Below are 113149 nucleotides of genomic sequence, written 5' to 3' on the forward strand. Positions count from 1 at the left end.
CCTGTTCACGACCGATGCGAACGTGCGCAACGTCAAGGCCTTCTTCAGCCTCAAGCGCGCCAAGTTCGAGCCCCGGATGCCGCTGGCACCCCGGGCATGAGGAAGAAGGCGATCAGGCCTTCGGTTTTTTCTGTGGGCGCTTCCAGTTCGGGAAACTGACCTGCTTGCCGCGCGCCACGGTCAGCGCGCCCGGCTCGGTCGACTTGTTGACGGTCGACCCACCTCCGATGGTGCCGCCCGCACCGATGGTGACCGGCGCCACCAGCACGCAGTTGCTGCCCACGTGCACGTCGTCGCCGATCACGGTGCGGTGCTTGTTGGCGCCGTCGTAGTTGGCGGTGATGCTGCCCGCGCCGTAGTTGACGCGCTCGCCCACGGTGGCGTCGCCCAGGTACGCCAGGTGGTTGGCCTTGGCGCCGGGGGCCAGTGTCGAGTTCTTGACCTCGACGAAGTTGCCGATGTGCACCTCGGCGCCCAGTTGCGCGCCGGGACGCAGCCGCGCGAAGGGGCCGACGAGTGCGCCCGCGCCCACCGTCACGCCGGCCTTCTCGCCGTCGACGTGGGTGAACGGGTGGATCACTGCACCGGCCTCGATGCGCGCATTGGCAATCACGCAGTTGGCACCGATGCGCACGCCCTCGCCCAGCGACACCACGCCTTCGAAGATGCAGTTGACGTCGATCTCCACGTCGCCCGCGCATTCGAGCGTGCCGCGAAGGTCGAAGCGCGCCGGGTCGGCCAGGCGCACGCCCTGCTCCATCAGCGCGTTGGCCTGGCGCAGCTGCCAGGCACGTTCGAGCGCCGCGAGCTGGGCGGGGCTGTTGATGCCGGCCACCTGAAGAGCGTCGGCGGTGACGTGCGCGACCACGGGCACGCCGTCGGCGGCGGCGAACTTCACCACGTCGGTCAGGTAGTACTCGCCCTGCGCGTTCCTGTTGTCCAGCCGCGCGAGCCAGCCCTTGAGCAGACGCGCGGGCACGGCCATCACGCCGCTGTAGATCTCGCGCACGGCGCGCTGCGCTTCGCTTGCGTCCTTGTGCTCGACGATGGCGGTGACCTCGCCCCCGCCCGCCGCGCGGATGACGCGGCCGTAGCCGTTCGGGTCGTCGAACTCGATGGTCAGCAGCGCGAGCCGCTGCCCCCCGCTGGCCGCGATGAGCGCACGCAGCGTGTCCTCGCCGATCAGCGGCACGTCGCCCGACAGCACGACCACCGTGCCGTCGTCCGGCAGCAGCGGTGCGGCCTGCTGCACCGCGTGGCCGGTGCCGAGCTGCGGCTCCTGGCGCGCAAAGCGCAGCGTGGCGCCAGGGATGCCGCTGGCCAGCGAAGCCTCGACTTCGGCCGCGCCGTGGCCGGTGACAACCACCACGCTGCGTGCACCGATGCGCGCGGCGGTGCCCGCCACATGCGACAGCAGGGCGCGGCCACCCAATCGATGCAACACTTTGGGCAGCCTGCTTTTCATGCGCGTGCCCTTGCCGGCGGCCATGATGACGATGTCGACCGGCCCCTGGTTGTCTTGTTGCGGAGTTTGATTCATGCGTTTTTCTTCCCGATTTCGTTGCGCTGCAGTGGCGCGGATTATCGGCGTGCTGCTTGCTGCCGCCGCCCTGGGCGCCTGCAGCGCGATCAAGCTGGCCTACAACAACCTGCCCACGGTGAGCTACTGGCGGCTCGATGCCTACCTGGACTTCAACGGTGCGCAGACTCCGAAGGTGCGCGACGAGCTGGAGCAGTTGCTGGCCTGGCACCGGCAGAACGAGCTGCCGCGCATCGCCTCGCTGCTGCAGGAGGCGCAGGCGCTGGCGCCGGGCGAGGTGACGCCGGCGCAGGTATGCGCCATGACCGACCGCATCCGCGAGCGCCTGCTGGCCGTGACCGAGCGCGCCGAGCCCGCCGGCACCGAACTGGCGCTCAGCCTGAGCGAGGCCCAGCTGCAGCAGCTGGAACGCAAGTACGCGAAGATCAACGCCGAATTCCGCAAGGGCTGGCTCGAGCGCACCCCGGCGCAGGTGCAGCAAAAGCGCTACGACCGGTTCCTCGACCGGGCCGAGGATTTCTATGGCCGGCTCACCGACGAGCAGCGCGACCTGCTGAAGCAGCAGGCGGCGCAGTCGGTGTTCGACCCGCAGCTGACGGATGCCGAGCGCCGCAGGCGCCAGCAGGACGCACTGGCGGTGCTGCGCGGCTTCGTCGCCGGCAAGCCATCGCCCGCCGAGGCGCGCGCCGCGCTGCACGACTACATCCAGCGCATTGCAGAGCCGCCGCCCGGCCCCTGGCGCGAACATCAGCAGGCGCTACGGCAGGAAGATTGCCGCAACACGGCGGCGCTGCACAACAGCACCACCGCCAGCCAGCGCACGCAGGCCGTGCGCCGGCTGCAGGCCTACCAGGAAGACCTGCGCGAGCTGGCGGCCACGCGCTGAAGGACCCGTCTCCTCAGATCAAGGGCGTGGGACGCATCGGGCGCTCGAAGTAATCGCCCAGCTTTTCCAGCGCATGCGGCTCCATGATGCGCAGCCAGCCGGCGTCGATCTTGTAGAACCCCAGGCGCTGCAGCCTCCGCAGCGTCTTGTTGGTGTGCACCAGCGAGAGCCCGAGCGCGTCGGCGATGTGCTGCTGGTTGAACGGAAACTCGACCCAGCCGTCGCGCACCATGCCCACGCGCTCCGCGCGGCGGTACAGGTGCATCAGCAGCATGGCCACGCGCTCGCCGGCGTTGCGCCGCCCCGAGGTGACGAGGCTGTCGTCGACCATCTTTTCTTCGCCCGCCACCAGCCAGGTGATGTCGTAGCCGAGCTTGGGCTGGGCATGGAACAGCTCCCAGAGCCGCTCGCGCGAGAACGCGCACAGCGTGACGTCGGTCACTGCCTCGACGCCGTGCGTGTGGCCGTCGGCGAACTCGTCCTGCAGGCCAAGGAAGTCGCCGGGCAGCAGGAAGCTCAGTATCTGCCGCCGGCCGTCGCTCAGGGTCTTGTAGCGAAAGGCCCAGCCCGCATAGAGGGTGAAGAGCTGCGGGCTGCGCCGGTGCTCGTCGATGATCGAGCTGCCGGCTTCCACGCGCCGGGAGCCGACGCGAAACGCCTGGATGGTCGCGAGTTCCTCGCCCGAGACCGGCAGGAACGCATCGAGGCGGCGCAATGCGCATTGGTCGCACGGATTCATGCCCTGGGGAGGCGACGCGGCGACGGGATAGTCCTCGAATTTCACGCTTCACTATAGGCCGTTTGCCTGTGTCTTTTGACATTTCGCGGCGTCCCCGGGGTTCCTACACTGCACACGTCCTCCCCCCGCAAGACGCATGACAGACGAACAACGGCAGAAACTCCCGCTCCACGAGGTCCTTTACTGCAGCACGCTGGCCCAGGACCAGTCCCCGGCCGCCGTGGGGTCGATCACTTCCCGGGCACGCGCGCGCAACGCGGAGCGCGGCATCACGGGGCTGCTGGTGTTCGACGGCCTGCGTTTCTGTCACCACCTGGAAGGCCCGCGCGAGGCCGTCGACACGCTGATGCGGCAGATCGAGCAGGACCCGCGCCACGTCGACGTCAGGGTGCTCTACGAGGCGCCCCTGGAGGCCCGCCGCTACAGCGGCTTTGGCATGGGGCTGGCCGAATGCGAGGGCCTCGACCTGATGGCCGGCGTGCAGGTGCTGGACGGCGAGGCGGCCCTGCGGCACTTCCTGGAACTGCGGCCCAGCTTCGACATCAACTGCTAAATGGAGCGGTTGGATTCCCCAAAAGAGAAAAGCGGCCCGAAGGCCGCTTTTTCAGCTCCTGGAGGCGGACGGTCGATCAGGCGTTGTCCCAGCTGTAGGTCGCGCCGTAGCCGTCCCACGCCTCCATCACGATGCGCTGGCCCGCGGCCACCGTCAGCGATTCGCCGGGTGCGAGTACCAGGTCTTCGCTGGGATTGCGCAGCGTGGCGTCGGGCGTGATCCACACCCGGCCCTGCTTGACCCGCAGGATGCTGGCCGACCGTGCCTTCAGGCTCATTGCCTCGCCGGGGGCGATCTGCCAGGCGCCACGGCGAACGGCCGGCGGAACGGCGGCGGCGCGAGCGGGAACGGACAGGGGCGAGAACGATTCGGTGGTGCAGACAGCGGTGGACATGGTGTAACTCCTTGGGCTTTGCCGAAGCGCTTGACAGAAAGAGGCAATAGCGCAGTTCGGGAATGAATGATCGTTTCTACGGCGTTGGCGGTCCAATGAAAACGAGTTAGCCTACTGATGCGCGTTCAGCATCAATCGACCTGGACGCCGACTCGCCCTCCAAAGTCATACCCATGCAACATTCGCAGACCCATTTGCGCTCCCGCCCGATCTCCGCCGGGCACCTGCGCGCCTTCGAGGCGGTGGCCAGGCACCTGAACTTCCGCGCCGCGGCGGAAGAAATGGCGCTGACCCAGTCGGCCGTGAGCCGCCAGATCCAGTCGCTCGAGGAAGAGGTGGGCGTGGCCCTGTTCCTGCGCCATACGCGCGCGGTGGAGCTCACGAGCGCCGGCGCCCTGCTGCTGCTGGCGGTGCAGCAGTCGCTGCCGCGCATCGACATGGCCGTGCGCCAGATCCGCCAGAGCGCGGGGCGCCAGAGCGTGTCGCTGACCACCTTCGCCTCGTTCGCCTCGATGTGGCTCATTCCGCGGCTGGAGGCCTTCCAGCGCGACAACCCCGAGATCGACATCCGCATCGACGCCAGCGACGTCGCGGTCGACCTCGAAGTGGCCGACGTGGACATCGCCCTGCGCTACGGCCCGCGTGAAAGCATGCCGGCCGGCGCCGTGCGCCTGTTCGGCGAAACGCTGACGCCCGTGGCCAGCCCCTGGCTGCTGAAGAGCAACCCGCCCATCAAGACGCCCGCGGACATCACCCGGTTCACGCTGATCGAGGCCGGCGACGCGCACCGCACGCACCTGGAGTGGCTGACCTGGCGTCGCTGGTTCGAGGTGAACGGGCTGGAGCGCGCGCAGCCCAAGCGCTGGCTCTATTTCAACTACGCCTACCAGATGGTGCAGGCCGCGCTGACCGGCCAGGGCGTGACGCTGGCTCGCAGTTCGCTGATTGCCGAGAGCCTCGCCAACGGCGACCTGGTGGAGGTGCTGCCGCAGCACCGCATGGACTCGCCGATGTCCTACTGGCTCATCGCCGGGCCGCGCAACGCGCTTCGCCCGGAGATCAGGGCTTTCTGCGACTGGCTGCAGCTGCAGGCCGTGACCACGCGCGAGACCATCGGCGAGGTGCCCGATCCGGACACCGTCGACAACATCGACTGACCGAGCCGCTCAGCTCGTTGGCCAGACGACGCCGTTGTCGTTGAGGATCGCGTCGAGCGGCAAGTCGTGCGCCTCTGGCTCGAAGTCTTCGAGGAAGCCGTGGGTGAACCCAAGCCCCACCGTGAACGGCCGCGGCTCCAGCGCGGCCAGCGTGCGGTCGTAGAAGCCGCCGCCGTAGCCCAGCCGGTAGCCGCCCGCGCTGTAGCCCACGCAGGGCACGAACAGCAGGGTCGGCACGATCAGCTCGGTGTCCTTGGGCTTGGGAATGCCGTAGGCATCTTCTTCCATCTGGCAGCCCGGGTACCAGGCATGGAAGGTCAGCGTCTTGTGGACCTTGTCGATCACCGGCAGTCCGATGCGGCGACGCTGCGGCTCTTCCATCAGCTCACCGTCTTCCTTCCAGCGGTGCAGGGCGGGCAGCGGATCGAACTCGCCCTTGATCGGCCAGTAGGCGCCGATCACGGTGTCGGGCCGGCCCACCAGCCAGATGCGCATCACGCGCTGCAGCAGGTCTGCGCGTGTCAGCCGGTCCGGCATGGCCAGGCGTTGTGCGATCAATGCCTTGCGCAGCTGATCCTTCAGAAAACTCGCCGTCGCCGAAGTGCCGGCATCCTTTGACTTGTCCATAATCCCCCGATGCAGTTCCCAAGCATTTTGGCACCCAAGCGCGCCCACCCGCGCAACACAACCCCCGCACTCGTTTTTTCCGCTGTCCTGGCCCTCGCCGCGTTGCTCTTGCAGCAACCCGCGGCGGCACAGAACGGCAACACCAACGACGACGTGCTGATCCAGATGAAGCAGGCCTTCCAGCGCGGCGACAAAGCCCGCCTGACCGCCCTGCTGCCGCAAGCCCGAGGCCATGCGCTGGAACCCTGGGCCGCCTACTGGGAACTCAAGGCACGCCTGCAGGAAGCCGCCCCCAACGAAGTGCAGGACTTTTTCGCGCGCTACCCCGGCACCTACCAGGAAGACCGCCTGCGCAACGACTGGCTGCTGCTCACCGGCCAGCGCCGCGACTGGGACAACTTCTCCGCCTCGCTCGACGGCTTCCGCATGGGCGACGACGCACAGGTGCGCTGCTACGCGGTCCTGGTCGACACGCTGCGCAGCGGCACCGCCACGCAGGCGCAGGCCGACGAGGTGCGTCGCAGCTGGTTCGCCCAGAAAGACCTGGACGACGGCTGCCTCACCGCCGCGGACCGCATGGTCGCCGCCCGCCTGATGTCGACCAACGACGTCTGGAAGAAGGCCCGCCTGGCCATCGAGGCCAACCGCCCGCAGGCCGCGCGCGCCGCCGTCAACATCGCCGCGCCCGATGCGCTGCCGCTGTTCGACGAGCTCAACGCCAGCTCGGCCAAGTTCCTGACCGGCCGCGCCTTCGTGGCCGCCAAGTCGCGCAAGGAGCTGGTGGTGCTGGCGCTCATCAAGGTCGCCATTGCCGATCCCGAACTGGCCGCCTCGCAGCTCGACAGCAAGTGGGGCCCGATGCTCTCGGCCGAAGAGCGCAACTGGCTCTGGGGCACCATCGGCCGCGCCGCCGCCATCAAGCTGTGGCCGCAGGCCGGCAGCTATTTCGCCAACGTCACGAAGAACGGCGACCTGTCCGACGACATGCTCGGCTGGCGCGTGCGCGCCGCGCTGCGCGCGGGCCAGTGGAAAGAGGTGGCGCCCGCCATCGACGCCATGAGCGAAACCGCCCAGCTCGACCCGACCTGGGTCTACTGGAAGGCCCGCGCCCTGGCCAGCATCGGCGGCGACGACCGCCGCGCCCAGGCCCGCGAGCTCTACCAGAGCATCGCCGGCTCGCGCGGCTTCTACGAAATGCTGGCGCTCGAAGAACTCGGCCAGCGCACCGTGGTGCCCACGCGCCCCGCCCCGCTCACGCCCGAGGAAAAGGCCGCCGCGCGCAACAACCCGGCGCTCGCCCGCGGCCTCTACGCCATCGCGATGGGCCTGCGCCCCGAAGGCACGCGCGAGTGGAACTACGCCACCAACCTGCACGACAAGGGCGGCATGGACGACCGCGCGCTGCTGGCCGCGGCCGACCTCGCCTGCCAGCGCGAGGTGTGGGACCGCTGCATCAACACCAGCGAGCGCACCAAGGGCGTGGTCGACGTGGAGCAGCGCTTTCCCATGCCCTTCCACGACACGGTGCTGCGCAAGGCCCAGGACATCGGCCTCGACCCGGCCTACGTGTACGGCCTGATCCGCCAGGAAAGCCGCTTCATCATGGATGCACGCTCCGGCGTCGGCGCCTCGGGCCTGATGCAGGTCATGCCCGCCACCGCGCGCTGGACGGCCCGCAAGATCGGCATGTCGGACTTCTCGCCCGGCCAGATCAACGACCGCGAGACCAACATCACCATCGGCACCAACTACCTGAAGCTCGCGCTCGACGACTTCGACGGATCGATGGCGCTGGCCGCTGCCGCCTACAACGCCGGCCCCGGCCGCCCACGCAGCTGGCGCAACGGGCCGGTGCTCGACGCGGCCATCTGGGCCGAGAACGTGCCGTTCACCGAGACGCGCGACTACGTGAAGAAGGTGCTGGCCAACACCACCAACTACGCCACCATCATCAGCGGCCGGCCGCAGTCGCTGAAGGAGCGCCTGGGCCGCGTGGGTCCGCGCGACGCGGCCGAGCCGGAACCGAACAAAGACCTGCCCTGAGGCCTGCCCGATGAGCTGGCGCGACGAGGTCCTCGCCACCATCGCGTCCGAGTTCTCGGACGCGGCCGACGTCGCGCAGATCACGCGCATCGTGCTGCGCCTCACGCTCGCGGGCGCACTGGGTTTCGTGCTCGGCTTCGAGCGCGAGCAGCAGGGCAAGGCCGCGGGCGTGCGCACCCACATGCTGGTGGCCATCGGCTCGGCGATGTTCGTGCTGATCCCGCAGCAGACCGGCATCGTGCCAGCCGACATGAGCCGCGTGATCCAGGGGCTGGTGGCGGGCGTGGGCTTTCTCTGTGCCGGCACCATCCTCAAGCAGGGCAAGGACGAGAGCCATGTGCAGGGCCTGACCACCGCCGCGGGGCTGTGGATGACGGCCGCCATCGGCATGGCCTGCGGGCTCGGCCGGGAGACCACCGCCATATTGAGCGCGCTGCTCGCGCTCGCCGTGCTGGCGCTGGTGCCGCACCTCGTGAGCCTGATCGAGCGCATGGGCGGTCCGACGAAGGGCGATGGCGGCGACGCCCGCAAACGCTGAGCGCGGCGCCCCCGCATCAATTCGCGCTGCGTTCGGCATCAATCGCGGCGCAGCGCCCGGCTAGCATCGAAGGCTTTCCCCGAATCCCCGCAACGAACCGGAGGCCCCTCTCATGCGCAAGCTCTATGTCGGCAACAAGAATTACTCGTCATGGTCGATGCGGCCGTGGGTGCTGATGAAGCAGGCCGGCATCGACTTCGAGGAAGTCGTGCTGCGCTTCGATTCGTTCGAGGCCGACTCGCAGTTCAAGCACACCATCGGCGCACTCAACCCGGTGGCCAAGGTGCCGGTGCTGGTGGACGGCGACCTCGTCGTCTGGGACACGCTGGCCATCGCCGAATACCTCGCCGAGGCCTTCCCCGAGAAGCAGCTCTGGCCCCGGTCGGTGGCCGACCGTGCGCGCGCGCGCAGCGTCTGTGCCGAAATGCATTCGGGCTTCGGCGGCCTGCGCAACCATTGCGGCATGAACATCGAGGCTTCGCTGCCCGAAGTGGGTGCGCGGCTGATGAAGGAGGTGCCTGAAGTCGCCAGCGACCTCGCGCGCATCGTGCAGATGTGGAGCGGCCTGCTGGAGGCGCACGGCGGCCCGATGCTGTTCGGCGCCCAGTTCGGCATCGCCGACGCCTACTTCGCACCGGTCGGCACGCGCATCAAGACCTTTGGCCTGCCGGTGCCGCCGCACATCACGGCCTACATCGAGCGCGTGCAGGCGCTGCCGGGCGTCAAGGCCTGGATCGACGATGCACTGGCGGAGAAGGACTTCCTGCCATTCGAAGAGCCCTACCGCACACGGCGCTAGGGTCCTCGAGACAGGCGGCAGGTCAGAACCGATAGGTGGCCGCGAGGTAGGTCACGATGGGGTTCAGCTTCAGGCTGGCCTCGCTGGTGGCCACCGGCAGGCCGGTGACCGAGGTCGTGGTCAGCCTGGCCTTGGTCTTCAGCGGGATGTACGACACCGAGAACGAGAGGCCCCAGTGCTTGTCGAACTGGTAGGCCACGCCGACGTTGACCACGGGTGCGAACGAGCTGTCGAGCTTGGCCGTGGTGTTGACCGCAAACGGCGACTGGTGGAACTGGCTGGCCAGCGCGCCCTGCAGGTTCGGGGTCAGCTTGACACCGCTGTACCAGACGTAGGCGGCGCCCAGGCCGACATAGGGACGAAAGGCGTCGCTGCCCTCGTTGAAGTAGTACTTGCCCAGGATGGTCGGGCTCCACTGGCGGGCCTCGCCGAGCTGGCCGACGCGGCCCAGCGTGCCGGTGCCGTCGAGCCTGAACTTCGGCGGCACGCCGAACACGCCTTCCACCGCCCAGTGGCTGTCGATGAAATACATGGCGCTGAGGCCGAGGGTGTCGGAATCGCTGACGCTTGCGCCGGAGCCGGGCAGCACGGCCGGAATGGGCGAAGTCACGGTCAGCGGCTTGCTGGAATCCTGCGGTGACAGATGGAACCAGCCGGTGCCGAGGACCCAGTCGCCGGCCTGTTGCGCCATCGCACTTCCGGACGCCAAGGCCCCCAGAGTCGCCAGCGCAAACATCGTCTTCTTCATGCGAATTACTCCTTTGGTTGAAAGATCCCTCCGCGGTTTCGGGGGCTGGCTTGTGTCTGCCGCTTGATTTCGTCCGGTCGACGAACGATTACCCGGTCTTCGCCGAAAATTATCGAACGACCGTTCTATTTTTTGAACCCGGGAGTATCCCTACACTGCACCCATGAAGATTTTTCTCGTTGGCGGTGCACTGCGCGACCGCCTGCTGGAGCGCCCGGTGTCCGACCACGACTGGCTGGTGGTCGGCGCCACGCCCGAAGAAATGGTGGCCCGGGGCTACCTGCCCGTGGGACGCGACTTTCCGGTGTTCCTGCACCCCGAGACGCGCGAGGAATACGCGCTGGCCCGCACCGAGCGCAAGAGCGCCCCGGGCTACCGCGGCTTCACCGTGCATGCCGCGCCCGACGTCACGCTGGAACAGGACCTCGCGCGCCGCGACCTGACCGTCAATGCCATCGCGCTGCCGGCCGAGCTGGTGAGCGCCGACGGCCGCTTCGATCCCACGCCCGCCGCGCTGGCCGACCCCTTCCACGGCCAGCGCGACCTGCGCGACAAGGTGCTGCGCCACGTGACCGACGCCTTCCGTGAAGACCCAGTGCGCATCCTGCGCGTGGCGCGCTTCGCGGCCCGCTTCGACGACTTCTCCGTCGCCCCGGAAACGATGGCGCTGATGCGCGAGATGGTCGCGGCCGGCGAGGCCGATGCGCTGGTGCCCGAACGCGTGTGGCAGGAGCTGTCGCGCGGCCTGATGGAAGCGCATCCCTCGCGCATGTTCGAGGTGCTGCGCGACTGCGGCGCGCTGGCCGTGCTGCTGCCCGGGATCGAAACCGGCACGCAACCCATGGCGGCCATCGATGCCGGTGCGCGCCTGCAGGTCTCGCTGGCGGTGCGCTTCGCCTGCCTCATGCGCAGCGTTGGACAACCGCAGCTGCAGCAGGTGTGCGACCGCTGGCGCGTGCCGGTGGACATCCGGGAGCTGGCCGAGGTGGTGGCGCGCGAGCATGGCCACGTCGACGGCAGCGGCGCGCTCGATGCAACGGGTTTGGTGCGCCTGCTGGAGCGCTGCGATGCTTTCCGCAAGCCCGCACGCTTCGCCGAGGCGCTGCTGGCCTGCGAGTGCGATGCGCGCGGCCGGCCCGGCTTCGGCGACGCGACCTACCCGCAGCGCGAGCGCCTGCTCGCGGTGCTGGCAACGGCGGCGGCAGTGCCCACCGACGCGGTGGCGAAGGCTGCGCAGCAGTCGGGTGCCACCGGCCCGAAGATCGGCGAGGCGATCCACCGGGCGCGGGTGGAAGCCGTCGCGGCATCGCTGCCGGCACGAACCTGAAACGGCCGCCCGCTGACGCCAAAGGGAGATTCGGCATTTGCCGACACGCGCGCATGATGTCGCGTGTTATGGTTTTTCCCAATGCCAAAGTCCTCCAGCAACTTGCAGTTGCCTCCTCCGTTAGGCCGGGACGCAGCCCTCTTTCTCGACTTCGACGGTACGCTGGTCGGACTCGCGCCCACGCCTGAAGCCATCGAGATTCCCCCTGCCCTCGTGCCCCTGCTGAGCGATCTGCGCGACCTGCTCGGCGGTGCGCTCGCCGTGGTGTCGGGCCGCCAGATCGATTCCATCGACCGCTTCCTGGCCCCGCTGCGCCTGCCCGCGGCCGGCGAACACGGCGTGCAGCGCCGCAACGCCGAGGGCCACATGCAGGAGCAGCGCGCGCCCGATCTCGCGTCCATCCTCGACATCGCCAACGAACTCGCGCGCGTGCACGAAGGCCTGCTGGTGGAACGCAAGCACGCCGCCATCGCACTGCACTACCGGCTCGCGCCGCAGCTCGAGGCGGTGTGCCGCGACGCGATGTCGCGCGCCATCGCGCACGAACCGCAGCTCGAGCTGATGCACGGCAAGTTCGTGTTCGAGGTGAAGCCCACCGGCGTGCACAAGGGCATCGCCATCGAGGCCTTCATGGCCGAAGCGCCGTTCGCAGGCCGAATGCCGGTCTTCCTCGGCGACGACACCACCGACGAAACCGGCTTTGCCGTGGTGCAGCCGCGCGGCGGCATCGCCGTCAAGGTCGGCTCCGGGCCGAGCCTGGCGCTGCACCGCCTCGACTCGCCGCGCGACGTCTATGAGTGGCTGGTGCAGGCACGCGACCTGCTGGCAGCCCCAGGAAACAAGAACACCGAATCCCCGAGGAGCCCCCGATGAGCGAGCAACAACTGATGAAGGCTCCCGAAGACCGCGCAGGCGAGGCGCTGGCCGGTGCCGCCGGCCCCGACGACAAGGCCCCGGTCGATGCGAAGGCCGCCGCCGCGCCCGGACCGCGCGGCTTCGCGCCGCCGGCCGAGCCTTCGCTGAACGTGGGCGTGATCGGCAACTGCGCCTACAGCGCGCTCATCGACGCACGCGGCCGTGCCGTGTGGTGCTGCCTGCCGCGCTTCGACGGCGATCCGGTGTTCAATGCCCTGCTGCATCCCGGCGAGGACGCCGGCGCCTGGGCCATCGAGATCGAGGACTTCGCCTCCAGCAAGCAGTGGTACGAACCCAATACCGCGGTGCTGCGCACGCAGCTGTTCGACAGCGCGGGCCAGGGCATCGAGATCACCGACTTCGCGCCGCGCTTCTACAGCCGCTCGCGCTACTTCCGCCCGCTGATGATGGTGCGCCGCGTGCGGCCGATCGCCGGTGCGCCGCGCGTGCGCGTGGCGCTCGACCCGCGCTTCCAATGGGGCGCCGTGGCGCCGGAGGAGGTGACGCGCGGCAGCAACCACATCCGCTATGTCGGGCCCGACGTGACGCTGCGGCTGAACACCGACGCCTCGATCTCGCACATCCTCTCGCGCCAGCCTTTCGTGATCTCGCGCGAATACAACTTCATGTTCGGCGTGGACGAGACGCTGCTCGACGGCATCGCCGACACCGCGCGCAAGTTCGAGCAGGAAACCATCTCCTACTGGCGCACCTGGAGCAAGCGCCTGGCCATTCCGTTCGAGTACCAGGAGGCGGTGATCCGCGCGGCCATCACGCTGAAGCTCTCGCTGTACGAGGACACCGGCGCCATCGTGGCCGCCATGACCACCAGCATCCCCGAGGCGCCGGGCAGCCAGCGCAACTGGGACTACCGCTACTGCTGGCTGCGCGATGCCTTCTTCGTGGTGCGCGCGCTCAATTCGCTGAGCGAAGTGGGCACCATGGAAGACTATCTGCGCTGGCTCGGCAACGTGGTGATCGGCTCGCACGGCGAGCACATCCAGCCGCTGTACGGCATCGGGCTGGAGCGCGAGCTGCCCGAGTCCTTCGTCGAGGGCCTGCCGGGCTACCGCGGCATGGGTCCGGTGCGCGTGGGCAACCAGGCGCAGGAGCACTTCCAGCACGACGTGTACGGCAACATCGTGCTCGGCGCGGCACAGGCCTTCCACGACCATCGGCTGCTCAGCCGCGCGGGCGTGGCGGAGTTTCCGCACCTGGAGGCGGTGGGCGAGCAGGCGGTGCGCGTGTACGGCACGCCCGACGCCGGCATGTGGGAGCTGCGCACGCGCGCCCGCGTGCACACCAGCTCGGCGCTGATGAGCTGGGCCGCCTGCGACCGGCTCTCCAAGATCGCACGCGCGCTGAACCTGCCCGAGCGCGCGGCCTACTGGCACGGCCATGCCTCGCGCATGAAGGAAGAGATCCTCGCCAAGTCGTGGTGCGAGGAGCGCCAGGCCTTCGCCGAGAGCTTCGGCGGCCACGAGCTCGACGCGAGCATCCTGCTGATGGTGGAAGTGGGCCTGATCGACGCGCGCGACCCGCGCTTCATCTCCACCGTCGACGCCATGGAGAAGTCGCTCTGCGACGGCCCCTACATGCGCCGCTACGAGGCGGCCGACGACTTCGGCAAGCCCGAGACCGCCTTCAACATCTGCACCTTCTGGCGCATCGACGCGCTCGCCAAGATCGGCCGCAAGGCCGAGGCGCGCCAGATCTTCGAGACCATGCTCGCGGCACGCAACCCGCTGGGCCTGCTGTCGGAAGACACGCATCCGGTCACCGGCGAGATGTGGGGCAACTTTCCGCAGACCTATTCGATGGTCGGCATCATCAATGCCGCCGTGCGGCTGTCGGCGCCCTGGGATTCCTGCATATGAGCCGGCTCGTCGTCGTTTCCAACCGCGTGGCGGACCCGCGCAAGCCGGCGGCCGGCGGCCTCGCCGTGGCGCTCGGCGAGAGCCTGCAGCAAAGCGGCGGCCTGTGGTTCGGCTGGAGCGGACAGATCGTCGAGGAAGGCCCGGCCGGCGAAGGCGAGTTGCACAGGCAGCAGGCCGGCAATGTCACGCTGGCCACCATCGACCTGAGCCGCGAGGACCACGACAGCTACTACCTCGGCTACAGCAACGACGTGCTGTGGCCGGTGTTCCACAACCGCCTGGACCTGGCGCACTTCGAGGCCGGCTTCATCGGCGGCTACCGGCGCGTGAACCAGCTGTTCGCGCGCAAGCTGCTGCCGCTGCTGAAGGACGACGACATCATCTGGGTGCACGACTACCACCTGATCCCGCTGGCGGCCGAGTTGCGCGCCATGGGCTGCAGGCAGCGCATCGGATTCTTCCTGCACATTCCGCTGCCCCCGCAGATCATCACCGCGGCCATTCCGCAACACGCGTGGCTGATGCGCTCGCTGTTCTCCTACGACCTGATCGGCTTCCAGGCGCAGCAGGACGTGCAGCACTTCGAGCACTACGTGCGCAACGAGGCCCACGGCGAGTACCTGGGCAACGACATGTACCGCGCCTACGGGCAGACGGTGCGCAGCAACGCCTTCCCGATCGGCATCGACGTCGACGAGTTCGCGGCGCTCACGCACGCGAAGGAGTCGCGCGACATGTACGAGACCATGAAGCGCGAGTATTCGAGCCGCCGGCTGCTGCTGGGCATCGACCGGCTCGACTACTCCAAGGGCATTCCGCAGCGCGTGCGCGCATTCCGCGAGCTGCTGGCCAACTACCCCGAGAACCGGCGCAGCGCGACGCTGATCCAGATCGCCTCGCCCACGCGCGAGACGGTCGATGCGTACGGCGACATCCGGCGCGAACTCGAATCGCTGTGCGGTGCCATCAACGGCGACTACGGCGAGCTCGACTGGATGCCGGTGCGCTACATCCACCGCATGGTGGCGCGCAAGCGCGTGCCGGGGCTGTGCCGCGCGGCGGCCGTCGGGCTGGTGACGCCGCTGCGCGACGGCATGAACCTCGTGGCCAAGGAATACATCGCGGCGCAGGACCCGGCCGATCCGGGCGTGCTGGTACTGTCGCGCTTTGCCGGTGCGGCCGAACAGCTGAAGGAAGCGCTGCTGGTGAATCCGTACGACACGCACGGCACGGCCGAAACGGTGCAGCAGGCGCTGCAGATGCCGCTCGAGGAGCGGCGCGAGCGGCACCAGAAGCTGCTGTCTCGCATTCGCGAGCAGGACATCCATTGGTGGCGCCGGAGCTTTCTGGATGCGCTGCGGGAGGCTGCGAGCGAGCGCTGAAACTGTCTGTTCGGTTCGGTTCAGGGCGCGCTCACGCCGACGGGGTGCCTTGCTCCGCGAATGTCCTCCGGCCTTCGGCCTCCCCCTTTATTTCGCTGCGCAAGGCACCCCATCGACGTGATCGATGAGCGCAGCGCTTGTGCGGCCAGCACTACTGCTGCGTCCATGTGCGAAGGACACCGGGTGCTCCCCGCAGCGAAATAAAGGAGGAGGCCGCAGGCCGGGGGACATTCGCGGAGGGGAGCACCCGGTGGCCTTCGCACGCGCCACGGAATGAGACGCTCACCAGCCAGTGAGCAAGCGCACGAAGCGCATCACCGGCCGGCCCTGTTCGGGTCCTGAAACCAGCCCCGCCGCCGGCGCATGAATCCGCAGATGCGCCGTCGCCAGCGCCGACACCTCGATCCAGCCGCCATGCGCCAGGTGATGCACATCGCCCTCTTCCAGCACCGCCTGCGCCATGAACACCGTCTCGCCGAACCACCCGGGCGGGGACACCACGCGCACCCGGCCCTCGGCCACCTGCAGCCACGTGCCGGCATCGACGGCGGTACGCAGGGACTGGCCCGGCTCCAGGATGACGGAGGCAGGTGCGGATGTGAGCGTGGTGATCATGGCGTGCCTTGAAAAGCGGTGGTTCGGGTATCGATCGTAGAAATCCGGCCGCTCAAAAAACAGGCACACGCCACGGCTATTGCGACCGGAACAGTCCGGCCGCAAACGCATCTGTTATGGTCATTTTCCCAAGCAACTGCATCTGTTTTTGGATGCCCTATGCGGGGAACATCGACGCCATGGACTCGCTACCGCTCTACCGCCAGCTCTCAGCGCACTACGTGGACGCGATCCACATCGGCTCGCTCAAGCAGGGCGACAAGATGCCGTCGCTGCGCAGCCTGATGCGGCTGCACGACATCAGCCTGTCGACCGCGCTGCAGGTCTGCCGCGCGATGGAGAGCGACGGCTGGGTCGAGGCACGCGACCGCTCGGGGTATTTCGTGCGGCGGCCGCAGCGGCTGGCCATCGCGCCGATGGAAGAGCCGGTGGCTGGCGTGCCGCCCGACCCGGCGCAGTTCGTCAGCATGCGGGCGCGCATGGCCAACTTCATGGCGCGCGGCCGGCACACGGGCGTGAAGCTCAACTTCGCCATCGCCCGCGCAGCCCCCGAGCTCTATCCGGCCGAGGCGCTGCGCAACTCGATGACGCGCGCGCTGCGCCAGCGGCCCGAGCTGCTGACCACCGCCTCGTCGCAGAAAGGCCACGAACAGTTCCGCGAGGCGCTGGCGCAACGCAACCTGCGCGTCGGCATGACGGTGCCGCCCGACGAAGTGCTCGTCACCAACGGCTGCATCGAGGCGCTGAACCTCGCACTGCGCGCCATCGCCAAACCGGGCGACACGGTGGCCGTGGAGTCGCCCACCTTCTACGGACTGCTGCAGGTGCTCGAAAGCCTGGGGCTGCGCGCGCTGGAGATCCCGACCAGCCCTCAGACCGGCATCTCCCTCGAGGCGCTCGACCTCGCCATCCACACCTACGACGACATCAAGGCCGTGGTGGTGGTGCCGCACCTGCAGAACCCCATCGGCAGCGTGATGCCCGACGCCCACAAGCAGCGGCTGGTGCACCTGTGCGAGAGCCATGGTATCGCGCTGGTCGAGGACGACACCTACAGCGACCTCGTGGAGAGCGACGCGCCGCTGCGCGCCATGAAGTCGTGGGACCGCTCGGGCAACGTGATCTATTGCGCCTCGCTGCACAAGGTGCTGGCGCCAGGGCTGCGGCTGGGATGGATCACCGCCGGGCGCTGGCATGCGCAGGTGGAGATGCTCAAGTACGCGCAGACCCGCAACAACGAGGCGCTGGCGCAGATCGCCGCGGGCGAGTTCATCGCCAGCGGCGCCTACGACCGCCACCTGCGCCGGCTGCGCGAGCGGCTGCACGTGCAGCGCGACCAGACGGCGGACGCCATCGCCAAATATTTTCCGACCGGCACGCGGCTGAACCTGCCGCGCGGCGGGCTGCAGCTGTGGGTCGAGCTGCCGGCGCAGCGCTCGTCGGTGGACGTGTTCGAAGCCGCGCTGCGCGAGCACGTGCTGGTGGCGCCGGGCGCGCAGTTCTCGAACTCGGGGCGCTTCGACAACTACCTGCGCCTCAACTGCGGCTGGCCGTATTCGAAGGCGGTGGATGCGGGGCTGCGGCGGCTGGGCGAGATCGTGGCGGCCGTGCGGCCGCCGGGTTAGCGATTCAGGCGATGTAGAACACGGCGGCGTCACGCCTTGCGGCCGCGCCGGCGAAGAATCGCTTCACGCCTTCCATGAACTCCGCAAGTTCCTGCCCGCCTTCCTGCCAGACCTTGGCCCAGTAAAGCTCGCTGAACTGCGCCGGCTCGCCGGTGAAGCGGCCCACCAGTTCCGCCACGTCGCACTGCGCGAGCCGCGCCGCCGCGCGCTCCACGTGGGCGGCCGTGAAGTAGATGCAGCCCAGGCAGTCGGTGCCGTCGAACTCCTCGCCATCCATCGCCTCGGGCATCAGCGTGCGCACCACGTCCCAGGCCTGTTCCACGGTCTGGCTGTCGTGCGGACCGCCCTGCTCGGCGGGCGAGTGCAGGAAGTCCGACACGGTGGACGGATCGATCACCAGCGCGCGCAGCCGGTAGCGGTCGAAGGCGTAGAAGGCGGCGCCGATGCTCAAGTGCTGGGCTCCATGCGCGCTGCGTGTGCGACGGCCGCGAGCGCCATGCTCACGCTGTCGATGTTGCGCTGCGCGTTGTCGATGTTCCTGAAGTGGTCTGGCGAGCAGATCTGGTTGAGCAGCAGCGTTCGCTTGAAGTGCACCAGCGCCTGGCGCAGGTCGCCCTCCTCCTGCGCGATCAGGCCGAGGTCGTTGTGGGCATTGGCGGCCGCCGGGGAAATGCCGCGGCAGTCGCGCTGCTGGATGTCGAGCGAACGCTCGAACAGTTCCTTGGCCCGGACGAATTCGCGGCGCGCCATGTAGAGGCCGGCGAAGTTGTTGAGCATGTCGGAATGCAGTTCGGCATCGCCTTCGCCCGGCGGGAGCTTGTCGAGGTGCACGAGGGCGCGCGCGTAGCAGAGCTCGGCCTTCTCGTCCTGGCCAGAGTCGGCGTAAAGGAACGCGAGGTTGTTGAAGGCGCGCACCACGCCATCGCTGGAGCCGCCCCGGGCCTCGGCAACCGCCATGGCGATGGTCTTCTTGTAGAGCGCTTCCGCCTCGTCGGAACGCCCGGCCGCGGCATGCAGCAGCGCCAGGGTGTTGGTCGGTCCGCGCCGCCAGCTGTCGTCGAGGCCGAGCTGCCCGATCATGGCCAGGGCTTCGTCGGCCGCGGCCTGTGCCTTGTCGTTCCAGCGCAGCCGACGGCACAGTTCCGCATAGCTGGACAGGTGGAGCACCACGGCCTTGTCCGGGCCGCCATGCAGCCGGCGGCTGAAGGCGACGGCCTCGGCACAGAGCTTCTCGGCATTCGGCAGGTCGCCCTGGGCCAGCGCATCGCGGTAGCGCGCTTCGCGGTCTTCGAGGAGGCCCAGCAGCGCGCCCTGCTCGTCGGATGCCGCGCCGCGGGCCTTGCGTGCGTCGATGCCGGCCAGGGTCTGGTCGAGTGCCTTGCGGGTGATGTCCATGTCCTCCGCCGGCATGCCGATCTTGCGGCCGATGGACAGGCTTTCCTCGAGGCAGGCCCGGGCCTTGTCGAGGGCGCCGAGCTGGTGGCAGGCCTGCCCGAGCATGCACAGGCTCATCGCGAGGTTCTGGTGCGGGCCCTTGAACACGCGGCGCGCGCTGGCGACGACCTGCTCGCCGATGGCGACGGCCCCGGCCCAGTCGTCGGCCTCGGCCGCGGCCATGAAGCGCTCCTGCAGCCTGCTGACTTCGGCGAGGGCGGCGAGATCGTAGCCCTTGGCGTCGCTCGCCGCGGGGCGGCGGACGCTGCGGGGGGCCGGAGCATCTTCATTCCCGGTCTCGGCCGCGCCCTGCCGCATCAGCCGCCGGTGGATCCAGTAGAGGTCGTACAGCAGCCACGGCAGGACGAGCGCCAGGCCGAAACGCGATCCCGGCAGGCCCGCCATTCCGTACAGCAGCAGCGCCAGCTGCGCCGCGCCGCCCAGGTAGCTTCCCAAATAGAAGCGATGCGCCCCGATGAAGCCGCCCACCAGCCACAGCAGGTAGGCATAGGAGCGGCGGCGGGGCAGCTGGGTCATGGTTTCGCCGGTGCGGGTGGCCGCTCAGTCGAGCAGCGCCAGCGCCGCGTAGTCGCCGACCTTGTCGCCCAGGCCGGCAGGCACGAGGCGCACGCCGTGCGTGAGCGGCGGCAGCTTGCCGTCGACCTGCGCCTGCAGCCTCGGCAGCAGAAAGTCGCGGTGGTGCCAGAACACGCTGCCACCCAGGCTGATGCGCTGCAGGTCGAGCGTGGCGATCAGGTTGTAGAGCATGCGGCCCATCACGCGGCACAGCGCATCGACGATCTCGAGCGAATGCCGCTCGCCGCCAGCAGCCGAACTGAAAAGATCGGCCGCGGGCTGGCCGAAGCGCCGCGCGATCGAGTTGCCGGCAATCAGCCCTTCGACGTCGCCGACGTTGCCGCAGCCGCACAGCGCACCGCTGGCGTCGTCCACCACGAAACTGTGGCCGGCATGGCCGGCGTTGCCGTTCTTGCCGCGCAGCGCGCGGCCGTCCACGCACAGGCCGACGCCGACGCCGGTGCTCCAGGTGACGTAGGCGCAATCGTCCACGCCCTGGAGCGCACCCCAATGGCGCTCGGCCTCCAGCGCGGCCACGGCGTCGTTCTCGACCCGCACGCGGGCGAAGCGCTTTGCCAGCGGGGCCTCGATCAGCGCGGTCATCCAGGTGTTGGGCAGGCCGCGCGCCGGGCCGGCGATGCCGCCGCAGATGTTGGGCGTGGCCAGTTCGACCTTGCCGTCGCGCAGCTCGAAAGGCCCGGCCGACGACACGCCCACGCGATCGATGCTCGCCGCATCGATGCCCTGCTGCGCACAGACCTCGTCGATCATCCGCATGATCTGCACCGCCACCGCATCGTTGTCGCCGGTCTTGGCCGTGGGCTCGCTGCGGCGGCCGATCAGCGGCGCGTCGCTCGAAGCGGAAAGGCTCACGGCCACCTTGGTGCCGCCGATGTCTACGCAGGCTCTCATTGCTGTTTGTCTCTTGTCTACAGAAGGCGCGCGACCAGCGCCGCGATCATGCTGAGCACCACCGTGCTCGCAATCGGCAGCTGCCATTCGCGGCCGAAGGCGCGGAACTCGAAATCGCCGGGCAGGCGTCTGAAGCCGAAGCGGCGCAGCCAGGCGGTCAGCCCGCTCATGAGCACCAGTGCCAGGACGACGACGATCAGCCAGCGGAACATAGGGACAACAGTCTAGGCCGAGAGAATGGCCATGGCTTGCCGGTGGAGTTCGGGCGTTGCCGCCGCGATCACCCGCCCGTCGGACTTCAGGCCCAGCGGCTGGCCCTGCCAGTCGGTGATGACGCCGCCAGCCGCCTCGATCAGCCCGGCCGGGCCGAGGTAGTCGTAGGGCTGCAGGCCGGTTTCGACCACGAGGTCGATGGTGCCGCCCGCCAGCTGGGCGTAGCCGTAGCAGTCGCCGCCGAAGCGGCGCATCGCGCATTGGCGGCTGAGCCTGTCGAAGGCGGCCCAATCGGCCGGCGCGAAGATGTCGGGCGAGGTGGTGACGATGCGGGCCTTGGCCACTTCTGTGCAGCCGCTCGCGCGCACGGGCTGGCCGTCGCGCGTGGCACCCTTGCCCCCGTCCTTGGGGTTGTGGCCGATCCAGCGTTCCTCGAGCACCGGCATGTCGACCATGCCCAGCACCACGCGCCCGCCCTCCAGCACGCCGATCAGCGTGCCCCACAGCGGCGAGCCGGTGATGAAGCTGCGCGTGCCGTCGATGGGGTCGAGCACCCAGATGCGCCCGGCGTCGAGCCGCTCGGGGCCATGCTCCTCGCCGTAGATGCCGTCGGCCGGCACGCGAGCGCCAAGGATGTCGCGCATGGCTGTCTCGGCCGCGCGGTCGGCCAGCGTGACGGGGCTTTCGTCGGCCTTGGTGATGATGTCCAGCGGCGTACGGAAGTAGCGCATCGACTGCGCGGCCGCGGCATCGGCCAGTGCCTGGGCAATCGACGGGAGATCGGGGGTCGAGGAGCTCATGGGAGAGAGGAGTACACGTGCCAAAACTGCGATTAGACCCGAGCCGGGCCGGGTTTGACACGGCAGTGGCGCCAGCCCTAGCATGGCCCGGAAATTGCCAGGGAACACGACAAATGACTTCATTCAGATTCCTGCGGAGCGCGTTGCTCGCCCTCCTGCTCGGCGCTTCGGCCCTGCTGGCTCACGCCACCCCTTCCACCACGGAGGAAAAGCTGATCGACACACTGATCCAGCGCGTCTCGAAGATGTCGGCCATGGTCTTCATGCGCAACGGCAGCGAATACAACGCCGCCGATGCCGCCAAGCACATGCAGGCGAAGTACGACCACTTCAAAAAGGAACTGGTGACGGCCGAAGACTTCATCGAGCGCTGCGCCTCGCGCTCGGAGATGACGGGGCAAGCCTACAAGGTGAAACTGACCGATGGCGTGGTGCGCGACGCCAACGAGTTTCTCAACGGCGAGCTGCGCGCGCTGCGGCAGGCCGCGAAGAAGACCGGCGGCTGAGGGCCTTGAAGTCGGTCCGCAAGAGAAATCAGAAAGGCGTGTCGCCGACGATCGTGGTGCGGTTGAGGCGGCGGCGCAGGTGGTCGGGCGTACCCGCCGCGAGATGCATCAGCGAGCGGTTGTCCCAGAACACCAGGTCGTGCGGCGCCCATTTGTGGCGATAGACGAACTCGGGTTTCACGCTGTGCGCGAACAGCTCGGCGAGCAGGGCATCGCTTTCCTGCGCGGGCAGGCCGACGATGCGCGTCGTGAAATGCTCGCTGACGAACAGTGCCTTGCGGCCCGTCTCAGGGTGCGTGCGCACCACCGGCTGCACGGCGGGCGCGACCTGTTCGATCTGCGCTTGCGAGAGCTTGGGCCGCCAGGGGTTCTTGGCACGCAACTCCTCGTACTTGGCGAGGTAGCTGTGCTCTGCCTTCAACGGGAGGATGCGCCACTGCAGCTCGGGGCTCAGCGATTCCCATGCGAGATGCTGGTTGGCGAAGAGCGTGTCGCCGCCTTCGCTCGGCAGTTCCTGGGCATGCAGCAGGGAGCCCAGGCTGGGGTTGGGCTTGTACGAAATGTCCGAGTGCCAGTAGACGCCTGCATCGCCGAGGCCGATGGGTTCGCCGTTCTCCTTGATGTTGGAGACGATGAGGATCTCGGGGTGGTTCTTCAGCTGGAACTGGTGCAGCACGTGGATTTCGAGCGGGCCGAAGCGGCGGCTGAAATCGATGTGTTCTTGCGGGGTGATCTGCTGGTCGCGGAAGACCAGGACGTGGTGGTCGAGGTGAGCCCTGTGGAGGCGGGTGAAGTCTTCGGTGTTGATGGGCTTCGAGATGTCGAGGCCTACCACCTCGGCGCCGACCGGGGCATCGAAAGGGCGCACTTCGAAGTGCTGCGAAGGGGCATTTACCTCGCTGGTGGGGGCGGCAGTCATGCCGGGAATGTAGGGGGCGGGGTTTGGATCGCCAACGAACTCTTTGTTGCTAGCTTATGACTTTGTTTTGAGGGGCTGATGTCTTTCCGGGGCCGGGTCTCGCCCCGGCGGGCGACTCACTTTCTTTTGCTTCGCCAAAAGAAAGTAAGCAAAGAAAAGGCGACCCTACTGTCTGCGTCCCTTCGCTTCGCTACGGGCAACCTGCGGTGCTCGACGTAGGCGGGGGTCCGCAGAACTCGCTTCGCTCAAACAGCTGCGGCCCTGATCCCGCCTACGTCTGCGCTCCTCGGCGCAGCCAGAAGGGATTTGGGGACGGGCCTTCGCTGCGCTCGGCTCCGGAACAGCCCATACCCCACAGCAGGCGCGAGCACCGCAGGTTGCCCCGTAGCGCAGCGAAGGGGTCGCAGACAGTGGGGTCGCCTTTTCTTTGCTTACTTTCTTTTGGTCTCGGCCCGGCGGCCGACCTACTTTTCTTTGCTTCGCCAAAGAAACGTAGGCAAAAGAAAGGCGACCCTACTGTCTGCGTCCCTYCGCTTCGCTACGGGCAACCTGCGGTGCTCGACGTAGGCGGGGGTCCGCAGAACTCGCTTCGCTCAAACAGCTGCGGCCCTGATCCCGCCTACGTCTGCGCTCCTCGGCGCAGCCAGAAGGGATTTGAAACACGCCGTCGCTACGCTCGGCTCCGGAACAGCCAATACCAAAAAACAATACCAACCACCGCAGGCGCAAAGCGCCTGCGGTGGCTTGGTGGCCGAGCGAAGCAAAGGCCCGGGAGGGTTCCCATCCCCCCTGGCTGCACCGAGGAGCGCAGCGTTTCGCGGATCAGGGCTCGCAGCTGTTTGAGCGAAGCGAGTTCTGCGAGACCCCGCGAAACGCGAGCACCGCAGGTTGCCCGTAGCGNTCTGGCTGCGCCGAGGAGCGCAGCGTTTCGCGGATCAGGGCTCGCAGCTGTTTGAGCGAAGCGAGTTCTGCGAGACCCCGCGAAACGCGAGCACCGCAGGTTGCCCGTAGCGCAGCGAAGGGTCGCAGACAGTGGGGTCGCCTTTTCTTTGCTTACTTTCTTTTGGCGAAGCAAAAGAAAGTGAGTCGCCCGCCGGGGCGAGTCCCGGCCCCGGAAAGCAACCCAAGCCAACCACTCAAAGCGTATGACTCCGATCCCCTTCGGCAAACCCCATCGCATCCCAATCCTCGCCGACGGCAAAGCCAATCACCTTGAACAACTCCCCCATCTCATGCTCATGGATCAGCCGCGCCGCCATCGCCCGCTCTGCGACGGACCCCGCTTCCATCCGCGCCAGCAACCCGCAGTTCAGCAGAAACCTCGCCTGGCTCGTGTAGCCCAGCACTTCGAGCCCCGCATCCTGCCCAGCCAACGCAATGCCGGTGAAGTCGACATGCGCGGTGATGTCCTTGTAGCCCACGTCGGCCAACGGGTCGCCATCGGCCTGGTGCGCGCGGTGGCACATCACCGTGCCCATGTGGCGCTGCGGGTGGTAGTACTCCGCCTCGGGAAAACCGTAGTCGATGAGAAAGGCCGCGCCCTTGCCGAGCCGGTCGGCCAGCGTGGCGATGAAGGCCCGCGCCTGCGGATGGATTTCGGTCAGGTAGTCGTGCTCGCCGGGCACCTCGACCGGCGGCCGCAGTTCGGTGACGCGATCGGCCCAGGCCCAGCCGTCGCCCTGCGCATTGCGCACCACGCCCCGCTCGAACCACTGCCCACCCGCACGCGCCAGCAGTTGCACGGGCATCGCATCGAGCACCTCGTTGCCGACCACCACGCCTTCCATCGAATCGGGCAGTTCGTTGAGCCATTCGACGCGGTCCGCATAGCGCACCAGCGCCTGCTGCTGCCGCTCGCGCAGCGTGCCCGACAGGTCGACGATGCGGTAGCGCACATCGCTGCGCCCCATCTCGTCGAGCGCATGCAGCAGCTGAACCGCGAGCGCACCCGAGCCTGCGCCGAATTCCCACACCGTGTCGGTGCCCGTCTTCTCCAGCGCCTCGGCCACCTGCGCCGCCAGGGTCTGCCCGAACATCGGCGTCAACTCGGGCCCCGTCACGAAGTCGCTGCCAGACGAGGGCATGTGGCCGAACTTGGCCGAGGTGTTGGCGTAATAGCCCAGGCCCGGCGCGTACAGCGCGAGCGCCATGAAGCGGTCGAACCCGATCCACCCGCCCGCGCGCTCGACGGAGCGCGCGATGAGGTGGTCGAGGGCGGTGGGTAAACTGCTGGGGGTCGTCTTTGTCGTCACAGCGCCATTCTCCCCTCCTCGCATGAGCCCCGCCGCGCCCCCCTTCTCCGCTTCCCACCGCACCGTCCTCGTCACCGGCGCGGGCCGCAGGCTGGGCCGCGAGATCGCGCTGGCGCTCGCGGCGGGCGGCTGGCAGGTGGCGGTGCACTACCGCAGTTCGCGCACCGAGGCCGAGCAGACGGTGGCCGACTGCGCCGCGCTCTCGGGCGATTCGGCGCTCTTCGCGGCCGACCTCGAAGACGAACAGGCCACGCGCGCCCTGCTGCCGCGCGTGGTCGCGCGCTTTCGCGGCGTCGACGCGGTGGTCCACAGCGCCGCGCTGTTCGAGCACGACGAGGCCGCCACCTTCAGCTACGCACTCATGGAACGCCATGCGCGCAGCAACACCGGCGCGGCCATCCTGCTGGCGCATGCCCTGCACGAGCACCTGGCGGCCCGCGACGCGCGAGGCGCGGTGGTCCACCTGCTCGACCAGAAGCTCTGGAACCCGAACCCCGACTTCCTGAGCTACACGCTTTCCAAGGCCGCGCTCGAAGCCGCCACGCCGATGCTGGCGCTGGCCCTTGCACCGCGCGTGCGCGTGGTGGGCGTGGCGCCCGGCCTCACGCTGGCGAGCCACATGCTGGACGACGACAGGTTCGCGCAGCTGCACAAGCTGTCGCCGCTGGGCCGCTCCTCCACCCCGGACGACGTGGTCGCCACGGTGAAGTTCGCGCTGGAGAACCGCTCGATCACCGGCACCACGCTGCTGGTGGACGGCGGCCAGCACCTGATGAAATTCGAGCGCGATTTCTCGCTCATGTGAGCACCACCATGTCCATTCCCATGCCCGTGCAAGGCCGCCAGACACTCACCCTCCAGGGCCTGCGCTTCGACGCCAACCTGGGCATCCTCGAGCAGGAAAAGACGGCGCCGCAGCCGATCCTGGTCGATGCCGAGCTCAGCCTCGGCCCGCAGCCGCTGCTGCCGCAGGACGACGACATCTTCCACGTGCTCGACTACCGCAAGGTGCGCCGCATCATCATCGAGGAGTGCACCGCCGAGCACGTCAACCTGCTCGAGAGCCTGATCGGCAAGCTGGTGCAGCGCCTGCTGCAACTGCCCGGCGTGCTGGGCGTGCGCGTGAAGATCGCCAAGCTCGAAATCTTCGACGACTGCGAGGTGGCGATCCGCATGGAAGCCGGCGAGTGGTGAACCGCCGTCATCCGCACTCAGGCCGCTGAGCCGCAGGCTGCGGCAGCCTTCTTCCCGGAGCCAGCCGGCCACATGCGCACGGCCAGCGCGCCGAGCGCCGACAGCGAAGCCATCGCCGCCACGCCGGACCATCCCCACTGCGCCAGCACCAGGGCGCCAAGCGCGGAGCCGGTGGCCATGCCGACGAACACGCCAGTGAAGAACACCGCGTTGAGCCGGCTGCGCGCACCGGGGTCGATGCCGTAGACCACTGTCTGGTGCGCGATCAGCGCGGCCTGCAGGCCGAAGTCGAAACCGATGGCGGCGACCACGATCAGCCCGAGCCGCGCGGCGGGTGCCGCCAGCAGCGGCGCGAACAACATCGCCACGAACGAGACGGCGACCAGCGCGGCGCCCATGCGGATCACCAGCTCGGGGCCGCGACGGTCCGCAAGACGCCCGGCGATGGGCGCGGCCAGCGCACCCGCCGCGCCGGCCAGGCCGAAGGCACCTGCGGCCGCGCTGCCCAGGTGGAAAGGCGCGCCGTGCAGCATGACGGCCAGCGTCGACCAGAAGGCGCTGAAGCCCACCGACAGCAGGGCCTGCGCGAAGGTCGCGCGGCGCAGCGCGCCATGGCGCTTCCACAGCCCGGCCAGCGATCCCAGCAGCGCACCGTAGCCCAGGTGCGTGGTCGGGCGCAGGCGCGGCAGCCCGCGCGCAGCAGCCACGCCGATGAGCGCGATGCTCACGGCCGCGACGACGAACATCGCGCGCCAGCCGAAATGCTCGGCCACGAAGCCGGCGAGCACGCGCGACAGCAGGATGCCCAGCAGCAGCCCGGTCATCACCGTACCGACGATCCGGCCGCGATGCGCCTCGGGCGCCAGCGTGGCGGCGGCGGGCACCACGTCCTGCGCCAGCGTTGCAGCCAGGCCGATGACGAGGCTGGCCATCAGCAGCGGCGCCACCGAGGGCGAGAACGCCGCGCCCAGCAGCGCGAGCACCAGCACCGAGGCCTTGGCGAGGATGATGCGGCGCCGGTCGAAGCGGTCGCCCAGCGGCGCGAGCAGCAGGATGCCCAGCGCGTAGCCGAGCTGCGTGAGCGTGGGCACGAAGCCCACGGAACGCGCCGAGGCGCCGATGTCGGGCCCGAGCACGCCCAGCATGGGCTGGCTGTAGTACAGCGCGGCCACACCGAAGCCGGCGCTGGCGGCCAGGAGCAGGATCAGCGAGCCCGGCAGCTTTTCATGCGTAGTTTGAATGGAAGACATGGTGCAAACCCTTGAATTCGAGAAGCGAAGGCTGGAGTTTGCGGGCCGAGCTCCTCTAAAGGTAGCCCTTAGCGTCGAACAATTGATATACGCTTGACGCATGGCAACACCCCTTCCACCGCCGCCGTCGGCCGACCGCATCGAACTGATGCAGACCTTCGTGCGCATCGTCGAGGCCGGCAGCCTGTCGGCCGCCGCCGCCCAGCTGGGCACCACCCAGCCCACCGTGAGCCGCCGCCTGCAGGCGCTCGAACGTTCGCTGGGCGTGCGGCTGCTGCAGCGCTCCACCCACGCGATGAAGCTCACCGAAGACGGCGAGCGCTGTTTCGACCGCGCCAAGGAGCTGATCCTGAGCTGGAGCGCCTTCGAGGCCGAGCTGCGCGGCGTGGGCGATCAGCCCGAGGGCCGGCTGCGCGTGGTGGCGCCGCATGCCTTCGGGCAGCAGCTGCTGGTCGGCCCGCTGGCCGCGTACCTGCAGCGGCATCCGCAGGTGACGGTCGAATGGCTGCTGCACGACAGCCCGCACGACGAAACGCCCGACTTCATCGCCGAGGGTGTGGATTGCGCGATTCGCGTCGGCGAGGTGACGGACCCCAATGCCGTGGCGATCCGTCTTTTCGAGGTGCCGCGCATCGCGGTGGGGGCGCCCTCCCTCTTCGGCGCGAGTTCGCCGCCGCCAGTGCATGCCCGCGAGCTCGAAGCCCTGCCCTGGCTGGCCGCGCGCAATTTCTACCGGACCGAGGTCGTGTTCACGCACGAGGGCACGGGCGAGGTGTGCCGGGTGCCGATACGCCCGCGCATGATCACCGACAGCCTCTACGCGCTGCGCAGCGCGGCGGTGCTGGGCGTGGGCGTCGGGGTGTCCTCGGCCTGGATGCTGACCGAGGAGCTGGAGGCGGGCCGGCTGGTGCACTTGGCGCCCCAATGGCGCGCGACACCCGCGCCCGTGTACATCGTGTATCCGTACGCGCGCTTCTATCCAGCCAGGCTGCGGCTGTTCGTGGAGGCGATGCGGCAGGCCTTTCCGGAATCGCCGCTGGCTGCAGGCGGGCCGTAAACGGGCGGGATGGCAGGCGAAATGGGGATCGGGGACAATCACCCCCTTCCCCCGACTCCCCGAAGCAGCCTGCCCATGAACGCCGTCTGGATCGACGAGGCGCCCGCCGCCGCCGACACCGCCGCCTCCTCTCCCGCCAACTCCATGAAGATCGAGCGCGAGACGCACAAGCTCGAAAAGCGCCTGTGCCGAGAAGTCGGCAAAGCCATCGTCGACTACAACATGATCGAAGAGGGCGACAAGGTCATGGTGTGCGTCTCTGGTGGCAAAGACAGCTACGCGCTGCTCGACATCCTGCTCAAGCTCAAGGCGCGCGCGCCGATTCACTTCGACATCGTCGCGGTCAACCTCGACCAGAAGCAGCCCGGATTCCCGGAAGAGGTGCTGCCGAAATACCTGAGCGACCTGGGCGTGGACTTCCACATCGAGAACCAGGACACCTACAGCATCGTCAAGCGCGTCATTCCAGAGGGCAAGACCACCTGCGGCCTGTGCAGCCGGCTGCGCCGCGGCATCCTGTACCGCGTGGCCGACGAGCTGGGCGCCACCAAAGTCGCGCTGGGTCACCACCGCGACGACATGCTGCAGACCTTCTTCCTCAACATGTTCTTCGCCGGCAAGCTCAAGAGCATGCCGCCCAAGCTGGTGAGCGACGACGGCAGGCACGTCGTGATCCGTCCGCTGGCCTACGTGGCCGAGAAGGACACGGTGCGCTGGGCCCAGCACCGCGAGTTCCCGATCATTCCGTGCACGCTGTGCGGCAGCCAGGAAAACCTGCAGCGCAAACAGGTGGGTGAGATGCTGCGCGAATGGGACAAGAAGTATCCCGGCCGCGTGGAGAACATGTTCACCGCGCTGCAGAACGTGGTGCCTTCGCACCTGCTCGACGGAACGCAGTATGACTTCAAGGGTCTGAAGGCGACAGGCGTGGCGGACGACGATGGCGACAAGGCCTTCGACCCGCCTTCCTTCGATTTGCTCTCCCAGGCACCTGCCGCCCTGCGCGTCATCCAGGGCTGAACGGGCAACCCAGGGGAATTTTGGGCTTCAGCGTCCGGAGACCCTCATGAAATCTGCGTTCTCGGCTCTTCTTCTTGCCGCAAGCCTGACGGGCTGCGCCACCTCCTGGGTGGTCGACAGCGACGTGAAGAGCTTTTCCTCCATCGGCACCGTGGCCCCCGGCGCCACCTACCGTTTCGACCGCCTGCCCTCGCAGCAGGCCGACGGCGCGCGGCAGGAATCGCTCGAAGCCATGGCCGGCGCCGCGCTCGACAAGGTCGGCCTGCGCCGCGACGACGCCAGGCCCCAGTACACCGCGCAGATCGGCGCGCGCGTGACTGCCGGCCTCTCGCCCTGGGCCGATCCGTGGCACTACAACGGTCCCTGGGGCTACGGCTACGGCGGCTATGGCTACTACGGCCGCCGCTGGTACGGCGGTGGCTGGTATGGCGGCCCGGTGTTCGCGCCGCCGGCCAACCCATGGTACGAGCGCGAGGTGAGCATCGTGCTGCGCGAGGCGGGCTCCAACCGTGTGGTGTACGAAACTCGCGCCCGGAACGACGGCCCCTACACCTCGAGCGCGGCGATCCTGCCGGTGATGTTCCAGGCCGCGCTGCAGGGCTTCCCGAACCCGCCGCAGGGCGAGCGCCGGGTCAACATCGAGCTGCCGGCGGCGCAGGCCCGGAAGTAGCGCCTTCTAGAATTCCCCGGATGGAAGAAGCCACCCGCCTGATCGCCGTTCGCCACGGCGAAACCGCCTGGAACGTCGACACCCGCATCCAGGGTCAGCTCGACATCGGGCTCAACGCCACGGGCGTCTGGCAGGCACAGCGCGCCGGCAGTGCGCTGGCCGACGAGCCCATCGGCGTCGTCTATGCCAGCGACCTCTCGCGCGCCTGGCAGACCGCCGAGGAAATCGCCAGGCCCCACGGCCTGGCCGTGCAACCCGAACCGCGCCTGCGCGAACGGGCGTTCGGACATTTCGAGGGCCTGAGCTTCGCCGAGATCGAGGCCACCCTGCCCGTGCAGGCCAGGCTCTGGCGCGAACGCGATCCCGAATTCGAGCCCGAGGGCGGCGAAAGCCTGCTGGCGTTCCGCGACCGCGTGACGGGCGTGGCCGCCGAGCTGGCGGCGCGCCATCCGGGCGAACTGGTCGTGCTGGTCGCACACGGCGGGGTGATGGACGTGCTCTACCGCGCAGCCACACGCCAGGAACTGCAGGCGCCGCGCACCTGGCAACTGGGCAATGCCGCGATCAACCGCATGCTTTGGACGCCGGAAGGTTTCAGCCTCGTGGGCTGGAGCGACACCGCCCACCTCGCGACGGACACTCCGCTCGACGAAACCACGAGCTGAGGCATGCTCAGGCCGCGCGCAGTTCTTCCAGCGGCCCGAAGAACTCGTAGTGGATCTGCTGCGCAGGCACGCCCAGCGTCAGGCCGTTCGCGTACACGGCCTGCATGAAGGGCTTCGGCCCGAGGAAGTAGAAGTCCACGTCGCGGTCGGCCGGCAGGGCCTGCGCGAGCAGTTCCTTCGTCACGAATCCGGTCGCGTGCGGGCGGTCCGCATCGCGCGGGGTGTCGTACACGTACAGCGCTTCCACGTTGGCGTGCGCTGCCGCCAGCGCATCGACGCGTTCGCGGAAGGCATGCACGCCGCCGTGGCGCGCAGCGTGGATGAAGCGGATCGGCCGGCCCGTGGGCGCGGCGGCCTCGAGCATGCTCATCGCGGGCGTGATGCCCACGCCGCCCGTCACCAGCACCAGCGGCCGGCCCTGCGCTTGCGCGGGCGCGGGCTTCAGCACGAAATCGCCGCAGGGCGGCAGCACCTCGATCACGGTGCCGACCACGGCCTGCGCATGCAGCCAGTTCGAGACCCGCCCGCCCTGCTCCTGCTTGACGCTGATGCGGTACCACGGCTTGCCCGGCGCGTCCGACAGCGAGTAGTTGCGCCGCACCGTCTCGCCATCGATGGCCAGCACCAGCGTAAGGTACTGGCCCGGCGTGAACGCGAGCAGCGGGCCGCCGTCCTCGGGCTCCAGGTACAGCGAGAGGATGAGTTCGCTCTCGGCCTCGCGGCGCGCGACACGAAAGCGGCGCACGCCGCGCCAGCCGCCCGGCTGCTGTTCGTTGGCGCGGTAGACCTCTTCTTCGGCGGCGATCAGCATGCCGGCCAGCGCCTGGTAGGCCTCGCCCCACGCGGCGATGATCTCGTCCGTCGCCACCTCGCCCAGCACTTCGCGGATGGACTGCAGCAGGCAGCGCCCGACGATCGGGTAGTGCTCGGGCAGCACGCCGAGCGCCGCGTGCTTCTGGATGATCCGCGGCAGCGCGCCGGACAGGGCCTCCAGCCGGTCGATGTGCGCCGCGAAGGCCAATACGGCCCCCGCGAGCGCGCGTGCCTGCGTGCCGCTGGCCTGGTGCGCCTCGTTGAAGAAAGCCTTCACCTCGGGATGGTTCGTGAACATGAGCCGGTAGAAGTGGGCGGTGATCGCCTCCCCTTGCGTCTGCAGCAGGGGAACGGTGGCCTTGACGAGAGAAATGGTGCGGTCGGTGAACATGAGGGATGCAATGGGAAAGTATGTGGGAGCCCTTTCCCAGTCATGAACCGTGCCAACCGCCGCACCGGCGCAAGTCCTTGTTTTTCAAACTCTTTTCTTGAGCCAGGTCAAACCGACAACACAAATTGGTTGTCAAATCGACACTCATGAGTGCAGAAATGACCACATTCGAGGGGCCGGGGCTTCCCAGCGAGAGCGAACGCTTCCGCGCCCTCCTGAAGGCCGTGCGCGAGTTCGTGCGCTGCGATGCGGCCGCGCTGCTGCGGCTGGAGGACGGCGCGCTGCGCGCCGTCGCGGTCGACGGTCTCAGCGACGAGACGCTGGGGCGCCGCTTCACGGTGGCCGCGCACCCGCGCTTCGCGCGCCTGCTCGAGAGCCCGGCCGGGTTGCGCTTTCCGCCCGGCTGCGAGCTGCCCGACCCCTACGACGGGCTGGTGTCGAGCCAGCCCGAGATTCTTCCGGTGCACGACTGCATGGGCGCACCGCTGCGCCTGCGCGGCACGCTCTGGGGCCTGCTCACGCTCGACGCGCTCGAAGCTTCCACCTTCGACGCGGTCGGCCCGGCGCGGATGGAGGCGCTGGTGCGGCTGGTCGAATCGGGTATCGAGGCGGCGCAGGCCATCCGCGACATGGCCCGGCGCGCAGCGCAGGAGCAGGCACTCGCGCAGGCCTGGCAGTCCAGCCGCAGCCCCACGCGCGAGCTGCTGGGCACCAGCGCAGCCATGCAGCAGCTGCGCCGCGAGATCGACACCGTGGGCGCCTCGGACCTCACGGTGCTGCTGCTAGGCGAAACGGGCGTGGGCAAGGACCTGGTGGCGCAGCGCCTGCATGCGCGCTCGCGCCGCCATGCGCAGCCGCTGGTGCAGGTGAATTGCGCGGCGCTGCCCGAGACGCTGGCCGACAGCGAACTCTTCGGCCATCGCAAGGGCGCCTTCACCGGCGCCATCCAGGACCGCACCGGCAAATTCGAGCTTGCCGACGGCGGCACGCTGTTCCTCGACGAAGTGGGCGAGCTGCCGCTCACGGTGCAGGCCAAGCTGCTGCGCGTGCTGCAGGGCGGCGAGTTGCAGCGCCCAGGCAGCGACCGCACGCTGCGGGTCGACGTGCGGGTCATCGCCGCGACCAACCGCGACCTGCCCGCCGCCATCGCGCAGGGGCGCTTTCGCGCCGACCTGTACCACCGGCTGTCGGTCTACCCGCTGGTGGTGCCGCCGCTGCGCGCGCGGGGCCGCGACGTGCTGGCGCTGGCAGGCGGCTTCCTGGAAGAGAACCAGCACCGCCTGGGTGCACGCAACCTGCGGCTGTCGCCGGGCGCGCGGGCCGCGCTGCTGGCGCATCCCTGGCCCGGCAATGTGCGGGAACTCGAGCACGCGATCAGCCGCGCCGCGCTGCGTGCGTACCGCGAACACGGGCGCGCCGCGCGTTGGGTGGCCATCGAGCCCCGGCACCTGCTGTTGGAAGAAACGATCGCCCCGGTCGCGCCGACGGACGCTCCACCGGCCGCCGCCGGCTTGCCTGCTGCCGCCCCGGCCGGCCCCGCAGCCGCGGCGGCCACGCTGCGGGATGCCACCGAGGCCTTCCAGCGCGACTGGCTGACCGCCTGCCTGGCTCGCCACGGCGGCAACCTCAGCCGCGCGGCGGCACAGGCCGGCATGGACCGCAGCAACTTTCACCGCCTGCTGCGCAAGTTGGGCATCCGCCCGCGGCAGCCCGGCTGAGGCGCGCCGCGCCCAGGCGCCGCGCCAGTGCGGCTGTCAGGCGTGCGATGCCGCGTGGCTGCCAGCCTCGGCCTGCGCCTCGTCCGGCAGATCCACCATCGGCCCCGTCCCGCTGTAGCGGTCCAGTGCCAGGTAGATCGCAGGCGTGATGTACAGCGTGATCACCTGCGAGAAGATCAGCCCGCCCACCACCGCCACGCCCAGCGGCTGGCGCAGCTCGGCGCCGGCGCCCAGGCCCAGCGCGAGCGGCAGCGCGCCCATCAGCGCGGCCAGCGTGGTCATCATGATCGGCCGGAAGCGCAGGCGGCAGGCCTCGCGGATCGCGTCCACCGGCTGCAGGCCCTCGGTGCGCTGCGCGTCGAGCGCGAAGTCGATCATCATGATCGCGTTCTTCTTCACGATGCCGATCAGCAGCAGGATGCCGATGGTCGCGATCAGCGTCAGGTCGAAGCCGAAGAGCTTCAGCGAGATCAGCGCGCCCACCGCCGCCGAAGGCAGCCCGGCGAGGATCGTGATCGGGTGGATGTAGCTCTCGTAGAGCACGCCCAGCAGCACGTAGATGACCAGCACCGCCAGCACCAGCAGCACGGCCTGGCTGGACTGCGAGCTCTGGAACACCGCCGCATCGCCGCCGTAGGTGGTGATGATCGAGGGCGGCATCTTCAGCTCTTCCTTGAACCGGTCGATCTTCGCGGTCGCGTTGCCCAGCGGCACGTCGGGCGCGAGGTTGAACGACACCGTCACCGCCTGCAGCTGGCCCTGGTGGTTGACCGCGGTCGGCCCCACGGTGCGCTTGACGGTCGAGAAGGCCGACAGCGGCACCAGCCTGCCCGTGGTGCTGCGCACCGACAGGCGCGAGACGTCTTCCTCGAACTGGCGGTCGTTGTCGGCCGCCGAAAGGATCACCTGGTAGGTGTTGCTCGTGCCGTAGATGCTGCCGATCTGGCGGTCGCCGTAGGCGTTGTAGAGCGCGGTGCGCAGGTCGCCCACGGCCACGCCGAGCACGCCGGCCTTGTCGCGGTCGATGTCGAGCGTGGCCTGCAGGCCGCGGTTCTGCGAGTCGCTGGTCACGTCGCGGAAAGCCGGGTCGGCGCGCATGCGCTCCATGAGCCGCGTGGCCCACGGCACCATCTCGCCGGCGTTCACGCTCTGCAGCGTGTACTGGAAGCGCGCCTTGCTCTGGCGTCCGCCCAGGCGCAGGTTCTGCACCGGCTGCATGTAGACGGCAATGCCGGGGATCTCGCGGAAGCGCTGGCGCAGCGATTCGAGCACCTTCGCCATCGGCGGGCGCTCGCTGCGCGGCTTGAGAACCGCGAACAGCCGGCCGGAGTTCTGCGTGGCCGTGGGGCCGCCCACGCCGACGAAGGAGCTCACGTAGTTGACGCTCGCGTCGTCCTTGAGGGTGGCGGCCACGCGGTCCTGCAGCGTCTTCATGGCACTGAATGAAATGTCCTCGGCAGCCTCGGTCGTGATCTGGATCTGGCCGATGTCCTCCTCGGGGAAGAAGCCCTTCGGGATGGTCGCGAACAGCCAGCCGGTGACGACGAAGGTCAGCCCCGCGATCGCCAGCATCACCTTGCGGTGCATCAGCGTCCAGCCGAGCGAGCGCATGTAGGTTGCGTGCACCGCGCGATAGCCGCGCTCGAAGGCTCGGCCGATGGCCGTGCCCGGCTCGGGATGCTCTTCCTCGTGATCGAGCGCGCCTGCACGGCGCGGCACCTGCTTGAGCAGCCGGCTCGCGAGCATCGGCACCAGCGTGAGCGACACCACGGCCGACACCAGCACGGCCAGCGCCACCACCACCGCGAACTCGTGGAACAGCAGGCCGATCACGCCCGGCATGAAGAAGATCGGGATGAACACGGCCACTAGCGAGATCGAGATCGATACGATCGTGAAGCCCACCTCGCGCGCGCCGCGCAGCGCCGCCGCGAACGGGTCCATGCCCTTCTCGACGTAGCGCATGATGTTCTCCAGCACCACGATGGCGTCGTCCACCACCAGCCCCACGGCCAGCGTGATGCCGAGCAGCGAGATGTTGTCCAGGCTGTAGCCGAAGGCATAGAGCAGCGCCACCGCGCCGATCAGCGAAATCGGAATGGTCACGGCCGGGATCAACGTGGCCACCAGCCGGTGCAGGAACAGGAAGATCACCAGCACCACCAGCGCGATGGTGCCCAGCAGCGTGAGCTGCACGTCGTGCACGGCCTCGCGGATCGACAGCGAGCGGTCGTTCACCACCTGGATGTCGACCGACTGCGGCAGCTCGGCCTTGAAGCGCGGAACGAGCGCGCGCACCGCATCGACCACCTGCACGGTGTTGGCGTTGGGCTGGCGCTGCACGGCCAGCGAAATCGAGTCCTGCCCGTTGAAGCTGCTCGCGGTCTTCACCGACTCGAAGCTGTCCTCGATGGTGGCCACTTCGTCGAGCCGCACCGGCGCGCCGTTGTGCTGGCCGACGATCAGCTTGGCGAAGTCGGCCGCCTTCATGAGCTGGCGGTTGGCCTGGATGGTGAGCGTCTGGCGCGGGCCGTCGAGCACGCCGACCGGCGTGTTGGCATTGGCCGAGTTCACGGCCTTGGCCAGTTCGTCGAGCGTGATGTTGCGCGCGTTGAGCAGGTCGGCATTGGCCTTGATGCGCACCGCGAAGGCCTTGCGGCCGTACACGCCCACCTGCGCCACGCCGTCGATGGTCGACAGCGTGGGCGAGATCAGGTTCTCCGCGTAGTCGTTGAGCTCCGACGGGTTCATCGACGGCGAGATCAGCGCGATGAACAGCACCGGCGCGTCGGCCGGGTTGACCTTGCGGTACGAGGGCAGCTGCGTGAGCTCCTGCGGCAGCTGGCGCTGGGCGCGCAGCAGCGCGGCCTGCACGTCGACCGCGGCGGCGTCGATGTCGCGGCTGCTCACGAATTCGAGCGTGATCGAAGACACGCCCTGCGTGTTCACCGAGCTGATGGTCTGCAGGCCCGGGATGGTGGAGAACTGCTTTTCGAGCGGCAGCGCCACCGAACTCGCCATGGTGTCCGGACTCGCGCCCGGCAACTGCGCATTGACGTTGATGACCGGCGTGTTGTAGCTGGGCAGCGCGGCGACGGGGATGCTGAAGTACGCGAAGATGCCGACGACCACGGCCGCCGCGGACAGCAGCACCGTCATCGCCGGACGGCGGATGCAGAGCTCCGAGATGTTCATGCGCGTTCCCGCTGCGGCGGCTTGATGTCGGCGCCGTCGGAAGAAGCGGCGCTACCCGGCGTGACGCCGGTGGTGCCGTTGCCCGTTGCGCCAGGCGCACCCGGCGCCTTGGCATCGACGCGGACCTTGCCGCCCGGGCGCACGTTCTGGCTGCCCTCGATCACCACCTGCTCGCCCGGCTCCACGCCGCTCACCGCCACATTGGTGCCGAAGGTGTGCAGCGTCTTCACCTTGCGGCGCGTGGCGGTCTTGCTCGCATCGACCACATAGAGCGAAGTGCCGTCGGACAGCATCATCAGTGCCGCGGCCGGCACCACCGTGGCGCCGTTGAGCATGCGCACCGTGATGCGCGTGCCCACGAACTGGCCGGGCCACAGGCTCTGGTCGGCATTCGCGAACACGGCCTTGGCGCGCACCGTGCCGATCTGCGGATCGACGGTGTTGTCGACGAAGTCGAGCGTGCCGCTCAGCGGCGCCTTGCCGCCGGTGACGACGGCCTCGACCTTGGCGTGCGAGCGCGCGGCTTCCAGCAGATCCTGCAGGTTGCCTTCGGGCACCGGGAAGCTCACGGCAATCGGGTCGAGCTGCGTGATGGTGACGAGCGACAGCGTCGGCTGCACCAGCGTGCCCGGGTAGATGTTGACGGCGCCGATGCGCCCGGCGATGGGCGCGCGCAGCGTGGCGTAGCCCAGCGCCACCTGCGCCGACTGCACGGCCGCGCGGTCGGCGGCCACGGCGGCGCGCTGCGCCTGGAGCTGCGAGAGCGTGGCGTCGGCCGCGCTCTTTGCGATGAAGTTCTGCGCCACGAGGTCCTGGCTGCGCTTGTACTGACGCTCCAGGTCGACCATGGTGGCCTCGTCCTTCTGCTGCTGCGCGCGGGCGCGGGCGAGGTTGGCCTGGTCGTTGCGATCGTCGAGCGTGAAGAGCAGCTGGCCGGCCTTGACGAACTGGCCTTCCTTCACATGCACCGCGCTCACCGTGTTCGTCACCTGCGGACGCAGGTCGACGCTGTTGAGAGACACCACGCTGCCATTGACCTGCACCGTCACCGGCACGTCCTGCTTCTGCGCGGTGGCCAGGGTCACGAGTGCGGGCGCGCCGCCGCTGTTGCTGTTCGCTGCCGGAGCCTTCGCGTCCTTGCCGGCAGACTTGTCCCCGGACATGCTCCACCACCCGCCCGCGACGGCTACGATCAACACGCCCGCAAGGGCGACGGCGACATTTTTCTTCATGGGTTCTTTGTGCACTTTGGGCTGACAGCGACTATTGGAGCAGCGGCCGACTCCCGGTGTTCGTGGCCCCCGTAAAGAAATGTAAAGCCAGTCAACCGAAAGCCCCACACTCCCTGCTGTGGCCGGCGCCGGGGAACCGCACCCCCTCGCTAAAATCGCCGCTCCACAGCCTCTGGATAAACCCCATGAACCGCTGCAAGACACCCACGAATGCTCTCACCTTCATAGCGCTTTGCACAGCAGCCATTGCTGCGGCAGGCCTTTTCCCGCTCACCGCCAGCGCCCAGGACGAAGTGCCCCGGCCGCAGACCCAGAACGAATCGCTCGTTGGCGGCCGCAATTTCCCCATCGGCACCCTGCGCGGCAAGTTCACGGTCCTCAACGCGCCCGACGTTGACCTCGACGGCCACGCCGATCGGCTGGGGGCCGGCGCGCGCATCCGGAGTCCGCAGAACATGCTGGTCATGCCCGGCGCCATCACCGGCCAGAAGTACCTGGTCAACTACACGCGCGATGCCGCCGGCCTGCTGCGCGAGGTCTGGATCCTCACGGCCGACGAAGCCTCGGCCCCACGCGAATCGCTGAACAAGCCGTTCCTGAACATCTGGCCGTTCACCTCGAACGACACCGTCAACACGCAGTAGGCAAAGACGGCGGCGCGGCCCATGCGCTGCGCGCTGCCCAGCCCTCCCCGCTGTTGTGGAGGGCATGAGAGAGAGTTCCCCATGAAAAAAGTATTCATCAAGACCTTCGGCTGCCAGATGAACGAGTACGACTCGGACAAGATGGCCGACGTGCTCAACGCAGCGCAGGGCTACGAGCCCACGCAGAACGTGGACGAGGCCGACCTCATCCTGTTCAACACCTGCTCGGTGCGCGAGAAGGCACAGGAAAAGGTGTTCTCCGACCTCGGCCGCGTGAAGCACCTGAAGGCCAGGGGCGTGAAGATCGGCGTGGGCGGCTGCGTGGCGAGCCAGGAGGGCGAGGCCATCATTGCGCGTGCGCCGTACGTCGACATCGTGTTCGGCCCGCAGACGCTGCACCGCCTGCCCGAGATGCTCAACGACCGCGAGCGCCTGAACCGCCCGCAGGTGGACATCAGCTTCCCCGAGATCGAGAAGTTCGACCACCTGCCGCCCGCACGCGTCGAGGGCGCGACGGCCTTCGTGTCGATCATGGAAGGCTGCTCCAAGTACTGCAGCTACTGCGTGGTGCCCTACACCCGCGGCGAGGAGGTGAACCGCCCGCTCGACGACGTGCTGGTCGAGATCGCCGGCCTGGCCGAGCAGGGCGTGCGCGAGATCACGCTGCTGGGCCAGAACGTGAACGCCTACCGCGGCAAGATGGGTGACACCGCGGAGATCGCCGACTTCGCGCTGCTGATCGAATACGTCGCCGAGATCCCCGGCATCGAGCGCATCCGCTACACCACCAGCCACCCGAACGAGTTCACCCCCCGGCTGATCGAGGCCTATGCGAAGGTGCCGCAGCTCGTGAGCCACCTGCACCTGCCGGTGCAGCACGGCAGCGACCGCATCCTGATGGCGATGAAGCGCGGCTACACCGCCATGGAATACAAGAGCACGGTGCGCAAGCTGCGCGCCATCCGCCCCGAGCTCGCCCTGAGCAGCGACTTCATCGTCGGCTTCCCCGGCGAGACGGACGACGACTTCAACAAGATGATGAAGCTGATCGACGACTGCCAGTTCGACGCCAGCTTCAGCTTCATCTTCAGCCCGCGCCCCGGCACGCCCGCCGCCGCGCTGCAGGACGACACACCGTATGAAGTGAAGCTCGCTCGCCTGCACACGCTGCAGTCCGTGATCGACGTCAACGTGAAGCGCTTCGGCCAGGCGCTGGTCGGCACCACGCAGCGCGTGCTGGTGGAAGGCGCCTCGCGCAAGGACGCGAACGAACTCATGGGCCGCACCGCCTGCAACCGCGTCGTCAACTTCGAAGGCGACGCGCGCCTGGTCGGTCAGATGGCCGACCTTCGCATCACGCGCTCGCTGGCCTACACGCTGCGCGGCGAGGTCGTGACGAGCGAATCGTCGATGCCGGTGCTCGCCCACTGATGGCGAAGCGACCGTCCATCCGGGGCTCGTTCCAGCAGCTCCTGCTGTTTGCCTTCTTGCTGATCACCGCGCTGCTGGTCGGCGTGGCGCTGCGTTCGGTGCTGCAGTACGACGCGCTGATGACGCAGAGCCGCGACGCAGCCGCGCGCGCGCTGCGCCTGTCGGGCGCGGCCCAGTCGCTGGCCGAGCGCAGCGCGGCCATGGAGCGCGCCGGGCGCCAGTCGCTGGTGCTCAACGACGCAGTGCTGCGCCGCCGCTTCGACGACGCTGCGCGCGAAGCGCACCAGGTGCTCGAGCGCCTGGAGAACAACGGCCTGGCCCCCGCGGGCACCGAGATGTGGCGCGCCCAGCTCGGCGTGATCGAGGGCCTGATGAGCGGCAACGCCGACAGCGCCCTGGCCCGCGAAAGCACGATGGCGATGCAGTTCCGCGAACTCGACGCGCTCAACACCAACCTTGCGCAGCAGGCGCAGTTCCTCATCGAAACGCAGAACGACGCACTGGCCAGGCGCATCGAGAACGCGCGCCGCCGGCTGATGCGCGAAGTGGTGGCCGCCAGCGTGCTGGCCGTGTCGCTGGCGCTGGCCTTCGGCATCTGGCTGGCTCGGCCGTTCAAGCGGCTGGAGCATGCCATCGTCGGCCTCGGGCAGAACCGGCTCGACGAGCCCATCGACATCCGCGGCCCGGCCGACGTGCGGCGCGTGTCGCAGCAGCTCGAGTGGCTGCGGCTGCGCCTGACCGAGCTCGATGCCGACAAGGCGCGCTTCCTGCGCCACGTGTCGCACGAGCTGAAGACGCCGCTGGCCGCGCTGCGCGAGGGCGTCTCGCTGCTCGAAGACGGAGTGACCGGCCCGCTGAACCCGGCGCAGCTCGAGGTTGCGCAGATCCTGCAGCAGAACACCGTCTCGCTGCAGGGCCAGATCGAGGCGCTGCTGCGCTTCAACGCCGCGGCCTTCGAGGCGCGCGAACTGCGCCGCGAGCGCACCGAGCTGCTGCCGCTGATCGAAGAGCAGATCGAGGCCCAGCGCCTGCAGTGGCAGGCGCATGGCCTGCGCGTGCGGGCCGAGGGCGATCCCATCGCGATCACGGTCGACCGCACCAAGCTTGGCACCGCGATCGCCAACCTGCTCAGCAACGCCATTCGCTTTTCGGTAACGGGCGGTGTCATCACCCTGGCGGTATCGGGGACGCCCGAGGCGGTCCACATCGACGTGAACGACGCCGGGCCGGGCATCGCCGAGGGCGACCGCGACCGGATCTTCGAACCTTTCTTCCGCGGCGAACGCCAGCCCGAGCACACGGTGAAAGGCACGGGCATCGGACTTTCCATCGTGCAGGAGTACATTGCAGCCCACGGGGGCCGCATCACCCTGCAGCCGGGCGGGCCCGGTGCTCGCTTTCGCATCGAACTGCCGCGCACAGCCTGATCGCACCGGCTCCCCTCTCCATCACCGCCTCACCGCTTCGCGTCCTTCTTCGACCCATGTCTTTCTTGTTCGTCCGCAGTTCCACCTTCGCCGGGGCGATCACCGTGCCTTTCGTCCTGCTGCTGGCCGCCTGCGCCACGCAGCCCAAGCCGCCCGCGGAGGCCGAGGCGCTGCCGCCGCCTCCGGTCGTGCCGCGCGTGCTGCCGGTGGAGGCGGAGCCGAAGGCGCCGGCCACGCAGCCGGCCTCCTCGCTCTTCGCGTTGATAACGCAGGGGCCACAGGGGCCGCAGGCGGCCATGCTGTCGTACGCCGACAAGGTGCGCCCGCTGAACGGCGCCGACCTGAGCACGGAAATCTCGCGCATCGGCGACCCGGGCGATTCGCCCACCACGCAGATGCAGCTGGCGCTGCTGCTCTCGCAGACCCGCGTGCCGGCCGACCTGGCGCGTGCCCTGGGCCTGCTGCAGCGCGTGATCGCCAACCCCGCACCCGAGGCCCAGGCCCTGCACCCGCTGGCACGCGCCCTGGCCGCGCGCTACGTGGAGCAACGCCGCGTCGAGGACGACCGCGACAAGCAGGTGCAGCAGCTGCGCGACAGCCAGCGCCGCATCGACCAGCTGAACGACCGCATCGAAGCGCTGCGCGCCATCGAGCGCAGCTTTGCGCGGCCCAACACGGCGCCTGCAGCACCGGCGGCACCCAACGGAAGCAAACCCACCCCATGAGCACTACCGGCGCCCGCCTCCTCGTGGTCGACGACGACCCGGACATGCTGCGGCTGCTCTCGATGCGGCTGAGCTCGGCGGGCTACCAGGTCACGGCCGTCACCTCGGCCGAGACTGCGCTCACGCAGCTCGAGATCGAACACCCGCAGCTCGTGCTGAGCGACGTGCGCCTGCCCGGGCGCGACGGCCTCCAGCTGTTCGACGAGATCCGCAAGCGCCATCCCTCGCTGCCGGTGATCTTGCTCACCGCGCACGGCACCATCCCCGACGCGGTCGAGGCCACGGCGCGCGGCGTGTTCACCTACCTCACCAAGCCCTATGACGGCCGCGAACTGCTCGACAAGATCGCGCAGGCGCTGGCGCTCGGCGCGCCCGCGACCACGCCGAGCAAGGCCGGCGACGACAGCTGGCGCTCCGAGATCGTGAGCCGCAGCAACCGCATGGCCGAGCTGCTGGCCGAGGCGCGCATGGTCGCCAAGTCGGACGCTTCCGTGCTGCTGCGCGGCGACTCGGGCGCCGGCAAGGAAATGCTCGCGCGTGCCATCCACAAGGCCAGCGCGCGCGCCGACAAGCCCTTCGTGGCGGTCAACTGCGGCGCCATTCCCGAGGCGCTGCTCGAGTCGGAGCTGTTCGGCCACATGAAGGGCGCCTTCACCGACGCCCATGCCAACCACAAGGGCCTGTTCCAGCAGGCCGACGGCGGCACGCTGCTGCTCGACGAAATCGGGGACATGCCGCCCGCGCTGCAGGTCAAGCTGCTGCGCGTGCTGCAGGAGCGCGCGGTGCGGCCGCTGGGGGCGAGCCAGTCGATCCAGGTCGATGTGCGCATCGTCTCGGCGACCCATCGCGACCTCGACGCCGCGATGGAGGCCGGCCAGTTCCGCGAAGACCTGTATTACCGCCTGAACGTGGTGACGCTCACGCTGCCGCCGCTGTCGGCGCGGCGCGAAGACATTCCGCTGCTGGCCAACCACTTCCTGCAGCGCCTGTCGACCAAGTACGGCAAGCGGCTGTCGGGCTTCGCGCCCGAGGCGCTGAAGGCGCTGACCACGGCCGCCTGGCCGGGCAACGTGCGCCAGCTGTTCAATGTGGTCGAGCAGGTCTGCGCGCTGTCGAGTTCGCCGCTGATTCCGTTGGCGCTGGTGCAGCGCGCGCTGCGCGTGCCGACGGTCGAAGTGCAGACCTATGCCGAAGCCAAGCAGCGTTTCGAGCGCGACTACCTCGTCGGCCTGCTGAAACTGACCGACGGCAACGTGGCCGATGCGGCCCGCCTGGCCGATCGCAACCGCACGGAGTTCTATCGGCTTCTGCAGAAGCACGAACTCACGCCGGGCCACTTCAAGGCCGACGCTGTCGCTCCTGGCGGGGATCCTGTCGCCGAGTAGCGACGCCCCTAAGTCATTGATTTATATGACCTATCCCGACCAGCCCAGGAGGCTTGTCGGGATTCGGCGACAAAATGAGGGGTTTGGAGGCCTTCCGGCAGCCTCCTCCCGCGAAAAACACCTCCGGATCGGCCTAAGCCGTTGATCTGAAAGCGTTTTTCCAGCCTGGCACAGGGTTTGCCCCTGTACTGGCATGACAGCACTAACCAGCCCATCTTTCGCACTGCGCCAGCAGCGCGACGGCCTGCGTCAAAAGCAGTTTTCCTCCTCGCGGCCCCGTGCCGCGGGCCATTCGCTCGCCGCGCTCGCAAGCGCTGGCGGCGCCGAGCCGGATTGCGTGATCAAGCGCTTTCCTGCCATTGGCGACACCCCTTCCCTCGACAAGCAACGTTGGTAAATCACATGAAGCCGAACGACTTCTCCCAACTGAACGTGCTGGCCGACACCGATTTTTCGCACCGCAGCGCGGTCCGCGAAGAACGCCATCCCAACTCGGTCACCGCCCCGCCGGTCAACCGCGGTTCGATGACGCCCCGACCCTGGCGCGGTTTCTGGAACAGCATCGGCACTGCCCTGCTGGTCAAGCTCGGTGCCGGCGGCAAGCGTCAAAGCGCCGGCCCGGCCGAAGCCCGCCAACCGTGGCAGCGTGCCGCAGCCCAGCGCCGCAACGCGTTCATGCTGCTCACCGTACTGAGCACCGTGATCGCCTCGACGCTGTTCGCCGGCGTGCAACCCGACTACAACAACGTCTGGCTCGAATACGGCCAGATCGGCCTGTACGGCCTGCTCTCGGGCTGGGTCGTGACCGGCTTCGTGACCGCGCTCATGGGCTTCTACGTCTCGGTGCGCGGTGACAAGCACGCGCTTTCGGCCAAGCAGGTCGTCAACCACCCGATGAACCCCGAGGCACGCACCGCGATCATCATGCCGATCTGCAACGAAGACGTTGCCACGGTGTTCGCCGGCCTGCGCGCCACCTGCGAATCGGTCGCCTCCACCGGCCACGCGAAGCAGTTCGACGTGTTCGTGCTGTCCGATAGCTACAACCCCGAGACCGCCGCCGCCGAGCGCGCCGCGTGGGAAGACCTTCGCGCCGCGCTGGCCGAGAGCCCCAACCAGCCGCAGGTCGAGGTGTACTACCGCCTGCGCACCCGCCGCACGCACCGCAAGGCCGGCAACGTGGCCGACTTCTGCCGCCGCTGGGGCAAGGACTACCGCTACATGGTCGTGCTCGACGCCGACTCGGTGATGAGCGGCGACTGCCTGACCTCGATGGTCAAGCTGATGGAAGCCAACCCCACCGCCGGCATCATCCAGACCGCGACGCAGGCCATCGGCCACGTCACGCTGCATGCCCGCGCACAGCAATTCGCTTCCCGCGTGACGGGCCGCCTGTTCACGCTGGGCATGCAGTTCTGGCAACTGGGCGAATCGCACTACTGGGGCCACAACGCGATCATCCGCGTCGAACCCTTCATGAAGCACTGCGCGCTGGCCCCGATCAAGGGCACCGGCGGCATGTCGGGCGGCATCATGTCGCACGACTTCGTCGAAGCCGCGCTGATGCGCCGTGCCGGCTACAACGTGTGGCTCGTGTCCGACCTCGTCGGCAGCTACGAGCAGCAACCGCCGGACCTGCTGGCCGAGCTGCAGCGCGACCGCCGCTGGTGCCAGGGCAACCTGCAGAACGCCCGCCTGATGGCCGAGCCCGGCATCCACCCGGTGCACCGCGCGATGTTCGTGACCGGCACCATGGCCTATGTCTCCGCCCCGCTGTGGCTGGCCTTCCTGACGCTGGGCACCGCCCTGTGGCTCAGCGGCTCGAGCCTCGTGTCGAGCTGGAGCGTGCTGCCCGCCGAACTGGCCGGCCTGTGGGTCTGGACCCTGTGCCTGCTGTTCCTGCCGCGCGTGCTGGGCATCGCTGCCGTGCTGATGCGCGGCGAGCAACGCCAGTACGGCGGTGTGTGGGGCCTGGTCAAGAGCTCCTTGATGGAAAGCGGCCTGGCCATCGTGCAGGCCCCGGTCCGCATGCTGGCCCACTCGCTGTTCGTGCTGGTCGCCCTCACCGGCATCAAGCTCGACTGGAAGTCGCCCCCGCGCGAAGCCGCCGCCGTGCCGTGGAAGGTCGCTGCCTCGCAGCTGGCCCCCATGACGCTGGTGATCGCCATGCTGGCCGTCGGCGTCGCGATGATCGACCCGAGCGCGCTGATCTGGCTCATGCCCGTCGGCCTGCCGCTGCTGCTGGCGATCCCGCTGACCGTGCTGACCAGCCAGATCGCACTGGGCACCACGCTGCGCGACCGCGGCTTCCTGCTGATTCCCGAGGAATCGCGCTCGCCGGCCGTTCTGCGCCGTGCGTGGATGCATGCGGTTCGCCTCGCGCGGCCTGCTGCATTGGCAACCGCCTGATGCGCTGAAGACACAGCGCCCCGAAGCCGGCCTCAGGGTCGGCTTTTTTCATGGCGTGCACGAAGCCGCCGAGGCGCAGCAGGTCTACGAAGCGCAGCCCTGAAGACAGAAGGCCCGCCGGTGCGAACCGGCGGGCCTTCTTATATATATGTGCGTGTGGCGTTCGCTCAGAACGGCAGCTTCGGGCCACCAGGGCCGCCCATCCCGCCCATGCCCTTCATGCCGCCCATCTTCTTCATCATCTTCATGAGGCCGCCACCCTTCATCTTCTTCATCATCCCCTGCATCTGCTCGAACTCGTTGAGCAGGCGGTTCACCTCCTGAACCTGCACGCCGGCGCCAGCTGCGATACGGCGTTTGCGCGTGGCCTTCAGCAGTTCGGGCTTGCGGCGCTCCAGCGGAGTCATGCTCTGGATGATCCCTTCCTTGCGGCGGATGTCGCGCTCGGCGCGCGTCATGTCGGCCTCGGTCGCCTTGGCGGCCATTTGCGTAGGAAGCTTGTCCATCAGGCTGGAGAGCCCGCCCATCTGCTTCATCTGCTGCAGCTGGCCCAGGAAGTCGTTCAGGTCGAAGCCCGCGCCGCTCTTGACCTTGGCCGCGAGCTTCTGCGCCGCCGCCACGTCGACGCCGGCCGTGACCTGCTCGACCAGCGCGACGATGTCGCCCATGCCCAGGATGCGGCCTGCATGGCGCTCGGCATCGAATACCTCGAGGCCGTCGATCTTCTCGCTGGTGCCGGCGAACTTGATCGGCACGCCCGTGACCTGCCGCACCGACAGCGCCGCACCGCCGCGCGAATCGCCGTCGGTCTTGGTCAGGATGATGCCGGTGAGCGGCAGCGCTTCCTTGAAGGCCTTGGCGGTGTTGATCGCGTCCTGGCCCTGCATGGCATCGACCACGAACAGGGTCTCGACCGGGTCGACCGCCGCGTGCAGCTGCTTGATCTCGGTCATCAGCGCTTCGTCGATCGCGAGGCGGCCGGCGGTGTCGACCAGCAGCACGTCGAAATAGTGGCGCTTGGCGTGGTCGAGCGCGGCACGCGCGATGTCGAGCGGCTTCTGGTCGGGCGTGCTCGGGAACCATTCGGCGCCGGCCTGCTTGGTGACGGTCTTGAGCTGTTCGATGGCGGCGGGTCGGTACACGTCGCCCGACACCGTGAGCACCTTCTTCTTGCGCTTCTCGATCAGGTGCTTGGCCAGCTTGGCGGTGGTGGTGGTCTTGCCGGCGCCCTGCAGGCCGGCCATGAGGATCACGGCCGGCGGCTGGGCCGCGAGGTTGATGTCGGACACGCCCTCGCCCATGGTGGCGGCGAGTTCGCGGTTGACGATGCCGACCAGCGCCTGGCCCGGCTTGAGCGAACCCAGCACTTCCTGGCCGAGCGCCTTGTCCTTCACCCGCGCCACGAAGTCGCGCACCACGGGCAGCGCCACGTCGGCTTCCAGCAGCGCCATGCGTACTTCGCGCAGCATGTCCTGCACGTTGCTTTCTGTGATGCGGGCCTGGCCGCTCATCGTCTTGACGAGGCGGGAGAACTTTTCTGTGAGGGCGGTGGCCATGAGGGGGATGCCTTGCTGCCCGCTATGGCGCGGGCCGGATGAGAAGCCTGGGAGACGGGAAAGAACTTGAAGCCGGGCGCCGGGAACGCAAGAGCGAGACGCTAAACTCCGGCCGATGATTTTAGCGATCCCCTCCCCGCTCGGCGTGGCGCTGGGCATCGCCACCGCGGTTGCCTATGGTTTTGTCGCCGCTGCCGGTACCAGACTCAGCCGCCAATCGACCCAGTGGGCGCTCGGAATCGCATGGCTGCTGCATGCCGCGGTGCTGGTCCACGGCCTCATCGGCAGCGAACCACGCTTCGGTTTCGCGCCCGCGCTGTCGGTCACTGCGTGGCTGGTGCTCACTGTCTATGCGGTCGAAAGCCGCATGTATCCGCAACTGAAGGTACGGCGCGCGCTCGCCTGGCTGGGTGCGGCCGCCGTGCTGCTGGCCGTCCTGTTCCCGGGCACGCCGCTGCACGTCACGGCCTCGCCGTGGCTGCCATTGCACCTGGCGCTGGGCATCGCCTCGTACGGCCTGTTCGGTGCCGCGGTCGTGCACGCCTGGCTGATCACCCGCGCCGAAAAGCAGATCCGTCTCGCCACCGCCGAACCGCAGGGCGGCGTGCCGCTGCTCACGCTCGAGCGGCTCACCTTCCGTTTCGTCACCGCCGGTTTCGTGCTGCTGTCGGCCACGCTGCTGGCCGGCCTGCTGTTCAGCGAACAGTTGTACGGCGCCGCGGGCCGTGTCTGGAAGTGGGACCACAAGACCACCTTCTCGGTGCTCGCCTGGCTCACCTTCGCGATCCTGTTGACCGGCCGGGCCCGCTTCGGCTGGCGCGGGCGTACGGCGCGGCGCGTGCTGTATGCCGGCTCCGCCCTTTTGCTGCTGGCCTACGTGGGCTCCCGCTTCGTGCTCGAAGTGGTGCTGGCCCGGCCTCCCGTATGAAATACCTCCTCGTTCTCGCGGTGCTCTGGGTCGCGATCTGGCTCTGGCGCAAGAACCGGCGCGAAGAAATGCGCGACGCCATGCGCGAGCGCGCGGCCAAGGCACAGCAACGCGCCCCCACTCCGCCCGGGCCGCCGCAGGCCATGGTGCGCTGCGCTCATTGCGGGCTGCACCTGCCCGCGACCGACGCCATCTCCGGCCCCGGCGGCGCGGTCTATTGCAGCGTTGCGCACCGCGAAGCGGCCGCCGCGCGATGAGTTCCCCGCTCTGGTCGCGCGGCGAGCCGGTCACCGACTGGGACGTGCTCGACCAGCACCCGGACGAGAGCACGGCGCTGATCCGGCTCTGGCGCGGCTTCATGGGCGCGCGCTGCTTCGTCGCTCTGGTGCTGGTGCTGCTGCAGGGCGTGGCCCTTGCCATCGGGCAGACGATGCAGCCGGTGGCCATCGCCATCTCGGCCCTGTACCTCGTCGCGACCTGGCTGGGCATGCGCTACAGGCGCGTCCAGCCGCCGATCCGCGGCTTCGCCGCGCTCTGGCTGCTGACCATCGGCATCGACCTGGCCGCCTTCACCGCCTTGCAGGTGCTGCAGGGCGGCAGCGTCAACTACACCCCGCTGTTCGCACTGCCGGTGCTCATGAGCGCGGTGCTCGGCACCATGATCGTGAGTCTGGGCACCACCGCCACCGTCACGCTGCTGCTGCTGGCCGACGCGGGCTGGCACTGGCTGCAGCAGCCGGTCGATTCGTCGGCGCGCTTCGTTCAGGCGGCGCTCACCGGCACCGGCCTGTTCGTGGTGGCGCTGCTCGCGCACGAAATGGCCCGTCGTCTGGCGCGCGAGGAAGCCGTGGCGCAGCGCAGCCGCAGCAGCGCGCAGATGCAGGCGCAGGTCAACGACCTGGTGATCGAGACCCTGAGCGAAGGCGTGCTGGTGATCGACGCCGAAGGCCTGGTGCATGCGGCCAACCCGGCGGCCGACGCGATCCTCGGCCAGGGCCTGGCGAAGCTGACGCTGCCGTTCCCGCTGCATGCCCAGCCCGCCTGGCATGCGCTGGCCGCGCTGGCGCGCCAGACCTTCGCGCGCCGGGCGCCGCAGACGGAAGAAATTCCCGTCGCGCAGGCGCGCGGTGCGGCGCGCGAAGTACGCGTGCGCACGCGGCTCACGCCCACCAGCGAGCAGCGCCTCGACAGCCTGTGCGTGATGTTCCTGCAGGACCTGCGCGAGCTCGAGGCCCGCATCCGCACCGAGAAGCTGGCCGCGATGGGCCGCATGTCGGCCGCCGTGGCGCATGAAATCCGCAATCCGCTGGCCGCCATCACGCAGGCCAGCGCGTTGCTCAACGAAGACCTGACCGATCCCGCGCACCGCAAACTCACGAGCATGGTGCAGCACAACGCGCAGCGGCTCGCGCGCATCGTGGACGACGTGCTCGACGTCTCGCGCGCGCGCCAGCAGCGCGTGCTGTCGCTCGGCGAGCAGGTCGTGCTCGACCCCGCGGTGCAGGTGCTGGCCGAGGAATGGGTGCGCCAGACCCAGCGCAAGGGCGTGCTGGTGTCGCTCGACGCGCCCAGCAGCGAGGTGCGCTTCGACGCCGAGCACCTGCGCCGGCTGATCGTGAACCTGCTGGACAACGCCTCGCGCTACGCCGGCAAGAGCGAAGGCTCGATCCAGGTGCTGACCGCTCAGCAGCGCAGTGGCAGCAGCCGCCCGAGCCTGATGGTGTGGAGCGACGGCGCGCCGCTGGAGCCGGCGGTGCAGCGGCACCTGTTCGAGCCCTTTTTCTCGTCCGAGAGCCGCTCCAGCGGGCTGGGCCTGTTCCTGTGCCGCGAACTGTGCCGGCGGCACGGCGCCACCATCGGCTACGAGCGGCGCGCGCTGGTGCCGGGCGGACCCGAGGGCAACGAATTCTTCGTCAGCTTTGCCGCCAGCGAAAACCGGCTGACACAATAACGCCCGTGAGCAACTCCACCCCTTCCACCCAGCGGCCGGCGCAGATCCTCGTCATCGACGACGAACCCGACCTGCGCACGCTGTACGAACTGACGCTGCTGCGCGAGGGCTATCGCGTCGAGGCCGCCGGCAGCGTGTCGGAAGCGTGGGAGCACCTGGAGGCCGGCCGCTTCGACGCGGTGATCACCGACATGCGGCTGCCCGACGGACAGGGCATGGAAATCATCCACCGCATCCAGAAAGACCAGCGCAGCGAGCGCTGCGTGGTGATGACGGCTTATGGCTCCGCCGAGAACGCGGTGGAAGCATTGAAGGCCGGCGCCTTCGACTACCTCACGAAGCCGGTCGACCTGAAACAGTTCCGCGCCGTGGTGGCCTCCGCGGTGCAGGCGCGGCACGCGCCGCAGCCGACGGCCAAGTTGGCGCAGGCTGCGCCCGCCGTCAACAACAACGTCATCAGCGACGCCGTGGTGGCCACCTCCAGCACCGGCATCGCCGCACTCGACCGCCTCGTGGGCGATTCGGAACCCATGCGCCTCGTCAAGTCGCGCATCGCCAAGGTGGCGCGCGGCATGGCGCCGGTGCTGGTGCGCGGCGAATCGGGCACCGGCAAGGAACTGGTGGCGCGCGCGGTGCACGCCTGCAGCCAGCGCAGCGAGGGGCCGTTCGTCGCGGTGAACTGCGGCGCGATTCCCGAGAACCTGCTCGAAGCCGAGTTCTTCGGTGCCAAGAAGGGCTCGTACACCGGCTCGTCGCAGGACCGCGACGGCTACTTCCAGGCCGCGCGCGGCGGCACGCTGTTTCTCGACGAGATCGGCGACCTGCCGCTGGCCATGCAGTCGAAGCTGCTGCGCGCGATCCAGGAGCGCAGCGTGCGCTCGATCGGCTCGACGCAGGAAGATGCCGTCGACGTGCGCATCGTGAGCGCCACCCATAAAGACCTGCATGCCGAAGTGCAGGCCGGCCGTTTCCGGCAAGACCTTTTCTACCGCCTCAACGTGATCGAGATCGCGGTACCCGCATTGCGCGAGCGCCGCGAGGACCTGCCCGCGCTGTGCGCCGCGCTGTTGTCGCGCATCGCGCAGGACGGCGGGTTGCCGGTGCCGCACCTCTCGGACGAACTGCTGCGCCGCCTCGCGCAGCATCCGCTCAACGGCAACGTGCGCGAGCTCGAGAACCTGCTGCACCGCGCGGTGGCGCTGAACGACGGCGACGAACTGCACCTCGACCTGATGGGCGGCTTCACTGCCTCCGTCGAAGCCGCGGCATCCGCACCGGCGCCGCCGTCGCCCGCCGCCGATGCATCTGCTGTCGCGCTGGCTCCGCTGCCGATCGCACCGGTCGCGCCACCCAAGGCCGCACCGCCGCCGCTGCCCTCCGACCTGCAGGCCTACCTCGACCAGCAGGAGCGCGAGATCCTCGTGCGCGCGCTGCACGAGAGCGGCTTCAATCGCACCGCGGCCGCCGCACGGCTCGGCATGAGCCTGCGCCAGATCCGCTACCGCATCGCGCGGCTGGGCATCACCACGCCCAACGGCGACGATGGCGCGAGCAGCCATGCCGACGACTGAAGCACCCACGCCCGGCGCACCCAACAACGGCGACGACGGGCTCTGGCAAGCCGGCTGGTACCGCTTCGCGAAGGCGCTGCGCTCGCCCAACTTCGGACCCCGGCCGACTGACGCGCAGACCGACCTCATCGTGCTGCACTCGATCAGCCTGCCGCCCGGCGAATACGGCGGCGATGCGGTGCAGCGGCTCTTCACCAACCAGCTCGACTGGGACGCGCACCCCTACTTCCAGTCGATCCGCGGGCTCGAGGTGTCCTCGCATTTCTACGTGCGCCGCAACGGCGAACTCTGGCAGTTCGTGAGTTGCGACGACCGTGCCTGGCACGCCGGCGCATCGTCGTGGCGCGGCCGCGGCAACTGCAACGACGACTCCGTCGGCATCGAGCTCGAAGGACTCGAGGGCCAACCGTTCGACGAGCTGCAATACGAGACGCTCGCGAGCCTGTGCGCAGCGGTCGCGCAGCACTATCCGATCGCGCACATCGCCGGCCACGAGCACATCGCGCCGGGCCGCAAGCAGGACCCTGGCGCCGGCTTCGAGTGGCGTCGGCTGCGCGAACAGCTCGGCTGGAATCCACAGATGTTTCCGCCGCAGGTGACGCAGCGCTAATTTTTTCAATCGCCCGGCGTCTCGCGATGCGCCACTCGTGCAGCGCAGCAATACGAAAGTTGTGAACGCGCGATGCAGCAACCATGCGCCCTGCAGGCCCAAATCGTCTTGCAAGCCAAGCTCCATGCGGGTTGCGCGACCATAGTCCAGTGTTCACGCGGCATCGACGGCCGTGTCGATGCCTAGATAGTTACCCCTACTACCAAAAATTGCCGCAAAACACTACCTGTAGTGGCTTGTAGACCCCCGGCACCCTAGATATAGTGTCCTCCGTCCGGTCATCCACACCGGCGCGGCGCCCGGACCAGGCGTCGCCATCCAACAAGAATTGCCAACCGAGAGGAAGCGAATGCAAACAGCTCTGAACCCCCAATCGACCCCGCGTGCCGTTCCCTCGACGTCACTGCAACAGCAGCGAGACACTGCTGGCTCCCCCAGCGGCCAGAACCTCGCCCACTACCAGATCATCCGACGCAACGGCGCCGTCGTTCCCTTCGAGCCGAACAAGATCGCGATCGCGATGATGAAGGCCTTCCTGGCTGTGCACGGCACCCAGGGCGCGGCTTCCGCCAGCGTGCGCGAAACGGTCGACGTGCTCACGCAGGGTGTGATCCGCGCGCTGGTGCGTTCGCGTCCGGGCGGCGGCACCTTCCACATCGAGGACGTGCAGGACCAGGTCGAGCTCGGCCTGATGCGCGGCGGCCACCATGAAATCGCCCGCGCCTACGTGCTGTACCGCGAGCGCCGCTCGCAAGAGCGTTCGAAGCAGGGCGAACAGGACGTGCCGGCCGCTCCCGCGCTGCACGTGCTGGACAACGGCGAGCTGGTCGCGCTCGACCTGAACGAACTCAAGGGCCTGATCGAGTCCGCCTGCGAAGGCCTGGGCGACAGCATCACGGCCGCGCCGATCGTCGCCGAGACGATGCGCAACCTGTACGACGGCGTGCCGCTCGACGAGGTCTACAAGGCGTCCATCCTCGCGGCCCGCACGCTGATCGAGAAGGACCCCGACTACACCTTCGCCACCGCGCGCCTGCTGCTGCACACGATCTTCAAGGAGATCATCGGCCGCGAAGTGATGCCGGTCGAGCGCGCCACCGCCTACGCCGACTACTTCCCGCAGTTCATCAAGAAGGGCGTGGACAACGACCTGCTCGACGAGAAGCTGCTGCAGTACGACCTGCCCCGCCTGGGCGCCGCCCTGAAGGCTGAGCGCGACAACCAGTTCGACTACCTCGGCCTGCAGACGCTGTACGACCGCTACTTCCTGCACGTGCGCAAGACCCGCATCGAGCTGCCGCAGGCCTTCTTCATGCGCGTGGCCATGGGCCTGTCGCTGAACGAAATCGACCGCGAAGCGCGCGCCATCGAGTTCTATGAAGTGCTGTCGTCGTTCGACTTCATGTCGAGCACGCCCACCCTGTTCAACGCCGGCACGCTGCGCTCGCAGCTGTCGAGCTGCTACCTGACCACCGTGCCCGACGACCTGGACGGCATCTACGAGTCGATCAAGGAAAACGCGCTGTTGTCGAAGTTCGCCGGCGGCCTGGGCAACGACTGGACCCGCGTGCGCGCGCTGGGCAGCCACATCAAGGGCACGAACGGCGAATCGCAGGGCGTGGTGCCATTCCTGAAGGTGGTGAACGACACGGCCGTGGCCGTGAACCAGGGCGGCAAGCGCAAGGGCGCGGTCTGCACGTACCTGGAAACCTGGCACCTCGACATCGAGGAGTTCCTGGAACTGCGCAAGAACACCGGCGACGACCGCCGCCGTACGCACGACATGAACACGGCCAACTGGATCCCCGACCTCTTCATGCGCCGCGTGATGGAAAAGGGCACCTGGACGCTGTTCTCGCCCTCCAACGTGCCCGACCTGCACGACCTGTTCGGCGCCGACTTCGAGAAGGCCTACGTGGCCTACGAAGAGAAGGCTGCCCGCGGCGACATCAAGCCCGCTCGCACCATCCAGGCGACCGACCTGTGGCGCAAGATGCTCACGATGCTGTTCGAGACCGGCCACCCCTGGATCACGTTCAAGGACGCCTGCAACGTGCGCTCACCGCAGCAGCACGCCGGCGTGGTGCACTCGTCGAACCTCTGCACCGAGATCACGCTGAACACCAGCGACACCGAAACCGCCGTCTGCAACCTGGGTTCGGTGAACCTGCTGCAGCACCTGAAGGACGGCAAGGTCGACCAGGAAAAGCTCAAGCGCACCATCTCGACCGCGATGCGCATGCTCGACAACGTGATCGACATCAACTACTACGCCGTGAAGAAGGCGCGCGACTCCAACCTGCGCCACCGTCCGGTCGGCCTGGGCCTGATGGGCTTCCAGGACGCGCTGTACGAACTGCGCATTCCCTACGCCTCGCAGGAAGCCGTGCAGTTCGCCGACGAGTCGATGGAAGCCATCTGCTACCACGCCTACTGGGCCTCGACCGAGCTGGCCCGCGAACGCGGCAAGTACTCGAGCTACAAGGGCTCGCTGTGGGACAAGGGCATCCTGCCGATCGACTCGCTCGACCTGCTCGAGAAGGCCCGCGGCGGCTACGTCGAGGTCGACCGCTCAGCCACCCTCGACTGGGACACGCTGCGCCAGAAGATCAAGGCCGACGGCATGCGCAATTCGAACTGCGTGGCCATCGCCCCGACCGCGACCATCTCGAACATCATCGGCGTGGACGCTTCGATCGAGCCCTGCTTCGGCAACCTGTCGGTCAAGTCGAACCTGTCGGGCGAGTTCACCGTGATCAACCACTACCTGGTGCGCGACCTGAAGCGCCTGGGCCTGTGGGACGACGTGATGGTCATGGACCTGAAGCACTTCGACGGTTCGCTGCGCCCCATCGACCGCGTGCCGCAGGACGTGAAGGCGCTCTACGCCACCGCGTTCGAAGTCGAAACCACGTGGCTGGTGGAAGCTGCCGCGCGCCGCCAGAAGTGGATCGACCAGGCGCAGTCGCTGAACATCTACATGGCCGGCGCATCGGGCAAGAAGCTCGACGACACCTACAAGCTCGCATGGCTGCGCGGCCTGAAGACCACGTACTACCTGCGCACGCAGAGCGCGACGCACGCCGAAAAATCGACGGTGCAATCGGGCCGTCTCAATGCGGTGTCGTCGGGCAACGACGCACCCTCGGGCATGAGCGCACTCGAAGCCGCCGCTGCCGCAGCAAAGGCACAGATGAGCGCGATGCCCGCCACCGACATCGCGTTCTGCGGTGTCGACGATCCGACCTGCGAAGCGTGCCAGTGACGCTGCGCTGAATCAGCGAGGCGCGTGCGAAGAAAAAAATCGCGCGGCGTTCGATCAATCGAGGCATTGACCGACACCGCGCGACGCATGCGAGCAACATAACGACCACATAAATGGAGCACGGTGTGAACGAGCACTTTGCAACTCTCACGCGTTGCTCCGATAATTGAGCATTGGATTTTTCTATGTTGACCTGGGACGAAGAAGTCAAGCCCTCCTTACCAAAGGATATGCAGCAAGGATTGCAGCACCACAACGCATCGACCAGCGGTTCGCCCGCAGGCCGTGTGGTGGATGCTCCGACTTCGTCGCTCGCGCAAACTGCACAGCTTGCGCAGCAACACACGATGCGTGCCGCGGCACCCGTCGCCCAGCGCGTCAAGGCTTCCGACAAGCGCATCATCAACGGCCAGACCGACGTCAACCAGCTGGTGCCGTTCAAGTACAAGTGGGCCTGGGAAAAGTACCTCGCCACCTGCGCCAACCACTGGATGCCGCAGGAAGTGAACATGACGCGCGACATCGCGCTCTGGAAAGACCCGAACGGCCTGACCGAAGACGAGCGCCGCATCGTCAAGCGCAACCTCGGCTTCTTCGTGACCGCCGACTCGCTGGCCGCCAACAACATCGTGCTGGGCACCTACCGCCACATCACGGCCCCCGAATGCCGCCAGTTCCTGCTGCGCCAGGCCTTCGAGGAAGCGATCCACACGCACGCGTACCAGTACATCGTCGAGTCGCTCGGCCTGGACGAGAGCGAGATCTTCAACGCCTACAACGAAGTGCCGTCGATCCGCGAGAAGGACCAGTTCCTGATCCCGTTCATCGAAGCCATCAGCGACCCGCTCTTCAAGACCGGCACGCACGAGACCGACCAGACGCTGCTCAAGTCGCTCATCGTGTTCGCCTGCCTGATGGAAGGCCTGTTCTTCTACGTCGGCTTCACGCAGATCCTTGCGCTGGGCCGCCAGAACAAGATGACCGGCGCCGCCGAGCAGTACCAGTACATCCTGCGCGACGAGTCGATGCACTGCAACTTCGGCATCGACCTGATCAACCAGCTCAAGCTCGAGAACCCCGGCCTGTGGACGGCAGAGTTCAAGGCCGAGATCAAGGCGCTCTTCATGCGCGCCGTCGAGCTCGAATACAAATACGCCGAAGACACCATGCCTCGCGGCGTGCTCGGCATGAATGCCTCCATGTTCAAGGGCTACCTGCGGTACATCGCCAATCGGCGTGCGCAGCAGATCGGCCTCGAAACGCTCTTCCCGAACGAAGAAAATCCCTTCCCCTGGATGAGCGAAATGATTGACCTGAAGAAAGAGCGCAACTTTTTCGAAACCCGCGTGATCGAGTACCAGTCGGGTGGCGCGCTCTCCTGGGATTGAATCTTTCCGACAATAATTAATGAATTCAAGAATTGCCCTTGCCACCGATCGCGCCGAAGAGCGCGGCATGGACGAGGGCTCAGGTGTTCATGGTGCTGGGCTCAGATTCCAACGCCATGAATCGCTTCACGCCACCCAACGTGCGTGGAGTGCTTCAATAGGTTGATTTTTTCAACTTGATCAAGGAGAAATAGAAATGGCAACTGCAAAGAAAGCGCCGGCTAAGAAAGCCGCTGCAAAGAAGGCTCCGGCAAAGAAGGTCGCAGCCAAGAAGGCTCCCGCCAAGAAGGTAGCTGCGAAGAAGGCTCCGGCCAAGAAGGTCGCAGCGAAGAAGGTAGCCGCCAAGAAGGCGCCTGCCAAGAAGGTAGCCGCGAAGAAGGCAGCACCGGCCAAGAAGGCCGCTGCCAAGAAGGCTCCGGCGAAGAAGGCCGCAGCGAAGAAGGCTCCTGCCAAGAAGGCGGCGGCGAAGAAGGCTCCTGCCAAGAAGGCAGCCGCCAAGAAGGCCCCTGCGAAGAAGGCTGCTGCCAAGAAGGCGCCTGCGAAAAAGGCCGCGGCCAAGAAAGCCGCGAAAAAGCCTGCTGCCAAGAAGCCTGCTGCGAAGGCTCCCAAGGCCGCTGCGCCCGCCAAGGCCGCAGCCGTAGCGCCTGCCCCTGCAGCGCAAACGACGCTGAATCCCCAGGCAGCCTGGCCGTTCCCCACGGCCAGCAAGCCCTGAGCTTCTCAGCGGCCTTGAAGGCGCAAAGCCCGGTACCTTGCGGTGCCGGGCTTTTTTGTTGGTACTTCGGGAAGAAGGAAGATCAGAGGCCCAGGGCCTTTCGGTCGATCTCGTAGTTCTGCGGGCCGCGCTGCGCGATCTTGAGCGCGCCGACCTTGTTGCCAAGTGCGGCGCATTGCGCCAGCGGCCAACCCTTTTCCAGACCGAACAGCAGCGCGCCGCGCCAGGCGTCGCCGCAGCCCGTGGGCTCGACCACTTCGGTGGCCACCACGCCCGGCACGTGCTCGCGTTCGCCGTCGGTCCAGATCTCGCAGCCTTCGGCCGCCAGCGTGACCACCAGGCCGCGCACGCGCTTCGAGATTTCGGCCAGGCTCCAGCCGGTGCGCTGCGACAGCATCTTGCCTTCGTAGTCGTTCACCACCACCCAGCTCGCAAGGTCGACGAAATGGCGCAGCGCCTCGCCGTCGAACATCGGCAGGCCCTGGCCCGGATCGAACACGAACGGGACATCCGCGGCGGCGAACTGCTCCGCGTGCTGCAGCATCGCGTCACGACCATCAGGCGCGATGATGCCGAGCTTGATGTCGTCGCGCGCCGCCACTTTCGTGATGTGCGCTTGCTGCATCGCGCCGGGGTGGAAGGCGGTGATCTGGTTGTTGTCGACGTCGCTCATGATCATCGCCTGCGCGGTGAAGGTGTCGTCGAGCTGGCGCACGAACTCGGTATCTATGCCCAGCGAGCGCATGCGCTCGAGGTACGACACGCCGTCGCTGCCGAGCGTGGCCATGGGCAGCGCGGAGCCGCCCAATGCATTGAGGCTGTAGGCGATGTTGCCCGCGCAGCCGCCGAAGTCACGGCGCAGGGTCGGCACCAGGAACGACACATTGAGAATGTGCAGCTGGTCCGGAAGGATCTGGTCGGCGAACCGGCCCTCGAAAGTCATGATGGTGTCGAATGCGAGGGAACCGCAAATCACTGCTGCCATGGGTGCACCGTTGGTAAAAGAATTGGGGAAGAAAAGGACGCGTGCAGGCAGGCGCCCCGCTCAGGGATAGAAAGCTTCGACGCGATAGCCCGCGATGGGCGGCAGCGCCGCGGCCTCCGATGCGGACAAGACCAGGGGCAGCGATGCCGCGCGGTCGGCGCGGGCCGGCAGTACCGCCGGCGCGCCATAGTCCGCCGGCATCAGCACGCGACGCACCACGGCGCGCTCCTGCGTGTCGAGCAGCGAGAGCTCCACGGCCGGCATGGCGAGCGGCACGGTCGCGCCATTGCGCAGGGTGAAGCTCAGTCGGTAGTCGTTGCCGCCGCTCTTCTCGCGCGCGAAGGCCGCGCCTTCGATGACGATGTCGCCGATCTGGCGCAGGGCAGCGAGTTCGCAGCCGGTGTGCTGGCACAGCGCCGCAAGGGCAGGCCGCAGGTTCGGCTGGCGCGCCGCGATGCCGTCGCGCTCATGGCGAATGACCTGAACGACGAGCAGCAGCACGGCGAGCACCGCCAGCAAGATCAGCACGATGCGCACGCCCTTGCGCTGCCAGAAACCGGGCGCCTTCTCGGCGAGCTCGTCCTCGTCTGCGAGGGGATGGCCCACCGGCAGCTCGAAGTCCGAGGAGAACACAGGGGCAGGCTCGCTTTCGCTCTCGGATTGCACCACCACGGCCGGCGCCTTCGCGGCAGCACGCTCCTCGCGGGCCTTGGCGCTCGCGATCTTCGCCGACTTGATGCGGGCCCGGCGCAGCGCCTTCTGCATCTGCACCTGGTCGTGGTCCTTCTCTTGCTGCTCGCGCTCCCCCTCCCCATCGTCGTCGATGCTCGCATGCTCGATCAGCGCGCGCTTCTTGATGCGCGAGGCGACGGGCAGCGGTGGCGCCGGAGGTGACGGCGCAGGGGGCGGCGAAGCGAGGTTCAGGTCGATGTTCGGAAACGGCGGCAGCGTGCTCGGCGGCGGCTTCCACGCGGGTTCGCTGGCGTCGAGGTCGGACCACGGTTCGTCGATGCCATGTTCGGGCAATGACAGCGAGAACGCCGGCGCTGGCGGCACAGCCGCGGGTGACGGTGCGGATGCCGGAACTCCCGGTGGCGGCGTGTGCAGAGGTTGTGGCTCGGGCTCGTCGCCGACGAAATCCGCATCTTCCGCCGGCTGCCGGCGTTCCGGAGGGGGCGCCGCCTCGGACTTCGGGGAAGACTCGACCAGCCCCGGCATGTAGCCGCTACCCGGCGCCGGCGGCGACGCATTTGCCGGAGCGCCATCCGGTGCCTCGTGCAGATCGAGCGTGGCGTCGAACACATGGCTGCACCGGCCACAGCGCACCCAGCCGTCCGAAATGCGAAGCTGGTCGCGCACCACCTTGAAGGTGGTGGTGCAGGCAGGGCAGCGCGTGACGAGACTCATGACCGGGCGATTGTAGGGTTGCGCCCTCGCCGCGAGAGGGGCGCGATGCGGCGACTCAGCAGCGCGCGGTCATGAGGATCCAGCCGTCCTCGGTGTCGCTAACTTCGAGCGCGGCGTAAGGCGCGTAGGCTTCCTTCAGCTCGTCGGCCTGGCGCTCGAGAATGCCGGCCAGCACCAGCGATCCACCCGCCTTCACATGGCTGCGCAGCAGCGGCGCGAGCACCTTGAGCGGCGTGGCCAGGATGTTGGCGAGCACGGTGTCGTAGTGGCCCTTGGCCGCTTCAGGCAGGCCGGCGTTCAGCCGGACGCCGTTGGCCTCGGCATTGAGCCGGGTCGAGGAGACCGCGGCTTCATCGATGTCGACGGCGTCGATGTCGGCTGCACCGAACTTCGCCGCACCGATCGCGAGAATGCCGGAGCCGCAGCCGTAGTCGAGCACGCGCTGGTTGCCGAGCGCGCCCTGCGTGGCGATCCATCGCAGGCACATGCGCGTGGTGGGATGCGTGCCGGTGCCGAAGGCCAGACCCGGGTCGAGGCGAATCACCTGTTTGGCCTGCCCGGGCGGCTCGTGCCACGTCGGCACGATCCAGAACTCGGGTGTGATCTCGACCGGCGCGAACTGCGATTGCGTGAGGCGCACCCAGTCCTGCTCGGGGACGGGCGCGATGCCGAGCACCTCGCAGCCTTCGAAGAAGTCCTGCAGCACCAGGACCGACGCAGCCTCTTTTGCGAGCGCCTCGTCGGGGAATAGCGCGATCACGCGCGAACGCTGCCAGCCTTCTTTCGGCGGCGGCATGCCCGGTTCGCCGAACAGCGCCTGCTCGGCATCGGTCTGCGCGTCGGCGTCTTCCACCGACACGCTCAGCGCATCGAGTGCGTCGAGCGCGTCGCCGAGCGTTTCGACCCGGTCTTCCGGCGCCATCAGGCGGAGTTCAAACATCGCGGCTTTCCGAGTCAGCGTTTATGCGCAGCCAGCCACTCTTCGAGGTAGTGGATGTTGGTGCCGCCGGTCATGAACTTGGAGTCGACCATCAGTTCGCGGTGCAGCGGAATGTTGGTCTGGATGCCTTCGATCACGGTCTCGTTGAGCGCCGTGCGCATGCGGGCCATGGCCTGCTCGCGCGTGTCGCCGTAGACGATGATCTTGCCGATCATCGAGTCGTAGTTCGGCGGCACGAAGTAGTTGGTGTACGCGTGCGAATCGACGCGAACGCCCGGGCCGCCCGGCGGATGCCACATCGTGATGCGGCCTGGCGACGGCGTGAACTTCCACGCGTCCTCGGCATTGATGCGCACCTCGATGGCATGGCCGTGCATCTGGATCTGGCGCTGCGTGAACGGCAGCTTCTCGCCGGCCGCGACCATGATCTGCGTCTTGACGATGTCGATGCCCGTGGTGAACTCCGTCACCGGGTGCTCCACCTGCACGCGCGTGTTCATCTCGATGAAATAGAACTCGCCGTTTTCGTAGAGAAACTCGAAGGTGCCGGCGCCGCGGTAGTTGATCTTCTTGCAGGCGGCAGCGCAGCGTTCGCCGATCTTCTCGATCAGCTTGCGCGGAATGCCCGGGGCGGGCGATTCCTCGATCACCTTCTGGTGGCGGCGCTGCATGGAGCAGTCGCGCTCGCCCAGGTAGACCGCGTTCTTGTGCTTGTCCGCGAGGATCTGGATCTCGATGTGGCGCGGGTTCTGGAGAAACTTCTCCATGTACACGGCCGGGTTGCTGAAGGCCGCGCCGGCTTCCGCCTTGGTCATCTGGATCGCGTTGACCAGTGCCGCCTCGGTGTGCACCACGCGCATGCCGCGGCCACCGCCGCCGCCCGCCGCCTTGATGATGACCGGGTAGCCGATGGCGCGCGCGATGCGCTTGTTGGTAGCAGCGTCGTCCGAGAGTTCGCCCTCGGAGCCGGGCACGCACGGCACGCCGGCCTTGATCATGGCCTGCTTGGCCGACACCTTGTCGCCCATCGTGCGGATGTTGTCGGGCGTCGGGCCGATGAACTGGAAACCGCTTTGCTCCACGCGCTCGGCGAAGTTCGCGTTCTCGCTCAGGAAGCCATAGCCGGGGTGGATGGCTTCGGCGTCGGTCACTTCGGCCGCCGAAATGATCGCCGGCATGTTGAGATAGCTCTGCGCCGACGGGGCCGGTCCGATGCACACCGCTTCTTCGGCGAGCTTGACGTACTTCGCTTCGCGGTCAGCCTCGGAATAGACCATCACGGCCTTGATGCCGAGTTCACTGCAGGCACGCTGAATCCGGAGGGCGATTTCGCCGCGATTGGCAACCAGGATCTTCTTAAACATGTGCGCCCCCGCGGCTGCATCGCCCGCACGCTGCGCGTGCCAGGGCAATTTGACGGCCTTCGCCCGTCCGCGCCGAGGCGCGAGCCCCCCGGTTCGCAACCAGAATCTTCTTGAACATGGTCACTCGATGATGAACAGCGGCTGTCCGTATTCGACCGCCTGGCCGTTTTCGCCGAGGATCTGGGTGATCGTGCCGGATTTGTCGGCTTCGATTTCGTTGAGGATCTTCATCGCTTCGATGATGCAGACGGTGTCGCCCTCGGTGACCTTGCTGCCGACCTCGACGAACGCCGGGGCGCCCGGGCTGGACGAACGGTAGAAGGTGCCGACCATCGGCGACTTCACGGCATGGCCTGCCGGTGCGGCTTCGGCGGCCGGAGCGCCGGCCACGGGGGATGCTGCCGGAGCACCCGCGGTGACTGCCGGTGCAGCGGTCGCCTGAGGCGCCGCCAGGGTTTGCACATACTGCACGGGGGCGGCACCACCACCTTTGACGATGCGAACCTTGCCTTCGGTTTCCGTGATTTCCAGTTCGGAAATATTCGATTCGGACACCAAATCGATCAGTGTCTTGAGTTTGCGCAGATCCATGGGACTCCAGTGCCGGCTGAGCCGGTCTTCAGGATATAACTTGTTCGAAAATCGGTGATTTTCGGCTTTCGGCGTCTAACGCCAGCGTAAGGAAGTGATTCTAACCGTGAACCAGTTCACGCCGCCAAGTGTTCAGGTCGGCAGCATCGAGCTTGCCCATTTTACGGGCGGCCACGGAGCCGTTCGCATTCAGGACCAGCGTGAAGGGCAAACCGCCGCCCGTGTTGCCTAGATTCTTGACCAGCTCCGTACCCTGTAAACCAGCCAGGCCAGTCGGGTAGGTCACCGGCGTGCGCTGCAGGAACTTGCGCACGGCACTCGGTTGGTCGATGGCCAATCCGAGCACTTGCCAGCCATTGGCACCCTGTTCACGGAAAAAGGCGTCGATCATGGGCATTTCCTCGACGCACGGCGGGCACCACGTCGCCCAGAAATTGAGCAGCAGCGGCTTGCCGCGCAAGCTCGACAACACGATGTCACCGCCCTCCGGCCGCTCGAAACTCTGGGCCCAGAAGGCCGCGTCGAGCATCTCACCGCCCGCGCCGCTGCTGCGCTCCTTCCACCAGGCGCCGCCAAACCCGGCGGCCGCAGCCGCTGCCGCCACGCCGGCATAAAGCATGCCGCGTCGGGTGGGCGAAGAAGTCATTCACTTGTCCTTTTCTTGTTCGATCAGTCGGCGCAGCGCGGGCAGGTCGCCACGCGGCGTGCGCCCCTGGGCGTCGGGCTTCAGGGCACCGCGCAGGTCGTCGAGGTCGTAGACCAGCAGGTGCACGCCGATTTCCTCGCCGAGCGCGCGGCTCGGAGCATGCACGCTCAGGGCCTCGACCTGCTCGCCATGGAAGCCGGTCACCATGCGCGGCTCGTAGTCCACATGGTGATCGATCAGGGCGATTTCAGCCGATTTGGAGTCATCGCAGAACAACTGAATATAAATATCCGACAACCGTGTCGCCGTTCCGTGCCACACGGCACCCCCCACATGAGGGCGGAACGCGGCCATCCGCTCCATCCATTCGAGCGCGAGCAGCCGCAACACATGCAATTCCTGCGGCTGGGTGTCGGCGCAGAAAAGCTCGATGTACTCGCGCACCTCGGCCTCGACCTCGTCGTTGTTCGGCAGCGCGGTGCGCGCCGAAAGGCCCAGGTCGCGCAGAGCCCGGCGCTTGGCCGGGCCGTATTCCAGCCCCTCCTCGACAACGAGGCGGGCTGCAGCAGCGGCAATTTCACGCTTGGACGTGTCCATCGGGGCATTTTGCCCGCAGTGGGCGCCCCTCACATGAACATCAGTACGAAGAGCGGGAGAAACACGCGGCCCCGGCGCGGGCGCGGCATGCCGCTTCCCTAGAATCGACCGATGCACATTCATATTCTGGGTATCTGCGGCACGTTCATGGGCGGTGTGGCCGCCCTGGCGCGCGAGGCAGGCCACCGGGTCACGGGCTGCGACGCCGGCGTGTACCCGCCGATGAGCGACCAGTTGCGCGCCCTCGGCATCGACCTGATCGAGGGTTTCGGCGCCGACCAGCTCTCCCTGGCACCCGACATGTTCGTGGTCGGCAACGTGGTATCCCGGGCACGGCTGCCCGACGGCAGCCCCAAGTTCCCGCTGATGGAGGCCATCCTCGACGCCGGCAAGCCCTACACCAGCGGCCCGCAATGGCTGGCCGAACACGTGCTGCTGGGCCGCCATGTGCTGGCCGTGGCCGGCACGCATGGCAAGACGACGACCACGTCGATGCTCGCCTGGGTGCTGGAAAAAGGCGGCAAGGCGCCCGGCTTCCTGGTGGGTGGCGTGCCGCTGGACTTCGGCGTCTCGGCCCGGCTGGGGGACGGCCCGGCCTTCGTGATCGAGGCCGACGAGTACGACACGGCCTTCTTCGACAAGCGCAGCAAGTTCGTGCACTACCGGCCGCGCACCGCCGTGTTGAACAACCTCGAGTTCGATCACGCCGACATCTTCGACGATCTTGCCGCCATCGAACGCCAGTTTCATCACCTCGTGCGCACGGTGCCCGGCACCGGCCGGGTGGTGGTGAACGCGGCCGAAGAAAGCCTGCAGCGCGTGCTGGCCCAGGGCTGCTGGAGCGAACTCGCACGCTTCGGCGCTGGCGGCGAATGGCAGGCGCGCGGCTCGCACGACGCCTTCGACGTGCTGCAGCAGGGCGAAGTCGTCGGCCGGGTCGAATGGGAGCTCTCGGGCCTGCACAACCAGATGAATGCGCTGGCCGCCATCGCCGCGGCCGAGCACGTGGGCGTGGCGCCGGCCGAAGCAGCCCGGGCGCTGGGCAGCTTCCGCAATGTGCGCCGGCGCATGGAACTGCGCGGCACGGTCGAGCGCGACGGCGGGGCGATCACGGTCTACGACGATTTCGCCCATCATCCGACAGCCATCCGCACCACGCTCGACGGCCTGCGCCAGAAGCTCGATGCGGCCGGCAAGCAAAGTGAGCGCATCCTCGCGGCCTTCGAGCCGCGCAGCAACACGATGAAGCTGGGCGTCATGGCAGCGCAGTTGCCGTGGAGCCTGGAGTCGGCCGACCTGTCGTTCTGCCACACGGCGGGGCTCGACTGGGACGCGGCGGCAGCGCTTGCGCCGATGGGCGCGCGTGCGCAGGTGGCCGGGGCCATCGAGCCGCTCGTGAGGCAGGTCGTGGCCGCAGCCCGGCCGGGCGATCACATCGTCTGCATGAGCAACGGCGGCTTCGGCGGCGTGCACGACAAACTGCTTGCGGCGCTGCGCGCCACCCACGCATCATGAGCGCCATGCGCGCGCGTGAGCTGATCGACGCCCTGAAGCTCCAGCCCCACCCCGAGGGCGGCTGGTATGCCGAGGTGTTCCGATCACCCGCCAGCGTGGCGCCCGCCGACGGCCGCGCGCCCCGCAGCGCGCTGACCAGCATCTACTTCCTGCTCGAAGCGAACCAGCATTCGCGCTGGCACCGGGTGCTGTCCGACGAGGTCTGGGTTCATCTTGAAGGCGTGCCGCTGGCACTATGGACCTGCGATGCCGCGATGCGCACGGCGCCGGCCCATGTGAAGCTGGGCCCGGTCGACGTGCACGGCACGCGTCCCCAGCACGTGGTGCCCGCCGGCCAATGGCAGGCCGCCCGGCCGATCCAGGGCCACAGCTCGGGCGACTACACGCTGGTCGCCTGCATGGTCGGGCCGGGTTTCGACTTCGCCGACTTCTCGATGGTGCCGCCCGACAGCAGCGAGGCTGCGTCGATGCGGCACCACTGGCCCGACCTGGCCGAAATGCTTTAACCCCGGCGCTGCTTGACCGCTTGCGAGAGCGTGTCGAGCACCTGCACGGAATCGTCCCAGCCGATGCAGGCGTCCGTGATGCTCTTGCCGTACTCGAGGCCCGACAGCTGGTCCTTGCCCGGCGTGAACTTCTGGGCGCCCGGCTGCAGGTGGCTTTCGACCATCACGCCGAACACGCGGTTCGAGCCGCCGGCGATCTGCGCGGCGATGTCCTTCGCCACATCGATCTGCTTCTGGTGCTGCTTGGAGCTGTTGGCGTGGCTGCAGTCGACCATCAGCGTGGGCGGCAGCTTGGCGGCCTCGAGGTCCTTGCAAGCGGCCTCGACGCTGGCGGCGTCGTAGTTCGGCGCCTTGCCGCCGCGCAGGATCACGTGGCAGTCGCGGTTGCCGTTGGTCTGCACGATGGCGACCTGGCCGTTCTTGTGCACCGACAGGAAGTGGTGGCCGCGCGCGGCCGCCTGGATGGCGTCGGTGGCGATGCGGATGTTGCCGTCGGTGCCGTTCTTGAAGCCGATGGGTGCCGACAGGCCCGAGGCCAGTTCGCGGTGCACCTGGCTTTCCGTGGTGCGCGCGCCGATGGCGCCCCAGGAAATCAGGTCGCCGATGTACTGCGGCGAGATCACGTCGAGAAACTCGCTGCCCGCCGGCAGGCCCAGGCGGTTGATGTCGATCAGCAGCTGGCGCGCGATGCGCAGGCCTTCGTCGATGCGGAAGCTCTCGTCCAGGTACGGGTCGTTGATGAGGCCCTTCCAGCCGACCGTCGTGCGCGGCTTCTCGAAGTACACGCGCATCACGATCTCGAGCGTGCCGGCGTATTTCTCGCGCTCGACCTTGAGGCGGCGGGCGTACTCGAGCGCGGCGGCCGGGTCATGGATCGAGCAGGGACCCATGATCACCAGCAGCCGGTCGTCCTTGCCGGCCATGATGTTGTGGATGCTGCGGCGCGTGCCTTCGATCAGCGTCTCGACCGGCGTGCCGCGGATCGGGAAGAAGCGGATCAGATGTTCGGGAGGGGGCAGCACGTTGATGTCCTTGATGCGTTCGTCGTCGGTCTTGCTGGTTTTTTCGACGCTCGCATACCAGCTGTCGCTGGCGGGGGCAGTGTTCGTGCTCATGGGTGCTTCCTTGTTGGAGTGAATGTCGTCAGGGCATAAAAAAACCGCCGGGGGCTTGAGGCCACCGGCGGTTTTGGGAGGGTATTCGTTTGCTTTACGCGCTCGCCTCTCGTCCGCCGGAAACCGGGAACCAAAAGTAGGCAAAGAAATAAGCGCGAAGAGCGGACATGGAGCCGAAATGTAGCACGGAAAGAAAAATCCCGGTCAAGCGGCCGGGACGTGCGTTGTTTATCGGTAGCCCGATTCGTTCGGGTTGTGGATGATCCAGATCAGGTTGCCGCTGGAGTAGTCGCCCATGCCACCACCCGCGAAGACCAGCCGCCCCTGCCCCTTGTAGGTCATTTCGTAGCGGTGGCGGTCGCTGCCAAAATAGAACGGAATGAAGGCCTTGCCGGTGACGTAGGCGCCCTGGTCGGTCGGCTGGCCCGCGAGGTCGGTGACCTGTCTGGCGCTCATGCCGATCTGCAGGCGCGCGAACTTGCTGTTGCGCGCCGGGTTGCCGGTGATCTCGCCTTCGTAGCCGTTCAGGCCCTTGACGGTGCGGCCGCTGCCAGCCTCGACCTTGGAGGAATCGACCACGTTGCCCTGGGCATCCATGCCGGTCTTCGCGCCGCCTCGGGCCGGTGCGGCAGGAGCGGCCGCGGGTGCCGGCGCAGCCGCGCCCTGGCTGCCGCCGCGCGACGCGCAGCCTGCGCCTGCCAGCGCCACCGCTGCAGTCACGGCCCACAGGGTCGCGGACGAATTGATCCTGATCCTCATCATCGAAAGCTCCTTCCTAGTTTGTGAAGGAGCGCAGCTTAGCAAGCTCTCAGGCCGTTCCGCCTACGGTCAAACCATCGATGCGCAGGGTCGGCTGGCCGACGCCCACGGGCACGCTCTGGCCTTCCTTGCCGCAGGTGCCGACGCCCGAGTCGAGCGCCATGTCGTTGCCGATCATGGTCACGCGGGTGAGCGCGTCGGGGCCGTTGCCCACGATGGTCGCGCCCTTCACCGGGTACTGGATCTTGCCGTTCTCGACCCAGTAAGCCTCGCTGGCCGAGAACACGAACTTGCCGCTCGTGATGTCGACCTGCCCGCCGCCGAAGTTGGTGGCGTACAGGCCCTTCTTGATGCTGGCGACGATTTCCTTCGGGTCCTTGTCGCCGCCGAGCATGTAAGTGTTGGTCATGCGCGGCATCGGCACGTGGGCGTAGCTTTCGCGGCGGCCGTTGCCGGTGGGCTTGACCTTCATGAGACGCGCGTTGAGCGCATCCTGGATGTAGCCCTTGAGAATGCCGTCCTCGATCAGCACGTTGCGCTGGCTGGCGTTGCCCTCGTCGTCGACGTTGAGCGAACCGCGGCGATCGGCAATGGTGCCGTCGTCGAGCACGGTGACGCCCTTGGCCGCCACGCGCTGGCCGATGCGGCCCGAGAACGCGCTGGAGCCCTTGCGGTTGAAGTCGCCCTCGAGCCCGTGGCCGATGGCCTCGTGCAACAGGATGCCGGGCCAGCCCGAGCCGAGCACCACGGTCATTTCGCCGGCCGGGGCCGGCCGCGCGTCGAGGTTGGTCAGCGCGGCCTTCACGGCATGGTCGACGTACTCGGCGATCTGCTCGTCGGTGAAATAGGCCAGGCCGAAACGCCCGCCGCCGCCGCCGGAGCCGATTTCGCGGCGGCCGTTCTGCTCGGCGATCACGGTGACCGACAGGCGCACCAGCGGGCGCACGTCGGCGGCCAGCGTGCCGTCCGCGCGCGCCACGAGCACCACGTCGTATTCGCTTGCGAGGCCAGCCATGACCTGCGCGACGCGCGGATCGCGCGAGCGGGCCAGTTTTTCGACCTTTTCGAGCAGCTTCACCTTGGCGGTGCTGTCGAGCGTGGCGATGGGGTCGATGCCGTCGTAGAGCGAGCGGCTGGAGGCGATCTTGCGGGTTGCCGTCTTCACGCGGCCGTTGCGGCCGGCGGAGGAAATGGAGCGGACCGTGCGCGCCGCGTCGAGCAGCGAGGCTTCGGAAATATCGTCCGAGTAAGCGAAGGCGGTTTTCTCGCCACTGACCGCCCGCACGCCGACGCCCTGGTCGATGCTGAAGCTGCCGGTCTTGACGATGCCCTCTTCGAGGCTCCAGCCTTCGCTGCGGGTGTACTGGAAGTACAGGTCGGCGTCGTCCACCCGGTGCGCGGTGATCTCGGCCAAGGCCTTGCTCAGGTGCGATTCGTCGAGTCCGAACGGCGTGAGCAGGAGCTGTTGCGCCGTGGCGAGGCGCTCGATGGTGGGTTCGCGAGAGATCATTTCAGGATTCTATGGCTCGCCCCCAGGCTGCGCGCACTTCGTGTCGCTTCGCCTTCCCTCTGCCGGGGACACCAGAGGCCCGGCGAGGCCGGTTCCCCGGTGTTCCTGGCCTGGGGCGCGCTAGCTTTGAGCCAGTTTTCGGGCCCGGGCGATGGACATCAGGATGCCCAGCCCCAGCCCAAGCGTCACCATGGCGGTGCCGCCGTAGCTGATGAACGGCAGCGGCACCCCCACCACCGGCAAAATGCCGCTCACCATGCCCATGTTCACGAAGGCATAGGTGAAGAAAATCATCGTCACCGCTCCCCCCAGCAGGCGCGAGAACAAGGTGGCCGCGTTGGTCGCGATGACCAGCCCGCGGAAGACCAGCAGGATGAAGGCCGAGATCAGCGCCAGGTTGCCCATCAGCCCGAACTCCTCGGAATACGCGGCAAAGATGAAGTCGGTGGTGCGCTCGGGAATGAACTCGAGGTGCGTCTGGGTGCCTTGCATGAAGCCCTTGCCGCCCACCCCGCCCGAACCGATGGCGATCATCCCCTGGATGATGTGGAAGCCCTTGCCCAGCGGGTCCTTGCTGGGGTCGAGCAGCGTGCACACGCGCTGCTTCTGGTAGTCGTGCAGCACGCGCCAGTCGACCCCGTCGGCGCACAGCCTCGACTCGAAACCCACGATCAGCGTGACGGCTATCGCGCCGATCAGCACCGGCGGCACGATCAGCTTCCATGGCAGCCCGGCAAAGAAGATCACCGCCAGCCCGGCCGCCAGCACCAGCAGCGAGGTACCGAGGTCGGGCTGCTTCATGATGAGGCCGACCGGCACCGCCAGCAGCACCGTCGCCACCACGAAATCGAGCGGCCGCAGCTGACCCTCGCGCCGCTGGAACCACCAGGCCAGCATCAGCGGCATCGCGATCTTCAGGATTTCGCTGGGCTGGATCACGACGCCCACGTTGATCCAGCGCGTGGCGCCCTTCTTGGTGATGCCGAACAGCGCCACCGCCACCAGCAGGGCCACGCCCATCGCGTAGAGCGGCACGGCCGCCAGCATCAGCCGCTGCGGCGGCACCTGCGCCACCACGAACATGATGAAGCCGGCCAGCAGCATGTTGCGGCCATGGTCGACGAAGCGCGAACCGTGGTCGTAGCCGGAGGAATACATGGTCAGCAGCCCGGCGAACGCGAGCAGCAGCACGGCGAAGGCCAGAAAGCCGTCGAAGCCCTGGAAGATGGGCGCGATACGACGCGCCAGGGAGGGCTGGTTGAACACGGCAGACATGGGGGCGGATTATCCCTGCCCCGCCAGCCCCCTCAATCGAATTCGAGCTGAACGACCGTGCGCCCGGGTCGGCTTTCCACCGCCAGCCGGGCTCCGATGGCCCCCGAGCGCTCCACCAGCGACCGCGGCAGGTGCTTCACCGCGTCGAAGCCCTTGCCGTTGTCGATCACCCGCAGTTGCACCGTCTTGCCCTGCATGCCGGCTTCGAATCGCAGCACGGTGGCCTGCGCATGCTGCAGCACGTTGGAGATCGCCTCGAACAGCAGGAACTGCAACTGCCGCATGCCCAGCGCGTCGAGTCCCTCCACCGGCTCCACCTCGTCCACCGCCCATTCGAACTCGATGCCCGCCGCCGCCAGCCGGGGTTCCAGCCGGTAGCGCGCCGCCGCCATCAGCGCGCCCACGTCGCCCGGCGGCAGGTGGATCGAATCGATCGACAGTTTCAGCTGGTCCAGCGAATCGCGCAGCGTGCGCAGCAGGTCGCCCGAGCTGCTCTGGCCCGATTGCAGCTGCCGGATTGCCGAGCTGATGTGCGAGCCCACGCCGTCGTGCATCTCGCGCAGGATGCGTTCGCGCTCGTGGGTGCGCGCCTGGTCGCGCGCCGCGGCTTCGAGCTCTGCGTAGGTGGCCGCGAGTTCGCGCTCGCGCTGGGCCACCCGCTCGGCGAGCGCCGCGACCGAGCCGCGCGCCTGCAAGCTCGCCGCGCGAAAGCGCCGCAGCACGATCAGCAGCAGCGCCACGCCGAAGAACACCGACGAATAGCGCACCCAGGTGGTCTCGCCATAGGCCTCGCCGAGGCGGATCACCAGCCAGTCGCGCGTGCCGAAGGCCACCGTCACCAGGGCAGCGCCGGCCACCAGCAGCTTCTCGGCGTTCGGCTTGCGCAGGGTGGCGACCGCGAAGGCGCCGGCGAAGGCCAGGACGAAAACGATCTCGACGGCGAGCCAGCCGGTGAGCCACATCGGCTCGTCGCGCCGCAGCGACAGCGCACTGAACAGCACCGTCCCGGCCACGACGCCCGCGATCGGCCAGCGCACCCACCGGCCGCGGCGCTCGCGCGCCCATCCCGCGAGGTGATAGACGAACATCATGGAAGAGGCTGCCCAGCCCGCATAGCAGGCGGCCATCAGCACGCCCCATGGCCCCCAGGACAGCGGCGGCTCCGCGATCACGCCGTCGGCCACCCGCAGCGCCCAGCAGAACTCGGCCAGCGCGGCCCAGAAGTAGATGCCGTCGCGCCGCTGCGCGCCCCTGGCATCGGCGTCGACCTGCGTCAGCCACAGCGCCAGCGCGATGCCGCCCACGATCAGGCTGAAGGCCATCAGCAGCACCGAGCCGGTGAAGCGCCATGCGTAGGCACTCTCGAAGAGTTCGTTGCGCACCGGCGCAGCCGGCCCGACGACCACCCGCGAAAGCCCCGCGCGCCGCGCGGTGTCGGCGCGCAGGCGGATCTGCAGGAGGTTGTCGCCCGTTCGCAGCAGGCGCCCGGGCACCGGCACGTAGATGGGCGCCTTGGCGTAGTCGGCATCATTGCCGCGGCCCAGGTCGCCGTAGACCTGCAGCAGCGCGTCGTTGAGCTGCACCTCGAAGACGTTGCCGACGCGCGGGATGAAGATGCCCCACGGCGTCTCGGGCACGGCCTCGAGCCTGAACGGCAGATCGAAGCTCGCCAGGCCGGGACGCCCCTGGTGCCGGCGGTCCCAGTGGTAGGGCAGCTCGACAGGCCCCGTGCGCGTGATGCCGTCGACAGAGGTCGTCACGGTGCCCTGGCGCAGTTCGATCGGTGCCCCGGACGCGGCCGCGCCGCAGACGCTGGGGATACCCGCGAAGAGCATCGCCAGCCAAAGCACCAGCAGCAGCACCCGACTTGGTCGCATCTGCGTTCAGCCCGGATGAGACAACAGGCCGAGACGCGTCGCTTCGAAAACCGCCTCGCTCTTGGAATGCACGGCCAGCTTTCCGTAGAGATTCTTGATGTGGGTCTGCACCGTGTGCACGCTCAGGCCCTTGAGCCGCGCGATTTCCGCGTACGAGAAGCCGCGAGCGATGAGCGTCAGCACCTCGTGCTCGCGCGCAGACAGCAGGCCGCGGTCGGACTCTTCCGCGGCTGCTTCGGGCGCTGACCCCGGCGCCGCGCCGGAAGGGGCTGCCGATTGCAGGCTGCGGTACTTCGCGAGCACGCGCCGCGCGATCATGGGCGAGATCGGGGAGGCGCCAGCCTTCATCTCCACGATGGTCTGCGCGATGTCCTCCGGTGCGGCGTCCTTGTGGATGTAGCCCACGGCCCCTGCTTCGATGCTGGCGAGCACGTTCTCCTCGTCGCCGAAGACCGACACCACCAGCGGCTCGCAGCCAGGAAAGCGAGCGACCGCGTCCCGGATCACGTCGAGGCCCGTGCCGTCGGGCATGCCGAGGTCGACCAGCAGCACGTCGGGAATGGTGGCGGTGCGGGCCAGCCAGCCCAGCGCTTCCTGCACCGTTCCGGCGCTGCCGAGCCAGAAAAGGCGTGGGCTGCGCTGCACGCTGGCCTCGAAAAAGGCACGCGCGCGGCTGTCGTCTTCGACAACGAGCACACCCCAGCGGTGCAGCGTCGCGTCCTCCTGAGCCTCAGTGTTCATGGGCAGAGCATAAGCCTCGGCGCCCCCATCGAATCCGTACGCGCCTCCCCGGTTCATGGGATGCACATGGCAAGGCTCCACGAAACCGCGCTTTTCCAAGGCGCGCCTCTCGCATACGACGTAGCCCGAACGCAGGCCATCTGCACCCGTCGGCCATCACATGAGTACTTTTGGATTCCGCGTACACAGGGTGCCCACGCGTCCCAGGCCTCAGTAAGCTATAGCGTTCCCGAAGAACTCCCGCACAGCGGGCTTTTCGTATGTTGGAAGCGGCCTTGCGAGAACAGACCTCATGCAGAATTACCCGGTCCCGCCAAGCGAGGTGCAACAGCCGCACCTCCCGTCCTTTCCTCGCATGGATGCGCACACCACTCATCTGCTCTATCTGCACGGCTTCCGTTCTTCGCCTCGTTCGGCCAAGGCCCGGATCGTTGCGGAACGCGTGGCGCAGCGCCACCCGAACCTGCAGTGGTGGTGCCCGCAATTGCCGCCTTCGCCGCACGATGCCATCGACATGGTGATGAAGGGCATCGCGCATTGGCCGCGCAAGTCGATGGCGGTGGTGGGCTCGTCGCTCGGCGGGTACTACGCGACCTACGTGGCCGGCATGACGCGCTGCCGCGCGGTGCTGCTCAATCCGGCCGTGCATCCCGCACGCGACCTCACGCGCTACATCGGCGACCAGACCCTCTGGCACGACCCGGCCGAGCATTTTTACTTCCGCCCCGAATACATCCACGAACTGCGTGCGATGGAAGTCGGGCCGCTCACGCGGCCCGAGCGCGTCTTCGCCATCATCGCCAAGGGCGACGAAGCGCTCGACTGGCACGAGATGTCCGCGCGCTACCCCGACAGCAACATCAAGCTGCTCGAAGGCAGCGACCACGCCCTCTCCGATTTCGAGAAAGCGCATCTCGACGACGTCATGGCGTTCATCAACCCGATCTAGGTACACCCCCAGGCTTCGCGCACTTCGTGTCGCTGCGCCACCCCCCTTGCAGGGAACGATGCCTGCGGCCCGGCGAAGCCGGTTCCACGGCATCCCTCGAGTGGGAGCCGGGCCGGTTTCAGCGTGGGACAATCGAGGGATGTTTGTATTGTTTGAAGAAGCCGGCAAGTACCTCGGCGGCCGCGTGCTGTCGGAGGCCGAAGCGTCGGCACAGGTCGAGCTCGACACGGGCAAGCGCGTCAAAGTCAAGGGCGCCAACATCGTGCTGCGTTTCGAGAAACCGTCGCCCGCCGATCTGATTGCCGAGGCGCGCACGCTCGCCGCCGCCATGGACCTCGACCTCGCCTGGGAATTCGCGGCCGAGGGGGAATTCGGCTTTGCCGATCTCGCAGCCGATTATTTCAGCGACAAGCCCTCGCTGGCGCAGCAGGCCGCCGCCCTGTTCGCGCTGTTCGAGGCGCCGCACTATTTCCGCCGCGCGGGCAAGGGGCGCTTCAAGAAGGCGCCGGCCGAGATCGTGCAGCAGGCGCTGGCCGCCATCGAGAAGAAAAAAGCCGTCCAGGCGCAGATCGCCGAATGGGCCGCGCAGCTGGCCGAAGGCGTGTGCCCCGCACCGGTGCGCGAGCAGCTCTACAAGATCCTGTTCCGCCCCGACAAGAACGCCCCCGAATACAAGGCCGTGGTCGACGCCTCGCGCGCCACGCAGCGCCCGCCGCTCGATCTGCTGGAGCGCGCCGGCGCCATCGACTCGCCCTACCAGTTCCACTGGCGCCGTTTCCTGTTCGAGAACTTCCCCAAGGGCACCGGGTTTCCCGCGCTCGCGGCACCGGCCATCGTGGACGACCTGCCGGTGGCGTCCGGCTTGCAAGCCTTCTCGATCGACGATTCGCAGACCACCGAGATCGACGACGCACTCTCGGTGCAGGGCCTGGGCACGGGCACCGTCACGGTCGGCATCCACATCGCGGCGCCGGCCCTGGCGCTGACGCCGGGCAGCGCTATCGACAACGTGGCGCGTGCGCGCATGTCGACGGTCTACATGCCGGGCTACAAGATCACGATGCTGCCCGACGACGTGGTCAACACCTACACCCTGCTCGAAGGCGGCGACCGGCCTGCCGTGTCGCTCTATGCGCGCTTCGACGAAGCCACGCTGGAACTGCAAGCCACCGAAACGAAACTGGAGCGCGTGCCGATCGTGGCCAACCTGCGCCACGACCAGCTCGACAGCGTCGTCACGCAGCCCTGGCTCGAGGACGCCGCGTTCCAGAGCGACAACACGCCCGAAGCCGCCGCGAACCTGCGCGCCCCGCTCTCCTTCCTGTTCCGCCTCGCCAAGCAGTTGAAGGCACAGCGCGAAGTGGTGCGCGGCAAGCCCGAGAACTTCAACCGGCCCGACTACAACTTCCGCCTCGTCGGCAACGACGGCGAACCCACCGGCAGCGAACAGGTGCAGATCAGCACGCGCCAGCGCGGCGCACCGCTCGACCTGATCGTGTCCGAGGCCATGATCCTGGCCAACAGCAGCTGGGGCGGCTGGCTCGGCGAACTCGGCGTGCCCGGCCTCTACCGCAGCCAGGCGAGCCTCGCGCCCGGCATCAAGGTGCGCATGGGCACGCGCGCGCTGCCGCATGCGGGCCTGGGCGTGAAGAGCTACGCGTGGAGCACCTCGCCGCTGCGCCGCTATACCGACCTCGTGAACCAGTGGCAGATCATCGCGGCGGCGCGCCACGGCAAGACCGCTGCACTGGCCGCGCCCTTCAAGCCGAAGGACGCCGACCTGTTCTCGATCCTCTCCGGCTTCGACGCGGCCTATGCCACGTACAACGCCTACCAGGGCGGCATGGAACGCTTCTGGACGCTGAAGTACCTGCAGCAGCAGGGCATCACCGAACTCGAAGCCACCGTCATCAAGGACCTGCCGAACGGCGCGCTGGTGCGTGCCGACACGCTGCCGCTGGTGTTCCCGGTGGCCGGCCAGCAGGAACGCGGCGCACGGCTGCGCGTGAAGCTCGGCGAGATCGACGAGATCGCGCTCGACGTGACCGGCACCGTGCTCGAGCGCCTCGACGCGCCGAAGGCCGATGCGGCCGTCGACGAAGAGAGCGGCGAGGAAGAAGAGGTGGTCGCAGGCCCGATCGCCATTGCCGTCGACCTGAGCGACAGCGAAGCCGCACCCGAAAACACGCCAGCATGAACTTCGGCAGATCGTCCGGAGAAATGCGCCCCCTGGAGGAATTTCGAGAATGAACTTCAAGGACCTCAGCACGCTGCAGATTGCACTGGGCGTGTCGGTCATTGCGCATGCCGTGCTGCTCGCGGTGCGCTTCGTCGATCCCGAATCGTTCAACAAGGTCTTCAGCGACACGCCGCTCGAAGTGATCCTGGTCAACACAAAGACCAACGAAAAGCCCGACCCCAGCGCCCGGCTGCGAGCGCAGACCTCGCTTGCGGGCGGCGGCGACCTCGACAAGGGCCGCGCGACCAGCCCGCTGCCGCCGTCGAGCTTCACCACCGTCGGCGATTCGTTCGAGGACGCGCAGCGCAAAGTCGATGCGATGCAGACCGAGCAGTTGCAGATGCTCACCCAGCTCAAGCGCGAGCTCGCCGCAATGCCTGCGCCCGACCCGCGCAACCCCGGCGACCCGACCGAGGCCACGGCGCAGGAAGAAAAGCGCCGGCAGATGATCAACCTGCTGGCCGAGATCGAGCGCCGCGTGAACGAGGAAAACGCACGCCCGAAGAAGCGCTTCCTGAGCCCCTTCACGCGGGAAGCGGCCTTCGCGAGCTACGTGGATTCGCTGCGCCGCCGTGTGGAAGCCCAGGGCACAGCCAACTTCCCGACGCTCGCCGGCAAGAAGCTCTATGGCGAGCTCACGATGACCATCACGGTCAACTTCGACGGCAGACTGCTCTCGACGGTGGTCGATGAAAGCTCGGGCACTCCCGTGCTGGACCGGCGCGCCCAGGCCATCGTTGCCAGCGTCGGCAACTTCGGCAAGTTCACCGATGCGATGCGCAAGGAGCACGCGGACCAGATCGTGATCCGGCCCCACTTCCGGTTCGCACACGACGGGTCGGTCGAACTCTCCTCGCAGTAGCCGACAAGAAAACCCCAAGGAGGCAGACGCCATGGACCTGTACTGCGTCATGGGCAACCCGGTCGAGCACAGCCGCTCGCCCCATATCCACGCGCGTTTTGCCGAACTCTGCGGCCAGCAGCTGGACTATGGCCGGCGGCTGATTCCGCTCGGCGCCTTCGCCGAAGGCATCGCGGCCTTTCGCAGCGAAGCCGCCGAACGCGGCGACACCGCGCGCGGCTGCAACATCACCGTGCCCTTCAAGTTCGAAGCCGCTGCGCTGGCGCAGCACACCAGCGAACGCGCCCTGCTCGCGCAGGCGGCCAACACGCTGCGCTTCGACGCCGACGGCAGCATCCATGCGGACAACACCGATGGCATCGGCCTGGTCAACGACATCGTGCACAACGCGGGCGTGCCACTGGAAGGCAAGGCGCTGCTGCTGATCGGCGCGGGCGGTGCGGCAGCCGGCGTGCTCGGCCCGCTGCTCGACGCGGGTGTCTCGCGCGTCGTGGTCGCGAACCGCACCGTCGGCAAGGCCGTCGAGCTGGTGCGCCGCCATGCGGCCCTCGCGCTGCGCCATGGCGCCTCGCTCGAGGCCTGGGCGCTCGACGAAGTGCCGGGCGCCTTCGACGTGGTGGTCAACGCCACCGCCTCCAGCCTCGCGGGCGACGCGGTGCCGGTGAAGGCCAGCGTGCTGCGCGCCGGCGGACTCGCGGTCGACATGATGTATGGCCCCGCGGCCGCGGGCTTCATGGCCTGGGCCGAGGCGCATGGCGCGGTGGCGCGCGACGGGCTGGGCATGCTGGTCGAGCAGGCGGCCGAGTCGTTCGAGATCTGGCGCGGCGTGCGCCCGCCTTCCGCACAGGTGCTGGCCGAAGTGCGCGCATCGCTCGCCGCTGCGAAAAAATGAAAGCCGTGCTGCGCCTGATCGCCTGCCTCGTGGTGGCGGGCGTGGCACTCGAGCTGTTCTTCGTGGCGCGCATCGCGGCAATGGCGGTGGTCGATCCGCAGAGCACCGCGTTCCAGCGCTCCGAAGCCTTCCAGATCGCCATTCACCAGGGCAGCAGCGGCGGCTGGCGGCAGCAGTGGGTGCCTTACTCGCAGATCAACGACACGCTCAAGCGCGCCGTCATCGCGAGCGAGGACGCCGGCTTCGTCGACCACAACGGGGTGGAGTGGGAAGCCATCGAGCGCGCGCGCCAGCGCAACGCCAAGGCCGAGGAGCTGGCCGCCAAACGCGCGGCGCGCGCCTTGGCACGCGGCAAGCCGGTGCGGCCCGTGCAGCTGCGCGGCGGATCGACCATCACGCAGCAGCTCGCGAAGAACCTGCTGCTGTCCAGCGAACGCACCTTGCTGCGCAAGGGCCAGGAGCTGGTGCTCGCCACGCTGCTCGAAGTGCTGCTGGACAAGCGGCGCATCCTCGAGATCTATCTCAACAATGTCGAGTGGGGCGAAGGCGTGTTCGGCGCCGAGGCAGCGTCGCAGTACTACTTCCGCAAGCCGGCGTCGCGCCTGAGCACCAGCGAGGCCGCGCGCCTCGCGGTGATGCTGCCGAGCCCCAGGTTCTTCGAGCGCCGGCTCGGCTCGCCCTACCTGAGCGGGCGGGCGTCGACGGTCATGGCGCGGATGCCTGCGGCCGAACTGCCCTGAGCGTGCCGCGCAGGCCTTCGATGGCCAGCACCGCACCGAAGCCGATCGCATAGGCCAGCACGTCCCACCAGTCGGCCGTGCTGCCGAGCACGATGCGCAAGGCGCGGTTCGGGATGTGCAGGTGCCACGCCGCCGCGAGGTACTGCCCGAGCTCGACCGCGAGCCCCACGCCCAGCGCGGCCAATGCCAGCAGCCATACGCGCGCGGCGATCGCGGTCCTGAAGACGAAGTACACCCACACCACGGCCAGCACGTCGCCGAAGAAGCTGCGCAACCAGCCCCAGCGCGCGCCGACGGTGGCCAGCAGCACGAGAACGAAGAACAGGGCCACCGCCCACACGAGTGAAAGAGGATCGAAACGCCATCGCATGGCCCGTATCATCGCGCCCATATGCTGGCAAAGCTCACGGGTTGGTTGTTGTTGGGAATCGTCCGGTTGCTCACAGGCGCCCAGGCGCGCTGGTATGGCTGTCCGCCGAAGGCCGAGCAGCGCATCTACTTCGCCAACCACCAGAGCCATGCCGACCTCGTGATGATCTGGGCGGCGCTGCCCGAAGAGCTGCGCAGCATCACGCGGCCCATTGCGGCGCGCGACTACTGGGCCAACACGCCGGTCAAGCGCTGGATCACGACGGAGGTGTTCAACGCGGTGTACGTGGAGCGCCAGGCGGCGCCTGCTGCGACGGCATCCCCTGCGCCGGTGGCGGTCGAGGCCCCGCCGCCAGCGACCACTGCGCGAACTGTCGTTCCTTCACCGGCCGAGCGCATCGAGCCGTCGATGGAGCCCCTGCTGCCATTGACGGCACCGGAACCGCCCGCCGAGACGGTGCCCGAAGCGCAAGGCCGGCTCGACCTGCCGGAGCCCCCTGCCCCGCCGCCTCCATCGGCAGAACCCGAAGCCCCGCCCGTCGCGGCAGCTCCTGCCCCCGATCCGATCGCGCCCCTCGTCGAAGCCCTGCGCAGCGGCGACTCGATCATCATCTTTCCCGAGGGCACGCGCGGCTACACGGGCGAGCCGCAGAAGTTCAAGTCGGGCCTCTATACGCTAGCCACGATGTTCCCCGAGGTGGTGCTGGTGCCCGCCTGGATCGACAACGTGCAGCGCGTGATGCCTAAAGGAGAGATCGTGCCGGTGCCCATCCTCTGCTCGGTCACTTTCGGCGCGCCTCTTCGTGTGGAAGAAGGCGAAGAGCGCCGGCCCTTCCTTGATCGCGCACGAGCTGCGGTGATCGCATTGCGTGACGTCTGAAAAATGAAGGCTTGCTTTTCGATTCAATGCAGTTCGGGGTGTGATCACGCCGACGGGGTACCTTGCTCCGCGAATGTCCCCCGGCCTTCGGCCTCCTCCTTTATTTCGCTGCGCAAGGCACCCCATCGGCGTGATCGATGGACGCAGCGCTTGTGCAGCCGACACTACGGCAGCGTCCATGTGCGAAGGGTGCCGGGTGCTCCCCGCAGCGAAATAAAGGAGGAGCCGAAGGCGGGGGACATTCGCGGAGGGGAGCACCCGGTGGCCTTCGCACTCGCCCTGAAAAATCCACAACACAAAGCGCAACGGAAAACTGACAGATGAACCAGTTCCTGCGCAGCCTCACCCCGACCCAGCAGGTCGCTGCACTCTTCCTCATCGTCTTCGGCGTTCTCGTGATCGTGAGCACCGTGGCCTTCTTCCTGAGCTTCAGGGAAAAGCGCAACCCCGTGCACGACGCTGCCTGGCAGGCCGAGCTGGCGCACTTCCGCGCACTGCTGGGCACCACCTGGTTCATGGTGATCATCTTCTGGATCGGCTGGGCGCTGGGCGAAACCGTGGCCACCGTGCTGTTCGCGCTGATCTCCTTCTTCGCGCTGCGCGAGTTCATCACGCTCTCGCCCACGCGACGCGGCGACCACCGCAGCCTGATCCTGGCCTTCTTCGTGGTGCTGCCGATCCAGTTCTGGCTGGTGGCCACCGCGCGCTTCGACCTGTTCACCGTGTTCATCCCGGTCTACGTGTTCCTCGCGATCCCGGTGGCGAGCGCGCTGGCCGACGACCCGAGCCAGTTCCTCGAGCGCAACGCCAAGCTGCAATGGGGCATCATGGTCTGCGTCTACGGCATGAGCCACGTGCCTGCGCTGCTGCTGCTGAGCTTTCCGGGCTACGAAGGCAAGAGCGCGTTCCTCGTGTTCTTCCTGGTGTTCGTGGTGCAGACCTCGGTGCTGGTGCAGCACCTGATCTCGCGCCGCATGCAGCGCACGCCCTTCGCGCCCAACGTGAGCCGCAGCTTCAACTGGACCAGCTGGGGCATCGGCATCGCCGTGGCCAGCCTGGTGGGCGCGCTGTTCTCGTTCATCACGCCGTTCAGGTTCGGGCAAGCGCTGGCGGTATCGGTCATTGCCTGCATCGCGGGATCGATGGGGCACCTGGTGATGAAAGCGCTCAAGCGCGACCGGGGCATTCCGAACTGGGGCCAGAAGGGCGTGGGCGTGACGGGAGCCAACGGCCTTCTCGACCGGGTCGACGCGCTGTGCTTCGCCGCCCCGATCTTCTTTCATTCCATCCGCTGGTACTTCAACGCCTGAAGCCCGGCGGCGGCTTCGTCAGGCCTTGCGCCGCACCACGCGGTCGAAGGCCTCCTTGGCCTTTCGGCCGAACGCCCTGGCCTTCAGCGCCTGCAGCTCGCGCATGAGGCGCGCGCGCTGCTCGGCCGACAACGCCGTGCCGAAGCGCCCCAGCGCGGCTTCGAGCGCCGCTCGCTGCGCCTCGACGCGCCCCTGCCGGCCCTCGGCCTCGGCCAGCCATTCGCAGGCATTGGCGACGCGCTCGCGCAGCGCGGCATCGCCCGAATCGCCGAAGCGCGCAATCAGCGCGCGGTAGGCCTTGGCCTGCCCCACGGGGTCGCCAAGCTTGTCGAGCGCCTTGGCCTTGTTGATCATCGACTTGGCGGCCCACAGCTGCAGAGAGCCTTCCCTCGCACCGGTGGTGCGAGCGATGGCCTCGTCGTAGCAGTCCACGGCCGCCTTGAGCTGGCCGGTCTGGCGCAGCGTGGCACCCTTGCGGAACAGCGCACCGACCACGCGCCCGCGCAGGTCCGGCAGCTCGGAGTTGCCCCAGCGCGCGACGATCTGGTCGTGCACCCGCATCCCGTCGTCGTGCAGGCCGAGGCGGTCGAGCGCGGTGCTCTTGTACTGCAGGCACAGCGCGACGGTCTCCTGCATCTCCGTGGACGGATCGGCGCCGTAGCGCGCGTCCATCGCGTCGGCAGCAACGACCACTTCGGCGAAGCGCTCCAGCGCGACCAGGCAAAAGGCCTTGTGGACCAGCGCCCGCGCGCACTGCCTGCGCAGCTCAGGGTGCGGCGACGCGGCATGCGCGGCCAGCACCTCGTCGAACAGCGCGATGGCCTCGTTCGATTCGCCGGCATCGCCATGCTTGCGGCCCTGCCTGACCTTGTCGCGCACTTCGTCGCGCAGCTCGGACGGCAGTTCCGGCAGGTTGCCGGCGGCATCGGCCTTGCGCAGCCGCTTCAGGCAGGCCTGGCGGCCGGCGGTGGCCTTGGCCAGGGTGTCCTGCAACTCGGGCGTGAGCGCGCCCCGCAGTTGCTTTGCGAGCTGCTCGTACACGGCGAGCGCCTCTTCGGCCCGGCCGAGCCGTTCGAGCAGCACGAAGCCCTTGTTGAGCAGCGCGCCCGCCACGGTGCGCTGCACCCCGGCGTCGGTGTCCGCGCCGAAGGTGGCGAGCAGCCGCTCGCAGGCCGCCAGCGCGGCCTCCCCGTCATCCTGCTCGCGCAGGCCCACCGACCAATCGTAGGCACGGCGCACGGCCATGCGGCGTACCTGCGCCGAGGCATCGCGGCCGTAGCGCTCGAGCAGCCAGCCGACCAGCTCGGCGCGGTTCGCATGCTCGTCGATGCCAAACCCGTCGAAGAACAGCGTCAGCGCCCGCACGCCCTCGATGCGCAACTCGGGCGCCGCGTCCGCAAGGCCGGCCTCGATCTGGTCGGCCACTGCCAGGCACATCACCTGGGCCTGCGCATGCTGCGCCAGCTCGCGCAGGTTCAGCACCGAGGCCAGGCGCGCGCGCGCCACGCGCAGCACCACGCCCGGGTCGGTGCTGCCGTCGAAGCGCTCGATGGCCGCATCGAGCGTGGCCAGTGCGTCCTGCGGCAGGCCGCGGTGATGTTCGATCTCGGCCTTGAGCAGCCGGGCCTCCACGCGCCAGGCGTCGAGCGCGGCATCGGGCTGGCTGTCGAGCAGCTCGCTCATGGCGTCGCAGGCCTCGCAGCGCGCCGCGGGCTCGTCGATCCACCAGGTGCGCTGGTACAGCGCATGGGCGATGTGCTCGCGGATCCCGGGCTCGGCGCGCTGGCCGTGCGCGGCGATCAGGCGGTCGAGGGTGGCAAGCGCATCGGCGGGGCGGTGCATCTGGCGCAGCATGTGCGCCAGCAGGCGCAGCGCCTGGCAGCAGGGCACGACCACACCGGCCTCGGGCATGGCCGCGAATTCGTCGAGCAGCCGGGTGCAGCCGGCCAGCGCCTCGTTGCGGCGGCCCAGGTCGTTGAGCAGTTCGACGCGCCGGAAGCTCGCGGCTGCGCGTTCAGCGGGGTGCTGCAGGCGTTCGAGCAAGGCTTGCGCCTCGTCCAGTTGCCGCTGCGCGGAGGACTCGACTACATTCACATTCGCTTCCTTGTGTGGCGCGCCCTGCGGGAAGCGGGGCAGACTGTACGAATCGGCACGGATTCTGCCCGCGATCGCGCGGCTTTCCCGCGCTGGCTCGGTCCTTCTCTCTCCTCTTTGCTCGGGCGTAGGCCTTTCGTTTCTCTCATGCGCATTCTTGGCATCGACCCCGGCTTGCAGACCACCGGTTTCGGCGTGGTCGACGCGGACGGCCATGCGCTGCGCTACGTGGCCAGCGGCACCATCAGCACCCGGCACCTGGGCACCGGCAACCTGCCGGCGCGCCTGAAGGTGCTGTTCGACGGCATCGCGGAGATCACGTCGCGCTACCAGCCTGATGCGTCGGCGGTCGAGATCATCTTCGTCAACGTCAACCCGCAGTCGACGCTGCTGCTGGGGCAGGCGCGCGGCGCCTGCGTGACCGCGCTGGTCAGCAACAACCTCTCGGTGGCCGAGTACACCGCGCTGCAGATGAAGAAGGCCGTGGCGGGCCACGGCCAGGCCGCCAAGGCGCAGGTGCAGGAGATGGTGCGGCGGCTGCTCGACCTGCCGGGCCTGCCGGGCGCCGATGCGGCGGACGCGCTGGGCATCGCCATCACGCATGCGCAGGTGGGACGCTCGATGGCGCGGCTCGCGGAAGCGGCCCAGCTGTCGAAGACCCATGCCGGCACCTACCGGCAAGGGCGTTCGCGCTGAGTCAGCGCACGATATAGCGCAGCTCGCCGAGCCGCGTGCGGCGCTCGCGCACTTCGGCGGCCACGGACGCCGCGTCGCCTTCGAGCGCACGCGCGATCCAGTCGGCGAGCTGCGGCATGTCGTCGGGCGTGAAGCCCAGCCGCACGATCTCGGGCACGCCGAGCCGCAGGCCATTGATGTCGCCCTCCACGGGTGCGATCGGCAGGCCGATGCCGCAGGCCAGCAGGCCGCCTTGCGCGAGCTTCTTCGCCGCATGCTGCCCGCCGCCCCAGCGCGCCGCTTCGACCGCGAGCTGGTGCGACTGCGTGAAGCCGCGCGCCTTCGCGAACACGGGCAGGCCTTGCGCATCGAGTGCGCGCGCCAGCGCCTGCGTGGTCTCGCGCATGGCGGCTGCATAGGCCACGCCGTGCACCTTCCAGTCGAGCAGCCCGCGGGCCAGCGCGGCCGTGCGGCCCGCATCCGAATTGGCCGTGAGGCCGGGGTATGCGATGGCGTCGATGCGCTCCATCAGCGCCGCGTCGTTCGACACGATCAGGCCACCCGCCGGGCCGCCCAGGCTCTTGTAGGTGCTCATGGTGATCGCATGCGCGCCCTGTTCGAGCGGCTGCGGCCATGCCTTGCCGGCCACCATGCCCGAGAGGTGCGCCGCGTCGAACAGCAGCTTCGCGCCCACGCCATCGGCGATCTCGCGGATCTCGGGCACCGGATGCGGAAACAGGTTCAGGCTGCCGCCGATGGTGATGAGCTTCGGCTTCACTTCGCGCGCCAGCCTGGCCAGCGCGACGGTATCGACCGTGTAGCCATCGGCATCGACCGGCGCGGAAACCGGCTTCAGGCCATAGAGCCCGGCCGCGCCCGCCGCATGGTGCGTTACATGACCGCCGATGCTGGGCGGCGGCACGATGATCGTGTCGCCGGGCTGGCAGGTCGCCATGAACACGTAGAGATTCGACAGCGCGCCGGAACTCACGCGCACTTCGGCGAACTTCGCGCCGAACACCTCGGCCGCGAGTTCGGCGGCGACGACCTCGATCCGCTCGATGGCTTCGAGCCCCATCTCGTACTTGTCGCCCGGATAGCCGAGCGAGGGGCGCGAGCCGAGCCCGCGCGACAGCAGCGCCTCGGCGGCAGGGTTCATCACGTTGGTGGCGGGGTTGAGGTTCAGCCCGTCGATGTCGTGGATGCGGTGGTTCTCGGACACCAGCCGCTCGATCTCGGCGGCGATGCCCGCCGCATCGCGCGCGGCGGCATCAGCGGCAATGGAAAGCACGTGGTCTTCGCTGGCGGCGGGAACCCAGGGGCGGCGTTGCAGGGCGGCGGGCATGCGGCGGATCTCGCTGGAAGTGATGGATGGGCGCATCGTCGCCTGCAGTGCGTGGCCCGGCAAACCGGATAATCTGGGCCTGAGCCCTGGAAAAACTTGGCCTGGAAGATCCTCGCATGCCGCTCGCACCGCCCCGCCCTCGCCTGCCGCCGCACACGGCCGTGCGCGCTTTCGAAGCGGCCGCGCGCCACGGCAGCTTCGCGCGCGCGGCCGAAGAACTGTTCGTCACGCCGGCCGCCGTCGCGCAGCAGATCAAGGCGCTGGAAACCTGGGCCGGCGGCGCACTGTTCGAGCGCCACAGCCAGGGCATTCGCCTCAGCGCGCACGGGCGGCGCGCCTTGCCTGCCCTCAGCGCGGCCGTCGATCAACTCGGCCTTGCGGTGCAGGCACTGCGCCACGAGACCCAGATCGCCGCGCGCCGCAGCACGCTGCAGGTGGCTGCGCTGCCGGCCGTGGCGCAGCTTTGGCTGTCGCCGCGGCTCTCCCGGCTGAAGGCCGCGCTGCCTGGCGTGCAGGTGTCGGTCACGGCGTTGGAGCAGCCGCCGAATTTCCGCCGCGAGCCCTTCGATCTCGGACTGTTCTATGCGCGGGCCGGCGAGCACATCGAAACGGCCGTCGGCGCGCAGGCGATCCCGCTGGTGCGCGACCGGCTGCTGCCGGTGTGCAGCCCGCGCCTGCAGCAGCCATCGCCCAGCGGCAGGCTGCGCTCCCTCGATGACCTGACGGAACTGCTGGCGCGCTGCGGCGGCCTGCACGACACCGTCTGGCGCGACGACTGGCCGCGCTGGCTGCAAGCCGTGCGGCCCGGCATCACGGCGATCGAAGCCGACGCGCTCGCGGCCGGGCCCGACTTCTCGCTCTACAGCCTCGCCCTGCAAGCCGCGCTCGATGGCGAGGGCGTGCTGATGGGCCGCGAGCGACTGGTTGCGCCGATGCTTGCGCAAGGCAAGCTGCATGCACCCTGGGGACGGCCGAAGGCGGTCGGAGACACGGTCGTCCTGCTGGTGCCGGCCCATCGCAAGGGACCGCTGCTCGCGCAGCAGGTGCAAGCGTTGCAGGCACTGGCCGCCTGACGGGTTAATGCGCGGAACACCGTGGAACCGGCTTTGCCGGGCCACTGGTGTTGCCCCCGGCAGGGGGAAGGAGAAGCGACACGAAGTGCGCGAAGCCTGGGGGCGAGCCCAACTACGCCACGCGCTCGGCGATCAGCACCGCGAAGAAACCGAACGCCGCGAGCAGCGTCCACTTCAACACGATCCATCCGATGCGCCGGTACCTCGTCTGGCCCGTGCCCGCATAGAACGCGAAGCACACGCCGGCCACAAGCAGAAGCAGCAGGACGGCCCAGCGGAAAAGAAGCATCGTCGGGGCGACGCCTACCAGGCGCGGGCGACTTCGCCGAAACCGCGTGGCGCGCGCTTCTCGTCGTCGAAGGTCACGACTTCGTAGGCATCGCTGTGCGAGAGCAGTTCGCGCAGCAGCTTGTTGTTGAGCGCATGGCCCGAGCGGAACGCGGTGTAGGCCGCCAGCAGCGGCTTGCCGATGATGTACAGGTCGCCCATCGCGTCGAGGATCTTGTGCTTCACGAACTCGTCGTCATAGCGCAGGCCGCCGACATTGAGCACCTTGGTGTCGTCCATCACGATGGCGTTGTCGAGCCCGCCGCCGAGCGCGAGGCCCTTGCTGCGCATGTACTCGACCTCCTTGGTGAAGCCGAAGGTGCGCGCACGCGCGATGTCGCGGCTGTATGAATCGGTGCCCAGGTCGAACTCCACGCGCTGGCCGGTGGAGTTGACGACGCGATGGTCGAAGTCGATCTCGAAGCTCAGCTTGTAGCCGTGGTACGGCTCCAGGCTCGCCCATTTCTCGTTGGCGCCTTCGCCCTCGCGCACCTCGACCTTGCGGGTCACGCGGATGAAGCGGCGCGGCGCCTTCTGCAGCGCGATGCCCGCGCTTTGCAGCAGAAACACGAAGGATGAGGCCGACCCGTCGAGGATCGGCACTTCGTCGGCCGTGATGTCGATATAGAGGTTGTCGATGCCCAAGCCCGCACAGGCGGACATGATGTGCTCGACGGTCTGCACCTTCGCGCCGCCGGTGGAGACCGTGGACGCAAGGCGCGTGTCGGTGACCGACTCGGCGGTCATGCGGATCTCGACCGGCTCCGGCAGGTCGACGCGGCGGAACACGATGCCCGTGTCGGCCGGGGCCGGACGCAGGGTCAGCTCCACGCGTTGGCCGCTGTGAAGCCCCACGCCCACGGCGCGGCTGATCGACTTGAGGGTTCGTTGTTGCAGCACGCCGGGGATTTTAGGCGCGCGCCGGGCGTGGGCTCCTATGCCCTTCGCTATGGCACCGATAGACATGGGTCCTATCCATTAAAGCCCCGACGATGGACGCAAGGGGCACGAAGTGAACGCAGCGCCTAGGGTCAGGGGAAGTCCCTTTCAGGTCCCCCCTGCGCCCCTTGCGAACCTTCGTGCCCTCTGCGTCCGGTCAGTCGATTCGCGAAACACCGAGGAACCGGCTTTGCCGGGCCTCAGGTGTTGCCCCCGGTAGGGGGAAGGCGAAGCGACACGAAGTGCGCGCAGCCTGGGGGCGAGCCGATTTCAGTCGGCTTGGCGGCGCAGGAAGGCCGGGATCTCGAAGTCGTCCATGCCGCCCGAAGACAGCGCGTCCACCTTGGCGGCGGCCATCGTGCGGTTGGTGCGCCACACGCTGGGAACGGCCATGCCGTCGTAGTTGGGCTGGCTGCCGCTGCCACCGGCGTGACCCATGCCACCGAGCGTCGGCACGGTGAACGGGATGTTGTCGGTACCGGTGCGGATCACTTCGAGCGTCGGTGCCTGGCGGCGGGCGTCGGCACGCGAGAGGCCGGTGGCCACCACGGTCACGCGCATCTCGTCGCCGAGGCTGTCGTCGTAGGCGGCGCCGTAGATCACGTGCGCGTCCGGCGAAGCGTAGGCGCGGATCGTGTTCATCGCGAGCTTCGACTCGTTCAGCTTCAGCGAACCCTTCGATGCCGTCACCAGCACCAGCACGCCCTTGGCGCCCGAGAGGTCGATGCCTTCGAGCAGCGGGCAGGCCACGGCCTGTTCGGCGGCGATGCGCGCGCGGTCCGGGCCAGCGGCGGCAGCGGTGCCCATCATGGCCTTGCCGGGTTCGCCCATCACGGTGCGCACGTCTTCGAAGTCGACGTTCACGCCGCCGTACTCGTTGATGATTTCCGAGATGCCGCCCACGGCGTTCTTCAGCACGTCGTTGGCGTGCGCGAAGGCTTCGTCCTGGGTGATGTCCTCGCCCAGCACGTCGAGCAGCTTCTCGTTGAGCACCACGATCAGCGAGTCGACGTTGGCTTCGAGTTCGGCCAGACCGGCGTCGGCGTTGGTCATGCGGCGGCCGCCTTCCCAGTCGAAGGGCTTGGTCACCACACCCACGGTGAGGATGCCCATTTCCTTCGCGACGCGCGCGATCACGGGAGCGGCGCCGGTGCCGGTGCCGCCGCCCATGCCGGCCGTGATGAACAGCATGTGCGCGCCGTCGATGGCGGTGCGGATGTCGTCCACCGCGAGCTCGGCCGCTTCACGGCCCTTGTCGGGCTTGCTGCCGGCGCCCAGGCCGCTGGTGCCCAGCTGGATGATCTTGTGCGCGTTGCTGCGCTGCAGTGCCTGCGCATCGGTGTTCGCGCAGACGAACTGAACGCCCTGCACGCCGCGTTCCATCATGTGGGCGACCGCGTTGCCGCCGCCACCGCCGACACCGATCACCTTGATCTGCGTGCCCTGGTTGAACTCTTCGACTTCGATCATTTCGATGGTCATTTTTTAACTCCTTGAATCTTGCAGTTGCCGTTGTGTATCTATGAATTTTTCTTGTGCCGTGACGGGATCAACGATGAGACCGTCACGATGGTGGACCTGTGCGCCGCCATCGCTCGTTGAAATGCAATGGAGGGCTGCCACGCGCGAGCCAGAGTGGGGAATGGATCATGGTCAGAAGTTCCCCACGATGAAGTCCTTGAAGCGCCCGAACGCGGTCTTTACCGACCCATTCTTCTGCGCGACCTTGAAGCCGCGCATGCGCGCGAAGCGAGCCTCTTCGAGAAGACCCATGACTGTCGCTGCACGAGGCTGCGCGACCATGTCGGACAACGCGCTCGAATACTTCGGAATGCCGCGCCGCACGGGCTTCAGGAAGATGTCTTCCCCAAGCTCGACCATGCCCGGCATCACCGCGCTGCCACCCGTGAGCACCACGCCCGACGACAGCACTTCCTCGTAGCCCGACTCGCGCACCACCTGCTGCACGAGCGAGAAGATCTCTTCGATGCGCGGCTCGATCACACCGGCCAGCGCCTGCTTGCTCAGCATGCGCGGGCCGCGATCGCCCAGGCCCGGCACTTCGACCTGCGTATCGGGGTCGGCCAGCAATTGCTTGGCATAGCCGTTCTCGACCTTGATGTCTTCCGCGTCCTTCGTCGGCGTGCGCAGCGCCATCGCGATGTCGCTCGTGATGAGGTCGCCCGCGATCGGGATCACGGCCGTGTGGCGGATCGCGCCGTTGGTGAAGATCGCCACGTCGGTCGTGCCCGCGCCGATGTCCACCAGCACCACGCCCAGTTCGCGTTCATCTTCCGTCAGCACCGCCTGGCTCGAGGCCAGCGGGTTCAGCATCAGCTGGTCGACCTCGAGGCCGCAGCGGCGCACGCACTTGATGATGTTCTCGGCCGCGCTCTGCGCGCCGGTCACGATGTGCACCTTGGCTTCGAGCCGCATGCCGCTCATGCCGATCGGCTCCTTCACGTCCTGGCCGTCGATCACGAATTCCTGCGGCTCCACCAGCAGCAGGCGCTGGTCGCTCGAGATGTTGATGGCGCGCGCCGTCTCCACCACGCGGGCCACGTCGGCGGGCGTCACTTCCTTGTCCTTCACCGCCACCATGCCGCTGGAGTTGATGCCGCGGATGTGGCTGCCGGTGATGCCGGTGTAGACGCGGCTGATCTTGCAGTCGGCCATCAGCTCGGCCTCTTTCAACGCCTGCTGGATGCTCTGCACGGTGGCGTCGATGTTCACCACCACGCCGCGCTTGAGCCCATTGCTCGGCGCAATGCCGAGGCCGGCCAGCTTGAGCTCGCCACCGGGCAGCACCTCGGCCACCACCACCATCACCTTGGCGGTGCCGATGTCGAGTCCTACGACCAGGTCTTTGTATTCTTTGGGCATTGATATGTCCTCGATTTCTCGGTATTCGCTACTTGATTTTTCTTGGGGCCTCGGGCGAGACCGTGGTGACGCCGCGCAGCCTCAGTGCATACGCGTCGTTGTGGCGCAGATCGGCGCCTTCGACGTCGGCCATCGTGCGGCGGTACTGGCCCGCGACCTGGGTCACGGTCTTCAGGAACCGCTGCAGGCGGGCCGTCACCTCCTCGCTCTGGCCGCGGCCAAGCTCAATCTCGGCACCGCTGTCGAGCACCACCTTCCAGCTGCCCCGGCTCGACAGCGTGAGCTCGTCGACGGCCAGGTCGTAGGGCTGGAACTGCGGCTGCAGCACGCGGTACATGCCCAGCACCTGGCCCGCCTGTTCGATCGGGCCATCGAGGCGCGGCAGGTTGTCGTCGACCTCGGCCACGTTGGCCTCGAACACGTCGCCGAAACCGTTGATCAGCTTCGAGCCCGCCTCGTCGCCCCAGGTGGCCACCGGCACCTGCTCGGTCAGCGTCACACGCAGCTTGTTCGGAAACTCGCGCCGCACCACCGCACTGCGCACCCACGGCACGGACTCGAAGGCGGAGCGCGCGCGCGCCAGGTCGATGGTGAAGAAGTTGCCCGACAGCTGCGGTGCCACGTTGGCGCGCAGCGTGACCGCGTTGTTGTGCGTGACCTCGCCGTCCACCTTGATCCCGGCGAGCGGGAAGAACGGCTGCCGAAGCACCCACCACGCGCCCGCCGCCAGCAGCATGAGCGCCACCATCGCGAAGGCAATGTTCGCGACGATGTTCATGAGCTTGACGTCGAAGGGTGCGGGGATGCTGTCGGCCATGGCTACTACGCGCCTCCCTTTGCATCCAGCGAAGCGGAGGCCAGCACACGAAGGCACAGCTCTTCGTAGGGGATGCCCGCGGCTCGGGCCGACATCGGCACCAGCGAATGGCTGGTCATGCCGGGCGAGGTGTTCATCTCCAGCAGGAAAGGCTTGCGATCGCTGGCGCGGATCATCACGTCGGCGCGGCCCCAGCCGCGGCAACCGAGCGTGTGGTACGCGGCCAGCGTGATGCGCTGGATCTCGTGCTCCTCGGCCTCGGGAAGGCCGCTCGGGCATTGGTATTTCACGTCGTCGGTGAAGTACTTGTTCTGGTAGTCGTAGGCGCCTTCGGGCGCGGCGATGCGCACCACCGGCAGCGCGCGCGCATCGAGCCCCTGGCCGAGCACGGCGCAGGTCACTTCCTCGCCCTCGATGAATTCCTCGCAGAGCACATCGGCGTCGTACTTCGCAGACAGCGTGACCGCGTCCTGCATCTGGGAGTAGCCCTCGACCTTGGTCACGCCGATGGACGAGCCCTCGCGCGGTGGCTTCACGATCAGCGGCAGGCCGAGCACGTCGGGCACCACCATGACCTGTTCACGGCTTTGCTGGTCGAAGGCCAGGCGCACGTACTTGGGTGTGGGCAGGCCGTCGGCCTGCCAGATGCGCTTGGTCATGACCTTGTCCATGGCCACGCTCGACGCCATCACGCCCGAGCCCGTGTAGGGAATGCCGAGCAGTTCGAGCGCGCCCTGCACGGTGCCGTCCTCGCCGTGGCGGCCATGCAGCGCGACGAAGCAGCGCGCGAAGCCTTCGCGCTTGAGGTCGGCCAGATCGCGCTGCGAAGGGTCGAAGGCGTGCGCGTCGACACCGCGCGACCGCAGGGCTTCGAGCACGCCGGTGCCCGACATCAAAGAGATTTCGCGTTCGGCGGAACTGCCGCCGAACAGCACGGCAACCTTGCCGAAGAGTTGAGGATTCTGAAGGCTCATGAGGCCCTCCCTTTGCGCGAACCGCGCTCCGATGTTGAGGGTGCCGCAGCCACAGCCGCGCCGAGTTCGACGACCTTGCCCGGCACCGCACCGATGGACCCGGCGCCCATGGAGAGGACCACGTCGCCCGGACGGGCGTTGTCGAGAATGGCCTGCGGCATGGCCGCGATGTCGTCGACGAACACCGGCTCGACCTTGCCGGCCACGCGCAGCGCGCGCGCCAGCGTGCGCCCGTCGGCCGCCACGATGGGTGCCTCGCCCGCGGCATAGACCTCGCCGAGCAGCACGGAGTCGGCGGTACCGATGACCTTCACGAAATCCTCGAAGCAGTCGCGCGTGCGGGTGTAGCGGTGCGGCTGGAAGGCGAGCACCAGCCGGCGGCCCGGAAACGCGCCGCGCGCGGCCGCGATGGTGGCCGCCATCTCGACCGGGTGATGGCCGTAGTCGTCGATGACGGTGAAGGTGCCGGCTGCATGGCCCCCTTGCACCGCCACCTCGCCGTAGCTCTGGAAGCGGCGACCCACGCCCTTGAAGCCCGCAAGGCCGCGCTGCACGGCCTCGTCGGGAATGCCGAGCTCCACCGCCACCGCGATCACCGACAGCGCGTTGCGCACGTTGTGCTCGCCCGGCAGGTTCAGCACGATGGGCAGGTCCGGCAGCGTCACGCCGTTGCGGCGCTGCGCGGTGAAATGCATCTGTCCGCCGACCGCGCGCACGTCGACGGCGCGCACCTGGGCGTCCTCGCCGAAGCCGTAGCTGGTGACCGGGCAGGTCACGTCGGCCACGATCTCGCGCACCGCCGGGTCGTCGGTGCACAGGATGGCCACGCCGTAGAACGGCATGCGGTGCAGGAAGTCGACAAAGGCCTTCTTGAGCTTCGCGAAGTCGTGCCCGTAAGTCTCCATATGGTCGGCATCGATGTTCGTGACCACCGCCATCACGGGCAGCAGGTTCAGGAACGACGCGTCCGACTCGTCGGCCTCGACCACGATGTAGTCGCCGCTGCCGAGCTGCGCGTTGGCACCGGCGCTGTTCAGGCGCCCGCCGATCACAAAGGTCGGGTCGAGCCCGGCGGCGTCGAGCACGCTTGCCACCAGGCTGGTGGTGGTGGTCTTGCCATGCGTGCCGGCAATGGCAATGCCCTGCTTCAGGCGCATCAGCTCGGCCAGCATCAGCGCGCGCGGCACGACCGGAATGCGCTTTTCGCGCGCGGCCAGCACTTCGGGGTTGTCCGATTGCACGGCAGTCGAGGTGACGACCGCGTCCGCGCCGTCGATGTGCGCGGCGGCGTGGCCCACGAAGGTGCCGATACCCAGGCCCGCGAGCCGGCGCAGCGTGGCGCTGTCGGACAGGTCGGAGCCGGTGATCCTGTAGCCCAGGTTCAGCAGCACTTCGGCGATGCCGCTCATGCCGGAACCGCCGATGCCGACGAAATGAATGTGGTGGATCGCGTGCTTCATTTGGCAAGCTCCTCGCAAGCGCGGACGACGGCTTCCACTGCTTCTGTCTTCTGCATGGTCTTGGCCTTGGCGGCCTTCTCTATCAGCGCATCGCGCCCGGTTTTCTGTAGCAAATCAGCCAGCAATTCAGGAGTGAGGTCGGCCTGCTGCACGAGCCACCCGCCGCCCGCGTCCACGAGGAAGCGCGCGTTGGTGGTCTGGTGGTCGTCGACCGCCGAGGGGAAAGGCACGAACAGCGCTGCTGCGCCGACGGCCGCGATTTCTGTGACGGTGCTGGCACCGGCGCGCGCAACGATGATGTCGGCGTCGGCATACGCCTGCGCGGTGTCTTCAATGAAGGGCGTGAGCTCGCCTTCGACGCCGGCCGCTGTGTAGTTGGCGCGCAACTCGTCGATCTGCTTGGCGCCGCTCTGGTGCAGCACCTGCGGGCGCGTCGCCGGCTCGATGCGGGCCAGCGCCTGCGGCACCACGGTGTTGAGGCCGCGCGCCCCGAGGCTGCCGCCCACCACCAGCAGCTTGAGCGGCCCGGTGCGGCCCGCGAAGCGCGCGGCCGGATCGGGCTGCGAAGTGAAGGCCGCGCGCAGCGGGTTGCCCACCCACTGCGCCTTCTTCAGCACGTTCGGGAAGGCCGTGAACACACGATCGGCGACGCCTGCCAACACCTTGTTGGCAAGGCCGGCGACCGAGTTCTGCTCGTGCAGCACCAGCGGCTTGTTGAGCAGCACGCCCATCATGCCGCCCGGAAAGGTGATGTAGCCACCCAGGCCCACCAACACGTCAGGCTTCACGCGGCGCACCACGCGCAGGCTCTGCCAGAAGGCACGCAGCAGCTTCAGCGGCAGCAGGAAGAGCGTGAGCGGGCCCTTGCCGCGCACGCCACCGAACTGCACGGGCTCGAAGGCGAAGCCGCGCGGCGGCACGAGCTTTTCTTCCATACTGCCGGGTGCGCCCAGCCAGTGCACCTGCCAGCCGCGCTCGCGCAGGGCCTCGGCCACCGCGAGTCCGGGGAAGATGTGGCCGCCGGTGCCGCCGGCCATGACGAGTGCGGTACGGCCGGTCATACGCGGCCTCCCCGCATCAGCACGCGGTTCTCGTAATCGATGCGCAGCACCACGGCCAGCGCCACCAGGTTCATCAGGATGGCCGAGCCGCCGAAGCTCATCAGCGGCAGGGTCAGGCCCTTGGTCGGCAGCGCACCGAGGTTCACGCCCATGTTGATGAAGGTCTGGAAGCCGAGCCACACGCCCACGCCCTGTGCGACGAGGCCCGAGAACACGCGGTCGAGGGCAATCGCCTGGCGGCCGATGTGCATGATGCGGCGCGTGAGCCAGAGGAACAGGCCGATGATCAGCAGCACGCCGACCAGGCCGAATTCCTCGCCGATCACGGCCAACAGGAAATCGGTGTGCGCCTCGGGCAGCCAGTGCAGCTTCTCCACGCTGCCGCCCAGGCCCACGCCGAAGACCTCGCCGCGCCCGATGGCGATCAGCGAGTGCGACAGCTGGTAGCCTTTGCCGAGCGCGTGCTCCTCGCTCCACGGGTCGAGGTAGGCAAAGATTCGTTCGCGGCGCCACGGGCTGGTCGCGACGATGGTGCCGAAGGCCACCACCACCAGCGCGGCGATCACGAAGAACATGCGCGCGTTCACGCCGCCCAGGAACAGGATGCCCATGGCGATCACCGCGATCACCATGAAGGCGCCCATGTCGGGCTCGGCCATCACCAGCATGCCGACCACCACCACCGCGATGCCCATCGGCAGCACGGCGCGGAAGAAGCGCTCCTTGATCTCCATCTTGCGCACCATGTAGCTGGCGGCGTAGAGCACCATTGCGAGCTTGGCGAGCTCCGAGGGCTGGAAGCGCATGAAGCCCATCGGCAGCCAGCGGCGCGCGCCGTTCACGTTGATGCCGATGTGCGGAATGAGCACGGCCACCAGCAGCAGCAGCGAAGCCACGAAGAGCCATGGCGCGGCGCGCTCCCAGGTCTTCATGGGAATCTGGAAAGCCAGCAGCGCGGTGATGAACGCGAAGACCACCGAGGCCGCATGCCGCGTGAGGAAATACGAGGCGCTGTAGCCGGCGCGCGCAAAGCGCGGGTTGTCGGGCAGCGCGATGGAGGCCGAATACACCATGACCAGGCCCCACATCAGCAGTGCGACCGTGACCCAGACCAGCGCCTGATCGAAACCCAGCACGCGCATCGGCGTGGCTTTTGTCTGCGCGACGCCGGCGCCGCCCAGCCGCACGGGCAGGTGCACGGGCAGCGAGTCGATCCCGCTGCGGGCGCGCCTGAACCAGCCGCCGAAGCGGCCGGTGGATGCGTTGGGCGTGGCGCCTGAGGCGGCAGAGTTCAAACCGTGTCCTCCGTCGAATCGCCCATGCCGCGCGGGCTGTCCTCGAAGGCCTGCACGGCCTCGCGGAACACCTCGGCGCGGTGCGCGTAATCCTTGAACATGTCGAAGCTCGCACAGGCCGGTGACAGCAGCACGGCATCGCCGGGGTTGGCGCGCGCGGATGCGAGCTTCACGGCCTCGTCCATCGAGCCGGCCTGCAGCAGCGAAACGCCGGTCTGTGCCAGCGCGGCTTCGATGAGCGGCGCGTCGCGGCCGATGAGCACCACGGCGCGCGCGTACCGGCGCACCGGTTCGGCCAGCGGCTCGAAGTCCTGCCCCTTGCCTTCGCCGCCAAGGATCACGACCACGCGGCGCTCTTCGCCGAGACCGGTCAGCGCGGCCACGGTGGCGCCTACGTTGGTGCCCTTGCTGTCGTCGAAGTACTCGACCTCGTCCACGATGGCGATGGGTTCCACGCGATGCGGCTCGCCGCGGTATTCGCGCAGGCCGTAGAGCATCGGGCCCAGCGGGCAGTCGGCGGCACTGGCCAGCGCGAGTGCGGCCAGCGCGTTCATGGCGTTGTGGCGGCCGCGGATGCGCAGCGCATCGGCGGGCATCAGCCGCTGCAGGAAGATTTCTTCCTCGACCACGGCGCCGCGCTTGCGCTTCTGCGTTTCGTCGGCTTCCAGCGCACGCACCAGCCAGGCCATGCCGTTGACGCGCTCGATGCCGTAGTCGCCCGGGCGCAGCGGCATCGCGCTGCCGAAGGTGACGTGCGTGCGGATCTGCGGGCGCTGCAGCTTGACCCTGACGGGTGCGGGCAGCATGGCCATCACGCCGTCGTCGTCACGGTTCAGGATCATCAAGCCCCGTGCACCGAAGATGCGCGCCTTGGCTGCGGCATAAGCCTTCATGTCGCCGTGCCAGTCGAGATGGTCCTGCGTGAGGTTGAGCACCGTCGCAGCGGTCGGCTCGAAGCCCTGCACGCCGTCGAGCTGGAAGCTCGACAGTTCGAGCACCCACACATCGGGGAGTGTGCCGGCATCGATGTGCGCGGACAGCGTATCGAGCAGCGTCGGGCCGATGTTGCCGGCCACGGCCACGGTCTTGCCCGCGCGTTCGACCAGCTGGCCGGTGAGCGAGGTCACGGTGGTCTTGCCGTTGGTGCCGGTGATGGCGAGCACCGCGGGCGTGTAGCCCTTGGGCGCTTCGGGCTCGACGGGGGGCGCCAGTTCGAGCTGGGGCGACTCTTCCTCCACCGCGGCCGAGGCCGGGTTGGTGGCGGAGATTTCGGCGATCTTGGCGACGAACTCGGCAGCCTCTTTGGCGGCGGTCGGGACGTAGGGCTTGCCTGTGATTGGGAGGCGGGAGACGGTGGCGGGTGCAGCCTTGGGCGCATCCGTCGCTTCCGCTGCCGTTTGCACTGCGCCGTCGGCCTGCTCGGGCTCGGCCTCGACGGCTTCCGTCGTTGCGATGACTTCGGCGGGTGCGGCCTCCGAAGCTTCCGGCGGCATCGGCGCGGCAATGCTCATCGATGGGTCGCGCGGCATCGCTTCGGCCATCGCGGGAACGGTCGATTCGGGCTGCGCTTCGACAGGTTCAGCAGCTTCGGCCGGCGCCGGGGGTTCGACCGCTTCTTCAACCGGCGCAGGCTCCTCCAGCGCCAGCTGCGCCTGAGCTTCGGGCTCGGCAGCTTCGACAGGCGCTTCCGCGGCCGGTTCGGCCGGTGCTTCCACTTCGGCGGCGGCTTCGGGTTCAGGCTCCGGCCCGGCTTCCACCACCGGCACCTCGACCGTGCGCAGATCCAGCAGCGCGCGCGCGAACAGGTCCAGTTCGCCACCAACCGGCAGGCCCATGGCCCGCGCCGCATCGGCCACCGGCGCGATGGTTTCGGGCGACAGGCCCGGCGAGCGGTACACGGCGCGAATCGGCGCGCCCTCGACCAGCGCGGCCGAGAACGGCCCGCCGACAAAGCTCACCCCAGGCAGTTCCGCCCGCAGCGTCGCCAGCAGGGACGGCGCTTCGCGCGTGTCGGCCACGGTCACGACGGCACCGTGGCGCGCGCACCAGCGCGTCATCGCCAGCCCGGACGCACCGAGGCCGAGGACGAGGACGGGGAGGTCTTTCAGGTGCCGCATGGTTTCGTTACCGCAGCTTCAACGTCGAAAGGCCCACGAGGCACAGCAGCATCGTGATGATCCAGAAGCGCACCACGACCTGCGTCTCGCGCCAGCCGCTCTTCTCGAAGTGATGGTGCAGCGGCGCCATCTTGAGCACGCGGCGGCCTTCGCCGAAGCGCTTCTTGGTGTACTTGAAGTACATGACCTGCGCCATCACCGAGATCGCCTCGACCACGAAGATGCCGCCCATGATGAAGAACACGATCTCCTGGCGCACGATGACCGCGATGGTGCCCAGCGCGCCGCCGAGCGCCAGCGCGCCCACGTCGCCCATGAACACCTGCGCCGGGTGCGTGTTGAACCAGAGGAACGCGAGCCCCGCGCCGGCCATGGCCGAGCAGAACACCAGCAGCTCGCCCGAGCCCGGGATGTTGGGGAACAGCAGGTACTTGGAATACACCGCACTGCCCGTGACGTAGGCAAACACGCCCAGCGCCGAGCCCACCATCACCACCGGCATGATCGCCAGCCCGTCGAGGCCGTCGGTCAGGTTCACGGCATTGCTCGCGCCCACGATCACGAGGTAGGTGAGGATCACGAAGCCGATGCCCCCGAGCGGGTAGCTCACTTCCTTGAAGAAAGGCACCAGCAGGTTGATCTTGGGCGGAAAGTCGAGGTCGAAGCCCGAGCGCACCCAGGCGAAGAACAGCTCGAGCACGCGCCAGTTGGAGCTTTCGGAGATGCTGAACAGCAGGTAGAAGCCCGCGAGCAGGCCGACCAACGACTGCCAGAAATACTTCTCGCGCGAGCGCATGCCTTCCGGGTCCTTGCGCACCACCTTGCGCCAGTCGTCGACCCAGCCGATGGCACCGAAACCCATGGTGACCCACAGCACGATCCACACGAAGCGGTTCGAGATATCGAACCACAGCAGCGTGGCGAAGGCGATGGCGAACAGCACGAGCACGCCACCCATGGTGGGCGTGCCGCTCTTGGTCAGGTGCGTTTCCATGCCGTAGCCGCGCACGGGCTGGCCGATCTTGAGCGCGGCAAGGCGGCGGATCACGTAAGGGCCGGCCACGAGGCCGACCACGAGCGCGGTCAGCGCGGCCATCAGCGCGCGGAAGGTGAGGTACTGGAAGACACGCAGGAACCCGAATTCGGGCGAGAGCGTCTGCAGCCATTGGGCCAGGGTCATCAGCATGTCGTTTCGCGCGGCTCATGCGTCATGACCGGCCTCCTTTTGTTGTTGTGCCTCGATGGCTTTCACCACGCGCTCCATCTTCATGAAGCGCGATCCCTTCACGAGCACGCTACCGATCTGCGGCAGGCGCGCGAGCACGGCCGCGCCGAGCGCGTCGAACTCGTCGAAATGGCGTCCGTCGCGGCCCTCGCCGCCGTCCTGGAAAGCGGTGGCGGTGTGCACCGTCGCCGCGCCCAGCGTGTAGACGGACTCGATGCCGCGCTGGCGCGCCCACGCGCCGACTTCGGCATGGAACTCGGGCGAGCGGTCGCCCACCTCGCCCATGTCGCCGAGCACCAGCAGGCGCGGGCCCGGAAGGGCGGCGAGCACGTCGATGGCTGCGATCACGGAATCGGGATTCGCGTTGTAGCTGTCGTCGACCAGCGTCAGCGCATGGCCGCCGGCCAGCACGATCTCGCTGGCGCGCGAGCGGCCCTTGACCGGCTCGAAGGCCGACAGACCTTCGGCAATGGTCTCGAGCGACACGCCGGCCGCGAGCGCGCAGGCGGTGGCCGCCAGCGCATTGACCACGTTGTGCCGGCCCGCGATGTGCAGGCGCGCGTCGAAGGCGCCGAGCGGCGTGCGGATGCGCACGGCCCAGGCGCCCTGCTTCCATTCGACACTGTCGAGCGAGATGTCGGCGTCTTCGGACTCGCCGAAGGTCATGCAGCGTCGGGCGCCGGTGGCATGCGCCATGTCGGTCCACAGCGAGGTGAAGGTGTCGCCATGGGGGAACACGGCGGTGCCGTCGTCGGGCAGCACCGCGAACACGGCGCCGTTCTCGACGGCGACCGCCTCGACGGTGGCCATGAATTCCTGGTGCTCGCGCTGCGCGTTGTTGACGAGCGCGATGGTCGGGCGCGAAACGGCGGCCAGCCGCGCGATCTCGCCCGGATGGTTCATGCCCAGTTCGAGTACCGCGAGCTGGTGCTGCGCGCGCAGGCGCAGCAGCGTGAGCGGCACGCCGATCTCGTTGTTGAAGTTGCCGGCCGTGGCCAAGGCACGTTCCCCGCGCGTGGCGAACAGCACGGCCGCGATCATCTGCGTGACGGTGGTCTTGCCGTTGCTGCCAGTCACGGCGATCAGCGGCAGCTCGAACTGCGCGCGCCAGCCCGCGCCGAGTGCGCCCAGCGCGGCCAGCGTGTCGGGCACTTCGAGGCCGGCGAGGCCGGCGGCTTCAAGGCCTCGGTGCGCGATGGCGGCCACGGCGCCCTGCTTCTTCGCGTCGGCGAGGAAGTCGTTGGCGTCGAAGCGCTCGCCCTTGAGCGCGACGAACAGGTCGCCCTGCGCGAGCGTGCGCGTGTCGGTGTGCACGCGCGCGATGACGGTCGAGGCGTCACCCACGAGGCGCGAACCCGGAATCCATTGCTGCACCTGGGCCAGCGTGATGTTGAGCGGCGTCGTGTCGGTCATGCCGGGGCACCCCGCTTCGCCAGTGCCTGCAGCACGTGGGCCTTGTCAGAAAAGTCGATGCGCTGGCCGGCAATTTCCTGCCAGGCCTCGTGGCCCTTGCCGGCGATCAGCACGACGTCCTGCGGCGCGGCCTGCGCGATCGCATCGGCGATGGCGATGCCGCGGTCGGGCTGCACCTGCGCAGCCTCGGGACGCGAGAAACCGCGCAGCACCTGGCTGATGATCGCGTCGGGCTTCTCGCTGCGCGGGTTGTCGCTGGTGACGATCACGCGGTCGGCCTGGCGTTCGGCGACGGCGGCCATCATCGGGCGCTTGATCGGGTCGCGGTCGCCGCCGCAGCCGAACAGGCACCAGAGCGCACCGCCGCGCTGCTTCGCCAGCGGGCGCAGGCCGATCAGGGCCTTGTCGAGCGCGTCGGGTGTGTGGGCGTAGTCGACCACCGCCAGCGGAGCACCTTCGCCGATGCCCGCGCGGTCCATGCGGCCCGGCACGCTCGTGAGGTTGGCGCAGGCGGCCACGGCCTGGGCCAGCGTGAGGCCGAGCGCGCGCAGGGTGCCGAGCACGCCGAGCAGGTTGGCCACGTTGTACTGGCCGATGAGGCCGGTGGACAGCCGTTCCACCGCGGTGGTGCCGTGCTCGGCCACCGAGAACTGCAGGCCCTGCGCGTCGTAGCCGATGTCGCGCGCCATGAGGCGGGCCGGCTTGCCGCCGGCCGAGACGGTCCAGACGTCGAGCGCGCCGATGCCGGCGTCGATCAGGTTCGCGCACAGGCTGGCGCCGTGCGTGTCGTCGATGTTGATCACCGCTGCGCGCAGGCCGGGCCAGCGGAACAGCTCGGCCTTGGCCTGCCAGTAGGCGTCCATGCTGCCGTGGTAGTCGAGGTGGTCCTGCGTGAAGTTGGTGAACACGGCCACGGCGATCTGCGCGCCGTCGAGCCGGCGTTCGGCGATGCCGATGGACGAGGCCTCGATGGCGCAGGCGCCGAAGCCGCGCTCGACCAGCGAGCGCAGCTCGCGCTGCATCATCACCGGGTCGGGCGTGGTCAGGCCGGTGTAGGTCAGCTCGGGCGGCACGCCGATGCCCAGCGTGCCCATCACCGCGCAGGGCGACGGCGCATCGCGCTGCACGGTGCCGTCGGGGTTCATCGCGCGCACGCCACCCGCCGCACTCAGCGTGGAAAGCGATTCGGCCAGCCACCATGCGGTGGAAGTCTTGCCGTTGGTGCCGGTCACGGCCAGCACGTCGAGCAGGGCCGAGGGGTTGTCGTAGAAGGCCGAGGCGATCGGGCCGGTGGCAGCCTTCAAACCGGGGTAGCTCACGATGCGCCCATCGTCGACAAGAGCGCCCTCGAAGCCGAAGGCCTCCACGCCCTCGTGCTCCACCAGGCAGATCGCCGCGCCCTGCGCCAGCGCGGCCGCCACGTGCTTGCGCCCGTCGGTCGCGGCGCCGGGCCAGGCGACGAAGATGTCGCCCGCACCCACGGCACGGCTGTCGGCATGCATCGCGGCCTGCGGCGCACGCTCCTTGAGCCAGGCCGCGGCCAGTTGGGGAGAAGTGAAGGTCAGCATGTTCAGAAACTCTCGTCGACGCCCTGCGTCATCACAAGCGGTTTGACCGCCAGATCGGGCGGTACGTTCATCATGCGCAGGGTCTGCTGCACGACTTCGCTGAACACGGGGGCCGCGGCGACGCCGCCGAAATACTGGCCGTCGCTCGGTTCGTCGATCATCACTGCGACGATGATGCGGGGCTTCTCGATAGGCGCCATGCCGGTGAACCAGGCCCGGTACTTGTTGCTCGCATAGCCCTTGCCGACCTGCTTGTGGGCCGTGCCCGACTTGCCGCCGACCGAGTAGCCGACCGTCTGCGCGCGCGTGCCGGTGCCGCCAGGGCCGGCGGCCATCTGCAGCATCTTGCGCACCGCCAGCGCATTCGACGGCGAGAACACACGCACGCCGACCGGCGCCTCTGAATTCTTCAGGATGGTCACCGGAATGATGGAGCCGTCGTGCGCGAACGAGGTGTACGAATGCGCCATCTGGAACAGCGACGCCGACAGGCCGTAGCCGTAGGCCATGGTCGCCTGCTCGACCGGCTTCCAGGTCTTCCACGGGCGCAGCCGGCCCGTCACGGCGCCGGGGAACTGGATCTGCGGCTTCTGGCCGTAGCCGAGCGCGGTGTAGGTGTCCCACATCTCGTGCGGGGTCATCTTCTGGGCGATCTTGAGCGCGCCGACGTTGCTCGACTTCTGGATCACGCCCTCGACCGTCAGCGTGCCGTAGTTGTGGGTGTCGCTGATCGTGAAGCCGCCGAGCTGGAAGCGGCCGGGGCTGGTTTCGATCAGCGTCGAGGGCTTCACCCGGCCGGCTTCCAGCGCCATGCCCACCGTGATCGGCTTCATGGTCGAGCCGGGCTCGAAGGTGTCGGTGAGCGCGCGGTTGCGCAGCTGCTCGCCGGTCAGGTTCTGGCGCTTGTCCGGCACGTAGCTCGGGTAGTTGGCCAGCGCCAGCACTTCGCCGGTGACGGAGTCGAGCACCACCACGCTGCCGGCCTTGGCCTTGCGCGCGGTCACGGCGTCGCGCAGCTTCTGGTAGGCGAAGAACTGCACCTTGCTGTCGACGCTGAGCTGGATGTCCTTGCCGTCCAGCGGCGGCACGGTCTCGCCCACGCCCTCGACCACGCGGCCGAGGCGGTCCTTGATGACGCGGCGCGAACCGGCCTTGCCGGCCAGCTCCTTGTTGAACGCGAGCTCGATGCCTTCCTGGCCGTTGTCTTCCACGTTGGTGAAGCCCACCACGTGCGCGGCGGCCTCGCCCTCGGGGTACTGGCGCTTGTATTCCTTGCGCTGGTAGATGCCCTTGAGGTTCAGGGCCGCGATCTGCTTGGCGATGGGCTCGTCGACCTGGCGCTTGATCCAGACGAAGGTCTTGTCCTCGTCCTCGAGCTTCTTGTCGAAGTCCTTCTGCGGCATCTCGAGCAGCTTGGCGACCTGCTTGAGCTTGGCGCGCACCTCCGGGTCATCGCGCTCGATGTCTTCCGGAATGGCCCAGATGCTGGGCGCCACCACGCTGGAGGCGAGGATGAGCCCGTTGCGGTCGAGGATGCGGCCGCGGTTGGCCGGCAGTTCGAGCGTGCGCGCGAAGCGCACTTCGCCCTGCCGCTGGAAGAAGCTGTTGTTGAGCACCTGCACGTAGGCCGCCCGGCCCGCCAGCATGACGAAGCCGAGCGCGATGCCGGCAACGATGAACTTGCTGCGCCACACCGGCGTCTTGCTCGCGAGCAAGGGGCTGGTGGTGTAGCGCACGCTGCGGTTGTCCCGGCTCATCGTGCGGCCCTCGCTGCGGCGGCCGGCTTCGCGGCCGGTTTGGGCGGGGCCGGCGCGGGCGCCACCGGCGCGACGGCCGGGATCACCGTGCCGTCCGGACGCACGTACTGCGTGATCGCCGGCGAGGTGGTGCGCATCTGCAGCTGCTCCTTGGCGAGCTTCTCGACGCGCAGCGGCGTGGCCTGTGCGCGCTTCTCGACCTGCAGGCGGTCGCGGTCGGTTTCCAGGCGGCGGGCATCCTGCTGCACGCGATCGAGCTCGGTATAGAGCTGGCGCGAGAGGTACTGCGTATGCACGAGGTACAGCGCCGTCGCAATGACGGCCATCAGCAGGAGCAGGTTGATGCGCGCCATGTCAGGGCGCCTCGGTGCGCTCGGCGACGCGAAGAATGGCGCTGCGCGAGCGCGGATTACCCCTGACCTCGGCGTCGGAGGGCTTGATGCGCTCCAGGGCGCGCAGTTTCATGACCTTCGGGGCGGCAAACGGCGCGCGGCGGTCGTAGACCTCCTTCGAGTGCTTGGCGATGAACTGCTTCACGATGCGGTCTTCCAGCGAATGGAAGCTGATCACCGCGAGCCGCCCCTGGGGCTTGAGCACGGACAGGCTGGCTTCTAGCGCCTGTTGCAGCTCTTCAAGCTCGGCGTTGATGAAAATCCGAAAAGCCTGAAATGTGCGCGTTGCAGGGTTCTGGCCCTGCTCGCGGGTTTTGACCGTGCCAGCCACGAGCTCGGCCAGTTCGGTGGTGGTTGAAATTGCGCCCCGTTCTTGTCTGCGAGCAACAATCGCCTTTGCAATCTGAACAGCAAACCGTTCTTCGCCATAGTCACGGATCACCTCTGCAATTTGTGGAAGTTCGGCCGTTGCCAGCCATTCGGCCACGCTCTCGCCGCGCGTGGTGTCCATGCGCATGTCGAGCGGACCGTCGAAACGGAAACTGAAACCGCGCACCGGGTTGTCGATCTGCGGCGAACTCACGCCCAGGTCCATCAGCAAGCCGTCGATGCTCGCATCGGGCAATTCGCCCAGCGAGCGGAATCCCTGATGGCGGATGGAAAAACGCGCATCGGAGATGCGCGCTGCTTCGGCCACTGCTTCTGCATCCTTGTCGAATGCGATCAGCCTGCCCTCCGGCGCCAGCCTGGAGAGAATTGCACGCGCATGCCCTCCCCGACCGAAAGTGGCGTCCACGTAGGTGCCGATTGCCGCCGTGCTGCCGGAAAGAACGGCTTCCACCGCCTCGTTCAGCAAGACGGTCGTATGGGTCCATGCGGTGTTCACGTGAGCCCTCAGAACGCGAAGTCCTGAAACACATCCGGCATCTCGCCCTGGGTGGCCTCGGTCTCCTTGGCCTCGTAGGTGGCCTTGTCCCAGAGTTCGAAGTGGTTACCCATGCCCAGCAGCAGCGTGTCGCGCGCGATGCCGGTGGCCGCGCGCAGTTCGGGCGACACCAGGATGCGGCCGGTGCCGTCCATCTCGACGTCCATGGCGTTGCCCAGGAAGACGCGCTTCCACCACTGCGCCGACATCGGCAGCGCAGCGATGCGCTCACGGAATTTTTCCCATTCGGGACGGGGGAACACCATCAGGCATCCGTGCGGATGCTTGGTGATCGTGAGCTGGCCGCCTGCCGTCGCGCTCAGGACGTCACGGTGCCGGGTCGGCACGGAGAGCCGCCCCTTGGCATCCAGACTGAGCGATGAAGCGCCTTGAAACACGACCACGAAACCCCTGTTTTGGGAGTGCCGCAGCACCTGAAAGAGGCACTACCCGCACTTTTTCCCACTTAACTGCACTTTTTTGCACTGTAGCAGGAAACACTTCAGAAGCAACTGGCCGTTTGGGCTATTTTTTGTAATGGAATCAACGACTTAGCGCCGATTCCAAATCCTCGGAATCGGCGAATTTCGTTGAGAATGAAGTACTTAGCCCACGCAGTGAAAGTGATGCGTGAAGGATTCCCCCGTTACAGGGGGAGGAGAAGCGGCTTCAGAGGATGAAGCGCGAAAGGTCTTCGTCGTGACTTAGTGCCGCGAGGCGCTCGTCGACATAGGCGGCATCGATGCGGATCGATTGCCCTTCGAGACGGGTCGCATCGAAGCTTACCTCATCCAGCAGGCGCTCCATCACGGTCGACAGGCGGCGCGCGCCGATGTTCTCCGTGCGCTCGTTCACCTCGAAAGCGATGGCGGCCAGCCGGTTCACGCCCTCGGGCGTGAATTCGAGCGTCACGCCCTCTGTGGCGAGCAGCGCCTGGTACTGCTTCACGAGCGAAGCACGGGTCTGCGTGAGGATGCTTTCGAAGTCCGACACCGAGAGCGACTGCAGCTCGACGCGGATCGGAAAGCGCCCCTGCAGCTCGGGAATCAGGTCGCTCGGCTTGCTCAGGTGGAACGCGCCGCTCGCGATGAACAGCATGTGGTCGGTGCGCACCACGCCGTACTTGGTGGTCACGGCCGTGCCTTCCACCAGCGGCAGCAGGTCGCGCTGCACGCCCTGGCGCGACACGTCGGAGCCCTGCGCCTCGCTGCGCGTGGCGACCTTGTCGATCTCGTCGATGAAGACGATGCCGTTCTGCTCTGCGTTGGTGATGGCCTGCGCGCGGATCTCGTCCTCGTTGACCAGCTTGGCAGCCTCTTCGTCGATCAGCAGGCGCATCGCCTCGGCGATCTTGAGCTTGCGCGTCTTGCGCTTGCCGCCGCCGAGCTGGCCGAACATGCCACGCAGCTGCTCGGTCATTTCCTCCATGCCGGCCGGGCCCATGATTTCGAGCGGGGCGCGGGCCTCGGCGAGGTCGAGCTCGATTTCCTTGTCATCGAGCTGATGCTCGCGCAGCTTCTTGCGGAACGCCTGGCGCGTGGGATTGGGGCCGTCCAGCGCAGGCGTTGTGCCGTCTGCGCCGCGCGCCGGAGGCAGCAGCACGTCGAGGATGCGTTCCTCAGCGGCGTCTTCGGCACGCGCGCGCACCTTGATGCTCTCGGATTCGCGCGTCTGCTTGACCGCGATCTCGGCGAGGTCGCGGACGATCGAATCGACGTCCTTGCCGACGTAGCCCACCTCGGTGAACTTGGTGGCCTCGACCTTGATAAAGGGCGCGTCGGCCAGGCGAGCGAGGCGGCGGGCAATTTCGGTCTTGCCCACGCCCGTGGGGCCGATCATGAGAATGTTCTTCGGCGTGATCTCGTGGCGCAGCTTGTCGTCGACCTGCTGGCGGCGCCAGCGGTTGCGCAGGGCGATGGCCACCGCGCGCTTGGCGGCCGGCTGGCCGACGATGTGGTTGTCGAGCTCGGAGACGATTTCCTGGGGGGTCATGGACATGGTCAGAGCGCTTCCACCGTGTGGTTCATGTTCGTGTAAATGCAGATTTCTCCGGCGATCGCCAGCGATTTACGCACGATCTGCTCGGCCGAGAGCTCGGTGTTCTCGATCAGCGCCTTGGCCGCCGACTGGGCATACGCGCCGCCCGAACCGATGGCGATCACGCCGTCTTCGGGCTCCAGCACATCGCCATTGCCGGTGATGATGAGCGAGGTGGTCGCGTCGGCCACGGCGAGCATGGCTTCTAGCTTGCGCAGCACGCGGTCGGTGCGCCAGTCCTTGGTGAGCTCGACGGCCGCCCGGGTCAGGTGCCCCTGGTGCTTTTCGAGCTTGGCCTCGAAACGCTCGAAGAGCGTGAAGGCGTCGGCCGTGGCGCCGGCGAAGCCTGCGAGCACCTTGCCGTGATAGAGCCGTCGCACCTTGCGCGCCGTGCCCTTGATGACGATGTTGCCGAGAGTGACCTGCCCGTCCCCGCCGATGGCGACCTGGTCGCCTTGGGGGGTCTTGCGGCGCACGCTCACGATGGTGGTGCCGTGAAACTGTTCCATCGCAGCCATCTGGGGGTGCGCGGCGGCAATGCAACCGCCGAGAAGCGGTACCGGTTTAGTTTTTTCTAACCGCCACCGTGGCGTGATCGGCAATGCCTACCAGATTGAACAGCGCGGCGATGAGCCGATGCGCGTCGACGAACTGCACGCGTTCGCCGTTGGCATCGCGCGCACGCACCCAGCTCAGTAGCGTGCCGGCGGCGGCCAGGTCCATGCGCAGCAGCGCCGCACAGGATATGACGGGCGCCGTGGTGTGGCGCAGGTCGTTGTCCAGCCGCTGCCAGTTCGACAGCGACTCGCCCCGCAGGTCGCCCGCCAGCGCGGCAAAACCGGTGTCGGTGGACGGGAAGCTTTCGGAATCGCCACCGACCGATAGCAGCGACCAGACCGAGTTGGACCGACTCGCGGGCGGCGCGGCCAGCGTGGTGCATTCGCCGCACGGGTCCTGCCAGGCGGGCGGCGACACCTCGTAGGTGATGCAGTAGTTGAGCGCGACCAGCTCGAAGTCGTCGGGCAGGTGCATCATGCGCAGCGCCGCGAGGTGCAGTTGCCACCAGACATCGTCGGTGCCGCGCTCGTTGTTGGGCGCAGCCTCGGACAGCACGGCCAGCAGTTGCGCCGTGCCCATGAAGCGCAGCTGGACCGGCGAACCGGCCCAGTGGGCGAACAGCACGCGCAGCGGCGCGGCCGCCTCGGGCTCGATGGCGTGCAGCCCGCGCCAGTCGAGCGTCCACACCGCGCCCGCCTTCGAGAGCGCACGGGTGAGCTCCATCAGGCCTTCGCGCGCCAGGCGCGCGGGGCAAGTCCAATCGGCATGGGCGGCACCGCCTTCGGCAGCCGCCTCGGCGGCCTCTTCGCTGGCGGTCACGGCCTTGACGCTGCGGGCCAATTCTTCGAGCGACACCCAGTCAGGGCCCATGCGCCGCATGCGTTGCGCGTAGCGCATGCGGGCGGCCGCGAACTTGGCGGCATCGCCCGTCGCGCGGTACAGATCGAACAGGGCACGCCAGCGGCTGTCGTCGCGTTCGGCGGCGGGGTTGTCGTGGCCGTCCTCGGTGGCCGGCGCGCTCTCGGAGGCCAGGGCCTGCAGCAGGATGGCTTCGGCGCCGGTGTCGTCGCCGTGCGCGAAGCGGATCACCGCCTCTTCCAGTGCGCCGTCGTGCGCGAGGCGCGACGACATCAGCGGCACGCCGCCGGCGGCCGCGGCCGGGCTGCTACCGGCCTCGGCGGTCGCGGGGACAGGCAAGTGCCCGGCAGGCTCGGCCAGCAGCTCGTCGGTGTGCACGGGCGGCAGCGTCTCGGCTCCGGCGTCGGGCGGCGGGTTGACCAGCGTTTCGCCGTTCGGGCCCCGCCCCTTCCACCACTGCTGCGACATCTGCTGCTCGATCTCGTCGATCTTCTTGAGCGTGAGTGCGCGGCCGTCCGATCCCTCGGAGGAACTGTTGAGGTTGAACGAGGACGGCGTGACCGTCGCCTCGAAGGCATGGGCCGCGGCCTCGCGCTGGCGCAGCTTGCGCAGCATGTCGAACTCGCGCCGGCGCACGAAATCGTTGCGCTGGCGCCGCTCGATCATCTCCTTCAGCATCTCGCGGCTGTAGGTCTGGGCGGGCAGCGAGGAGTCCGAGGTCGAGGCGGCGGCAGGGGCATCCAGCTCCGACCAATCCTTCAGGGGATTGCGGACAAACTTGGCCACCTTTGAAAAAAGGCGGCCCGACTCTTCCTTTGGCATTCGGCGAAGGCTATCGAAGACGCTGGTTTCTATCTACCTTGACCCTGTGTCAATCCCCGAACATCTTCTGCTTGAGCTCGCGGCGCTGCTGCGCTTCGAGCGACAGCGTCGCGGTCGGGCGGGCCAGGAGGCGGCCCACGCCGATGGGCTCGCCGGTTTCGTCGCAGTAGCCGTAGTCGCCGGCGTCGATGCGCTGGATCGACTGCTCGATCTTCTTCAGCAGCTTGCGTTCGCGGTCGCGCGTGCGCAGCTCGAGGGCGTGTTCTTCCTCGATGGTGGCGCGGTCGGCCGGGTCGGGCACGACCACAGTGTCTTCACGCAGGTGCTCGGTGGTCTCGCCGGCGTTCTCGAGGATGCCGCGCTTGAGTTCTTCGAGCTTCAGGCGGAAGAACGCCATCTGCTTTTCGTTCATGTACTCGTCGTCGGGCATGGCGATGACTTCGGCATCGCTCAGCTCGGCGGGCGTCTTGGTCTTCCAGTTGTTGGCCAGCTTCGGGTCTTTCTTCACGGCCAGTGGCGGTGGCGGCACCAGCGCGTTGGAAGGCGCCTGCGAGAAGCTGGACTTGGCGGCGGTCGATGCCACGGATTGCGGCATCGAGGGCACGGTCAGTTGCGACAGCCGGGACACACGGCCACCACGCGCGGCGGGTGCGGGCGTGGCGGTTTGAGCGGGCATCGAGGGTGTCGCCGGGGCGGAAGTGGAGGCGGCAGCCGTTTTTTTCATGGGGATCGAGGGGGCAGAAGGAACGGCAGCAGGGCGGCCGACGGGTTTGGATGACGATGAGCCCGCGCCTGCGGTCCTGGTGGCGGCAGTTGCAGGCTTGGCGGACTTCTTGGTCGCAGCGGTCGCGGCTTTGGCCGGTGGTGCTGCGGGCTTTTTGGACGGCGCGCTTTTCTCCTTCGCGACAGGGCCATGTGCGGTGGCAGAAACCTTCTTGGCCGCAGGTACAGCCTGCTTCGCAGCCGGCGCCTTCTTTGCGGCGGGCTTGGGTGCTGGCGTGGCCTTGGCGGCGGGTTTCTTCACGGTGACTGGCTCCTTGGACGAACTGGAACGCGCTTTCACTGGGTGTCTCCTCCCATGGGAACCCCTTGCAGCTTTCAGGCCACGCAGGCTCCCCGTTGTCGGGGTGCTCGCCAGTGGCGAACCCCGGGGTTATACCCCCGAAAGCCCCCCAGTAACGTATGGCGCCCCGTGCCGGAAGTCACATCTTGCCCATGGGAACGGGACATGGCTGCCGGAACAGGCGCGCGATTGTATAGAGAACTCACAGGCGTGGGCGATGTCCTGGCGTGCCGGCCAACTCCGTTAGCATCGCCCGGCGCTGCCTGAGGGGGCAGCGCGGGGCCCGAGCCTTTGTCCATATGGCGGCCGGGCCTATCCGATCATTCGCAAAAAGAAAGCAAGCCTTGAATAAGAAAGCAGTTTTGGGAGTCCTGGCCGCGGCCATCGCCGTCGCCTACGGCGGCAGCACCTGGTGGGCCGGTTCGCAGATCAAGTCGCGCTACGACACCGCATTCGACGAGTTGCCGAAGCAGACCGCGCTGGTGCGCGTGGCCGAGCGCAAGTACGAACGCGGCTTCCTCGGCGCCGTCAGCACCGTGACGCTGGAAATCGGCTGCGCGCCCGATGCCGCCGCAGCCGTCGCCAGCAAGCCCGCCGAGGGCGACGAAGCGGAGGAAGACGACGAGGAAGACGCCGGCATCAAGCCGCCGAAGCAGTTGCGCCTCACCATCCGCGACACCATCCACCACGGCCCGCTGGCCGGCGGCACGCTGGCGGCGGCCACCATCGACAGCGAGCTGGTGCTCGACGCCAAGGTGCAGGCCAATGTCGAGAAGTTCTTCGGCAAGGCCAAGCCCCTGAGCGCGCACACCAAG

General features: G+C 68.0%; 102 protein-coding genes (2 of these 102 cut by a window edge). 47 read left to right on the forward strand and 55 right to left on the reverse strand.

Going from position 1 to position 113149, the window contains the following annotated elements; all coding sequences use genetic code 11:
- Positions 1–100, forward strand: the final stretch of a protein-coding gene (locus tag ASD05_RS22625) for an Lrp/AsnC family transcriptional regulator (protein WP_056597315.1). It extends 392 nt beyond the left edge of the window; the window shows 100 of its 492 coding nt (coding positions 393–492); the start codon falls outside the window, past its left edge; the stop codon is at positions 98–100.
- A gap of 12 nt (positions 101–112) precedes the next feature.
- On the opposite strand, the gene glmU is transcribed toward ASD05_RS22625, so the two are convergent.
- Positions 113–1540, reverse strand: coding sequence for a bifunctional UDP-N-acetylglucosamine diphosphorylase/glucosamine-1-phosphate N-acetyltransferase GlmU (gene glmU / locus ASD05_RS22630; protein ID WP_056597318.1), 1428 nt, complete (start codon positions 1538–1540; stop codon positions 113–115).
- Here glmU and ASD05_RS22635 point away from each other — a divergent pair.
- Positions 1539–2426 carry a DUF6279 family lipoprotein gene (locus ASD05_RS22635; RefSeq protein WP_056597320.1) on the forward strand — a complete coding sequence of 296 codons (888 nt, stop codon included), beginning with the start codon at positions 1539–1541 and terminating at the stop codon, positions 2424–2426. The genes glmU and ASD05_RS22635 overlap by 2 nt on opposite strands.
- Before the next feature lie 13 nt (positions 2427–2439).
- Here ASD05_RS22635 and ASD05_RS22640 read toward each other — a convergent pair whose 3' ends face one another.
- Positions 2440–3210 carry a Crp/Fnr family transcriptional regulator gene (locus ASD05_RS22640; protein WP_235508065.1) on the reverse strand — a complete coding sequence of 257 codons (771 nt, stop codon included), beginning with the start codon at positions 3208–3210 and terminating at the stop codon, positions 2440–2442.
- A gap of 91 nt (positions 3211–3301) precedes the next feature.
- Between ASD05_RS22640 and ASD05_RS22645 the strand changes: the two genes are divergently transcribed.
- Positions 3302–3718, forward strand: a complete 417-nt coding sequence (locus ASD05_RS22645) for a BLUF domain-containing protein (protein ID WP_056597324.1) — start codon at positions 3302–3304, stop codon at positions 3716–3718.
- Between the two features lie 76 nt (positions 3719–3794).
- Here the strand turns inward: ASD05_RS22645 and ASD05_RS22650 are convergent, their stop codons facing one another.
- A complete protein-coding gene (locus tag ASD05_RS22650; protein WP_056597326.1) occupies positions 3795–4112 on the reverse strand; it encodes a DUF2917 domain-containing protein in 318 nt (105 codons plus the stop codon).
- A gap of 173 nt (positions 4113–4285) precedes the next feature.
- Here ASD05_RS22650 and ASD05_RS22655 point away from each other — a divergent pair, with 173 nt between their 5' ends.
- Positions 4286–5269, forward strand: coding sequence for a LysR substrate-binding domain-containing protein (locus ASD05_RS22655; RefSeq protein ID WP_007831501.1), 984 nt, complete (start codon positions 4286–4288; stop codon positions 5267–5269).
- A 9-nt stretch (positions 5270–5278) separates the two neighbouring features.
- Here the strand turns inward: ASD05_RS22655 and ASD05_RS22660 are convergent, their stop codons facing one another.
- Positions 5279–5896, reverse strand: a complete 618-nt coding sequence (locus ASD05_RS22660) for a 5-formyltetrahydrofolate cyclo-ligase (protein ID WP_056597329.1) — start codon at positions 5894–5896, stop codon at positions 5279–5281.
- Between the two features lie 9 nt (positions 5897–5905).
- Between ASD05_RS22660 and ASD05_RS22665 the strand changes: the two genes are divergently transcribed.
- From ASD05_RS22665 to ASD05_RS22675, 3 genes are all read left to right on the forward strand, one after another.
- Positions 5906–7939, forward strand: a complete 2034-nt coding sequence (locus ASD05_RS22665) for a lytic transglycosylase domain-containing protein (protein ID WP_056597331.1) — start codon at positions 5906–5908, stop codon at positions 7937–7939.
- 10 nt (positions 7940–7949) lie between these two features.
- Positions 7950–8477 (forward strand): MgtC/SapB family protein, encoded by a 528-nt coding sequence (locus ASD05_RS22670; protein WP_056597334.1) that lies wholly within the window; start codon positions 7950–7952, stop codon positions 8475–8477.
- A 112-nt stretch (positions 8478–8589) separates the two neighbouring features.
- Positions 8590–9276 carry a glutathione S-transferase family protein gene (locus tag ASD05_RS22675; RefSeq protein WP_056597336.1) on the forward strand — a complete coding sequence of 229 codons (687 nt, stop codon included), beginning with the start codon at positions 8590–8592 and terminating at the stop codon, positions 9274–9276.
- Between the two features lie 22 nt (positions 9277–9298).
- Here ASD05_RS22675 and ASD05_RS22680 read toward each other — a convergent pair whose 3' ends face one another.
- Entirely contained in the window at positions 9299–10024 is a 726-nt protein-coding gene (locus ASD05_RS22680) for an OmpW/AlkL family protein (protein ID WP_056597338.1), read from the reverse strand.
- A 163-nt stretch (positions 10025–10187) separates the two neighbouring features.
- On the opposite strand from ASD05_RS22680, the gene ASD05_RS22685 reads away from it, so the two are divergent.
- The 4 genes from ASD05_RS22685 to otsA all read left to right on the forward strand — a co-directional run bounded on the left by ASD05_RS22685 (position 10188) and on the right by otsA (position 15525).
- Positions 10188–11351 (forward strand): hypothetical protein, encoded by a 1164-nt coding sequence (locus ASD05_RS22685; RefSeq protein WP_056597340.1) that lies wholly within the window; start codon positions 10188–10190, stop codon positions 11349–11351.
- 81 nt (positions 11352–11432) lie between these two features.
- Positions 11433–12224: a trehalose-phosphatase gene (gene otsB / locus ASD05_RS22690; RefSeq protein ID WP_056597342.1), complete on the forward strand. Its 792-nt coding sequence runs from the start codon at positions 11433–11435 to the stop codon at positions 12222–12224.
- A complete protein-coding gene (locus ASD05_RS22695) occupies positions 12221–14143 on the forward strand; it encodes a glycoside hydrolase family 15 protein (RefSeq protein ID WP_056597344.1) in 1923 nt (640 codons plus the stop codon). Before otsB ends, ASD05_RS22695 begins: the two co-directional genes overlap by 4 nt.
- Positions 14140–15525: an alpha,alpha-trehalose-phosphate synthase (UDP-forming) gene (gene otsA, locus ASD05_RS22700; protein WP_056597346.1), complete on the forward strand. Its 1386-nt coding sequence runs from the start codon at positions 14140–14142 to the stop codon at positions 15523–15525. Before ASD05_RS22695 ends, otsA begins: the two co-directional genes overlap by 4 nt.
- Before the next feature lie 282 nt (positions 15526–15807).
- Here otsA and ASD05_RS22705 read toward each other — a convergent pair whose 3' ends face one another.
- Positions 15808–16140, reverse strand: coding sequence for a hypothetical protein (locus tag ASD05_RS22705; RefSeq protein ID WP_056597348.1), 333 nt, complete (start codon positions 16138–16140; stop codon positions 15808–15810).
- Positions 16141–16319: 179 nt separating this feature from the next.
- On the opposite strand from ASD05_RS22705, the gene ASD05_RS22710 reads away from it, so the two are divergent.
- Complete coding sequence (locus ASD05_RS22710) at positions 16320–17765, forward strand: PLP-dependent aminotransferase family protein (protein ID WP_056597947.1); 1446 nt, start codon at positions 16320–16322, stop codon at positions 17763–17765.
- A gap of 4 nt (positions 17766–17769) precedes the next feature.
- On the opposite strand, the gene ASD05_RS22715 is transcribed toward ASD05_RS22710, so the two are convergent.
- From ASD05_RS22715 to hisN, 5 genes are read right to left on the reverse strand one after another with little or no spacing between them, the layout of a single operon-like run.
- Complete coding sequence (locus tag ASD05_RS22715; RefSeq protein WP_056597350.1) at positions 17770–18216, reverse strand: DUF1877 family protein; 447 nt, start codon at positions 18214–18216, stop codon at positions 17770–17772.
- Positions 18213–19736 carry a tetratricopeptide repeat protein gene (locus ASD05_RS22720; RefSeq protein ID WP_056597352.1) on the reverse strand — a complete coding sequence of 508 codons (1524 nt, stop codon included), beginning with the start codon at positions 19734–19736 and terminating at the stop codon, positions 18213–18215. The genes ASD05_RS22715 and ASD05_RS22720 overlap by 4 nt, the downstream gene beginning before the upstream one ends.
- Before the next feature lie 24 nt (positions 19737–19760).
- On the reverse strand, positions 19761–20687 hold the full coding sequence (locus ASD05_RS22725; protein WP_056597354.1) for an ROK family protein: 927 nt from the start codon (positions 20685–20687) through the stop codon (positions 19761–19763).
- 17 nt (positions 20688–20704) lie between these two features.
- Positions 20705–20899, reverse strand: coding sequence for a DUF2905 domain-containing protein (locus ASD05_RS22730; RefSeq protein WP_056597357.1), 195 nt, complete (start codon positions 20897–20899; stop codon positions 20705–20707).
- Between the two features lie 12 nt (positions 20900–20911).
- A complete protein-coding gene (hisN, locus tag ASD05_RS22735; RefSeq protein WP_056597359.1) occupies positions 20912–21700 on the reverse strand; it encodes a histidinol-phosphatase in 789 nt (262 codons plus the stop codon).
- A 113-nt stretch (positions 21701–21813) separates the two neighbouring features.
- Between hisN and ASD05_RS22740 the strand changes: the two genes are divergently transcribed.
- Positions 21814–22206, forward strand: coding sequence for a DUF5329 family protein (locus tag ASD05_RS22740; protein ID WP_056597361.1), 393 nt, complete (start codon positions 21814–21816; stop codon positions 22204–22206).
- Between the two features lie 28 nt (positions 22207–22234).
- On the opposite strand, the gene ASD05_RS22745 is transcribed toward ASD05_RS22740, so the two are convergent.
- The gene (locus tag ASD05_RS22745) at positions 22235–23125 is read right to left on the reverse strand and encodes a TauD/TfdA dioxygenase family protein (protein WP_056597363.1); all 891 of its coding nucleotides are present in this window, start codon (positions 23123–23125) and stop codon (positions 22235–22237) included.
- A 1136-nt stretch (positions 23126–24261) separates the two neighbouring features.
- On the reverse strand, positions 24262–25401 hold the full coding sequence (locus tag ASD05_RS22750) for an SAM-dependent methyltransferase (protein WP_200955472.1): 1140 nt from the start codon (positions 25399–25401) through the stop codon (positions 24262–24264).
- Between ASD05_RS22750 and ASD05_RS22755 the strand changes: the two genes are divergently transcribed.
- Positions 25400–26182 carry an SDR family oxidoreductase gene (locus ASD05_RS22755; protein WP_056597366.1) on the forward strand — a complete coding sequence of 261 codons (783 nt, stop codon included), beginning with the start codon at positions 25400–25402 and terminating at the stop codon, positions 26180–26182. The two genes, ASD05_RS22750 and ASD05_RS22755, sit on opposite strands and share 2 nt — an antisense overlap.
- Positions 26183–26190: 8 nt before the next feature.
- Positions 26191–26571 carry a dihydroneopterin aldolase gene (locus ASD05_RS22760; protein WP_007831468.1) on the forward strand — a complete coding sequence of 127 codons (381 nt, stop codon included), beginning with the start codon at positions 26191–26193 and terminating at the stop codon, positions 26569–26571.
- 17 nt (positions 26572–26588) lie between these two features.
- On the opposite strand, the gene ASD05_RS22765 is transcribed toward ASD05_RS22760, so the two are convergent.
- Positions 26589–27821, reverse strand: a complete 1233-nt coding sequence (locus tag ASD05_RS22765) for an MFS transporter (protein ID WP_056597368.1) — start codon at positions 27819–27821, stop codon at positions 26589–26591.
- Between the two features lie 100 nt (positions 27822–27921).
- Between ASD05_RS22765 and ASD05_RS22770 the strand changes: the two genes are divergently transcribed.
- The 4 genes from ASD05_RS22770 (at position 27922) to ASD05_RS22785 (ending at position 31233) form a co-directional block, all read left to right on the forward strand.
- Positions 27922–28878 carry a LysR family transcriptional regulator gene (locus tag ASD05_RS22770; RefSeq protein WP_056597370.1) on the forward strand — a complete coding sequence of 319 codons (957 nt, stop codon included), beginning with the start codon at positions 27922–27924 and terminating at the stop codon, positions 28876–28878.
- A 75-nt stretch (positions 28879–28953) separates the two neighbouring features.
- Positions 28954–29898 carry a tRNA 2-thiocytidine(32) synthetase TtcA gene (gene ttcA, locus ASD05_RS22775; RefSeq protein ID WP_056597372.1) on the forward strand — a complete coding sequence of 315 codons (945 nt, stop codon included), beginning with the start codon at positions 28954–28956 and terminating at the stop codon, positions 29896–29898.
- Between the two features lie 46 nt (positions 29899–29944).
- Entirely contained in the window at positions 29945–30568 is a 624-nt protein-coding gene (locus tag ASD05_RS22780) for a DUF4136 domain-containing protein (RefSeq protein ID WP_056597374.1), read from the forward strand.
- Between the two features lie 20 nt (positions 30569–30588).
- Positions 30589–31233, forward strand: a complete 645-nt coding sequence (locus ASD05_RS22785) for a histidine phosphatase family protein (RefSeq protein ID WP_056597377.1) — start codon at positions 30589–30591, stop codon at positions 31231–31233.
- Between the two features lie 7 nt (positions 31234–31240).
- Here ASD05_RS22785 and hmpA read toward each other — a convergent pair whose 3' ends face one another.
- Positions 31241–32437 carry an NO-inducible flavohemoprotein gene (gene hmpA, locus ASD05_RS22790; protein ID WP_056597378.1) on the reverse strand — a complete coding sequence of 399 codons (1197 nt, stop codon included), beginning with the start codon at positions 32435–32437 and terminating at the stop codon, positions 31241–31243.
- A 158-nt stretch (positions 32438–32595) separates the two neighbouring features.
- Between hmpA and norR the strand changes: the two genes are divergently transcribed.
- Positions 32596–34155 (forward strand): nitric oxide reductase transcriptional regulator NorR, encoded by a 1560-nt coding sequence (norR, locus tag ASD05_RS22795; RefSeq protein WP_235508066.1) that lies wholly within the window; start codon positions 32596–32598, stop codon positions 34153–34155.
- A 36-nt stretch (positions 34156–34191) separates the two neighbouring features.
- On the opposite strand, the gene ASD05_RS22800 is transcribed toward norR, so the two are convergent.
- A complete protein-coding gene (locus ASD05_RS22800; RefSeq protein ID WP_056597382.1) occupies positions 34192–37350 on the reverse strand; it encodes an efflux RND transporter permease subunit in 3159 nt (1052 codons plus the stop codon).
- Positions 37347–38513: an efflux RND transporter periplasmic adaptor subunit gene (locus ASD05_RS22805; RefSeq protein WP_056597384.1), complete on the reverse strand. Its 1167-nt coding sequence runs from the start codon at positions 38511–38513 to the stop codon at positions 37347–37349. The genes ASD05_RS22800 and ASD05_RS22805 overlap by 4 nt, the downstream gene beginning before the upstream one ends.
- A gap of 254 nt (positions 38514–38767) precedes the next feature.
- Between ASD05_RS22805 and ASD05_RS22810 the strand changes: the two genes are divergently transcribed.
- From ASD05_RS22810 to mdoH, 7 genes are all read left to right on the forward strand, one after another.
- On the forward strand, positions 38768–39226 hold the full coding sequence (locus ASD05_RS22810; RefSeq protein WP_007831453.1) for a hypothetical protein: 459 nt from the start codon (positions 38768–38770) through the stop codon (positions 39224–39226).
- Positions 39227–39307: 81 nt separating this feature from the next.
- A complete protein-coding gene (miaB, locus tag ASD05_RS22815; RefSeq protein ID WP_056597386.1) occupies positions 39308–40657 on the forward strand; it encodes a tRNA (N6-isopentenyl adenosine(37)-C2)-methylthiotransferase MiaB in 1350 nt (449 codons plus the stop codon).
- Positions 40657–42084, forward strand: coding sequence for a sensor histidine kinase (locus tag ASD05_RS22820; protein ID WP_056597388.1), 1428 nt, complete (start codon positions 40657–40659; stop codon positions 42082–42084). Before miaB ends, ASD05_RS22820 begins: the two co-directional genes overlap by 1 nt.
- 56 nt (positions 42085–42140) lie before the next feature.
- Positions 42141–42809, forward strand: coding sequence for a hypothetical protein (locus ASD05_RS22825; RefSeq protein ID WP_056597390.1), 669 nt, complete (start codon positions 42141–42143; stop codon positions 42807–42809).
- Positions 42806–44194 (forward strand): sigma 54-interacting transcriptional regulator, encoded by a 1389-nt coding sequence (locus ASD05_RS22830; protein ID WP_007831448.1) that lies wholly within the window; start codon positions 42806–42808, stop codon positions 44192–44194. Before ASD05_RS22825 ends, ASD05_RS22830 begins: the two co-directional genes overlap by 4 nt.
- Before the next feature lie 193 nt (positions 44195–44387).
- On the forward strand, positions 44388–44591 hold the full coding sequence (locus tag ASD05_RS29690; RefSeq protein WP_056509013.1) for a hypothetical protein: 204 nt from the start codon (positions 44388–44390) through the stop codon (positions 44589–44591).
- A gap of 5 nt (positions 44592–44596) precedes the next feature.
- The gene (mdoH, locus tag ASD05_RS22835; RefSeq protein WP_056597392.1) at positions 44597–46603 is read left to right on the forward strand and encodes a glucans biosynthesis glucosyltransferase MdoH; all 2007 of its coding nucleotides are present in this window, start codon (positions 44597–44599) and stop codon (positions 46601–46603) included.
- 167 nt (positions 46604–46770) lie between these two features.
- Here mdoH and ffh read toward each other — a convergent pair whose 3' ends face one another.
- Positions 46771–48159, reverse strand: coding sequence for a signal recognition particle protein (gene ffh, locus ASD05_RS22840; RefSeq protein ID WP_056597394.1), 1389 nt, complete (start codon positions 48157–48159; stop codon positions 46771–46773).
- A 115-nt stretch (positions 48160–48274) separates the two neighbouring features.
- On the opposite strand from ffh, the gene ASD05_RS22845 reads away from it, so the two are divergent.
- The 8 genes from ASD05_RS22845 (at position 48275) to ASD05_RS22880 (ending at position 58587) form a co-directional block, all read left to right on the forward strand.
- Positions 48275–49087, forward strand: a complete 813-nt coding sequence (locus ASD05_RS22845; RefSeq protein ID WP_056597396.1) for an inner membrane protein YpjD — start codon at positions 48275–48277, stop codon at positions 49085–49087.
- Positions 49084–49344 (forward strand): PP0621 family protein, encoded by a 261-nt coding sequence (locus ASD05_RS22850; protein WP_056597398.1) that lies wholly within the window; start codon positions 49084–49086, stop codon positions 49342–49344. The genes ASD05_RS22845 and ASD05_RS22850 overlap by 4 nt, the downstream gene beginning before the upstream one ends.
- Positions 49341–51038: a two-component system sensor histidine kinase NtrB gene (locus ASD05_RS22855; RefSeq protein WP_056597400.1), complete on the forward strand. Its 1698-nt coding sequence runs from the start codon at positions 49341–49343 to the stop codon at positions 51036–51038. Before ASD05_RS22850 ends, ASD05_RS22855 begins: the two co-directional genes overlap by 4 nt.
- Positions 51039–51043: 5 nt before the next feature.
- Positions 51044–52609 carry a sigma-54-dependent transcriptional regulator gene (locus ASD05_RS22860; RefSeq protein ID WP_056597402.1) on the forward strand — a complete coding sequence of 522 codons (1566 nt, stop codon included), beginning with the start codon at positions 51044–51046 and terminating at the stop codon, positions 52607–52609.
- Positions 52596–53219, forward strand: a complete 624-nt coding sequence (gene ampD / locus ASD05_RS22865; RefSeq protein WP_056597404.1) for a 1,6-anhydro-N-acetylmuramyl-L-alanine amidase AmpD — start codon at positions 52596–52598, stop codon at positions 53217–53219. The genes ASD05_RS22860 and ampD overlap by 14 nt, the downstream gene beginning before the upstream one ends.
- A gap of 349 nt (positions 53220–53568) precedes the next feature.
- Positions 53569–56484, forward strand: coding sequence for a ribonucleoside-diphosphate reductase subunit alpha (locus ASD05_RS22870; protein ID WP_056597406.1), 2916 nt, complete (start codon positions 53569–53571; stop codon positions 56482–56484).
- A 185-nt stretch (positions 56485–56669) separates the two neighbouring features.
- The gene (locus tag ASD05_RS22875; RefSeq protein ID WP_056597408.1) at positions 56670–57872 is read left to right on the forward strand and encodes a ribonucleotide-diphosphate reductase subunit beta; all 1203 of its coding nucleotides are present in this window, start codon (positions 56670–56672) and stop codon (positions 57870–57872) included.
- A 196-nt stretch (positions 57873–58068) separates the two neighbouring features.
- Positions 58069–58587: a histone H1-like DNA-binding protein gene (locus ASD05_RS22880; protein WP_056597410.1), complete on the forward strand. Its 519-nt coding sequence runs from the start codon at positions 58069–58071 to the stop codon at positions 58585–58587.
- Positions 58588–58669: 82 nt separating this feature from the next.
- Here the strand turns inward: ASD05_RS22880 and ASD05_RS22885 are convergent, their stop codons facing one another.
- From ASD05_RS22885 to ASD05_RS22915, 7 genes are all read right to left on the reverse strand, one after another.
- On the reverse strand, positions 58670–59572 hold the full coding sequence (locus ASD05_RS22885) for a carbohydrate kinase family protein (RefSeq protein WP_056597411.1): 903 nt from the start codon (positions 59570–59572) through the stop codon (positions 58670–58672).
- 60 nt (positions 59573–59632) lie between these two features.
- Positions 59633–60979 (reverse strand): zinc-ribbon and DUF3426 domain-containing protein, encoded by a 1347-nt coding sequence (locus ASD05_RS22890; RefSeq protein ID WP_056597413.1) that lies wholly within the window; start codon positions 60977–60979, stop codon positions 59633–59635.
- A gap of 55 nt (positions 60980–61034) precedes the next feature.
- Entirely contained in the window at positions 61035–61919 is an 885-nt protein-coding gene (gene prmA, locus ASD05_RS22895) for a 50S ribosomal protein L11 methyltransferase (protein WP_056597416.1), read from the reverse strand.
- 14 nt (positions 61920–61933) lie between these two features.
- Complete coding sequence (accC, locus tag ASD05_RS22900) at positions 61934–63283, reverse strand: acetyl-CoA carboxylase biotin carboxylase subunit (protein WP_007831429.1); 1350 nt, start codon at positions 63281–63283, stop codon at positions 61934–61936.
- A 120-nt stretch (positions 63284–63403) separates the two neighbouring features.
- Positions 63404–63874, reverse strand: coding sequence for an acetyl-CoA carboxylase biotin carboxyl carrier protein (accB, locus tag ASD05_RS22905; protein ID WP_056597419.1), 471 nt, complete (start codon positions 63872–63874; stop codon positions 63404–63406).
- A 100-nt stretch (positions 63875–63974) separates the two neighbouring features.
- Complete coding sequence (locus ASD05_RS22910) at positions 63975–64520, reverse strand: TlpA family protein disulfide reductase (RefSeq protein ID WP_056597421.1); 546 nt, start codon at positions 64518–64520, stop codon at positions 63975–63977.
- Positions 64521–65117, reverse strand: a complete 597-nt coding sequence (locus ASD05_RS22915) for a hypothetical protein (protein ID WP_056597423.1) — start codon at positions 65115–65117, stop codon at positions 64521–64523.
- Positions 65118–65228: 111 nt separating this feature from the next.
- On the opposite strand from ASD05_RS22915, the gene mpl reads away from it, so the two are divergent.
- Both mpl and ASD05_RS22925 read left to right on the forward strand, forming a co-directional pair.
- The gene (mpl, locus tag ASD05_RS22920; protein WP_056597425.1) at positions 65229–66632 is read left to right on the forward strand and encodes a UDP-N-acetylmuramate:L-alanyl-gamma-D-glutamyl-meso-diaminopimelate ligase; all 1404 of its coding nucleotides are present in this window, start codon (positions 65229–65231) and stop codon (positions 66630–66632) included.
- Positions 66629–67138 (forward strand): cupin domain-containing protein, encoded by a 510-nt coding sequence (locus ASD05_RS22925; RefSeq protein WP_056508953.1) that lies wholly within the window; start codon positions 66629–66631, stop codon positions 67136–67138. The genes mpl and ASD05_RS22925 overlap by 4 nt, the downstream gene beginning before the upstream one ends.
- Here ASD05_RS22925 and ASD05_RS22930 read toward each other — a convergent pair.
- From ASD05_RS22930 to ASD05_RS22955, 6 genes are all read right to left on the reverse strand, one after another.
- Positions 67135–68253, reverse strand: a complete 1119-nt coding sequence (locus ASD05_RS22930; protein ID WP_056597427.1) for a 3-deoxy-7-phosphoheptulonate synthase — start codon at positions 68251–68253, stop codon at positions 67135–67137. The two genes, ASD05_RS22925 and ASD05_RS22930, sit on opposite strands and share 4 nt — an antisense overlap.
- Before the next feature lie 228 nt (positions 68254–68481).
- Positions 68482–69015 carry a hypothetical protein gene (locus tag ASD05_RS22935; protein WP_056597429.1) on the reverse strand — a complete coding sequence of 178 codons (534 nt, stop codon included), beginning with the start codon at positions 69013–69015 and terminating at the stop codon, positions 68482–68484.
- A 46-nt stretch (positions 69016–69061) separates the two neighbouring features.
- Complete coding sequence (gene tldD, locus ASD05_RS22940) at positions 69062–70522, reverse strand: metalloprotease TldD (protein ID WP_056597430.1); 1461 nt, start codon at positions 70520–70522, stop codon at positions 69062–69064.
- A gap of 120 nt (positions 70523–70642) precedes the next feature.
- Positions 70643–71797, reverse strand: coding sequence for a rod shape-determining protein RodA (rodA, locus tag ASD05_RS22945; protein WP_056597432.1), 1155 nt, complete (start codon positions 71795–71797; stop codon positions 70643–70645).
- A 32-nt stretch (positions 71798–71829) separates the two neighbouring features.
- Positions 71830–73674 (reverse strand): histidine kinase, encoded by a 1845-nt coding sequence (locus ASD05_RS22950; protein ID WP_056597434.1) that lies wholly within the window; start codon positions 73672–73674, stop codon positions 71830–71832.
- 6 nt (positions 73675–73680) lie between these two features.
- A complete protein-coding gene (locus ASD05_RS22955) occupies positions 73681–74415 on the reverse strand; it encodes a response regulator transcription factor (protein WP_056597437.1) in 735 nt (244 codons plus the stop codon).
- 355 nt (positions 74416–74770) lie between these two features.
- On the opposite strand from ASD05_RS22955, the gene ASD05_RS22960 reads away from it, so the two are divergent.
- The 5 genes from ASD05_RS22960 (at position 74771) to ASD05_RS22980 (ending at position 80097) form a co-directional block, all read left to right on the forward strand.
- The gene (locus ASD05_RS22960; RefSeq protein ID WP_056597439.1) at positions 74771–75364 is read left to right on the forward strand and encodes a YqiA/YcfP family alpha/beta fold hydrolase; all 594 of its coding nucleotides are present in this window, start codon (positions 74771–74773) and stop codon (positions 75362–75364) included.
- Between the two features lie 139 nt (positions 75365–75503).
- Positions 75504–77561: a ribonuclease catalytic domain-containing protein gene (locus ASD05_RS22965; RefSeq protein WP_056597441.1), complete on the forward strand. Its 2058-nt coding sequence runs from the start codon at positions 75504–75506 to the stop codon at positions 77559–77561.
- Positions 77562–77610: 49 nt separating this feature from the next.
- Positions 77611–78465, forward strand: coding sequence for a hypothetical protein (locus ASD05_RS22970; protein ID WP_056597443.1), 855 nt, complete (start codon positions 77611–77613; stop codon positions 78463–78465).
- Between the two features lie 31 nt (positions 78466–78496).
- Positions 78497–79357 carry a shikimate dehydrogenase gene (aroE, locus tag ASD05_RS22975; protein ID WP_056597445.1) on the forward strand — a complete coding sequence of 287 codons (861 nt, stop codon included), beginning with the start codon at positions 78497–78499 and terminating at the stop codon, positions 79355–79357.
- The gene (locus ASD05_RS22980; protein ID WP_056597448.1) at positions 79354–80097 is read left to right on the forward strand and encodes a transglycosylase domain-containing protein; all 744 of its coding nucleotides are present in this window, start codon (positions 79354–79356) and stop codon (positions 80095–80097) included. Before aroE ends, ASD05_RS22980 begins: the two co-directional genes overlap by 4 nt.
- Here ASD05_RS22980 and ASD05_RS22985 read toward each other — a convergent pair.
- Positions 80063–80479: a DUF2809 domain-containing protein gene (locus ASD05_RS22985; protein ID WP_056597949.1), complete on the reverse strand. Its 417-nt coding sequence runs from the start codon at positions 80477–80479 to the stop codon at positions 80063–80065. The two genes, ASD05_RS22980 and ASD05_RS22985, sit on opposite strands and share 35 nt — an antisense overlap.
- Before the next feature lie 9 nt (positions 80480–80488).
- Here ASD05_RS22985 and ASD05_RS22990 point away from each other — a divergent pair, with 9 nt between their 5' ends.
- Positions 80489–81346, forward strand: coding sequence for a lysophospholipid acyltransferase family protein (locus ASD05_RS22990; protein ID WP_056597450.1), 858 nt, complete (start codon positions 80489–80491; stop codon positions 81344–81346).
- A 320-nt stretch (positions 81347–81666) separates the two neighbouring features.
- On the forward strand, positions 81667–82656 hold the full coding sequence (locus ASD05_RS22995; protein WP_056597452.1) for a phosphatidate cytidylyltransferase: 990 nt from the start codon (positions 81667–81669) through the stop codon (positions 82654–82656).
- Positions 82657–82674: 18 nt separating this feature from the next.
- Here ASD05_RS22995 and ASD05_RS23000 read toward each other — a convergent pair whose 3' ends face one another.
- The gene (locus ASD05_RS23000; protein ID WP_056597454.1) at positions 82675–84750 is read right to left on the reverse strand and encodes a hypothetical protein; all 2076 of its coding nucleotides are present in this window, start codon (positions 84748–84750) and stop codon (positions 82675–82677) included.
- A 147-nt stretch (positions 84751–84897) separates the two neighbouring features.
- On the opposite strand from ASD05_RS23000, the gene ruvC reads away from it, so the two are divergent.
- The gene (gene ruvC, locus ASD05_RS23005) at positions 84898–85446 is read left to right on the forward strand and encodes a crossover junction endodeoxyribonuclease RuvC (protein WP_007832433.1); all 549 of its coding nucleotides are present in this window, start codon (positions 84898–84900) and stop codon (positions 85444–85446) included.
- Position 85447: 1 nt separating this feature from the next.
- Here the strand turns inward: ruvC and glyA are convergent, their stop codons facing one another.
- Entirely contained in the window at positions 85448–86770 is a 1323-nt protein-coding gene (glyA, locus tag ASD05_RS23010; RefSeq protein WP_056597951.1) for a serine hydroxymethyltransferase, read from the reverse strand.
- 116 nt (positions 86771–86886) lie between these two features.
- On the opposite strand from glyA, the gene ASD05_RS23015 reads away from it, so the two are divergent.
- Positions 86887–87843 (forward strand): LysR family transcriptional regulator, encoded by a 957-nt coding sequence (locus ASD05_RS23015; RefSeq protein ID WP_056597457.1) that lies wholly within the window; start codon positions 86887–86889, stop codon positions 87841–87843.
- 112 nt (positions 87844–87955) lie between these two features.
- Here ASD05_RS23015 and ASD05_RS30535 read toward each other — a convergent pair whose 3' ends face one another.
- From ASD05_RS30535 to dksA, 21 genes are all read right to left on the reverse strand, one after another.
- Complete coding sequence (locus ASD05_RS30535; protein WP_200955473.1) at positions 87956–88132, reverse strand: hypothetical protein; 177 nt, start codon at positions 88130–88132, stop codon at positions 87956–87958.
- Positions 88133–88146: 14 nt separating this feature from the next.
- Positions 88147–89070: a UDP-3-O-acyl-N-acetylglucosamine deacetylase gene (gene lpxC, locus ASD05_RS23020; RefSeq protein WP_056597459.1), complete on the reverse strand. Its 924-nt coding sequence runs from the start codon at positions 89068–89070 to the stop codon at positions 88147–88149.
- Between the two features lie 309 nt (positions 89071–89379).
- On the reverse strand, positions 89380–90591 hold the full coding sequence (ftsZ, locus tag ASD05_RS23025) for a cell division protein FtsZ (RefSeq protein WP_056597461.1): 1212 nt from the start codon (positions 90589–90591) through the stop codon (positions 89380–89382).
- 171 nt (positions 90592–90762) lie between these two features.
- Complete coding sequence (gene ftsA / locus ASD05_RS23030; protein WP_007832444.1) at positions 90763–91992, reverse strand: cell division protein FtsA; 1230 nt, start codon at positions 91990–91992, stop codon at positions 90763–90765.
- A gap of 28 nt (positions 91993–92020) precedes the next feature.
- Complete coding sequence (locus ASD05_RS23035) at positions 92021–92809, reverse strand: cell division protein FtsQ/DivIB (RefSeq protein ID WP_056597462.1); 789 nt, start codon at positions 92807–92809, stop codon at positions 92021–92023.
- Between the two features lie 5 nt (positions 92810–92814).
- Positions 92815–93783, reverse strand: a complete 969-nt coding sequence (locus ASD05_RS23040) for a D-alanine--D-alanine ligase (RefSeq protein ID WP_056597464.1) — start codon at positions 93781–93783, stop codon at positions 92815–92817.
- Positions 93780–95243 (reverse strand): UDP-N-acetylmuramate--L-alanine ligase, encoded by a 1464-nt coding sequence (gene murC, locus ASD05_RS23045; RefSeq protein WP_056597466.1) that lies wholly within the window; start codon positions 95241–95243, stop codon positions 93780–93782. The genes ASD05_RS23040 and murC overlap by 4 nt, the downstream gene beginning before the upstream one ends.
- The gene (murG, locus tag ASD05_RS23050) at positions 95240–96304 is read right to left on the reverse strand and encodes an undecaprenyldiphospho-muramoylpentapeptide beta-N-acetylglucosaminyltransferase (protein WP_056597468.1); all 1065 of its coding nucleotides are present in this window, start codon (positions 96302–96304) and stop codon (positions 95240–95242) included. Before murG ends, murC begins: the two co-directional genes overlap by 4 nt.
- Entirely contained in the window at positions 96301–97599 is a 1299-nt protein-coding gene (gene ftsW / locus ASD05_RS23055; RefSeq protein WP_056597469.1) for a putative lipid II flippase FtsW, read from the reverse strand. The genes murG and ftsW overlap by 4 nt, the downstream gene beginning before the upstream one ends.
- A complete protein-coding gene (gene murD / locus ASD05_RS23060) occupies positions 97596–99716 on the reverse strand; it encodes a UDP-N-acetylmuramoyl-L-alanine--D-glutamate ligase (RefSeq protein WP_056597471.1) in 2121 nt (706 codons plus the stop codon). Before murD ends, ftsW begins: the two co-directional genes overlap by 4 nt.
- Before the next feature lie 7 nt (positions 99717–99723).
- Complete coding sequence (mraY, locus tag ASD05_RS23065) at positions 99724–100902, reverse strand: phospho-N-acetylmuramoyl-pentapeptide-transferase (RefSeq protein WP_007832453.1); 1179 nt, start codon at positions 100900–100902, stop codon at positions 99724–99726.
- A 15-nt stretch (positions 100903–100917) separates the two neighbouring features.
- Positions 100918–102354, reverse strand: coding sequence for a UDP-N-acetylmuramoyl-tripeptide--D-alanyl-D-alanine ligase (locus tag ASD05_RS23070; RefSeq protein WP_056597473.1), 1437 nt, complete (start codon positions 102352–102354; stop codon positions 100918–100920).
- Positions 102351–103922, reverse strand: coding sequence for a UDP-N-acetylmuramoyl-L-alanyl-D-glutamate--2,6-diaminopimelate ligase (locus ASD05_RS23075; protein ID WP_056597475.1), 1572 nt, complete (start codon positions 103920–103922; stop codon positions 102351–102353). Before ASD05_RS23075 ends, ASD05_RS23070 begins: the two co-directional genes overlap by 4 nt.
- 2 nt (positions 103923–103924) lie before the next feature.
- On the reverse strand, positions 103925–105679 hold the full coding sequence (locus ASD05_RS23080; protein WP_056597477.1) for a peptidoglycan D,D-transpeptidase FtsI family protein: 1755 nt from the start codon (positions 105677–105679) through the stop codon (positions 103925–103927).
- The gene (gene ftsL, locus ASD05_RS23085) at positions 105676–106032 is read right to left on the reverse strand and encodes a cell division protein FtsL (protein ID WP_056597479.1); all 357 of its coding nucleotides are present in this window, start codon (positions 106030–106032) and stop codon (positions 105676–105678) included. Before ftsL ends, ASD05_RS23080 begins: the two co-directional genes overlap by 4 nt.
- A 1-nt stretch (position 106033) precedes the next feature.
- Positions 106034–106957, reverse strand: a complete 924-nt coding sequence (rsmH, locus tag ASD05_RS23090; RefSeq protein ID WP_056597481.1) for a 16S rRNA (cytosine(1402)-N(4))-methyltransferase RsmH — start codon at positions 106955–106957, stop codon at positions 106034–106036.
- A gap of 8 nt (positions 106958–106965) precedes the next feature.
- The gene (mraZ, locus tag ASD05_RS23095) at positions 106966–107394 is read right to left on the reverse strand and encodes a division/cell wall cluster transcriptional repressor MraZ (RefSeq protein WP_056597953.1); all 429 of its coding nucleotides are present in this window, start codon (positions 107392–107394) and stop codon (positions 106966–106968) included.
- Between the two features lie 271 nt (positions 107395–107665).
- Positions 107666–108994, reverse strand: a complete 1329-nt coding sequence (gene hslU / locus ASD05_RS23100) for an ATP-dependent protease ATPase subunit HslU (RefSeq protein ID WP_056597483.1) — start codon at positions 108992–108994, stop codon at positions 107666–107668.
- A gap of 2 nt (positions 108995–108996) precedes the next feature.
- On the reverse strand, positions 108997–109542 hold the full coding sequence (gene hslV / locus ASD05_RS23105; RefSeq protein WP_007832466.1) for an ATP-dependent protease subunit HslV: 546 nt from the start codon (positions 109540–109542) through the stop codon (positions 108997–108999).
- Positions 109543–109597: 55 nt separating this feature from the next.
- Positions 109598–111235: an STAS domain-containing protein gene (locus ASD05_RS23110; protein ID WP_235508068.1), complete on the reverse strand. Its 1638-nt coding sequence runs from the start codon at positions 111233–111235 to the stop codon at positions 109598–109600.
- Between the two features lie 85 nt (positions 111236–111320).
- The gene (gene dksA / locus ASD05_RS30835) at positions 111321–112295 is read right to left on the reverse strand and encodes an RNA polymerase-binding protein DksA (protein WP_235508079.1); all 975 of its coding nucleotides are present in this window, start codon (positions 112293–112295) and stop codon (positions 111321–111323) included.
- A gap of 383 nt (positions 112296–112678) precedes the next feature.
- Between dksA and ASD05_RS23120 the strand changes: the two genes are divergently transcribed.
- On the forward strand, positions 112679–113149 hold the 5' portion of the coding sequence (locus ASD05_RS23120; protein ID WP_235508069.1) for a YdgA family protein. Its footprint extends 1026 nt past the window's final position; the window shows 471 of its 1497 coding nt (coding positions 1–471); its start codon is at positions 112679–112681; its stop codon lies beyond the right edge, outside the window.

It is taken from the genome of Variovorax sp. Root434 (genome assembly GCF_001426595.1).
In the GTDB taxonomy this organism is placed as follows: domain Bacteria; phylum Pseudomonadota; class Gammaproteobacteria; order Burkholderiales; family Burkholderiaceae_C; genus Variovorax.

What these genes read in the sequence shown, in the direction of transcription:
- ASD05_RS22950 (WP_056597434.1), bottom strand. Translation starts at nt 73,674, where the DNA reads ATGCGACCAAGTCGGGTGCTGCTGCTGGTGCTTTGGCTGGCGATGCTC.
- ASD05_RS22830 (WP_007831448.1), top strand. Translation starts at nt 42,806, where the DNA reads ATGAGCACTACCGGCGCCCGCCTCCTCGTGGTCGACGACGACCCGGAC.
- ASD05_RS22665 (WP_056597331.1), top strand. Translation starts at nt 5,906, where the DNA reads ATGCAGTTCCCAAGCATTTTGGCACCCAAGCGCGCCCACCCGCGCAAC.
- ftsZ (WP_056597461.1), bottom strand. Translation starts at nt 90,591, where the DNA reads ATGACCATCGAAATGATCGAAGTCGAAGAGTTCAACCAGGGCACGCAG.
- ASD05_RS22755 (WP_056597366.1), top strand. Translation starts at nt 25,400, where the DNA reads ATGAGCCCCGCCGCGCCCCCCTTCTCCGCTTCCCACCGCACCGTCCTC.
- ASD05_RS22960 (WP_056597439.1), top strand. Translation starts at nt 74,771, where the DNA reads ATGGATGCGCACACCACTCATCTGCTCTATCTGCACGGCTTCCGTTCT.
- accB (WP_056597419.1), bottom strand. Translation starts at nt 63,874, where the DNA reads ATGGATCTGCGCAAACTCAAGACACTGATCGATTTGGTGTCCGAATCG.
- ASD05_RS22650 (WP_056597326.1), bottom strand. Translation starts at nt 4,112, where the DNA reads ATGTCCACCGCTGTCTGCACCACCGAATCGTTCTCGCCCCTGTCCGTT.
- ASD05_RS23070 (WP_056597473.1), bottom strand. Translation starts at nt 102,354, where the DNA reads ATGACCGACACGACGCCGCTCAACATCACGCTGGCCCAGGTGCAGCAA.
- ASD05_RS22745 (WP_056597363.1), bottom strand. Translation starts at nt 23,125, where the DNA reads ATGACTGCCGCCCCCACCAGCGAGGTAAATGCCCCTTCGCAGCACTTC.
- ASD05_RS22695 (WP_056597344.1), top strand. Translation starts at nt 12,221, where the DNA reads ATGAGCGAGCAACAACTGATGAAGGCTCCCGAAGACCGCGCAGGCGAG.
- ttcA (WP_056597372.1), top strand. Translation starts at nt 28,954, where the DNA reads ATGAACGCCGTCTGGATCGACGAGGCGCCCGCCGCCGCCGACACCGCC.
- ASD05_RS22670 (WP_056597334.1), top strand. Translation starts at nt 7,950, where the DNA reads ATGAGCTGGCGCGACGAGGTCCTCGCCACCATCGCGTCCGAGTTCTCG.
- ASD05_RS22760 (WP_007831468.1), top strand. Translation starts at nt 26,191, where the DNA reads ATGTCCATTCCCATGCCCGTGCAAGGCCGCCAGACACTCACCCTCCAG.
- ASD05_RS22645 (WP_056597324.1), top strand. Translation starts at nt 3,302, where the DNA reads ATGACAGACGAACAACGGCAGAAACTCCCGCTCCACGAGGTCCTTTAC.
- ASD05_RS22685 (WP_056597340.1), top strand. Translation starts at nt 10,188, where the DNA reads ATGAAGATTTTTCTCGTTGGCGGTGCACTGCGCGACCGCCTGCTGGAG.
- ASD05_RS22845 (WP_056597396.1), top strand. Translation starts at nt 48,275, where the DNA reads ATGATTTTAGCGATCCCCTCCCCGCTCGGCGTGGCGCTGGGCATCGCC.
- ruvC (WP_007832433.1), top strand. Translation starts at nt 84,898, where the DNA reads ATGCGCATTCTTGGCATCGACCCCGGCTTGCAGACCACCGGTTTCGGC.
- ASD05_RS22985 (WP_056597949.1), bottom strand. Translation starts at nt 80,479, where the DNA reads ATGATACGGGCCATGCGATGGCGTTTCGATCCTCTTTCACTCGTGTGG.
- ASD05_RS22705 (WP_056597348.1), bottom strand. Translation starts at nt 16,140, where the DNA reads ATGATCACCACGCTCACATCCGCACCTGCCTCCGTCATCCTGGAGCCG.
- ASD05_RS30535 (WP_200955473.1), bottom strand. Translation starts at nt 88,132, where the DNA reads ATGCTTCTTTTCCGCTGGGCCGTCCTGCTGCTTCTGCTTGTGGCCGGC.
- ffh (WP_056597394.1), bottom strand. Translation starts at nt 48,159, where the DNA reads ATGGCCACCGCCCTCACAGAAAAGTTCTCCCGCCTCGTCAAGACGATG.
- ASD05_RS22765 (WP_056597368.1), bottom strand. Translation starts at nt 27,821, where the DNA reads ATGTCTTCCATTCAAACTACGCATGAAAAGCTGCCGGGCTCGCTGATC.
- mdoH (WP_056597392.1), top strand. Translation starts at nt 44,597, where the DNA reads ATGAAGCCGAACGACTTCTCCCAACTGAACGTGCTGGCCGACACCGAT.
- ASD05_RS22680 (WP_056597338.1), bottom strand. Translation starts at nt 10,024, where the DNA reads ATGAAGAAGACGATGTTTGCGCTGGCGACTCTGGGGGCCTTGGCGTCC.
- ftsA (WP_007832444.1), bottom strand. Translation starts at nt 91,992, where the DNA reads ATGCCCAAAGAATACAAAGACCTGGTCGTAGGACTCGACATCGGCACC.
- ASD05_RS22855 (WP_056597400.1), top strand. Translation starts at nt 49,341, where the DNA reads ATGAGTTCCCCGCTCTGGTCGCGCGGCGAGCCGGTCACCGACTGGGAC.
- mpl (WP_056597425.1), top strand. Translation starts at nt 65,229, where the DNA reads ATGCACATTCATATTCTGGGTATCTGCGGCACGTTCATGGGCGGTGTG.
- ASD05_RS23015 (WP_056597457.1), top strand. Translation starts at nt 86,887, where the DNA reads ATGCCGCTCGCACCGCCCCGCCCTCGCCTGCCGCCGCACACGGCCGTG.
- ASD05_RS22990 (WP_056597450.1), top strand. Translation starts at nt 80,489, where the DNA reads ATGCTGGCAAAGCTCACGGGTTGGTTGTTGTTGGGAATCGTCCGGTTG.
- ASD05_RS22675 (WP_056597336.1), top strand. Translation starts at nt 8,590, where the DNA reads ATGCGCAAGCTCTATGTCGGCAACAAGAATTACTCGTCATGGTCGATG.
- ASD05_RS22925 (WP_056508953.1), top strand. Translation starts at nt 66,629, where the DNA reads ATGAGCGCCATGCGCGCGCGTGAGCTGATCGACGCCCTGAAGCTCCAG.
- accC (WP_007831429.1), bottom strand. Translation starts at nt 63,283, where the DNA reads ATGTTTAAGAAGATCCTGGTTGCCAATCGCGGCGAAATCGCCCTCCGG.
- ASD05_RS22805 (WP_056597384.1), bottom strand. Translation starts at nt 38,513, where the DNA reads ATGTCCGGGGACAAGTCTGCCGGCAAGGACGCGAAGGCTCCGGCAGCG.
- ASD05_RS22785 (WP_056597377.1), top strand. Translation starts at nt 30,589, where the DNA reads ATGGAAGAAGCCACCCGCCTGATCGCCGTTCGCCACGGCGAAACCGCC.
- ASD05_RS23035 (WP_056597462.1), bottom strand. Translation starts at nt 92,809, where the DNA reads ATGGCCGACAGCATCCCCGCACCCTTCGACGTCAAGCTCATGAACATC.
- hisN (WP_056597359.1), bottom strand. Translation starts at nt 21,700, where the DNA reads ATGAGCTCCTCGACCCCCGATCTCCCGTCGATTGCCCAGGCACTGGCC.
- tldD (WP_056597430.1), bottom strand. Translation starts at nt 70,522, where the DNA reads ATGATCTCTCGCGAACCCACCATCGAGCGCCTCGCCACGGCGCAACAG.
- ASD05_RS22885 (WP_056597411.1), bottom strand. Translation starts at nt 59,572, where the DNA reads ATGGCAGCAGTGATTTGCGGTTCCCTCGCATTCGACACCATCATGACT.
- ASD05_RS22800 (WP_056597382.1), bottom strand. Translation starts at nt 37,350, where the DNA reads ATGAACATCTCGGAGCTCTGCATCCGCCGTCCGGCGATGACGGTGCTG.
- ASD05_RS22870 (WP_056597406.1), top strand. Translation starts at nt 53,569, where the DNA reads ATGCAAACAGCTCTGAACCCCCAATCGACCCCGCGTGCCGTTCCCTCG.
- ASD05_RS22955 (WP_056597437.1), bottom strand. Translation starts at nt 74,415, where the DNA reads ATGAACACTGAGGCTCAGGAGGACGCGACGCTGCACCGCTGGGGTGTG.
- hmpA (WP_056597378.1), bottom strand. Translation starts at nt 32,437, where the DNA reads ATGTTCACCGACCGCACCATTTCTCTCGTCAAGGCCACCGTTCCCCTG.
- ASD05_RS22710 (WP_056597947.1), top strand. Translation starts at nt 16,320, where the DNA reads ATGGACTCGCTACCGCTCTACCGCCAGCTCTCAGCGCACTACGTGGAC.
- ASD05_RS22970 (WP_056597443.1), top strand. Translation starts at nt 77,611, where the DNA reads ATGAACTTCAAGGACCTCAGCACGCTGCAGATTGCACTGGGCGTGTCG.
- ASD05_RS22965 (WP_056597441.1), top strand. Translation starts at nt 75,504, where the DNA reads ATGTTTGTATTGTTTGAAGAAGCCGGCAAGTACCTCGGCGGCCGCGTG.
- ASD05_RS22820 (WP_056597388.1), top strand. Translation starts at nt 40,657, where the DNA reads ATGGCGAAGCGACCGTCCATCCGGGGCTCGTTCCAGCAGCTCCTGCTG.
- ampD (WP_056597404.1), top strand. Translation starts at nt 52,596, where the DNA reads ATGCCGACGACTGAAGCACCCACGCCCGGCGCACCCAACAACGGCGAC.
- ASD05_RS23080 (WP_056597477.1), bottom strand. Translation starts at nt 105,679, where the DNA reads ATGAGCCGGGACAACCGCAGCGTGCGCTACACCACCAGCCCCTTGCTC.
- ASD05_RS22875 (WP_056597408.1), top strand. Translation starts at nt 56,670, where the DNA reads ATGTTGACCTGGGACGAAGAAGTCAAGCCCTCCTTACCAAAGGATATG.
- ASD05_RS22980 (WP_056597448.1), top strand. Translation starts at nt 79,354, where the DNA reads ATGAAAGCCGTGCTGCGCCTGATCGCCTGCCTCGTGGTGGCGGGCGTG.
- ASD05_RS22770 (WP_056597370.1), top strand. Translation starts at nt 27,922, where the DNA reads ATGGCAACACCCCTTCCACCGCCGCCGTCGGCCGACCGCATCGAACTG.
- hslV (WP_007832466.1), bottom strand. Translation starts at nt 109,542, where the DNA reads ATGGAACAGTTTCACGGCACCACCATCGTGAGCGTGCGCCGCAAGACC.
- ASD05_RS22720 (WP_056597352.1), bottom strand. Translation starts at nt 19,736, where the DNA reads ATGACCCAGCTGCCCCGCCGCCGCTCCTATGCCTACCTGCTGTGGCTG.
- ASD05_RS22655 (WP_007831501.1), top strand. Translation starts at nt 4,286, where the DNA reads ATGCAACATTCGCAGACCCATTTGCGCTCCCGCCCGATCTCCGCCGGG.
- ASD05_RS22825 (WP_056597390.1), top strand. Translation starts at nt 42,141, where the DNA reads ATGTCTTTCTTGTTCGTCCGCAGTTCCACCTTCGCCGGGGCGATCACC.
- otsB (WP_056597342.1), top strand. Translation starts at nt 11,433, where the DNA reads ATGCCAAAGTCCTCCAGCAACTTGCAGTTGCCTCCTCCGTTAGGCCGG.
- ASD05_RS23075 (WP_056597475.1), bottom strand. Translation starts at nt 103,922, where the DNA reads ATGCTGACCTTCACTTCTCCCCAACTGGCCGCGGCCTGGCTCAAGGAG.
- ASD05_RS23040 (WP_056597464.1), bottom strand. Translation starts at nt 93,783, where the DNA reads ATGAGCCTTCAGAATCCTCAACTCTTCGGCAAGGTTGCCGTGCTGTTC.
- ASD05_RS22780 (WP_056597374.1), top strand. Translation starts at nt 29,945, where the DNA reads ATGAAATCTGCGTTCTCGGCTCTTCTTCTTGCCGCAAGCCTGACGGGC.
- ASD05_RS22740 (WP_056597361.1), top strand. Translation starts at nt 21,814, where the DNA reads ATGACTTCATTCAGATTCCTGCGGAGCGCGTTGCTCGCCCTCCTGCTC.
- glmU (WP_056597318.1), bottom strand. Translation starts at nt 1,540, where the DNA reads ATGAATCAAACTCCGCAACAAGACAACCAGGGGCCGGTCGACATCGTC.
- rodA (WP_056597432.1), bottom strand. Translation starts at nt 71,797, where the DNA reads ATGTCTGCCGTGTTCAACCAGCCCTCCCTGGCGCGTCGTATCGCGCCC.
- ftsL (WP_056597479.1), bottom strand. Translation starts at nt 106,032, where the DNA reads ATGGCGCGCATCAACCTGCTCCTGCTGATGGCCGTCATTGCGACGGCG.
- ASD05_RS22910 (WP_056597421.1), bottom strand. Translation starts at nt 64,520, where the DNA reads ATGACTTCTTCGCCCACCCGACGCGGCATGCTTTATGCCGGCGTGGCG.
- ASD05_RS22810 (WP_007831453.1), top strand. Translation starts at nt 38,768, where the DNA reads ATGAACCGCTGCAAGACACCCACGAATGCTCTCACCTTCATAGCGCTT.
- otsA (WP_056597346.1), top strand. Translation starts at nt 14,140, where the DNA reads ATGAGCCGGCTCGTCGTCGTTTCCAACCGCGTGGCGGACCCGCGCAAG.
- ASD05_RS22660 (WP_056597329.1), bottom strand. Translation starts at nt 5,896, where the DNA reads ATGGACAAGTCAAAGGATGCCGGCACTTCGGCGACGGCGAGTTTTCTG.
- ASD05_RS22935 (WP_056597429.1), bottom strand. Translation starts at nt 69,015, where the DNA reads ATGATGAGGATCAGGATCAATTCGTCCGCGACCCTGTGGGCCGTGACT.
- ASD05_RS22750 (WP_200955472.1), bottom strand. Translation starts at nt 25,401, where the DNA reads ATGCGAGGAGGGGAGAATGGCGCTGTGACGACAAAGACGACCCCCAGC.
- ASD05_RS22995 (WP_056597452.1), top strand. Translation starts at nt 81,667, where the DNA reads ATGAACCAGTTCCTGCGCAGCCTCACCCCGACCCAGCAGGTCGCTGCA.
- prmA (WP_056597416.1), bottom strand. Translation starts at nt 61,919, where the DNA reads ATGTTTGAACTCCGCCTGATGGCGCCGGAAGACCGGGTCGAAACGCTC.
- norR (WP_235508066.1), top strand. Translation starts at nt 32,596, where the DNA reads ATGACCACATTCGAGGGGCCGGGGCTTCCCAGCGAGAGCGAACGCTTC.
- ASD05_RS22890 (WP_056597413.1), bottom strand. Translation starts at nt 60,979, where the DNA reads ATGAGTCTCGTCACGCGCTGCCCTGCCTGCACCACCACCTTCAAGGTG.
- ASD05_RS29690 (WP_056509013.1), top strand. Translation starts at nt 44,388, where the DNA reads ATGACAGCACTAACCAGCCCATCTTTCGCACTGCGCCAGCAGCGCGAC.
- miaB (WP_056597386.1), top strand. Translation starts at nt 39,308, where the DNA reads ATGAAAAAAGTATTCATCAAGACCTTCGGCTGCCAGATGAACGAGTAC.
- ASD05_RS22880 (WP_056597410.1), top strand. Translation starts at nt 58,069, where the DNA reads ATGGCAACTGCAAAGAAAGCGCCGGCTAAGAAAGCCGCTGCAAAGAAG.
- aroE (WP_056597445.1), top strand. Translation starts at nt 78,497, where the DNA reads ATGGACCTGTACTGCGTCATGGGCAACCCGGTCGAGCACAGCCGCTCG.
- ASD05_RS22635 (WP_056597320.1), top strand. Translation starts at nt 1,539, where the DNA reads ATGCGTTTTTCTTCCCGATTTCGTTGCGCTGCAGTGGCGCGGATTATC.
- ASD05_RS22930 (WP_056597427.1), bottom strand. Translation starts at nt 68,253, where the DNA reads ATGAGCACGAACACTGCCCCCGCCAGCGACAGCTGGTATGCGAGCGTC.
- mraY (WP_007832453.1), bottom strand. Translation starts at nt 100,902, where the DNA reads ATGCTGATGACCCTGGCCCAATGGCTGCAGACGCTCTCGCCCGAATTC.
- murG (WP_056597468.1), bottom strand. Translation starts at nt 96,304, where the DNA reads ATGACCGGCCGTACCGCACTCGTCATGGCCGGCGGCACCGGCGGCCAC.
- hslU (WP_056597483.1), bottom strand. Translation starts at nt 108,994, where the DNA reads ATGTCCATGACCCCCCAGGAAATCGTCTCCGAGCTCGACAACCACATC.
- murC (WP_056597466.1), bottom strand. Translation starts at nt 95,243, where the DNA reads ATGAAGCACGCGATCCACCACATTCATTTCGTCGGCATCGGCGGTTCC.
- murD (WP_056597471.1), bottom strand. Translation starts at nt 99,716, where the DNA reads ATGCGGCACCTGAAAGACCTCCCCGTCCTCGTCCTCGGCCTCGGTGCG.
- ASD05_RS22725 (WP_056597354.1), bottom strand. Translation starts at nt 20,687, where the DNA reads ATGAGAGCCTGCGTAGACATCGGCGGCACCAAGGTGGCCGTGAGCCTT.
- glyA (WP_056597951.1), bottom strand. Translation starts at nt 86,770, where the DNA reads ATGCCCGCCGCCCTGCAACGCCGCCCCTGGGTTCCCGCCGCCAGCGAA.
- ASD05_RS22915 (WP_056597423.1), bottom strand. Translation starts at nt 65,117, where the DNA reads ATGGACACGTCCAAGCGTGAAATTGCCGCTGCTGCAGCCCGCCTCGTT.
- ASD05_RS22850 (WP_056597398.1), top strand. Translation starts at nt 49,084, where the DNA reads ATGAAATACCTCCTCGTTCTCGCGGTGCTCTGGGTCGCGATCTGGCTC.
- ASD05_RS22730 (WP_056597357.1), bottom strand. Translation starts at nt 20,899, where the DNA reads ATGTTCCGCTGGCTGATCGTCGTCGTCCTGGCACTGGTGCTCATGAGC.